This window comes from Nocardiopsis tropica (assembly GCF_042660575.1).
Classification (GTDB): domain Bacteria; phylum Actinomycetota; class Actinomycetes; order Streptosporangiales; family Streptosporangiaceae; genus Nocardiopsis; species Nocardiopsis tropica.
In genome coordinates, this window is sequence record NZ_JBHSUF010000018.1 from 52,187 (window position 1) to 151,665 (window position 99,479).

74 protein-coding genes are annotated in these 99,479 nt (G+C 74.0%); 44 read left to right on the forward strand and 30 right to left on the reverse strand.

Annotated elements, in window-relative coordinates:
• A partial coding sequence (locus ACFQBR_RS25375) for a hypothetical protein (RefSeq protein ID WP_378554599.1) occupies positions 1-1,624 on the reverse strand: 1,624 nt, incomplete at its 3' end.
• 354 nt (positions 1,625-1,978) lie between these two features.
• On the reverse strand, positions 1,979-2,614 hold the full coding sequence (locus ACFQBR_RS25380) for a YbhB/YbcL family Raf kinase inhibitor-like protein (protein WP_267949116.1): 636 nt from the start codon (positions 2,612-2,614) through the stop codon (positions 1,979-1,981).
• 280 nt (positions 2,615-2,894) lie between these two features.
• On the opposite strand from ACFQBR_RS25380, the gene ACFQBR_RS25385 reads away from it, so the two are divergent.
• Positions 2,895-6,176 carry an ATP-binding protein gene (locus ACFQBR_RS25385; RefSeq protein ID WP_344185141.1) on the forward strand — a complete coding sequence of 1,094 codons (3,282 nt, stop codon included), beginning with the start codon at positions 2,895-2,897 and terminating at the stop codon, positions 6,174-6,176.
• A gap of 63 nt (positions 6,177-6,239) precedes the next feature.
• Here ACFQBR_RS25385 and ACFQBR_RS25390 read toward each other — a convergent pair whose 3' ends face one another.
• Complete coding sequence (locus ACFQBR_RS25390) at positions 6,240-7,073, reverse strand: ABC transporter permease (protein ID WP_267949118.1); 834 nt, start codon at positions 7,071-7,073, stop codon at positions 6,240-6,242.
• Positions 7,070-8,044, reverse strand: a complete 975-nt coding sequence (locus ACFQBR_RS25395) for an ATP-binding cassette domain-containing protein (protein ID WP_267949119.1) — start codon at positions 8,042-8,044, stop codon at positions 7,070-7,072. The genes ACFQBR_RS25390 and ACFQBR_RS25395 overlap by 4 nt, the downstream gene beginning before the upstream one ends.
• 145 nt (positions 8,045-8,189) lie before the next feature.
• Between ACFQBR_RS25395 and ACFQBR_RS25400 the strand changes: the two genes are divergently transcribed.
• Together ACFQBR_RS25400 and ACFQBR_RS25405 are read left to right on the forward strand one after the other, a co-directional pair.
• A complete protein-coding gene (locus ACFQBR_RS25400) occupies positions 8,190-8,777 on the forward strand; it encodes a PH domain-containing protein (RefSeq protein WP_267949120.1) in 588 nt (195 codons plus the stop codon).
• Positions 8,778-9,520: 743 nt separating this feature from the next.
• The gene (locus tag ACFQBR_RS25405; RefSeq protein ID WP_267949121.1) at positions 9,521-11,020 is read left to right on the forward strand and encodes a PH domain-containing protein; all 1,500 of its coding nucleotides are present in this window, start codon (positions 9,521-9,523) and stop codon (positions 11,018-11,020) included.
• Between the two features lie 141 nt (positions 11,021-11,161).
• On the opposite strand, the gene sepH is transcribed toward ACFQBR_RS25405, so the two are convergent.
• Positions 11,162-12,733, reverse strand: coding sequence for a septation protein SepH (gene sepH, locus ACFQBR_RS25410; protein WP_378554603.1), 1,572 nt, complete (start codon positions 12,731-12,733; stop codon positions 11,162-11,164).
• A 568-nt stretch (positions 12,734-13,301) separates the two neighbouring features.
• On the opposite strand from sepH, the gene ACFQBR_RS25415 reads away from it, so the two are divergent.
• Entirely contained in the window at positions 13,302-14,378 is a 1,077-nt protein-coding gene (locus ACFQBR_RS25415; RefSeq protein WP_378554605.1) for a hypothetical protein, read from the forward strand.
• A gap of 124 nt (positions 14,379-14,502) precedes the next feature.
• Here the strand turns inward: ACFQBR_RS25415 and ACFQBR_RS25420 are convergent, their stop codons facing one another.
• Positions 14,503-15,801, reverse strand: coding sequence for a D-arabinono-1,4-lactone oxidase (locus tag ACFQBR_RS25420; RefSeq protein WP_267949124.1), 1,299 nt, complete (start codon positions 15,799-15,801; stop codon positions 14,503-14,505).
• A 148-nt stretch (positions 15,802-15,949) separates the two neighbouring features.
• Between ACFQBR_RS25420 and ACFQBR_RS25425 the strand changes: the two genes are divergently transcribed.
• Positions 15,950-16,963, forward strand: a complete 1,014-nt coding sequence (locus ACFQBR_RS25425) for a ferrochelatase (RefSeq protein ID WP_267949125.1) — start codon at positions 15,950-15,952, stop codon at positions 16,961-16,963.
• 351 nt (positions 16,964-17,314) lie between these two features.
• Positions 17,315-19,351, forward strand: a complete 2,037-nt coding sequence (locus ACFQBR_RS25430; RefSeq protein WP_344184996.1) for a S9 family peptidase — start codon at positions 17,315-17,317, stop codon at positions 19,349-19,351.
• A 207-nt stretch (positions 19,352-19,558) separates the two neighbouring features.
• On the opposite strand, the gene ACFQBR_RS25435 is transcribed toward ACFQBR_RS25430, so the two are convergent.
• A complete protein-coding gene (locus ACFQBR_RS25435) occupies positions 19,559-19,741 on the reverse strand; it encodes a DUF397 domain-containing protein (RefSeq protein WP_267949127.1) in 183 nt (60 codons plus the stop codon).
• Positions 19,742-20,327: 586 nt separating this feature from the next.
• Between ACFQBR_RS25435 and ACFQBR_RS25440 the strand changes: the two genes are divergently transcribed.
• A complete protein-coding gene (locus ACFQBR_RS25440) occupies positions 20,328-21,140 on the forward strand; it encodes an inositol monophosphatase family protein (RefSeq protein WP_344184995.1) in 813 nt (270 codons plus the stop codon).
• A gap of 75 nt (positions 21,141-21,215) precedes the next feature.
• On the opposite strand, the gene ACFQBR_RS25445 is transcribed toward ACFQBR_RS25440, so the two are convergent.
• Positions 21,216-21,380 (reverse strand): hypothetical protein, encoded by a 165-nt coding sequence (locus tag ACFQBR_RS25445; protein ID WP_267949129.1) that lies wholly within the window; start codon positions 21,378-21,380, stop codon positions 21,216-21,218.
• Positions 21,381-22,067: 687 nt separating this feature from the next.
• On the opposite strand from ACFQBR_RS25445, the gene ACFQBR_RS25450 reads away from it, so the two are divergent.
• The 3 genes from ACFQBR_RS25450 to ACFQBR_RS25460 all read left to right on the forward strand — a co-directional run bounded on the left by ACFQBR_RS25450 (position 22,068) and on the right by ACFQBR_RS25460 (position 24,820).
• The gene (locus ACFQBR_RS25450; protein WP_267949130.1) at positions 22,068-22,721 is read left to right on the forward strand and encodes a response regulator transcription factor; all 654 of its coding nucleotides are present in this window, start codon (positions 22,068-22,070) and stop codon (positions 22,719-22,721) included.
• Positions 22,718-23,968: a sensor histidine kinase gene (locus ACFQBR_RS25455; protein WP_344184994.1), complete on the forward strand. Its 1,251-nt coding sequence runs from the start codon at positions 22,718-22,720 to the stop codon at positions 23,966-23,968. The genes ACFQBR_RS25450 and ACFQBR_RS25455 overlap by 4 nt, the downstream gene beginning before the upstream one ends.
• Positions 23,969-24,523: 555 nt before the next feature.
• Positions 24,524-24,820 carry a DUF4193 domain-containing protein gene (locus ACFQBR_RS25460; protein ID WP_087100666.1) on the forward strand — a complete coding sequence of 99 codons (297 nt, stop codon included), beginning with the start codon at positions 24,524-24,526 and terminating at the stop codon, positions 24,818-24,820.
• Between the two features lie 235 nt (positions 24,821-25,055).
• Here the strand turns inward: ACFQBR_RS25460 and ACFQBR_RS25465 are convergent, their stop codons facing one another.
• Complete coding sequence (locus ACFQBR_RS25465; RefSeq protein ID WP_267949132.1) at positions 25,056-25,334, reverse strand: DUF4235 domain-containing protein; 279 nt, start codon at positions 25,332-25,334, stop codon at positions 25,056-25,058.
• A 188-nt stretch (positions 25,335-25,522) separates the two neighbouring features.
• On the opposite strand from ACFQBR_RS25465, the gene valS reads away from it, so the two are divergent.
• The 5 genes from valS (at position 25,523) to ACFQBR_RS25490 (ending at position 31,645) form a co-directional block, all read left to right on the forward strand.
• The gene (gene valS, locus ACFQBR_RS25470; protein ID WP_344184992.1) at positions 25,523-28,099 is read left to right on the forward strand and encodes a valine--tRNA ligase; all 2,577 of its coding nucleotides are present in this window, start codon (positions 25,523-25,525) and stop codon (positions 28,097-28,099) included.
• 166 nt (positions 28,100-28,265) lie between these two features.
• Entirely contained in the window at positions 28,266-28,742 is a 477-nt protein-coding gene (dut, locus tag ACFQBR_RS25475; RefSeq protein WP_267949134.1) for a dUTP diphosphatase, read from the forward strand.
• A gap of 57 nt (positions 28,743-28,799) precedes the next feature.
• Positions 28,800-29,657: a DUF3710 domain-containing protein gene (locus ACFQBR_RS25480; RefSeq protein ID WP_344184991.1), complete on the forward strand. Its 858-nt coding sequence runs from the start codon at positions 28,800-28,802 to the stop codon at positions 29,655-29,657.
• 54 nt (positions 29,658-29,711) lie between these two features.
• On the forward strand, positions 29,712-30,452 hold the full coding sequence (locus ACFQBR_RS25485; RefSeq protein ID WP_344184990.1) for a PIG-L deacetylase family protein: 741 nt from the start codon (positions 29,712-29,714) through the stop codon (positions 30,450-30,452).
• Positions 30,453-30,850: 398 nt separating this feature from the next.
• The gene (locus ACFQBR_RS25490) at positions 30,851-31,645 is read left to right on the forward strand and encodes an alpha/beta hydrolase (RefSeq protein WP_344183935.1); all 795 of its coding nucleotides are present in this window, start codon (positions 30,851-30,853) and stop codon (positions 31,643-31,645) included.
• Positions 31,646-31,766: 121 nt separating this feature from the next.
• Here the strand turns inward: ACFQBR_RS25490 and ACFQBR_RS25495 are convergent, their stop codons facing one another.
• The gene (locus tag ACFQBR_RS25495) at positions 31,767-32,870 is read right to left on the reverse strand and encodes a serpin family protein (RefSeq protein WP_344183937.1); all 1,104 of its coding nucleotides are present in this window, start codon (positions 32,868-32,870) and stop codon (positions 31,767-31,769) included.
• 332 nt (positions 32,871-33,202) lie between these two features.
• Here ACFQBR_RS25495 and ACFQBR_RS25500 point away from each other — a divergent pair, with 332 nt between their 5' ends.
• Complete coding sequence (locus ACFQBR_RS25500) at positions 33,203-34,051, forward strand: DUF3159 domain-containing protein (RefSeq protein ID WP_344183938.1); 849 nt, start codon at positions 33,203-33,205, stop codon at positions 34,049-34,051.
• Between the two features lie 144 nt (positions 34,052-34,195).
• Here the strand turns inward: ACFQBR_RS25500 and ACFQBR_RS25505 are convergent, their stop codons facing one another.
• A complete protein-coding gene (locus ACFQBR_RS25505) occupies positions 34,196-34,888 on the reverse strand; it encodes a potassium channel family protein (RefSeq protein ID WP_344183939.1) in 693 nt (230 codons plus the stop codon).
• Positions 34,881-35,576, reverse strand: coding sequence for a potassium channel family protein (locus tag ACFQBR_RS25510; protein ID WP_267949141.1), 696 nt, complete (start codon positions 35,574-35,576; stop codon positions 34,881-34,883). Before ACFQBR_RS25510 ends, ACFQBR_RS25505 begins: the two co-directional genes overlap by 8 nt.
• Positions 35,577-35,801: 225 nt before the next feature.
• Between ACFQBR_RS25510 and ACFQBR_RS25515 the strand changes: the two genes are divergently transcribed.
• The gene (locus tag ACFQBR_RS25515; RefSeq protein ID WP_267949142.1) at positions 35,802-37,094 is read left to right on the forward strand and encodes a class I SAM-dependent RNA methyltransferase; all 1,293 of its coding nucleotides are present in this window, start codon (positions 35,802-35,804) and stop codon (positions 37,092-37,094) included.
• A gap of 122 nt (positions 37,095-37,216) precedes the next feature.
• Positions 37,217-37,597 carry a DUF427 domain-containing protein gene (locus ACFQBR_RS25520; protein WP_344183940.1) on the forward strand — a complete coding sequence of 127 codons (381 nt, stop codon included), beginning with the start codon at positions 37,217-37,219 and terminating at the stop codon, positions 37,595-37,597.
• A gap of 254 nt (positions 37,598-37,851) precedes the next feature.
• On the opposite strand, the gene ACFQBR_RS25525 is transcribed toward ACFQBR_RS25520, so the two are convergent.
• The 6 genes from ACFQBR_RS25525 to ACFQBR_RS25550 form a co-directional block, all read right to left on the reverse strand.
• Positions 37,852-38,790 (reverse strand): EamA family transporter, encoded by a 939-nt coding sequence (locus tag ACFQBR_RS25525; protein WP_344183941.1) that lies wholly within the window; start codon positions 38,788-38,790, stop codon positions 37,852-37,854.
• A gap of 360 nt (positions 38,791-39,150) precedes the next feature.
• Positions 39,151-40,269 carry a hypothetical protein gene (locus ACFQBR_RS25530; protein ID WP_344183942.1) on the reverse strand — a complete coding sequence of 373 codons (1,119 nt, stop codon included), beginning with the start codon at positions 40,267-40,269 and terminating at the stop codon, positions 39,151-39,153.
• Positions 40,270-40,486: 217 nt separating this feature from the next.
• Positions 40,487-42,115 carry a hypothetical protein gene (locus ACFQBR_RS25535; protein WP_344183943.1) on the reverse strand — a complete coding sequence of 543 codons (1,629 nt, stop codon included), beginning with the start codon at positions 42,113-42,115 and terminating at the stop codon, positions 40,487-40,489.
• Positions 42,112-43,086 (reverse strand): ATP-binding cassette domain-containing protein, encoded by a 975-nt coding sequence (locus ACFQBR_RS25540; RefSeq protein WP_344183944.1) that lies wholly within the window; start codon positions 43,084-43,086, stop codon positions 42,112-42,114. Before ACFQBR_RS25540 ends, ACFQBR_RS25535 begins: the two co-directional genes overlap by 4 nt.
• Entirely contained in the window at positions 43,083-43,883 is an 801-nt protein-coding gene (locus ACFQBR_RS25545; protein ID WP_267949148.1) for a zf-HC2 domain-containing protein, read from the reverse strand. The genes ACFQBR_RS25540 and ACFQBR_RS25545 overlap by 4 nt, the downstream gene beginning before the upstream one ends.
• A complete protein-coding gene (locus ACFQBR_RS25550) occupies positions 43,880-44,467 on the reverse strand; it encodes an RNA polymerase sigma factor (RefSeq protein WP_267949149.1) in 588 nt (195 codons plus the stop codon). Before ACFQBR_RS25550 ends, ACFQBR_RS25545 begins: the two co-directional genes overlap by 4 nt.
• A gap of 125 nt (positions 44,468-44,592) precedes the next feature.
• On the opposite strand from ACFQBR_RS25550, the gene ACFQBR_RS25555 reads away from it, so the two are divergent.
• The 8 genes from ACFQBR_RS25555 (at position 44,593) to ACFQBR_RS25590 (ending at position 59,205) form a co-directional block, all read left to right on the forward strand.
• The gene (locus ACFQBR_RS25555) at positions 44,593-45,528 is read left to right on the forward strand and encodes an LLM class F420-dependent oxidoreductase (protein WP_344183945.1); all 936 of its coding nucleotides are present in this window, start codon (positions 44,593-44,595) and stop codon (positions 45,526-45,528) included.
• Positions 45,529-45,924: 396 nt separating this feature from the next.
• Entirely contained in the window at positions 45,925-48,648 is a 2,724-nt protein-coding gene (gene acnA, locus ACFQBR_RS25560; RefSeq protein WP_344183946.1) for an aconitate hydratase AcnA, read from the forward strand.
• Positions 48,649-48,972: 324 nt separating this feature from the next.
• Positions 48,973-49,398: an SRPBCC family protein gene (locus tag ACFQBR_RS25565; protein WP_267949152.1), complete on the forward strand. Its 426-nt coding sequence runs from the start codon at positions 48,973-48,975 to the stop codon at positions 49,396-49,398.
• A gap of 146 nt (positions 49,399-49,544) precedes the next feature.
• Positions 49,545-51,551: a hypothetical protein gene (locus ACFQBR_RS25570; protein ID WP_344183947.1), complete on the forward strand. Its 2,007-nt coding sequence runs from the start codon at positions 49,545-49,547 to the stop codon at positions 51,549-51,551.
• Positions 51,552-51,586: 35 nt separating this feature from the next.
• Positions 51,587-53,605, forward strand: a complete 2,019-nt coding sequence (locus ACFQBR_RS25575) for a hypothetical protein (RefSeq protein ID WP_344183948.1) — start codon at positions 51,587-51,589, stop codon at positions 53,603-53,605.
• A complete protein-coding gene (locus tag ACFQBR_RS25580; protein ID WP_344183949.1) occupies positions 53,595-54,953 on the forward strand; it encodes a hypothetical protein in 1,359 nt (452 codons plus the stop codon). Before ACFQBR_RS25575 ends, ACFQBR_RS25580 begins: the two co-directional genes overlap by 11 nt.
• 171 nt (positions 54,954-55,124) lie before the next feature.
• On the forward strand, positions 55,125-57,443 hold the full coding sequence (locus tag ACFQBR_RS25585; protein ID WP_352985127.1) for a serine/threonine protein kinase: 2,319 nt from the start codon (positions 55,125-55,127) through the stop codon (positions 57,441-57,443).
• 40 nt (positions 57,444-57,483) lie between these two features.
• Entirely contained in the window at positions 57,484-59,205 is a 1,722-nt protein-coding gene (locus ACFQBR_RS25590) for a serine/threonine protein kinase (RefSeq protein ID WP_344183951.1), read from the forward strand.
• A gap of 144 nt (positions 59,206-59,349) precedes the next feature.
• On the opposite strand, the gene ACFQBR_RS25595 is transcribed toward ACFQBR_RS25590, so the two are convergent.
• Positions 59,350-60,015, reverse strand: coding sequence for a TetR/AcrR family transcriptional regulator (locus ACFQBR_RS25595; protein WP_267949158.1), 666 nt, complete (start codon positions 60,013-60,015; stop codon positions 59,350-59,352).
• A gap of 158 nt (positions 60,016-60,173) precedes the next feature.
• On the opposite strand from ACFQBR_RS25595, the gene ACFQBR_RS25600 reads away from it, so the two are divergent.
• Entirely contained in the window at positions 60,174-61,046 is an 873-nt protein-coding gene (locus tag ACFQBR_RS25600) for an alpha/beta hydrolase (protein ID WP_344182805.1), read from the forward strand.
• A gap of 91 nt (positions 61,047-61,137) precedes the next feature.
• Here ACFQBR_RS25600 and ACFQBR_RS25605 read toward each other — a convergent pair whose 3' ends face one another.
• Positions 61,138-61,743, reverse strand: coding sequence for a uridine kinase family protein (locus ACFQBR_RS25605; RefSeq protein ID WP_378554620.1), 606 nt, complete (start codon positions 61,741-61,743; stop codon positions 61,138-61,140).
• 112 nt (positions 61,744-61,855) lie between these two features.
• On the opposite strand from ACFQBR_RS25605, the gene ACFQBR_RS25610 reads away from it, so the two are divergent.
• The 7 genes from ACFQBR_RS25610 to ACFQBR_RS25640 all read left to right on the forward strand — a co-directional run bounded on the left by ACFQBR_RS25610 (position 61,856) and on the right by ACFQBR_RS25640 (position 71,528).
• The gene (locus ACFQBR_RS25610; protein WP_267949161.1) at positions 61,856-63,031 is read left to right on the forward strand and encodes an ROK family transcriptional regulator; all 1,176 of its coding nucleotides are present in this window, start codon (positions 61,856-61,858) and stop codon (positions 63,029-63,031) included.
• 354 nt (positions 63,032-63,385) lie between these two features.
• Positions 63,386-64,525, forward strand: a complete 1,140-nt coding sequence (locus ACFQBR_RS25615; RefSeq protein WP_330161835.1) for a substrate-binding domain-containing protein — start codon at positions 63,386-63,388, stop codon at positions 64,523-64,525.
• 85 nt (positions 64,526-64,610) lie between these two features.
• The gene (locus tag ACFQBR_RS25620) at positions 64,611-65,411 is read left to right on the forward strand and encodes an ATP-binding cassette domain-containing protein (protein WP_267949163.1); all 801 of its coding nucleotides are present in this window, start codon (positions 64,611-64,613) and stop codon (positions 65,409-65,411) included.
• The gene (locus ACFQBR_RS25625) at positions 65,408-66,688 is read left to right on the forward strand and encodes a sugar ABC transporter permease (RefSeq protein ID WP_267949164.1); all 1,281 of its coding nucleotides are present in this window, start codon (positions 65,408-65,410) and stop codon (positions 66,686-66,688) included. The genes ACFQBR_RS25620 and ACFQBR_RS25625 overlap by 4 nt, the downstream gene beginning before the upstream one ends.
• Positions 66,689-66,929: 241 nt before the next feature.
• Entirely contained in the window at positions 66,930-67,721 is a 792-nt protein-coding gene (locus ACFQBR_RS25630; protein ID WP_267950329.1) for a sulfite exporter TauE/SafE family protein, read from the forward strand.
• Positions 67,722-68,082: 361 nt separating this feature from the next.
• Positions 68,083-70,011, forward strand: a complete 1,929-nt coding sequence (dxs, locus tag ACFQBR_RS25635; RefSeq protein ID WP_344182810.1) for a 1-deoxy-D-xylulose-5-phosphate synthase — start codon at positions 68,083-68,085, stop codon at positions 70,009-70,011.
• Positions 70,012-70,130: 119 nt separating this feature from the next.
• Positions 70,131-71,528, forward strand: coding sequence for an FAD-dependent oxidoreductase (locus ACFQBR_RS25640; RefSeq protein WP_344182812.1), 1,398 nt, complete (start codon positions 70,131-70,133; stop codon positions 71,526-71,528).
• Here the strand turns inward: ACFQBR_RS25640 and ACFQBR_RS25645 are convergent, their stop codons facing one another.
• Positions 71,529-73,016 (reverse strand): neutral zinc metallopeptidase, encoded by a 1,488-nt coding sequence (locus tag ACFQBR_RS25645; RefSeq protein WP_344182814.1) that lies wholly within the window; start codon positions 73,014-73,016, stop codon positions 71,529-71,531.
• 97 nt (positions 73,017-73,113) lie between these two features.
• The gene (locus ACFQBR_RS25650) at positions 73,114-73,896 is read right to left on the reverse strand and encodes a TetR/AcrR family transcriptional regulator (RefSeq protein WP_344182816.1); all 783 of its coding nucleotides are present in this window, start codon (positions 73,894-73,896) and stop codon (positions 73,114-73,116) included.
• Positions 73,897-74,045: 149 nt separating this feature from the next.
• On the opposite strand from ACFQBR_RS25650, the gene ACFQBR_RS25655 reads away from it, so the two are divergent.
• Positions 74,046-76,268: an MMPL family transporter gene (locus ACFQBR_RS25655; protein ID WP_344182818.1), complete on the forward strand. Its 2,223-nt coding sequence runs from the start codon at positions 74,046-74,048 to the stop codon at positions 76,266-76,268.
• 180 nt (positions 76,269-76,448) lie between these two features.
• Here ACFQBR_RS25655 and ACFQBR_RS25660 read toward each other — a convergent pair whose 3' ends face one another.
• Positions 76,449-77,237: an AfsR/SARP family transcriptional regulator gene (locus ACFQBR_RS25660; protein ID WP_267949169.1), complete on the reverse strand. Its 789-nt coding sequence runs from the start codon at positions 77,235-77,237 to the stop codon at positions 76,449-76,451.
• A gap of 558 nt (positions 77,238-77,795) precedes the next feature.
• Between ACFQBR_RS25660 and ACFQBR_RS25665 the strand changes: the two genes are divergently transcribed.
• From ACFQBR_RS25665 to ACFQBR_RS25695, 7 genes are all read left to right on the forward strand, one after another.
• Complete coding sequence (locus ACFQBR_RS25665; protein ID WP_267949170.1) at positions 77,796-78,833, forward strand: ScbA/BarX family gamma-butyrolactone biosynthesis protein; 1,038 nt, start codon at positions 77,796-77,798, stop codon at positions 78,831-78,833.
• A complete protein-coding gene (locus ACFQBR_RS25670) occupies positions 78,824-79,501 on the forward strand; it encodes an HAD family hydrolase (protein WP_344182821.1) in 678 nt (225 codons plus the stop codon). The genes ACFQBR_RS25665 and ACFQBR_RS25670 overlap by 10 nt, the downstream gene beginning before the upstream one ends.
• Complete coding sequence (locus ACFQBR_RS25675) at positions 79,498-81,141, forward strand: FAD-dependent monooxygenase (RefSeq protein ID WP_344182823.1); 1,644 nt, start codon at positions 79,498-79,500, stop codon at positions 81,139-81,141. Before ACFQBR_RS25670 ends, ACFQBR_RS25675 begins: the two co-directional genes overlap by 4 nt.
• A gap of 144 nt (positions 81,142-81,285) precedes the next feature.
• Positions 81,286-83,670 carry an MMPL family transporter gene (locus tag ACFQBR_RS25680; protein ID WP_344182825.1) on the forward strand — a complete coding sequence of 795 codons (2,385 nt, stop codon included), beginning with the start codon at positions 81,286-81,288 and terminating at the stop codon, positions 83,668-83,670.
• Positions 83,657-84,826 carry an alpha/beta hydrolase gene (locus ACFQBR_RS25685; protein ID WP_344182827.1) on the forward strand — a complete coding sequence of 390 codons (1,170 nt, stop codon included), beginning with the start codon at positions 83,657-83,659 and terminating at the stop codon, positions 84,824-84,826. The genes ACFQBR_RS25680 and ACFQBR_RS25685 overlap by 14 nt, the downstream gene beginning before the upstream one ends.
• A 53-nt stretch (positions 84,827-84,879) precedes the next feature.
• Entirely contained in the window at positions 84,880-86,046 is a 1,167-nt protein-coding gene (locus ACFQBR_RS25690; RefSeq protein WP_344182829.1) for an alpha/beta hydrolase, read from the forward strand.
• Positions 86,047-86,068: 22 nt separating this feature from the next.
• Positions 86,069-88,288, forward strand: coding sequence for an MMPL family transporter (locus ACFQBR_RS25695; protein WP_344182831.1), 2,220 nt, complete (start codon positions 86,069-86,071; stop codon positions 88,286-88,288).
• A 53-nt stretch (positions 88,289-88,341) separates the two neighbouring features.
• Here the strand turns inward: ACFQBR_RS25695 and ACFQBR_RS25700 are convergent, their stop codons facing one another.
• Complete coding sequence (locus tag ACFQBR_RS25700) at positions 88,342-88,803, reverse strand: MarR family winged helix-turn-helix transcriptional regulator (RefSeq protein WP_267949177.1); 462 nt, start codon at positions 88,801-88,803, stop codon at positions 88,342-88,344.
• Between the two features lie 78 nt (positions 88,804-88,881).
• On the opposite strand from ACFQBR_RS25700, the gene ACFQBR_RS25705 reads away from it, so the two are divergent.
• The gene (locus ACFQBR_RS25705; RefSeq protein WP_344182833.1) at positions 88,882-89,973 is read left to right on the forward strand and encodes an NAD-dependent epimerase/dehydratase family protein; all 1,092 of its coding nucleotides are present in this window, start codon (positions 88,882-88,884) and stop codon (positions 89,971-89,973) included.
• Positions 89,974-90,023: 50 nt separating this feature from the next.
• On the opposite strand, the gene ACFQBR_RS25710 is transcribed toward ACFQBR_RS25705, so the two are convergent.
• From ACFQBR_RS25710 to ACFQBR_RS25735, 6 genes are all read right to left on the reverse strand, one after another.
• Positions 90,024-90,884: a hypothetical protein gene (locus ACFQBR_RS25710; RefSeq protein WP_344182835.1), complete on the reverse strand. Its 861-nt coding sequence runs from the start codon at positions 90,882-90,884 to the stop codon at positions 90,024-90,026.
• A 159-nt stretch (positions 90,885-91,043) separates the two neighbouring features.
• Complete coding sequence (locus ACFQBR_RS25715; RefSeq protein WP_344182837.1) at positions 91,044-93,137, reverse strand: 3-hydroxyacyl-CoA dehydrogenase NAD-binding domain-containing protein; 2,094 nt, start codon at positions 93,135-93,137, stop codon at positions 91,044-91,046.
• A complete protein-coding gene (locus ACFQBR_RS25720) occupies positions 93,134-94,333 on the reverse strand; it encodes a thiolase family protein (RefSeq protein ID WP_344182839.1) in 1,200 nt (399 codons plus the stop codon). The genes ACFQBR_RS25715 and ACFQBR_RS25720 overlap by 4 nt, the downstream gene beginning before the upstream one ends.
• 355 nt (positions 94,334-94,688) lie before the next feature.
• Complete coding sequence (locus tag ACFQBR_RS25725) at positions 94,689-95,693, reverse strand: tetratricopeptide repeat protein (RefSeq protein WP_378554633.1); 1,005 nt, start codon at positions 95,691-95,693, stop codon at positions 94,689-94,691.
• 202 nt (positions 95,694-95,895) lie between these two features.
• A complete protein-coding gene (locus ACFQBR_RS25730; protein WP_267950332.1) occupies positions 95,896-97,146 on the reverse strand; it encodes a ribonuclease D in 1,251 nt (416 codons plus the stop codon).
• Between the two features lie 181 nt (positions 97,147-97,327).
• Entirely contained in the window at positions 97,328-97,903 is a 576-nt protein-coding gene (locus tag ACFQBR_RS25735; RefSeq protein ID WP_267949182.1) for a DUF3000 domain-containing protein, read from the reverse strand.
• Between the two features lie 298 nt (positions 97,904-98,201).
• Here ACFQBR_RS25735 and hemE point away from each other — a divergent pair, with 298 nt between their 5' ends.
• Positions 98,202-99,227 (forward strand): uroporphyrinogen decarboxylase, encoded by a 1,026-nt coding sequence (gene hemE, locus ACFQBR_RS25740; RefSeq protein ID WP_344182842.1) that lies wholly within the window; start codon positions 98,202-98,204, stop codon positions 99,225-99,227.
• The last annotated feature ends 252 nt before the right edge of the window (positions 99,228-99,479 follow it).

Genomic DNA, 99,479 nt, shown 5'->3' on the forward strand with positions numbered 1-99,479 from the left:
GGAGTCCGGTGCCCGGGTGGTCCCCCCGTGTGTGGTTGCCGGTGTCGTAGGAGGGCCGCGTGTGGGTGCCCGTGTCGTAGCCGGGGAGCCCGGTGCCCGGGTGGTCCCCCCGTGTGTGGGTGCCGGTGTCGTAGCCGGAGCGGGTGAAGGAGTCGGTGTCGTAGGAGGGGCGGGTGTGGTTGCCGGTGTCGAACTCGGGGAGTCCGGTGCCCGGGTGGTCCCCCCGTGTGTGGTTGCCGGTGTCGTAGGAGGGCCGCGTGTGGGTGCCCGTGTCGTAGCCGGGGAGCCCGGTGCCCGCGTGGTCCCCCCGCGTGTGGGTGCCGGTGTCGTAGTCGGATCGGGTGAAGGAGTCGGTGTCGTAGCCGCCCTCGGACCGGGGGGCCGCCGGGTAGCCGCCGCCCAGGGGGTCCGCGGAGCCGCTCCCGCCGAACGGGGGCGTCGTCGCGCCGGACCCGGGGGAGGAGGGGCCGCCGTAACCGAAGTCGGAGCGCTGGTGTGCGCCGGTGTCCATGCTGGACCATATCGGCGAGTCGACGTCGGAGCCGTGCGCCGGGGTCGTGGCCCGGAACCCCGGGGAGAGCGGGTCGCTCGCGGCCGGGCTCTCCGGGCGGCCCGCGCCCTGGTGGTCCGACCGGCCCGGCGAGGCGCCGCCGTAGGACGGGAGGCCGCCGAGCGGGGAGCCGGTCCCCGGCGCCGGGCCGGAACCGCCGAGCGGGTCGCGCGAGTCCGGGGTTCCCAGGGGGGAGGGACCCGCCAGGGGGTCGGTCCGCGGCTGGGAGTAGGAGGCCCCGGGCGTCCACGAGCCCGAGCCGAGCGGGTCGTCGTCCCGGGGGGCGGAGGCCGCGGGTGCGGCGTGCTGTGCCGGGGGCAGGCCCTGCGCGGGCGCGGCCCCCTGGGGCGAGGTGAGGGCGGAGCGCTCCGGACGCGGCGGGAGCGCGCGCTCGTCCGGGCCGAGCGGGTTCGGCCCGGCCGCGCCGGACTGCCCGTGCCTGCCGGACCGTCCCGCCGGCTCGTCCGGCTGGGGGGAGGCCTGCTCCTGCCCCAGGCTCGCCAGCATCGCCAGGTCGGCGGAGGGGCCGCCGGCCCCGGTCGCCGCGGGCAGGATCGTGGTCGCCCCGGGGGGACCGGTCTCCTCCTCGAAGTCCTCGTACCCGTCGTCGTAGTCGTCTTCCTCGTACTCGTACGCGGTGACGCTGGGGCTCCGCTCCTCGCGGTCGCCGCGGCGACCGCGGGGCTCCGAGGAGCGCTGGGCCGGGCCGTCCTCGCTCAGGCTGGACCAGAAGTCGTTGTCGGACAGGCCGTCCGCGTCGCCATCGTCGTCCCAGTCGACCTCGCGCTTGCGCCGGCCCTTGGGGCGCCTCTCCGACCGGCCGCCGCCGTCCTGGTGCCCGCGGCGGGACCGCCCGCGCGGTGCGGGTTCCTCGTCGCCGCGGTCCTCGGGGAGGTCGCGTTCCTGTGCGCGGTCGGGGTCGCGACCGGAGTCCTCGGTGTCGTCGTACTCGTATTCGTCGTCGTAGTCGTCCTCGCGGGAGCCGACGCTCAGAGCGCGCATGCCCAGCAGGAGCAGGACGAGCACGGCGAGCACGACGATGACGGCGATGATGATGATGACGGTGACGGTCATGGTCTACGCACTACCTTGGGGAGGTCGGCCGCGCCCGGGTCGCACCGGGGACCGGAGTGTCGGGAACCGGCCGGGGATGTGCGGCGGCCGCCTGGTTCCGTGATGGCCCGGTCTGTCCGACCTGCGTGGCACGAGGGGTGCAGGTGGTCCGGTGCGGTTCCAGGTCGGTGCGCCGCGCGGCGAGTGGACGGGAATCGGTCATCTGAAATGGGGCGAGGGGCACTGCCCCACTGTATGCGCTGTCGCGCCCCGTGTGCAGAGGGCGACGGATGCTTCCTGGGCGGATCCCCGTGGCCCCGGTTTCCCGTGGCCACGGGGATCCGGGGCGCCGGAGAGGATCTCCTATGGCCTATGTCACCCGGCGTTGGTCGTGACCAGGGACCCGCGGGCGACGGCCTGGTCGGCGATGGCGTCCAGGGCCGCGTCCAGCGACGCGCCCTCCGGCAGGTCCAGCGGGTTCGCCAGCGCGTACACGGTGAACCTGTACTCGTACGACGCCTCCGGTTCCGGGCACGGCGCCCCGTACTCCGCGACGCCCTGGGAGTTCTGCCCCTGCTTGGCGTCGGCCGGAACGCTGTTCTGCCGCAGCTCCACCAGCTGCGGGTCCAGGTCGTAGACCACCCAGAACACCTGGGCCACCTGGGGGTCGTCGACCACCAGGGCGATGGAGCCCGCCTCGTCGGGCAGCCCCGACCAGCTCAGCGGCGGCGAGGACGCCTCCTGCGCCTCCTGCTCCCCACCGTCCGCCGAAGCGCCGTCCGAGGCCCCCTCGCAGGTGTAGGCCGCCGGAAGCGGCTGCCCCTCCTGCATCAGGGGGCTGGTGACGTTGATGTCGTCGGGCATGTCACCGTTCTGCCCCGGGGCGAGGATGCCGCAACCCGTGGTCAGGACCAGTGCGGCCCCCGCCGCCACCGCGCCCGCGAGCGCTGCGGGGGACGTGCGGGCCGTGCGCGCACCGGTGGACCGGGGGGAGGGGAGGGCCGGGAACAATGGGAACTCCTGCTGGACTTTCGGGCCGTGGAGGCGGGACTCGCTGTGGACCGGCACGGCGTCGGGAGGACACCCGGCGCCGGGCTCGGGGAGGGAACGCGGGGGAGCCGCCACAGGGCTCCGGCGACACGTTCCTGAGCGAACCCTACTGTGGTCAGGCGGGCGTTCGGGCGACCGTCCCGGCCCGCGGGCCCCGCCGCGGCCCGCCCGCGGGCCCGGGAGCGGGCCCGCCGGAGCACGGCTCCGCGCACTCCCCGGCCGGATCGGTGATCATGGGTCGGTGCGGTTCTCCATCCTTGGGCCCCTCCTGGTGCACGACGCGACCGGAAGGCCCGTCACCATCGGCGGCGCGCGGCTGCGCGTCCTCCTCTGCCTCCTCCTGCTCCGCGCCGGGCGGCGCGTGCCCGTCGAACAGCTCGTCGACGGCATCTGGGCGGGCGACCCCCCGGCCTCGGCGGGCAACGCCCTCCAGGCGCTCGTCTCCCGCCTGCGCCGGGCCCTGGGCACAGGCGCCGCCGTCGACGGCGACGGCACGGGCTACCGGCTGGACGTCGACCCCGGACAGGTCGACCTCGACCGCTTCGAGGACCTGGCCGCGAAGGGCAGGGCCCGCCTCGCCGCAGGTCGGCCCGCCGACGCCGAACGGGACCTGGGCGCGGCGCTCGCCCTGTGGCGGGGGCCGGCGCTGTCCGACCTGACCGCGCACGGCATCGCCGAGGACATCGCGCTGGGCCTGGCCGAGACCCACCGGTCCGCGGCCGAGGACCACCTGGCGGCCCGCGCCGACCTCGGCCACCACGCCGAGATCCTGCCCCGCGTCGAGGCGCTCGCCCGGCGCGAGCCGGACCGAGAGCGCCCCGTCGAGCTGCTCATGCGGGTGCTGGCCGCGACCGGGCGCACGGCGGACGCCCTGGCCGCCTACGAGCGCTTCCGCGGCCGCCTCGCCGACAACCTGGGCCTGGACCCCTCGCCCCAGCTGCGCGACACCCACCTGCGGCTGCTGCGCGGCGAGTTCGACGCGCCCTCCCCCGAGCCCGCGACCCCGCCGAACCTGCACCTGCCCGCCACCCTGACCGGTTTCGTGCCGCGCGACACCGAGCTGGGGACCGCCGTGGGCCTCCTCACCACCGGGCGCCTGGTCACCCTGACCGGGCCCGGCGGGGCGGGGAAGACGCGCCTGGCGATCGAGGCCGCCACCGCCCTGGCCGCACGCGCTCCGCACCTGCTCGCCCGGGGAGGCTGGTTCGTCGAACTCGCGTCCAGGTCCGGCGCCGACGTCCCGGACGCCCTGGCCGGCGCCCTGGGGCTGCGCGAGTACGCCATGCTCCGGGCGGCGTCCTCCCGGGCGCCGGTCCCCCCGCTGGAACGGGTCGTCTCCCACATCGGCGACCGTCCCGCGCTCATCGTGCTCGACAACTGCGAGCACCTCGTCGAGGACGTGGCCAGGGCCGTGGAGCCCCTTCTCGCCCGCTGCCCCCGCCTGCGCGTCCTGACCACCTCCCGCGAACCCCTCGGCGTCCCGGGCGAACAGCTCATGCCCGTGCCCTCCCTGGCGCTGCCGCCCGAGGGCGCCGACGCCGCGAAGGCCGTCACCTACCCCTCCGTCGCCCTGTTCGCCGAGCGGGCCGCCGCGGTGCGCCCCGGCTTCGCCGTCACGCCCGGCAACGTCGCCCACGTCGTCCGCGTGGCGCGGGAGCTGGACGGCATGCCCCTCGCCCTGGAGCTGGCCGCCGCCAGGCTGCGCTCCATGACCGCCGCCCAGCTCGCCGAGAGGCTGTCCGACCGTTTCCGGCTGCTCACCGGGGGCAGCCGGGGCGCGCTGCCGCGCCACCGCACGCTGAGGGCCGTCGTCGACTGGAGCTGGGAACTCCTCGACGAACCCGAGCGGCGCCTGCTGCGGCGCCTGTCGGTCTTCGCCGGCGGCGCGACCCTGGAGGCCGTCGAGCGGATCTGCGCCGACCCCGCACCGGGCCCCGGCACGGAGGGGCGGGTGGACGGCCGGGACGTGTGGACCGTCCTGTTCTCCCTGGTGGACAAGTCGCTCGTGATCGCCGAGAACCCCGTCGGCGACGACGCCCCGCCCCGCTACCGGCAGCTGGAGACCGTCCGCGCCTACGCCGCCGAGAGGCTGGCCCTCAGCGGGGAGGAGGTGCGCGTGCGCGACACCCACGCGCGCCACGTCCGCGACCTGTGGCGCGCGGCGGACCCGCTCCTGCGCGGGCGGCGCCAGGGCGAACTGCTCGCGCGCCTGGCCCCCGAGTCCGCGGACCACGGCGCGGCGGTGCGGTGGGCGGTGGAGCGCGCGGACGCCGGGCTCGCCCTGGACCTGGTCGAGCACACCCAGTGGTACTGGACCCTGGGAGGGTCCTGGCGCCGGCTGGTCCGCTGGTCGGAGGCGGTCCTGGACATGCTCGGCGGCCGCGTCCCCGAGGGCAGGGCCGTCGCCTACGCCAGCTGCCTGTTCCACCGGGCGGGCGACGGTTCGACGCACCACGCCACGGTGGAGGCGGCCATCAGGGAGGTCGAGGAGGTCGTCGCGGCGTCGGGCGGGCGGGTCGAGCGCCATCCCGTGCTCGTCCACTGCCTGCTGTACAGGGCGATGCTCCAGGGGCGGTCCGGTGACGCCTACGAGCGCCTGGCCGCGGCCCTGGACCAGCCCGACCCCTGGATGCGCGCGATGGTGCGCGTCCTGCTGTCCCTGCTCGACGCCGTCACCGGCCACACCGGGGAGTCCGCGGACAAGGCGGAGGCCGCACTGGAGGAGTTCCGTGCCTGCGGCGACGCCTGGGGCGCGTGCCAGGCGCTCGCCCAGCTGGTGGACGTGTACCGCTTCGAGGACCTCGAACGCTGCCGCGAGCTGCTGACCGACGGGATGCGGCTGGCCTCGGAGTCGGGCCTGACGGGGATGGCGGCGGTGTTCCGGGTCCGACGGGCCCAGACCCTCACCGACCTCGGGGAGCTGGATGCGGCCCGCCGGGACCTGGGGGCGCTGTCCGACTTCGAGGACCCGGTCCAGGACGAGCACAGGGTGCTGCTGTCGCTGGCGGAGGCGCACTGGCTCGGCGAGGCAGGGGAGCTGGAGCGCGCCCGCGAGGTCGTCGACCGGATGCGGCAGGAGCTGAGCGGCCTGGGCGGGTTCTCACCGGTCTACCTGGAGGGGGGCCTGGGGGCCATGTCCGCGCTCCTGCACTGGAAGGCCGGAGAGCGGGAGGCGGCCTGGCGGGACATCGGCCGCGCGTGGTGGACGGCCTCCCACGGGCTGCGCCCCGTCTGCGCGGAGATCCTGGACGTCTTCGCGATGATGCTGGCGGGGGAGGAACCGCGCCGGGCGGCCCGCATGCTCGGGTACGCCGAGGGGCTGCGCGGCGTCCCCGACCGCACCACCCCGTTCGTGGTGCGGGCGCGGGAGCGGGTGCGCGCGGAGCTGGGCGGGGCCGCGTACGAACGGCTGGCCGCGGAGGCGAGGGGCACGGACGAGGACGAGGTCCTGGCGGGTGTGGGCGAGTGGCTGGCCCCGCTCGTGCCCGACCACAGGCCGGGGAACCGGCGCTCCGGCCGGTGACCGGACGGGGGTCGGAGGGGCCGCGCCGCCCCGGGGCCCGGGGGCGGCGCGACGGGACGCCGCTCAGGTGCGGCGGCGGTACGCCCACACGGCGAGTGGGAAGAAGACCGCGGTGAAGATCGCGGACCACGCCACCGTCCACAGGACCGGGCCCGTGGCGTCGCCCGTGCCGAGCATCAGGGCCCGCATGGCGTCGACGACGTGGGTGACCGGGTTGTTCGCGGCGACCGCCTGCAGCCAGCTGGGCATGTCCGCCGGGGCGACGAACGCCGAGCTGCTGAAGGTCAGCGGGAACATGAGGATCATCCCGAACGCCTGCACGGCCATCGGCGTGCGCACGATCATGCCGACGAAGGCCGACATCCAGCACAGCGCGAACGCGAACAGCAGCACCAGGCCGGCCGCCACGACCACGCCGACCACGCCGCCCTCGGGGCGGAAGCCGATGAGCATGCCGACCAGGAGCACCATCACCACGGTGATCGTGTACCGGGCCAGGTCGCCGAGGATCGCGCCGGTGAGCGGGGCCGACCGGGCGATGGGCAGCGACCGGAACCGGTCGAAGATGCCCTTCTCCACGTCCTGGCTCAGTGAGAAGCCCGTGCCCAGCGTCGCGAAGATGACCGACTGCGCGATGATGCCGGGCATCAGGAAGTCGCGGTAGGCCTGCCAGTCGCCCATCATCGCCTGCCCGAAGACGAAGACGAACAGGGTCACGAACATGACCGGCTGCAGTATCAGCCCCAAGACCTCCTCGGGGTTGGCCTTGATCTTCAGGACACTGCGCCAGGCCAGCTGGAGGCCGTTCCGGATCGTGCCCAGCGGCGTGATCCTCGCCGGGATCGCCGGAGCGCCCCCGGGCTCCGCGGCCCGGGTCCGGGTCGTCACGGTACTCATGCTCTGGCCCCCTCGTCCGCGGACGCGTCCGCGGTCTCCTCTTCGGCGGTGTGCCCGGTCAGGGCGAGGAACACCTCGTCCAGGCTCGGCTTGCGCAGCGACAGCTCGGCGACCGCCACGCCCTGCTCGTCCAGGCGGCGCACCACCTCGGGCAGGACGCCCGAACTGGTGACCGGGACGCTGGCGAGCAGCCCGTCGGAGACGACGGGCGTGCTGGTGACCGCCTCGATGATCCTCGTCGCCAGGGAGATCTGCCCGGGGTCCACCGTGCGCAGTTCGAGCACCTGGTTCCCGGCCCGGCTCTTGAGCTCCTCCGGGGTCCCCCTGCTGATCATCCGCCCGTGGTCGAGCACCATGAGGTCGTCGGCCAGCTGGTCGGCCTCCTCCAGGTACTGGGTGGTGAGCAGGACGGTCACGCCGTCGTCCACCAGCCCGCGCACGACGTCCCACAGGCCGTTGCGGCTGTGCGGGTCCAGCCCGGTCGTGGGCTCGTCCAGGTACAGCAGGGCCGGGCGGCCGACCAGGCTCGCGGCCAGGTCGAGCCGTCGTCGCATGCCGCCCGAGTAGGTCTTGGCGGGGCGGTCCGCGGCGTCGGTGAGCTCGAAGCGCTCGAGCAGCTCCGCGGCGCGGGCCCGGGCGTCGGCCCCGCCGAAGCCCAGCAGGCGCGCGATGAGGAGCAGGTTCTGGGTGCCGGTCAGATCGGCGTCCACGGCCGCGTACTGGCCCGTCAGGCCGATGAGCCGGCGGACCTCGTGCGGTTGGCGGACCACGTCGAAGCCGCCGACCTCGGCGTACCCGCCGTCGGGTCTGAGCAGGGTCGCCAGGATGCGCACCATCGTGGTCTTGCCGGACCCGTTGGGCCCCAGGACGCCGAGCACGGCCCCCGTCCTGGCCGTCAGGTCGACACCGTCCAGGGCGCGTTTGCCCTTGAACTGCTTGACCAGGCCCTCCGCGCGGATGGCGTCAGTCATCGTTCCTCCGTTTCAACGTTCGTCCACCAGTGTGACGAGCCGGGCTGACAGAACGCTGACAGAGTTCCCGCGCCCCGGGGCGGCCGTGCGGGGAGGCCCGCGGGGAGGGGCCTTCGGACACGGAGGGCCTAAACTCGTGCAGGTGATGAACACCCCGCCGTACGACGCCATTCCCGACCCGGACCGGCCCCGGGGCGGCCCCGAACCAGGGGACGGGGAGGCCGCGCGGCTGCGGCCCCCGCAGAGCCGCGTGAGCAGCAGGGCGATCGGGGTGTGGACCCTGAGGATCCTGTTCGGGTCGGTGTTCACCCTCGTCCTGCTCAGCGCGGTCGCCTGGGGCGCCTCGTCGCTCGGCTGGGCCTGGATCCCGTTCAGCGTGCAGGACAACGCGTGGCTGCTCCCGCTCGCCTACGGGGTGTACGCGCTGCTCAAGGTGGCGATCGTGCCGTCCTGGCGGTACAGGGTGCACCGCTGGGAGGTGGCCGGGGACATCATCTACACGCGGGTGGGCTGGATCAGTCGCACCTGGCAGCTGGTGCCCGTCAACAGGCTGCAGACCGTCGACCACACGCAGGGGTGGCTGGAGCGCGTGTTCGACGTTGCCACGCTGGAGGTGCAGACCGCCTCCTACGCGGGTTCGTCCACGATCGAGGGGCTGGACGCCGGGCAGGCGCGCCGCCTGAGCGAGGACCTCGCGGTGCGCGCCGGAGCGCTGAGGGACGACGCGACCTGATGGGCACGGAGCAGGAGGACGGCGGTCGCGCCGAACAGCACGGGGAACGGTACGGGTCCGGGGCGCGCGGCGTCCCGGACGGGACCGGCCGCGGCCCGCAGGGGGGCCACGGCGCGCGGCCCGCGGAAGGGGACGGCGCGGCACGCGTTCGACCCGGGGAGGGCGTACCCGCGCACGGCGGTCCCGGGCAGGAGCCGCACCCGGCGCCCCCGCCCGAGGGGTCGGCCCCGGCCGGGGGCTGGGTCGCCCCGGGGAGCACGCCCGCGCCCCGGGACCCGGGGCGCGCGGCGGGGGGCGCGGTTCCGGCCGGCCCGCCGGCGGTGTACGGCACATCGGCCCAGGGCGCGGGGGGTCCGCCGCAGGGGTGGGACGACCGGTCCCGGACCGGCCCCGGCGCCGTGCCGGGGCACGGGCAGCCGGCTCCCGCTCCGGAGCCTCCCCGCACGGCCACTACGTACGGAGCCCCGCCCCACGACGCCCCGCCCCAGGGCCCTCCGCCGTACGGCGCTCCTCCCGGGGGCGTCCCGTGGCACGGCCCCGCGCCCCACCCGGGCGCGCCCGGCGACGTGCCCCCGCACGGCGCCCCGCCGCACTCCGGGCCCCCGCACGGGGCGGCTCCGCGCGCCTGGTGGGGGCCCGCGCCGGCGGAGGGGCCGGAGGCCGGGGACGCGCCCGGCGGACGGGCCCGGGACGCGGCGCCCTTCCTCGCGCCGGAGCGGGCGCGCCGGATCAGCCCCCGGAGCATGGTCGTGGGCCCCATCAACCAGCTCAAGGGCCTCCTGGTGCCGATCGCCGCGGGACTGGTGCTGGGCGGGTTCAACGCCTGGGTGCTGGGCGCCACGGGCGCCACCGTCGTGGCGCTGCTCGTCGGCGGCTTCGTCACCTGGAGGACCACCCGCTACGAGGTCGGCGAGGACCGGCTGGAGATCCGCAAGGGGCTGATCAGGCGCTCCCGGCGCACGATCCCCCTCGAACGCGTCCGCGGCGTCGACGTCACCAGCACGCTGCTGCACCGTCTCCTCGGTGTCGCCGTGGTGCGCATCGAGGCCGCGGCCGGATCGGCCGCCGCGACCGAGGACGGCAAGCTGGACGCGGTGGCGGCGGACGAGGCCGAGCGCCTGCGCCGCGTCCTGCTGCACCGCAAGGCCGTCCTCACCGGGCAGGAGACCGGGCCCCGGGCGGCCCCTGGCGGCGGGGCCCCGGAGGCGGGGGAGGCGGCGCGGGGGGAGGCGCAGGCTCCGCCGGTCCCGGAGGACGACACCGTCACGTACTTCGCCATGCCGCGCTCCTGGTACCTGTACGGGGCGCTCAGCCTGGGGTACCTGCTCACCCCCTTCGCGGTCCTGGCCACCCTCTTCGGTACGGTCCAGCAGACGGCGGGAGAGCTGGCCAACGACTTCGTCGTGGACTGGGTCACCTCGTCGGACCGGGGCTTCCTCCTGGTGGCGGCCCTGGTCTTCGCGGGTGTGCTGGTGCTGCTGATGCCGGTGTTCGCCGTGGTCTCCTACGCCCTCACGCACTGGGGTTTCTCGCTCCGCGGGCGCGACGGCTCCCTGGTCGCCGAGCGCGGGCTGTTCACCCGGCGCAGCGTCACGCTGGAGAGGCGCCGCATCCGCGGCCACGAGCTCCTGGACACCCCCCTCGAACGCACGCGCGGCGCCGTGCGCCTGCGCGCCATCGTCACCGGCCTGGGCGACGCCGCCAACCGCGCCGTGCTGCTCCCGACCGGGCCCCGCCCCGTGGTCGAGGACGTGGTCGGCCGGGCGCTGGCCCTCTTCGGGGGCACCCTGAAGCGCCATCCGCGTGCTGCCCTGTTCCGGCGGCTCACGCGGGCCGTCGGACCGTTCGCCCTGGTGGCGGTGGTCGCCGCGGCCCTGGGGGCGGAGTGGCTCGCGGTGGCGGGCGCCGTGCTCGCCGTGCTGGGGATCCCCCTGGGCGTGGACCGCTACCGGGCCCTCGGCCACGGGTACGACGGCGAGCGGGTGAGCGTCCGCTCCGGTTCGCTGAGCCGGAGCCAGGCGACGGTGGAGCGCTCGGCGGTGATCGGCTGGACCTGGAGGCAGACCCTCTTCCAGCGGGGACCCTCCCTGGCCGACCTCCAGGTCACCGTGGGGGCGGGCGCGGGGGGCTACACCGTCCAGGACGCCTCGATCGGTGAGTCGGTGGCCTTCGCGGCGCAGGTCACCCCGGAGATGGTGCGACCGTTCCTGGAGGATCCCGGCGCGCCGGGGCACAAGGGCTGAACCCACTCCGCGCCGGCGGGCGGCCCGGTCCCCCGCGCCGGGGCGGCCGGGAACGCCGGAGGGCGACCGTGCCGTGCGGCTCCGGTCGCCCTCCGCCGAGGCGGGCCGGGGGTGTGGCCGCCCCCGGCGCCGTCAACGCGCCTACTCGTCCTTCTTGGACCCGAACATGATCTCGTCCCACGAGGGGACCGATGCGCGTCGGCCGCGGCCCTTGCGCTTGGCCGCGGCGCGGTCGTTGCTCCCGTTGGCGACCGCCGGCACGGCCGCGGGGCTCGCGGGCGCCTGGTCGGCGGCGCGGCGGGGGGTCCCGGTGTCGTTGAGGTCCATGGTGGCCCGGCGGCGCCGCGCGGCGGGCCGCGGCTGGGCCGGGGGATCGGCCGCCGGCGGTGCGGTGTCGGGTTCGGCGGCGCGTGCCGGACGGCCCTCCGGCGGCCACTCGGGGGCCGTGCGGCGCTCGGGGCGCGGGGGCCGCTCCTCCGCGCCGTGGTCCGCGTACGCCGCGGGCGCCGACGGCTCGGGCGCGGGGCGCCGGTCGGACTCGGGGGCACGGGGCCCGGGTTCGGCGCGCGGCCCCCCGAAGGGGTGCTCGGGGCGCGTCCCGCCCGGGCGCTCCGCCCGGTCGTCCCACTCTCGGACGCGTTCGGTGGGCAGGCGGCCCGTGGGGCGGCGCTCGCCCTGGCGCTCGCCGGGGGCACGGTACTCCGAGGGGCGGCGCTCCTCCTCGCGGAGCCTGTCGGCGGGGTGTGCGTCGGACGGGCGGAACTCGGCGGGGCGGTGCTCCTCCGACCTGTACCGCGGTTCGCGGCGGGGGTCGCGGTCCGGGTCGGCGTCCCCGTCGCGGCCGTCCGCACGCTGACCGGGACGGCGGTGACCGGCCTGCTCCGAGCCGGGCACCTCGAACCGGCGCCGGCGCTCGTCGCGGACGGGGTCGCCGAACCGGTCGGTCTCGGGCCGGGCCGCCCGGACGGGGGGCAGCGGATCGTCGAGGGGTTCCTCCCGGGGCGCCCGGCGGGCCGGGGCGTGGTCGGGGCGCCGCTCCGCCGCCGACTGCGCGTCCATCCGGGGCATGTGCGCGGGGGCCTCGCTCCGGCGCGGTGCGAAGGGCGTCACGTTCGCGCCGGGGGCGGACGGCGCGTCCGGCTCCGGGGAGGAGAACCGCGCGGCCTCCTCGTCCGCGGGCACCACGCTGTTGTGTCTGGGCTCGTACAGCCAGTGGGCGACGCGCTCCTCGCTGCCGTGCAGGAAGACGAGCTTGAGCTGCCACGAGCGGTCCTCGCGCTTCCACGAGTCCCACACGGCGTCGCCGGTCTCCAGCTGGTGCGCGCCGATCCGCTTGGCGACCAGGTCGCCCAGGGAGGGGCCCGGTCCGGCGTCGCCGTGCGCCCGCACGGTCGCGCGCTGGGCCTGCTGGGCGATGTACTCGCGTTCCTGGAGGACGGGGCCCTCGAACCAGCGGACCCGTTCGATCGGTATGCCGGAGATCTCGGAGATGGCCTCCGCGGTCTCGCCGGACCGGATGCGGGCCTGGATTTCCTTGGGGCGCAACGGATTCTCCACTTCGATCTCGTACTGGCCGAGCCGGGAGAACTGGCCGCGGACTGCGGCGCGGAGACGGTCGTCGACGGGCAGCGTGAAACGGGTTCCACGGCCGGCGCTGGCGAGCACCAGGTAGGTGCCGTCCTCGCTCACGGCCACGAGGCGAAGCTCGTGCATCGCCCTCCCTTTCGCGTCCCGTCGAGGGTAGGTCCCGCGACCCGGTCCCCGCGTTCTCCAAGTCTGGTCGGCCGACAGCGGTTCGGCCAGTACCGCGCCCGGCATGTCCGAACTGTGCCCGCCTCCCGTTCCGTGGCACTGACCACGGTGGGAGCCGCCCCGGGTGCCGGGGCACTCACGGTCGCTTCCGCTGCCAATCTTGGCACGCTGAGCCTTCGGCGACCGGGAGCGATCGGGGGGAATGTCGCCGATCCCGTGCGAAGGCTCCGCGGTGATGGTATCCCGGGGCCCCTGAATCACCCCAGGTATGGGAAAAACTCCGATCTCGGCCCGGGGCCCGATCGGACGATGACCCTCTTGAGCAAACCGACACGCCGACCTATGCCGGAGAGTGATGCTTCTTATGTCTTGGCGTTATCGGAACCCGGGGCCCCTTAGGGTGAGTTATCCATCTATGAGCGAAATGTGATGTTTGGTGACTGTGGGGCTGTATGCCCCACCACACGCGCATCCCGCCAGTACGAGTTCCCGTCGCGCCCCGCGCGGCCGACGAAGGAGGGGCGACCGGATGGGTCGGACCGGACACGACGACGACAACGAGGCGGAGGAGGGCACCGGGAAGAAGAAGCGGATCGAACTGAGCGTCTCCCAGGTCGCGGGCGCCGGCGCCGCCACGCTCGCCGCCGCGACCGCGGCCTCGTACCTCAACGTGTACGGCACGGTCGTCGGCGCCGCCGTCATGGCCACGCTCAGCACCCTGGTCAGCCCCCTCCTCCAGCACTGGTTCTCCCGCAGCGGCGAACAGGCCAGGCAGCTGGCGGGGAAGGCGGTCGGCCACACCGAGGCCGCACCCGTGGCGCCCGGGGCGCCCGTGGCCCCCTTCCCGGAGGAGATCTCCGAGTCGGGCCTGCTCAGGGAGGTCTCCGAGGCGGGCCCTCCCGACGGAGCGCCCCGCGACTTCGACGCCACCCGCACGATGGCCATGCCCGCACTGGGGGCGACCGACGACGGGACCGCCGCCTTCGGCGGCCCCGGGGACCCCGCGAACCGGGTCGGCGTCCCGGACGGGACCGCCCTGCTGCCCGCGGCGGACACCGGGGGCCGGGGCCGCGGCGGTTCCGGGGAGCGGGAGGGGGGCGGCCTCCGTCCGCGGCGCGGCTGGCGCTCCGTGGTGGTCCCGGCCGCCGCGGTGTTCGCTCTGGTGATGCTCGTGATCCTGCTGTTCGAGCTGTTCACGGGACGGTCGCTGACCGCCTGGACGCAAGGCGGCGAGGAGCCCACCTCGCCCACCCTGTTCGGCGGTTCCAGCTCGGGCGCCCCGGCGCAGGAGGACGACCCCGGGACCGGGGAGACCACCGAGGACGAGCCCTGGACCACCGACCGGGAGCCGGGGACGGGAACGACCGGGACGACGCCCGAGCCGGACGCCCCCGCGACCGAGGAGCCCGAGGACGGCACCGGTGGCGGCGGGACGGGCGGCGACGGCGGCACCGGTGGGACCACCGAGCCCACGGACCCGCCGGTCGAGGAGCAGGAACCCCAGGACCCGGGTACGCAGCAGCCCGACCCCGGGACCGGCGACGGCGGAGGACAGGGGGGCGGGGCCCCCGCCCCGGCGCCCGCCCCCGCGCCCCCCGCGGGCTGACGGGCCCCCGGCACAGGACGACGGCGGCGGGACCCCGCACGGGGCCCCGCCGCCCGTGTGCGGCGACGCGTGCTCCGGGCGGGAGGGAGCCGGGCCCCGGGGCCCGCACCGCGTCCCCGGCGCCTCAGCCGAGGACCCGCTCCAGGTAGTCGTTGCCGAACCGGCGCCCCGGGTCCACGCGGTCGCGCACCGCCAGGGCCTCGCCCAGGCGCGGGTAGACCTTCTCCAGGTAGGACCGGTCGCGCGTGTGCATCTTGCCCCAGTGCGGGCGCCCGCCCACCGACGTGAACACGGCCTCCATGTCGGCGAAGTACGCCTCGTGGGGGGTGCCCTTGTACACGTGCACCGCGACGTACGCCGTGTCGCGCCCGTAGGCGGTCGACAGCCACACGTCGTCGGCCGGCGCGAACCGCACCTCCACCGGGAAGCTCACCCGGTGGTCGCCCCGGTCCACGATCCTGCGGGCCTCGCGCAGCACGTCCACCAGGTGCTCGGCGGGGATCGCGTACTCCATCTCGACGAACCGCACGTCGCGCACGGACGCGAACACCTTGTGCGACGTGTCGGTGTACCTGCGGGCCGACAGCGCCCGCGAGCTGATCCGGTTCACGGCGGGCACGAGCCGGGGGTGGCGCCGGCACACGCGGTTGACCCTCTCGAAGACCGTGTTGGACAGGAAGTCGTCGTCCAGCCACGTCCGGAAGCCGGACAGCGGCCGTGCCGGCCCGTCCGCGGTGTTGTTGCGCTTGGTGTTGGTGTTGCCGGTGTGCGGGAACCAGAAGAACTCGAAGTGCTCGTTGCCCGCACGCAGCTCGGGAAGCCTCTCCAGCACCTCGTCCAACGGCATCGGCTCCTCCCTCGCGTACAGCAGGAAGGCCGGGCGCACCGCCATCGTCAGCGCGGTGACCACGCCGAACGCGCCCAGCCCCACCCGGGCGGAGTGGAACAGCCCGGGGTCGCGGTCCGGGGAGCACTCGACCACGGAGCCGTCGGCGAGCACCATCTCCAGCCCGACCACCTGGGAGGCCAGGCCGCCCGAGTCCCGGCCGGTCCCGTGGGTGCCGGTCTGCACCGCTCCGGCCATGGTCTGCACGGCGATGTCGCCCATGTTGGCCAGGGCGACGCCGTGCTCGGCCAGCACGTCGTTGAAGTCGCACAGGGGAAGGCCCGCCTCGACCGTGGCGGTGCCCGCCTCCGGGTCGACCGAGCGCACCGCGGCCAACGAGGTGGGGGAGAGGAGGAGGCCGTCGGTGACCGCCACGTCGGTGAAGGAGTGGCCCGAACCGACCATGCGGACCCTCAGGCCCTCGTCGGCGGCCGAGAGGACCGCGGCGGCCACCGCCGCGGTGTCCCCGGGAGCCGCCGTGCGCCTCGGGCGCGCCTGGTAGGTGTCCGCCCATGTGTGCCACGACACATCTGTCATGCGGCGACATTACCCACTGGTCACTTCTGCCGCCAGGGGGGTCCTCCGCCGGGTGCTCCGCCCGCCGGGGGAGGGGAGGCCAAGACCACAGGGCGCTGATCCGGGGGGTCGCGCGAGGAGGTCCCGGAGAGCTGGTTTCATAAGGTCCATGAGGCCTTACGACGCGTTTCTGCTGATCTCCTTCGGTGGCCCGGAGGGCGAGGACGAGGTCATCCCCTTCCTGGAGAACGTCACCCGCGGACGCAACATCCCCCGCGAGCGGCTGGCCGAGGTCGGAGAGCACTACTTCCTGTTCGGGGGCGTGAGCCCGATCAACCAGCAGTGCCGGGACCTGATCGCCGCGATCACCGACGACTTCTCCGCCAACGGGATCGACCTGCCCGTCTACTGGGGCAACCGGTTCTGGGCGCCGATGCTCACCGACACCCTCGCCGCGATGCGCGACGACGGCGTGCGCCGGGTGCTGGCCCTGCCCACCTCCGCGTACTGCAACTGGTCGAGCCGCACGGCCTACGAGGAGGACATCGCCCGCGCCCGCGCCGCACTGGGGGAGGACGCCCCCGAGGTCGACCTGATCCGTCCCTTCTACGACCACCCCGGGTTCGTCGAGCCGCTGGTGGAGCACACCCTCGCGTCCCTGGACGCCCTCCCCGAGGACCAGCGCCGGGGCGCCCGCCTGCTCTTCTCCGCGCACTCCATCCCCATGGCGATGGCGCAGGAGAGCGGAGGTCCGGGGCAGGGGTTCGGCCCCGCGGGCGCCTACGGGGCGCAGCTCGCCGAGGTGGCCCGCCTGGTGGTGGACCGCCTCGACCGCGAGTACCCGTTCGAGGTCGTCTACCAGAGCCGCAGCGGCCCGCCGAGCCAGCCCTGGCTGGAGCCGGACGTCAACGACCGCATGGAGGAGCTCGCCGCCGAGGGCGTGCCCGCCGTGGTCGTCGTCCCGCACGGGTTCGTCTCCGACCACATGGAGGTCAAGTTCGACCTCGACGTCGAGGCGCGCGAGACCGCGCAGAAGCTGGGCATCGGCTACGAGCGCGCGCTCAGCCCGGGCACGCACCCCGCGTTCGTCTCCATGGTGACCGACCTGGTCCGCGAGTACACCGGCGGGAAGGAACCCCGGAAGCTGGGCGCCCTCCCGCGCTGCGCCGGCTGCGACTGCTGAACTGCTCCGCGCCGGGACGGGGCGGAGCGCCGGGCCTCCGCCCCCGGACGGCCCGCGGGGCCGGGCCCCGGCCCGCCCCGCGACGGACCTGCCGCGCGTCGGCCCCGGGCCCCGGTCGCCGGCCCCGGCCGCGGCCGGGCGGCCCCCTCGCGGACCCGCCCCCGACGCGGTCCGGAGCGGGGTCCGCCGCGCGGTCGCGCCGGACGGGGGAGCGCGGCCGGGGGCGCGCCGGTAGGTTGGGTAAACGCTGCTGACACCGCCCCTCTCCCGAGTCGACGGCGCCAGTGGCCGCCCAGGACCCGCCCGATAGGGTCTCACCGGATCACGAGTCGACGTTCAGGAGTATGTGTCTTGGTTCGTTCCTGGTATGAGCTGCCGGAGTACGTCCGACTTCGCCGCGTCAACGGCCTGCGCCTCTCGCCGGACGGAACCCGTCTGGTCGCACCCGTCAGCGGCATCGCCCCCGACGCCAAGTCCTTCCGCAGCGCACTGTGGGAGATCGACGTCAACCCCGAGGCCGAGGGCGGGAGCGCTCCCCGACGCCTCACCCGCTCCGCCAAGGGCGAGAGCGGCGTCGGCTTCCTGCCCGACGGCTCGGTGCTCTTCACCACCGGCAGACCCGACCCCGAGGCCGGGCCCGAGGACAAGGCGGCCTCCGCCCTGTGGCTCCTGCCCGCCGGGGGCGGCGAGGCCCGCCAGGTCGCCTCCCGGCCCGGCGGCGTCGGCTCCTTCACCGTCGCCCGCGACTCAGGCCTGGTCGCCTTCACCTCCGACGTCCTCCCGCGCAGCGAGGACGAGGAGGGGGACAGGGAGGCCCGCAAGGCCCGCGAGGAGGCCGGCGTCAGCGCCATCCTGCACGAGGCGCTCCCCGTCCGCCACTGGGACAGCGACGTCGGCCCCGACCACCCCCGCTACTTCGTCGCCGAGCCGCCGGCCGACGACGACGCCCGGCTCGGCGAGCCCCGCGACCTCACCCCGGACGCGGGCATGGCGCTCCTGGGCGCGGGCGGCTCCCTCACGCCCGACGGCGCGGTCCTCGTCACCGAGTGGCGGGTCCCCGCCGCCGGGGGCGCCCACCGCACCGAGGTCGTCGCCGTCGACACCGCCACCGGCGAGCGGCGCACGATCGCCACCGACCCCGAGTTCGACTTCGGCCGCCCGCAGGTCTCCCCGGACGGGCGCAGCGTCCTCCTCGTCCGCAGCCACGAGGGCGAGTACGACGGCGAGCCGCGCGACGAGACCGCGTGGCTGGTCGACCTGGAGACCGGCGAGGGCCGCGACCTGCTCCCCGCACACGAGATGTGGCCGCGCGAGCTCGCCTGGTCCGCCGACTCCGGCGCCGTGTTCGTCGTCGCCGACGAGAACGGCCGCCGCCCGGTCTTCCGCGTCGACACGGCCACCGGATCGCTCACCCGGATCACCGGCGACCACGGCGCCTACAGCGGCCTCAACCCCTCCCCCGACGGCCGGTACGTGTACGCGCTGCGCGACGCCTGGGACGCCCCGCCGGCCCCCGTGCGCCTGTCCTCGGACACCGAGGACGGGGAGCCCGCGTACCTGCGCACGCCCGGCTCCGCGCTGACGATGCCCGGCACCCTGACCGAGGTCGAGGCCACGGCGGACGACGGCACCCGGATCCGGTCCTGGCTCGTCCTGCCGGAGGAGGCGTCCGCGGAGTCGCCCGCACCGCTCATGCTGTGGGTGCACGGCGGCCCGTACATGAGCTTCAACGGCTGGTCCTGGCGCTGGAACCCGTGGCTGCTCGCCGCCCGCGGCTACGCGGTCCTGCTGCCCGACCCGGCGCTGTCCACCGGCTACGGGCAGCACATGCTCCGCCGGGCCTGGGGCAAGTGGGGACCGCGCACGTACGCCGACGTCATGTCCGCCACGGACGCCGCAGTGGCCCGCGAGGACATCGACGCCGAGCGCACGGCCATGATGGGCGGCTCCTTCGGCGGCTACATGGCCAACTGGATCGCCGGGCACACCGACAGGTTCAAGGCGATCGTCTCGCACGCCTCCCTCTGGGGCCTGGACGGCTTCAACGGCACCACCGACTACCCGCCGGTGTGGGAGCGGGAGTTCGGCACCCCGCTGGCGCGGCCGGAGCGCTACACCCTGAACTCGCCGCACCTGCACGCGGCGGACATCCGCACGCCGATGCTCGTCATCCACGGCGACAAGGACTACCGGGTGCCCATCTCCGAGGGGCTGCGCCTGTGGCGCGACCTGCTGCTGCACGAGGTGGACGCCAAGTTCCTGTACTTCCCGGACGAGAACCACTGGATCCTCACGCCGGGGAACGCCCAGATCTGGTACAAGACCGTCTTCGCCTTCCTCGACCACCACGTCCACGGCAAGGAGTGGGCCAGGCCCGACCTGCTGTAGGCGGGTCCTCCCCGCCCCTGCCGGTCCTCCTCCCGCCGCGCCCCCGCGCCCCTGGGGCACGGCCGGGCCGGACGCCGAACCCGGCGCGCGGGAGGCCGCCCGTCGGCCGGGGAGCCCTCCGCGGCGCGGTGGGGGCGGGGCCGCTGCCCCGCGTCCCACCGCACCGCTCCGCCCCCGGGAACCCTCCGGGGGCGGAGCGGGAGGCCGTCAGACGACCGTCGCGAGGAGCGCGGCCCACTCGCGGTTGGGGAACTCCAGGTACCCCCTGTCCCGGTTCCGTGTGTCGCGTACGGCCGCGGTCGCGCCCTCGGACACCTCGACGCAGTTCGTGGCGCCCTGGCTGTGACCGGCCTTGTGCCATGTCCGCGGGGTCTGCTGCTGGTGATGCATGAGGCTGCCTCTTTCTCCTCGGAGTGTCCAGAGGTCCGGAGGAAGGGCGCCCGCGGACTTCCGGAGGGTCGGTCCACACCGCCGGACGGGTCCGGAGCGGTTCCGGACGCCCGCCGTGCGGCGAGGGGGCGCGGACCGGGGCCCGCGCCGGCTTCTCGCCGTGCGTCCGTGACCGTTCACGGCCCGCTCGCGGTGCGCCCGGGAGGGCGGTGCCGGGACCGGGCACCGGATGGGTTCCTCCCGCGTTCGTTCTCACGCCTCCCCGGAACGGACAGTGCCCGATCCGGGCGGGGTGATGCGCTCCGAGGACGGAACGCGGCCGGGCGCGCCGCACGGTACGCGGTACCGGGCGCTCCGCGCCGGCCGCCGGCCCCCGGGGAAGGGCCGTCCCCCCGGGGCCCCGCCGCAGCGGTCCCGCCGATCCGAGCCGCCGCCCCGGCCGACGGGCATAGGGTGCGGTTGCGGGGCCTTCAGGGGCGTCGGTAGCGCTCCCGGCCCCGCGCACCAGCATGCGTACCGGGCACCCGGCGGCCCCGCGTCCGGGCGGGGCCGGCACGGGGCCATGCCACGACGGGGAGAACCACCAGTGAGTACCACCCACGCCGCACCCGACCGCGAGAGCCTGCGCGACCTCGCCGTGAGAGTGGCGGCGGAGGCGGGCGACCTCGCCGCCGGGGGCCAGGCGGGCATCACCGTGCTCGACACCAAGTCCAGCCCCACCGACGTCGTCACCAGGATGGACCGCGCCACCGAGGACCTCATCCGGGCGCGCCTGCTCGCCGCCCGCCCGGACGACGCCGTCCTGGGGGAGGAGGGCGGCGGCGAGGAGGGCACCAGCGGGGTGCGCTGGATCGTCGACCCCATCGACGGCACCGTCAACTACCTGTACGGAAGCCCCGACTGGGGCGTGGCCGTGGCCGCCGAGGTCGACGGCGTGGTGGTCGCCTCCGCGGTCAACGTGCCCGCGCGGGGGGAGATGTTCGAGGCGGTCCTGGGCGGCGGCTCCCGCCGCAACGGCGAGCCCCTCCAGGCCCCGCCCGCGGTCCCCCTGGAGCTCGCGCTGGTCGCCACCGGTTTCGGCTACTTCGCCGAGCGGCGTATCCAGCAGGCGAAGGTCCTCCTGGAGGTCGTCCCGCACATCCGCGACATCCGGCGCGGAGGCTCGGCCGCGGTGGACCTGACCGGCCTCGCCACCGGTCGCTGCAACGCCTACTACGAGCGCGGGCTCCACGCCTGGGACTGGTCCGCGCCGGGCCTGGTGGCCAGCGAGGCGGGGATCCGCGTGGGCGGCCCGGGGGGCGGGCCGCCCGGCAACGACCTCGTCATCGCCGGGCGCCCGGAGCTCTACGACGCCCTCGACGCGCTCCTGGCGCCGCTGGGCGCCGACACCGACGGCTGACCCCGGGCACGCGAAGGGCGCGGTGGGAGCTCCTCGTCCCACCGCGCCGCGACGCCGTCATCCGCCCCGGGCGTCCTAGGCGCGGGTGTCGAGGCCGTTGCGGGCCGCGATGCGGTGCAGGTCCTCCAGTTCCGACGCATGCGTGTCGGCGAGGAAGTCGTCTCCGGCGGCCTGCGCGGCCTTGAAGGAACTGTTGGTCTCGTTGATGCGAACCGTGATCTCCGCGAGGAACTCGCCCATTGCACCTCTTCCAGGGGTAGGCACCGGGGCACGCTGGTGCGCCGGTGCGGATCCGTTCGCGCACGCCGGGGGGCGTCCGCACGATCGAAGTGGTCACGACCCTGTGACACGCGTACGCGTCGCGGTCCGGCCCTCGGGCCGGTGTCCGCGCGCATCCCTTACGTGTACCGCACTGTGATCCAGGTCAAACCCCCGCCCCCCGCACGTGATCCTTCCGTGACCCGTCCCCGGGCGGGGGCGTGCTGCCGGGACGGGTGGGGGCCCGGCCGAGGGGGACGCGGAGCCGGCACTGCCCGGTGTCCGCCCGGCCCCCGGTCAAGTCCGGATCAAGGGTGTCCCACGACACATTTCCCTCCGGGGTCTTGTGCTTACTCGTTCCTTATTCTTCATCTGACACATTCGAGATGTGCGGGGTTGGGTCGCTGCCGACGGTTGGGGGATTCGTCGGCGGCGGCTCCCCGTGCGCCAAGGGGAGTTGTGAAGCTCCCGGCCCAGCGCCCGTGGTCACACGGGGGTGAGGTGGGCGGCCGGTTCGCGAAACCGCCGCGACGGGTTTACCGTCTCCTTACCCCGGCTGTGAAAGAACGGATGACGCGGCCGGGACCAAGAACGCCGCTGCCGGTGTGTTGGGGGATGCGCCGGCAGCGGCCCCTTTTCTTCCAGGTACCAACGCTTCAGAGGAACAACGTGCGCGTACTCGTGGTCGAAGACGAACGAGTCCTGGCCGACGCCGTCGCGGTCGGGCTGCGCCGCGAGGCCATGGCCGTCGACGTGGTCTACGACGGCGACACCGCCCTGGAGCACACGGCCGTCAACGACTACGACGTGGTCGTCCTGGACCGGGACCTCCCGGGCACCCACGGGGACGACGTCGCCCGCACCCTGGTCAACGAGAGCTACAACGGCCGCATCCTGATGCTCACCGCCTCCGGCGGCGTCCAGGACAAGGTCGAGGGCCTCACCATCGGGGCCGACGACTACCTGGCCAAGCCCTTCGCCTTCGCGGAGCTCATCGCCCGCGTGCGCGCGCTCAGCCGCCGCTCCGCGCCGCCGCTCCCGCCGGTCCTGGAGCGCCACGGCATCACCCTCGACCCGGCCAACCACCGCGTGTACCGCGACGACCGGGAGATCCCCCTCACGCCCAAGGAGTTCGCCGTCCTCCAGGTGCTCATGCGCGCCCAGGGGACCGTGGTCAGCGCCGAGGGGCTGCTGGAGAAGGCCTGGGACGAGAACGCCGACCCCTTCACGAACGTCGTCCGCGTCACCGTCATGACGCTGCGCAAGAAGCTCGGCGACCCGCCCGTCATCCAGACAGTGCCCGGTGCGGGGTACCGGTTGTGAGACCGGGGGAGCGTCCCGAGCCCGGGCAGGTGGAACCCACCGGCCCCGGCGACACCGGGACGTGGCGCCGACTGCACTCCACCTCTCCCCGGGGCGGGGCCGCGGAGCGCTCCACGGCCTCCGAGCGGGTCCACCACTTCACCGACAACATCAGCCTTCGCGCGCGGCTCACCCTCATCTACGGGATGCTGTTCTTCGCCGCGGGCTCCGTGCTCGTCCTGGTCAACTACCTGGTCGTGGCGGTCCTGCTCAACGCGCTCCTGGCGGAGGAGTCCGCCTCGGAGCTGCTCGCCCACAGCTACCTCATCGAGGAGGTCCTCACCCACGTCACGCGGTTCTCACTGCTGGCGCTGTTCCTGGTGGGGCTCCTCGCGGTGGCCCTGGGATACGCGGTGGCGGGGCGGGCCCTGTCGCCGCTGCAGAAGATCACCCGCATCGCGCGCCGGCTGTCGGAGCGGTCCCTGCACGAGCGGATCGCCCTGTCCGGTCCCGACGACGAGATCCGCGAGCTGGCGGACACCTTCGACGGGATGCTGGAGCGCCTGGACCGGGCCTTCGACGGGCAGCGGCGCTTCGTCGCCAACGCCTCCCACGAGCTGCGCACGCCCCTGGCGATCAACCGCACCCTCCTGGAGGTGGCGCTCAGCGCGCCGGACGTCTCGTCCGACCTGAAGAGCGTGGGGCAGACCCTCCTGGAGACCAACGCCCGCCACGAACGGCTCATCGACGGCCTGCTCTTCCTCGCCAAGAGCGACAGGGAGCTGGAGGTCCGGGCCAGGGTCGACCTCGGAGAGGTCGCCGGGACGGTGCTGAGCCAGCTCGACGGCGACCTGTCCGGTTCCGGCCTGTCACTGCGCCAGGACCTGCGTCCCGCCCCGGTGGTGGGCGACCCCGTCCTGCTGGAGCGGCTCGTCGGCAACCTGGTGGAGAACGCCCTCAAGTACAACGTCCCCGAGGGCGAGATCACCGTCCGCAGCGGCATGTACGAGGGGATGCCCGCCGTCCAGGTGGAGAACTCCGGCAAGGTGATCCCCGCCTACGAGATCGAGGGGCTGTTCGAGCCGTTCCGCCGGGGCTCCGGCGACCGGGTCGGCTCCAGCCGCAGCGCCGGGCTGGGCCTGTCCATCGTCCGCTCCGTGGTGCGCGCCCACGAGGGGGTGGTGACCGCCTGGCCCCGGGCGGGCGGCGGCCTGGTCGTCACCGTGTGCCTCCCCGTGTCCTCCGGGGACCCGGGCGACCGGCGCTGACCCGGGCCCGCGGTCGGCCGAACCCCCGTGGCCCGGCTCCTCCGGGCCCGCCACGGACGCCGTGCGCCGGCGCGGAGAGGCCCCCGGCGGGGCCGGGGGCCGGGACCGAGCTGCGTTCGGCCGGACTTCGTGGTATCTATACGTGTCCGAAGACACGCCCACCCGTGTCACGAGCGTCGCGCTCGGGTGGGTATGCTTCCCCGGGCGTGGACACGGAGGGAATCCCTCCTGACGTGGGCATGTCTTGGCTTTCGCCCGCCCCTGGGGGAGTGTTTTGCGCTTTGTCCGGAATGGGCGGAAGCGGATTTTCCTGGTCTACGAGGCGCTCGACGTTGGGTAGTACACAGGGAGCCGATCCTTGGCGCAGCCGCCACACATGGCCGCCATCGGTCACGATCCCGTGAAATTACTGCTCACCTGTGGACAGTGGCCCGGGAGGGGACACGGTTCACCGACATCGGGAAAACTCATCGGCAGATCCGGGCACAACGAAGGTCTCTCAAGCGTTACACCCGCGCGACGAGGCACTGAACGAGGGGGATGGAGTTAGCAGAGATGGCCACCGACTACGACAGCCCGCGCAAGACTGACGAGGACATCAACGAGGACAGCCTCCAGGAGCTGCAGGCGCGGCGCGTGGACAAGGGCACCGGCACGATCGACGTCGACCCCGACGAGGTCGCGGAGGGCATGGAACTGCCCGGTGCCGACCTGTCGGGCGAGGAACTCGCGGTGCGCGTGCTCCCGCGCCAGGCCGACGAGTTCACCTGCTCGCGCTGCTTCCTTGTGCACCACCGCAGCCAGCTCGCCGAACAGCGCGCCGGTCAGCTGGTCTGCAAGGAGTGCACCTGAGCGGACGGGACGGACGCTGAACCGCCCCGCTCCGTGCGACCTCCGGTCCGTCGGGAGCGGACCCCGCCGCGACTCGACGCGTCCCTGACCGGGGGCGCGTCGCGCGTACCGCCCGGACGTTCCCCGCCCGTCCGGACGCGAGGGGCCGGGGGGGACGACGGCGGACGGCCGACCACACACCTGGGTGGTGCGGTCGGCCGCCCGCCGCCGTCACGGGGCGCCGGGCGCCCGGGCCTCAGAGCTCCAGCTCCTTGGGGCCGGCGCCGACCAGCTTCGCCCTGGCGGCCCGTACGGCCAGCACCCGGGCCACCTCCACGCCCACGCCGGCCATCACGGCCCAGCTGAGGGCACGGCCGAGGCTGACGTCGGGGGACTCCAGGTCCGTGGGCGGTTCCTCGCCGGTCACGCGGGTCCAGGCGAAGTTCAGGGCCTTGCGCATCACGAACTCCGCCGCGATCCCGGCCGCGAACCCGGCGAGAGCGGGACCGACGTCACCGCCGTCCTTCTTAGCCATGTGAATCGTCCACCGTTTCCGTTGGGTGTACGAGGGGGCGCGACGTGCGCGCCGCCCTCCTGTGCGTACGGGGAGATCCTTTCATGCCGACCTCCCGCGGACAGGATACCCCGGGGGGGTGTTTTTGCCCCTCTGTGACGCCCGGAAACCCGGAGCGATCACGGTCGTCGGAGCACTACCATTGCCCCATGACCAACCGCTCTCATTCCTTCCGCATGCCCGACAAGCCTTCGCTGGACGGTATCGAGGCGAAGTGGGTCGACGTATGGGATGAGTCCGGCGTCTACCACTTCGACCGCACCCGCAGCCGCGAGGACGTCTACTCCATCGACACCCCGCCGCCCACGGTCTCGGGGTCGCTGCACATCGGCCACGTGTTCTCGTACACGCACACCGACACCGTCGCGCGCTTCCAGCGGATGAACGGCAAGGCCGTCTTCTACCCGATGGGCTGGGACGACAACGGCCTGCCCACCGAGCGCCGCGTCCAGAACTACTACGGCGTCCGCTGCGACCCGTCGGTCCCCTACGACCCGGAGTTCGAGCCGCCGGCCAAGCCCGACCCCAAGCGGCAGATCCCCGTCTCCCGGCGCAACTTCATCGAGCTGTGCGACACGCTCACCGCCGAGGACGAGAAGGTCTTCGAGTCCATCTGGCGCCGGCTCGGGCTGAGCGTCGACTGGCGCCACACCTACGCCACCATCGACGACAACTCGCGCGCCGCCGCCCAGCGCGCCTTCCTGCGCAACCTGGCCCGGGGCGAGGCCTACATGTCCGAGGCGCCCACCCTGTGGGACGTCACCTTCCGGACCGCCGTCGCCCAGGCCGAGCTGGAGGACCGCGAGCGCCCCAGCGCCTACCACGAGGTCGCCTTCCACAGGCCCGACGGCACAGCGGTCCACATCGAGACCACCCGCCCCGAGCTCCTGGCCGCCTGCGTCGCCCTGGTCGCCCACCCCGACGACGAGCGCTACCAGGACCTGTTCGGCACCACCGTGCGCACGCCGGTCTTCGGCGTGGAGGTCCCGGTCCGGGCGCACCGCCTCGCCGACCCCGAGAAGGGGTCCGGCATCGCGATGATCTGCACCTTCGGCGACACCACCGACGTCACCTGGTGGCGCGAGCTCCAGCTGGAGACCCGCCCCGTCATCGGCTGGGACGGCCGCTTCATCGCCGACCCGCCCCGGGGACTGGAGTCCGGCGCCGCCCGCGAGGCCTACGACGCGCTCGTCGGCGCCACCGTCCACACGGCCCGCGAGCGCACCGTCGAGATGCTCCGCGCGAGCGGCGACCTGATCGGCGAGCCCAAGCCCATCACCCACCCGGTGAAGTTCTACGAGAAGGGCGACAAGCCCCTCGAGATCGTCACCACCCGCCAGTGGTACATCCGCAACGGCGGCCGGGACGAGGACCTGCGCGAGCAGCTGATCGCGCGCGGGCGCGAACTCACCTGGCACCCCGAGCACATGCGCGCCCGCTACGAGAACTGGGTCGGCGGCCTCAACGGCGACTGGCTGGTCAGCCGCCAGCGCTTCTTCGGCGTCCCCTTCCCCGTCTGGTATCCGCTGGACGCCGACGGCAACCCGCGCTACGACGAGCCGATCCTCCCCTCGGAGGACCAGCTCCCGGTCGACCCCAGCTCCGAGGTCCCCGCGGGCTACACCGAGGACCGGCGCGGCCTTCCCGGCGGCTTCATGGGCGACCCCGACGTCATGGACACCTGGGCCACCTCCTCGCTGTCCCCCCAGATCGCCTCCGGGTGGGAACGCGACCAGGACCTGTTCGAGCGCGTCTTCCCGATGGACTACCGCCCGCAGGGCCAGGACATCATCCGCACCTGGCTGTTCGCCACGGTGGTCCGCGCCAACTTCGAGAACGGCACCCTGCCCTGGAGCACCGCCGGCATCTCCGGCTGGATCCTGGACCCGGACCGCAAGAAGATGTCCAAGTCCAAGGGCAACGTCGTCACCCCCCTGGCGCTGCTGGAGAAGTACAGCTCCGACGCGGTCCGGTACTGGGCGGCGAGCGGCCGCCTGGGCACCGACACCGCCATGGACGAGGGCCAGATGAAGGTCGGCCGACGGCTGTCCATCAAGATCCTCAACGCCAGCAAGTTCGTCATGTCCGTCGCGGGCGAGGGCGCCACGGCCGACCCCGACCAGGTCACCGAGCCGCTGGACCGCGCGATGCTGGCCGCGCTCGCCGACGTCGTGGAGGACGCCACCGCCGCGTTCGCCGCCTACGACCACACACGGGCCCTGGAGCGCACCGAGCGCTTCTTCTGGGACTTCTGCGACGACTACCTGGAGCTCGTCAAGACCCGCGCCTACGACACCTCGTCCGCCGAGGGAGCCTCCGCGCGCGCCGCGCTCCTCGTCGCGCTGGGCGCCCTGCACAAGCTGTTCGCGCCCTTCGTCCCCTTCGTCGCCGAAGAGGTCTGGAGCTGGTGGCAGGAGGGATCGGTGCACTCCCAGACGTGGCCGGACGCCGCCTCCTACCGCGCCGCGGCCGCCGACGGCGACCCGGTGGTCCTCGCCGCCACGGCCGAGGTCCTGCGCGCCATCCGCAAGGCCAAGTCCGAGGCCAAGCTGTCGATGCGCGCCGAGGTCGAGCACGTGCGGGTCTCCGGCAAGCGGGTCGGGGCCGCCCGCGCGGCCACCGGTGACATCGCCGCCGCGGGCCGCGCGGCCGGGATCGACTTCCAGGACACCGACGACACCGACCTCACCGTCGAGGTGACGCTCCCCGAGGCCGCCGGGGAGTAGGACCGCGGCCGCGGGGGCGTTCCCGGCGGCCGGGAGCACAGCCGCCAGGGCGCACGGGGCGGGACCGGGGATCCGGTCCCGCCCCGCCGTCGCGCCCGGATCCCCGGCGCGAACCGGCGGCGCCGGACACCGGGGCAGAGCCCGGAGGGCGATAGGCTCGACCGATGTGAGTACCACAGCCCCGGAAGGCGGCCGGATCCCGATCACGGTCCACCGCCTGGACCCCGGCCTCCCCCTGCCCGCGTACGCGCATCCCGGCGACGGAGGGGCCGACCTGCACACCGCGGTCGACCTCGTCCTCGCCCCCGGCGAACGCGCGACCGTTCCCACCGGCCTGGCGATCGCCCTCCCGGACGGGTACGCGGCCTTCGTGCACCCGCGCTCCGGTCTCGCTGCGCGCAGCGGCGTCACCATGGTCAACGCGCCGGGCACCATCGACGCCGGATACCGCGGTGAGATCAAGGTGATCCTGCTCAACACGGACAGGGAGACCCCCGTGAAGCTGACCCGGGGCGACCGGATCGCGCAGCTGGTCGTCCAGCGGGTGGAGCACGCGGTGTTCGTCGAGGCCGACTCCCTTCCGGAGTCGGACCGGGGGACGGGCGGTTTCGGTTCGACGGGGGGCCACGCCGCGCAGCGGTGACGGCTCCCACCAACCCCGGTGCGATCCCGGGACCAACGGAATCGGAGAGGTGAAGGCGTGTTTGGACGCCGCCGCAAGAAGCGGGACAATGAGACCGGCAGAACGGGATCGGAGGCCGGCCCCACCACGGGCGGGGCCGCCGGCGACGTCTCCTTCGGCAACGAGGTCGAGCCTGAGGCGTCCCGGGGCCAGCCCGTCAAGGACGCGGACCGCTACCGCACCACCGGTCCGTGGGACTCCACCGAGGACGCGCCCGAGGCCGGACGCATGGACCTGGGCAGCATCCGGCTGCCGATGGAGCAGGGCACCGAGATCCAGGTGAACGTCGCCCAGGACAGCGCGGGCAAGCAGAAGATCATCGGGGTGACCCTGGTACGCGGCAAGAGCGCGCTCCAGGTGCAGCCCTTCGCCGCCCCCAAGTCCTCCGGGCTGTGGGACGAGATGCGCGAGGAGCTGCGCGAGCAGGTCGTCAAGCAGGGCGGGAAGGTCGAGGACCACGAGGGCACCTTCGGCCCCGAGCTCAAGGCGCTCGTCCCCGTCAAGGGACGCACGACCGAGGACGGCAAGCAGCTCGCCCAGCGGGTGCGCTTCATCGGCGTGGACGGCCCGCGCTGGGTGCTGCGCGGCGTGATCCGCGGCGAGGGGGCCTCCAAGCCCGAGGTGATGGCGGAGATCGAACAGCTCTTCGCGGGCATCGTCGTGGTGCGCGGCGACCAGCCGGTGCCGCCGAACGAGCTGCTCCAGATCACCGTGCCCAAGCAGATCCAGGAGCAGATGGCGCAGGCGGCCAAGACGCGCGCCGCCCAGCAGACCGCCCAGCACGGCAACGCCGGGCGCTCGCCCAACGGCGCCGCGCCGAACGGTTCCGGGCCCGCCGCGCCCGGCGGCGCCCCGAGCGGTTCCGGCGACTCCTGAGCCCGGCCACGTGGAGAGGTGCCGGGGACGCCGCCCTTCCGTAGTCTGTGCCCCATGACAGAGACGACGGAGAAGAGCGCTCCCCGGCCGCTCCCCGAGGACTGGGACCGGGTCCTCGCGGTGGTCGCCCACCCCGACGACCTGGAGTTCGGCAGTTCGTCCGCGCTCGCCCGGTGGACCGGCCAGGGCAAGGACGTCGTGGAGCTCCTGGTGACCAAGGGCGAGGCGGGCATCGACGGCCTCGCCCCCGAGGAGTGCGCGCCGGTGCGCATGGCGGAGCAGCGCGCCTCCGCCGCCGCGGTGGGGGCCGCCACGGTCGAGTTCCTCGACTTCCCCGACGGCACCCTGGAGTACGGGCTGCCCCTGAGGCGGGCCCTCGCGGCGGCGATCCGGCGCCACCGTCCGGAGGCGGTCGTCTCCATCAACTTCCGCGAGCAGTTCGCGGGAGGCGGGGGCTTCAACCACGCCGACCACCGGGTCCTCGGCCCGGCCCTGCTGGACGCGGTCCGCGACGCCGCCAACCGGTGGGTGTTCCCCGACCTGGCGCAGGAGGGGCTCACCCCCTGGTCGGGGGTGCGCTTCGTGGCCTTCGGCGCGTCGCCGCGGGCCGCGCACTACGTGGAGCTGAGCGAGGCCGACCTTGCCGCCGGGGTGGCGTCCCTGGACGCGCACGCCGTCTACCTGGCAGCCCTCGACGGGTTCGACCAGAGGTCGTTCCTGCCCGAGGCCGCCGCCCGGGCCGGGTCGTGGGCGGGGGTGCCGCTGGCCACGGCCTTCGAGGTGTTCGAGGTCTAGGCGTACCGACCGCGGAGGTCGGTGACACCCACCCCGGCCTGACGCAAGCGAAGAGGGCATCCGGTACCGGTGCGGACGGCGACGTCCGCCACCGGACCGGAAGGCCCCGACGCCCCGCACCGCCCACGCCGCCCCCGCCCCCGCACCCGCCGGACGCCTCGCGCCGGCCCGCTGCGTCGTCGACCGGGGCCGCGGCCCCCGCGCCGTGCCGTCCGCGCCCCTGCGGCCGGTCCCGGTACGCGGACGCGCCGCGGGCGCCCGACCGGGGCCGACACGGCGCTCCCCGAACCGGCCCCGCCCGCGGCGCGGCGGAAGCCACCGGTAGAAAGGGCTGAGCGTGTCCGCCGGACACGCACCGCCCGGCCTCCCGGGCGCCGGACGGAAACGAGGGACCGGACATGACCGAGGACGCACGGGGCGGGCGCCGGCGGCGACGCCGCTGGTGGGGGGTGGCCGCGGGGCTCATGGTCGTGCTCCTGGCCGCCTGCGCCGCCTTCCTGGGGTGGGCCCTCACCCCGTACCGGGCCGAACCCGTGCCGCTGGCCGAGGCGGTCGAGAACCCCGCCGTCCAGGTGCGCAACACCGGGGACGCGGTGGTCGTCGCGCCGGCCCGGGACGGCACGGGCACCGGCGTCGTGTTCTACCCCGGCGCCAGGGTCGAGGCGGAGGCCTACGTCGCCTCGTGGGCCCCGGTGGTCGCCGACACGGGCGCCACCGTCGTCATCCCCCGGATGCGCCTCAACATGGCCGTGTTCGACGTGAACCGGGCCGACTCCGCGGTGTCGGCCGTCCCGGACGTGGACACCTGGTACGTGGGCGGCCACTCCCTGGGCGGGGCGATGGCCGCGTCCTACGCGGGCGGCGACCCCGCGCCCGGGGTGGAGGGGCTGATCCTGTGGGCGTCCTACGCCACCGAGTCGGCGGGGCTGGCCGACCGCGACGACCTGAGGGTCCTGGCCGTCGCGGGCGGAAGGGACGCCCTCACGAGCCCGGAGGAGTTCGAGGAGAACGTCCGCCACCTGCCCGGTTCCGCGGAAACGGTGTCGGTGGAGGGGATGAACCACGCCCAGTTCGGCTCCTACGGCCCCCAGGACGGGGACGGCGAGGCCGCGCTGTCGGACGGGCGGGCACGCGCGGAGCTGGCCGGGGTCACCGGCGCGTTCCTGGCGCCCGACGCGGCCCCGGAGGCCTGACACGGGACCGCCCGGCCCCCGGACGGCGGGCGCCGCGGGCCGGTGCTCCGCGCCGTGTCCCGCCGGCGGGCCCCGGGGAGGGCAGGCGCGATCCTCCCGGGGCCGGTCCGTCGAGCGGACCTCAGGAGCCGGGACCCGGGTCCACCGGGTCCGCGATCCGTCCCAGGAACAGGATCGACCCGCCCCGGCGCAGCACGAACACGAACGGCCGGTCGACGGTGAACCTGACCGGCCGCAGGGGAGCGGCCGCCGCGCGGAGCATCATCACGGCGGTGGCCGCGGCGCCCTCGGCGCCCCTCTCGTCCACCTTCAGCACCGACTGGTGGAGGATCTCGTCCACCCGGAGCGGCTCCTCGCTGATCCCGTCGAAACGCGCCTCGTCCGTGACCATGTGACGCACCCCCGCGGACGCGAGGGGCTCCAACAGGGAGGTGTCGGTCTCCACGGTGAACCGGGGCAGGGCGAGGTCGACCTGCTGGGACGAGCGGACCCGGTAGAGCTCCGACAGGGCGGACGCCGTCAGCGGGGGAGGGGAGCCGGCGTCCCCGTCGTGGAGCAGCACGTCCAGGGTGAGGCCGTGGCCGCCCTCCAGGCCGACCATGCTCCACCCCTGCGCCCGAGCGTGGGGCAGTCGCGCCGACCGGTGCATGGTGGGGACCTTCCGCCTCCCGCCCGGTGCGTGGAACGGCCGGTCCCGGGTCAGGCCCGCCTCGAACGGGTCGGACCAGACGACCTTCACCCACAGGGCGTTGACCAGCAGCAGGCGGACGTCGGGGGAGATGCTGCCCGCCGGGAGGAGCTCGTCGATCAGCCCCCGGGTCACGTCGGACACCTTGCCGTTGACCCTGGCGCGCACGCCCTCGGAGTCGTTCTCGAAGTCGGCGCCCTCCACCTCCGCACCGGGACGCGCGCGCACGCGTGCCGCGAACTCCGCCCGCACCGGGAGGTCGGCGGGCACGTACAGCCCGTTCAGCGCGGCCAGGTCCGGCCCGTCGCCGGAGGCCACCGCGGCGTCCAGGGCGTCCAGCAGGCCCTCGGTGTCGTCGCCGAGGAGGGCCGCCAGCTCTGCCAGGGTGCGGCCGGCGGCCCCGCTCGCGAGCAGCGCCAGCACGGTCCCCACCGAGTGCGGTGACCAGACGTGCGAGGCGCCGGGGCGGACCAGCGCGCGGTCCAGGGCGACGGCGAACTCCAGGTGGTCCGGCCGGGGGGGCGTGCTCTGCTGCATGGTGCTCCTCGCGTAGGCGCTCCGGCTGTTCTGGCCGCCAGCGTACGGAGTCGCGCCGACGCCCGCCAGGACCCGCGTTCCCGGCGGCCGAACGCCGGGCCCCGTTCCGCGGTCGCCGGGGGCCGTTCCGCGATGGGGCCGTGGTGAGAAGCCGCACGCGACAAGACCGGGTCAAGCATGACAAAGCCGGGCGGGACGACGGGAGGGAGTACGGTGAGCGCCCCCTCGGTCCGTGACGGGTCTAATAGTGTGGGGCATCATGGCCTGTGCGCCCGCGCGGGAGAGGCCCGGCGGGGCGACGGCCACCGAGGACCGACCGGACCGGGAGCAGGATGACTGAGCAGCAGAGGGCAGCCGGGGAGGCCGCCCCGGCGGCCGGGGCGGACGACACGGCGAAGGCGGCGCCGGACGGCGCCCCGGCGGGCGCGTCGGCGCCGGGCGCGGCCGAGGGGCCCGCGCCGGCGGGAGCCCCCGCCGTCACCGAGGACACGGTCGAGGCGCTCGTCCGCTCCCAGCTGTCCAAGGCCCTGGGCGGCAAGCGCGGCATGGTCGAGGCGGCGATGCCCACGCTGGCCTTCACCCTGTCCTACGTCATCGCCTCGGACCTGAGGCTGTCGATCGGCCTCGGGGTGGTCGCGGCGCTGGTCCTGGGCGCGGTCAGGCTCGTGCAGCGCTCCTCGGTCCAGTACGTGGTCACCAGCCTGTTCGGCATCGGCATCGCCGCGGTCTTCGCGATGCGCAGCGGCAACGCCGCGGACGCCTTCCTGCCCGGGATCATCTACAACGCCGTCTACGCGGTGGTCCTCAGCCTGTCGGTCCTGGTCCGCTGGCCCGCCATCGGGCTGATGATCGGTCCGTTCATCGGGCACAAGGAGGACTTCACCTCCTGGCGCTCCAACCCGGCGGTGGTCCGGCTGGCCTCCCGCCTCACCTGGCTGCTGGTGCTGCCCTGCGTGGTCCGCGTGGTCGTGCAGTATCCGCTCTGGATGGCCGACACCAACGGCTGGGCCGACACGTTCGGGCTCCTGGGCCTCTCCAAGATCGCCATGGGCTGGCCGCTCCAGGTCGCCGCGTTCGCGGGCATGGTGTGGGTCCTGGCGCGCGGCCGGACGCCGCTGGAGGAGACAGGGGCGGCGGGAGCCGGGGACGGCGCCCGCGGGGACCGCGGGGACCGCGCCTAGCGCACCCGCACACGGCTCGGGGGCCCGGGCCCGGTCCGGTACCGGGCTCGGACCCTCGTGGCCCGGCCTCCCGGTGACCGGTCCGACGTCCGGGGACCGGTCCGGCGCGGGGGCCGCGCTCCCCGCAGCCCCTGAGGGCCGGGGTCAGGCGTCCGCGGCGTCGTCCACGGGGCCCAGCAGGACCTCCAACGGTCCCAGCGCCTCGGGGTCGGCCAGGAACACCACCGTGTCGCCCACCGACAGGTTCCGCCCGGGGTCGGGCGGGCGCACCCCGCCGGGGCCGAGCACGGCGACCAGCGCCACGCCCTCCGGCAGCGCCGCGCTCAGCTCGGACTCCGCGGCCCCCGCGAACGGGCTGGCGGCGTGCAGCACCGATTCGGCGATCTCCGCCCCCGGCAGCGGGGGCAGCGTCCCCTCCTCGTCCGGGTCGTCCTCGGGGGCTCCCTCGACCAGGTCGGCGATCAGCCTCGGCGGCGAGACCGCCAGGTCCACGCCCCACGTCTCGTTGAACAGCCATTCGTTGTCGGGCTCGTTGATCCTGGCGATCACCCGGCCCACGCCGAACTCGGTCTTGGCCAGCAGGGACACCACCAGGTTGACCTTGTCGTCGCTGCTGGCGGCGACGACCACGTCGAAGTCGCCCAGGCGGGCGTCCTCCAGGGTCGCCAGCTCGCACGCGTCGGCCAGCAGCCACTCCACCTCGGGCAGGTCGTCCACCCCGATGGCCCGGGTGTCCCGGTCGATCAGCAGCACGTCGTGGCCGCTGCCCGCCAGCTCCTTGGCGATGGAGCGCCCCACGCTCCCCGCTCCCGCGATGGCGATCCGCATCTCACCCACGTCCCGTCTCGTCGCCCGGCACCCTCGGCGGCCCGTCCGGCCGCTCGGGGAGGGAGTCCGGTTCGCGGCCGTGCCCGACCACGTGCAGGACGTCGTCCTCCTCCAGGCGCACGTCGGACCCGGCGAGGACGATCCGTCCCCGCCGTACCAGGTACACCACCCGCAGCGGGGCGGCCTCCTCGAGTTCGCCGACGCGGGCGCCCGCCCACCCCTTCGGCAGCGGCGCCTCGTTCATCGCCAGCGTCCCGGACGCGTCCTGCCACTCCGGGCCCGCGGTGAGCCGGTCGTCGCCCGGCACCATCCGGCGCAGGAAGGCGTCGGCCGTCCACCGCACCGTGGCGACGGTGGGGATGCCCAGGCGCTGGTAGACCTCCGCGCGGCGCGGGTCGTAGATCCGCGCCACCACGTTCTCGACCCCGAACGCCTCGCGCGCCACCCGGGCGGCGATGATGTTGGAGTTGTCGCCGTTGCTGACCGCGGCGAACGCGCCCGCACGGTCGATCCCGGCGGACATCAGGACCTCTCGGTCGTGCCCCGCTCCGCGGACCGCGTGCTTGGAGACGGAGCCGCGCAGCCGCCGGAAAGCCTCGGGGTCCTGGTCGATCACCGCCACGGTGTGGCCCAGGTCCACCAGCGTGTGCGCCAGCGTGGATCCCACGCGACCGCACCCCATGATCACGATGTGCACCTCGCCCGCACTCCCGTCGAGACAGCCGCACGCTGTGGTCCCGCGTGCCCTCACCGTCACACCATGGCACACATCGGTCCGGCGCGCGCGACGGCCCCCGGCCCTCGCGTACACGGCTGAACAGCGCGGGCGGTACCCGAGGACAGGTAGATTGGGGACGCTTGGTGGCTGTGCGCGCAGGGTCACCCGGAACGTGACCCGACCCGACCACCCAAGGACGAAGCGATGACCCGTGTGGGCAATGAGTTCGAGCTGACAGTAGACGACGTGGCGCACGGGGGCTGGTGTGTGGGCCGCCACAACGACCAGGTCGTCTTCGTCCGCCACGCCCTTCCGGGCGAGCGGGTCCGCGTCCGCGTCACCGAGGAGACCACGCGGTTCCTGCGCGGCGAGGCCGTCGACGTCCTGTCCGCCTCCCCGGACCGGGTCGAGGCCCCCTGCGAGTTCTCCGGCCCCGGCAAGTGCGGGGGCTGCGACTGGCAGCACGCCTCCCTGGAGGCCCAGCGCCGGCTCAAGGGCGAGGTCGTCGCCGAGCAGCTGCGCCACATCGCCGGCATCGAGCGCGCCGTCGTCGTCGAGGAGCTTCCCGGCACCCCCGACGGCCTGGGCTGGCGCACGCGGGTCCGCTTCTCCGTGGACACCGACGGCCACGCGGGGCTGCGGCGCCACCGCTCCCACGACATCGAGCCGGTCGACCGCTGCCTGATCGCCCACCCCGGTGTGGCCGAACTGGGCGTCACCGACGTGACGTGGGAGGACACCAAGGACGTGGAGGCCGTCGCCTCCTCGACCTGCGCCGACCGCGCCGTCGTCATCACCCCCACCAAGGCCAGGCTGAGCGCGCTCCCCGACCTCAAGGCGTCCAGCGCTGTGCTGCGCCGCTTCAAGGGCGGGCGCGTGCAGCAGGTGAAGGGCCGCCGCGGGGTGCGCGAGACCGTCAACGGCCGCGAGTTCCGTGTCAGCGCGGGCGGCTTCTGGCAGGTCCACCCGGCGGCGGGCGTGACCCTCACCGACGCGGTGCTGGCGGCGCTGGAGCCCAAGCCCGGCGAGACCGCCATGGACCTGTACTGCGGCGCCGGGCTGTTCACCGGCGCCCTGGGCGACGCCGTGGGTCCGGAGGGCCGCGTCATGGGCGTGGAGAGCGGCGCCGAGGCCGTCCGCGACGCCCGCTACAACCTCAAGGACCTGGAGCAGGTCCGCGTCGAGCAGAACGACGTGGCCGCCCAGCTGCGCGAGTGGGCCGACGTGCGGGCCGACGTCGTCGCCCTGGACCCGCCCCGCGCGGGCGCCGGGACCAAGGTCGTCCGCTCCATCGCCGGGACGCGTCCGCGCAGGATCGCCTACGTCTCCTGCGACCCCGCCACGCTCGCCCGCGACATTGCGGAGTTCGCGCGTTCCGGGTACAACCTGGTGGACCTGAGGGCGTTCGACGCCTTCCCGATGACGCACCACGTGGAGTGCCTGGCGGTGCTGGAGCCCGTGAACCCGGCCCGCCGCCACCGCGAGGACCAGGGCTAGAGGCCCCGGGGCCGGGACCGCGGTCCCGGCCCCGTCGAATCCTCCGCGTCCCCGGGTCCGTTCCGGCGCCGGCCGCCGTACAGTGGCCGGGTACACGGGAGACCGAAGGGAACGCACAGGCCATGGCACACGACACGAGGATCCCCGGGCCCGACCACCCCATCACCGTCGAACCCACCACCGGGCGGGTCGTGGTGCGCGTCGGCGGGCTGGTCGTCGCCGACACCACCGCCGCGCTGACCCTGCGCGAGGCGGACTACCGGCCCGTCCAGTACGTCCCGCTCGCCGACGTCGACCGCTCCCTCCTGCGGCGCACGCAGACCTCCACCTACTGCCCCTTCAAGGGGACCGCCGCCTACTACACGCTCGCGGTGCCGGGCGGCGAGGAGCTCACCGACGCCGTGTGGACCTACGAGGAGCCGTACCAGATCGTCGCCGAGATCGGCTCGTACCTCGCCTTCTACCCCGGCCGGATCGAGATCGAGGTCGACGCCCCGGGCTGAGGCCCACGCGTCGGGGCCCGGGGCGCACTACCCCGGGCGCTGCTGCGTCCGCGCCCCTCCCCGTTCCGTGGAGGCGTACCGCGGTGCGATCCCGGACGCGGAGCGGGTGCCGGGCCTGTCTGCGCTCTCCGGTCTGCGGTTCGCAGGGAGGGAGGCGGCACCGGCCTCCGCCCCCGTCATCGGGGACCACCGTGGTCCGGGCCCCTTCTCCGACGGTCCAGCCGCCGGGCCGGGGGAGGCGGCGGTCCGGCGGCTCAGCCGCGGCGGCGGGCGGGCGCGCGCAGGACGGCCAGGCCGAGGGCGAGCACGGCGAGCCCGGCCCAGGACACCGCGGACAGCCGCTCACCGACCACGGCCACTCCCAGCAGGGCGGCCACGGCGGGCTCCGCGAGGGTCAGCGTGGTCGCCACGGAGGCGGAGGCGTGCCGCAGGCCGTGCCCGAACAGGCGGTAGGCCAGGAACACGGTGAACACCGCCAGGTACAGGGCGACCAGTGCGCCGTCCACCGTGGCCAGCCAGGCCGCTCCGGTGGCCGCCACCACGGGCAGGACGGCGATCCCGCCGCCCGCGAACATGGTGCCCATCACGGCGGGGGAGGGATGGCCCCGCCGGATCAGGCGTTCGGCGACGAGCGCGTAGGCGGAGTAGGAGAACCCGGCGGCCAGCGCCAGGAGCACCCCGGTCGGGCGTACCGGTGTCCCGCCCGCGCCGAACTCCGAGCCCAGCACGAGGACCGCGCAGCCCAGGACCGCGGAGGCGGTCGCGACCGTCCACCGCGCGGTGGGCCGGGCCTGCCCGGTGAGCCAGGCCAGCAGGCCGGAGAAGACCGGTGCGCTGCCGAGGGTGATCACCGTGGCGACCGCGACCCCCGCGTGCGCCACGGCCGGGTAGAAGGACAGCGGGTACCCGGCGACGGCGAGGGCCCCGAGGGCGAGGGCCCAGCGGGTGGGCCGGTCGCTCCGGGCCAGGAGGGCGGTGGAGCCCCTCCCGGTGAGGAACAGGAGCAGGCCGCCCAGGACCAGGCCGGCCGCGCCGATCGCGGCGGCGGGCGCCTCGGCCGGGGCGAAGGAGGCGGCGGTTCCGGTGGTGCCCCACAGGACCGCCGCGGCGAGGATCGGCAGGGGCCCCTGGAGCGGGGGTGCGGCGGGGGTGCGGGTCGGTGCGCCGGACCGGGAAGGGGAGTGTTCTGGCACGGTGGTTCCTTCGTCGTCGTGTGTTTCGGCGGCGGCGAAACGGGCGCACGACGGGAGGCGACCCGGGTGCGGTCACCGGGGGTCGCCGTTCAAGCTCTCCGACGGGGTCAGGAAAGGGTGTGCGTGCGCCCGCTCAGGCGCACAGCGGCGGAAGCACGACGTGCCAGTAGTGGTTCTTCACACGGCCATGCTAGGACGTCCCCCGCCCCGGGCCGCGGGCGGGGTGCCCGCCCGCGGCCCGGAGCGCCCGGGCGGACCGGACCGTGTCCCCGCCAGGCGGGGTCCGGGCGGTGCGCCGCGTGCCGTCCCGCGTCCCGCCGGGCGGGCGCGGGGACCGTCCGACGCGGGCCCGGAACGTCCTCAGCGCTGCGCCGCCCCGTCTCCCGTGTCGTCCCCGGGGCCGTCACTGTGCTTGCCGCGGCGGGCGAGGTACAGGGCCGCGCCGCCCCCGCCCAGGGCGAGGACCCCGGCGGTCACCAGGCCGGCCAGGGCGCCACCGGTCAGGGGCAGGTCCGCGGGACCGTCGGCGGCGCCGACGGGGTCCGGGCTCTCCCGGGCCGCGGGCGGCTCCCCGCCGGTGTCCCTGCTCCCGTCCGCGGGGGCGTCCCCGTCGGCCCGGGCGCCGCCGTCCGGGGCGCCCCCGTCCGCGTCCGTCCCGTCCCCGCTGTCCGGGTCGTCGGAGGGTTCCCCGGCCTCCGGGGAGGCGGGGTCCTCCCGGACGGCGGTGGTGTCGTCCCCGCCGGGTCCGTCCCCGCCGTCGGCGCCCTCCCCGCCGTCGGCCCCGGGGGCCCCTCCGTCGCCGAGGCAGTCCACGGCGACGGCGCCGAGCTCCAGGGCGAACAGCTCGGCCCCGCCCGCGGAGGCCGTGACGGAGGTGGACACCTCGCCGCGCCCGGCGGAGGGGTCCTCCGGCACGCGGGTCAGGACGGTGACGTCGGCCGTCGTGTCGAGGCCGGGGATGTCCACGGTGGCGTTCACCTCGGGGGCGTCGGCCGTGATCGGCGTCCCGAAGACGGAGATGACGCGGTCGTCCTCCGCGGAGCTCCCGATCGTGTTCTCCCAGGCGAGGTCGCCCGAGAAGTCGCACCTGACGGAGTTGTGCAGCGAGGTCAGGCTGACGGCGGGTTCGTCATGGCCCGGAAGGTCCAGCGTGAAACCGCCGCCGAGGGCGGAGACCGCCTCGGCGCGGCCGTCCCCGGCGGCGGTGGTGTTGACGCGGGACTCGACCGGGCCGCCGGTCCCCACGAGCGCGCCGACGCCGCCGCGGTCGGCGGAGAAGTCGGCGGACGGGTAGTCGCCCCCCACGTCCGATCCGACGTAGACCCTGCCCCAGGACCCCTCCGTCACGGAGCCGCCCCCGTGGTGGGACAGGCTGACGAGGGTGCTGCCGGCCGTCGCCGGGAAGTGCTCGTCGGCGTGGGCGGGCGCGGTCGCGCCGAGGGCCAGGGCGGCCGCGCCGGCGACGGCGGCGGGGCGCACGATACGCGTGAGAGTACGGGGAACAGACAAGGAACGCCCCTTGCTCGCGGGAGGGAACAACTCCAGAAGGGATGGAAGCCCATAAAAGCTGACAATGATCAACAATTCGGACATTCGCGAGTGTAGTTCACCCGGACAACCGCGGAAGGGACCGCGCGGTTGATAACCCCTGGTCAGGTCGGGTTCGACGGCGGCGCGTGCGCCCGTCGGGCGCCGCTCACGCGCACACGGTCCCGGAGGCCGGACTCGCGTGGTAGGCCATGTCCGTCCCGGAGAACAACTTGTCCCAGTCGCGCGGCGCCGGGCTCTCGTGCGGGGAACCGCGCAGCGGGATGCCCAGGAGGCCCGCCAGCTCCTCCGTGCGGCCGCGGGGCGAGGAGAGCTCCTCCCAGTGGTCCCGGAGGACCTCGAACACCCGTTCCTCGGGCAGTTCCAGGAGGGCGTGCAGCACTTCGAGGTCCTGCTGGGAGGGGGAGTACTCCCCCAGGAACACCCCGCTCCTGCTCCGCCGGTCGCCGTCACCGGACTGCGGGTCCAGCCCCGCCATCCACGCGCCCAGGAGCAGGCGCGACTGCCCGTCGGCCCGGCACATCGACTCCCAGAGGGGGGCGAGGCCGAAGACGGCGCGGGCGGTCCCGTCCAGGAGGTCCAGGCGCCACCACGGCCCGTCGGTGAAGCGCATGTCGTAGACCACCACCCTGGACGGGGGGAGGCCGGCCGGGTCGCGGTCGAAGCGCGTGCTGTCCTGCCACACCACCGGTATGTCGTCGGCCGCGGCCTCCGGCAGGGCCGACAGCACGGGGCCGAGGACCTCGTGCCATTGCTCCACCCACGGCTCGTATCCGGGCATGGGGCAGTAGGTGACCCCCTCCCGTGTCCGGCAGGAGACGGTGTCGGCGCCGTACAGGAGGCGGTCCGACACGGGGACCCCCCAGGTGTAGGCGGTGGCCCCGTGGGCTGCGGTGCCGCTGGCGCCGGCCAGCAGCACGAGGGCCGTGCCCAGGGCCGCCGCCCGGGACGCCCTCCGCCCCGTCGCGGCCAGGCCCAGCGCCACCAGCCCCAGGACGGTCAGCCCCAGGTAGGCCGCGTACAGCTGGACCAGGACGGAGACGCCGGGGGAGTACACCGGGAACGGGTCGAGGGCCATGAGGGTCAGCGACTGCACCCGGGCGACGACCCTGTCCACGCTCTGGGCCGTGTCGAAGGCCGTGATCGTGTACAGGCCGTAGGTGGGCACGACCAGTGCGATCAGCAGGAGCGGGGTGTACGACCGGGTCCAGGCGACGAGCGCCATCGCCCCCGCCGGGCCGACCAGCACCACGACGAACGGCGTCAGGTGGGACAGCGGGTGCACCAGGCCCGGCACCGGTCCCGCGTACTGCCACGCGTCCAGCGCCAGGAGCGCCGCCACGCACGCCCAGCCGACCAGCGCGGCGCCCGCGCCCACCGCCAGGAAGCGGCCCGCCCGACCCAGCGGGCCGACGGGGCTCCGTCCGTAGCGGACCTCGCGGATGGCGGGGAAGGTCACAGCGGCGAACAGGCCCAGGGCCACGATCAGCGCCGACGTCACGGCGCTCTCGTACAGGTCGGCCCTGGTGTGCACGAGGGGCTGGTTCGCGGTCGAGAGGGTCATGAGCACCGCAAGGGCCCCGGCGGCGAGGAGGAACGGGCTGACGAGCAGCCGCAGCGCCGTGAACCATGACAGCCGCCCGAAGGTGAGGGCGCTTCCGGTGAGGGGCCCGGCGCCCCGGGACCCCGCGGCCGCGGTCCGGGGCCTCCCGGGCCCCGCGCCGGGGGGACCGCCGCCGGGCCCCTCCCCGCCGCGGCCGGTGACGGCTCCGCTCATCGTGCGCACTGCTCCAGCCCGAGGTCCCGGTCCACGCCGGTCAGCAGCAGGTAGGCGTCCTCCAGGGTGGGCTCGACCGGGACGAGCCCGCCGTCGCCGGGCCCCCCGGGCGCACCCGCGGGCGAAGGGCCGCGACCGGATCCCGCCACGGTGAGCACCCGGTACCGGCCGTCGGCCAGGCGCCAGGCCGTGTGCCCCTCGCCCGGGTGCCCGGACCTCTCCCAGACGTGGCCGCGGGCGCGGTCCACCAGCTGCCCCGGGGTGCCGTCGAAGATGATCCTCCCCCCGTCCAGGCAGAGCACGCGCTGGCACAGGGCCGCCACGTCCTCGATCTGGTGGGTGGACAGCACCACGGTGCTGTGCACCGCGAGCTCCGACACCAGGCCGCGGAACCGGATGCGCTGCTCCGGGTCCAGGCCGATGGTCGGTTCGTCCAGCAGGAGGAGCTCCGGATCGCCGAGCAGGGCCGCGGCCAGGCCGAGCCGCTGGCGCATTCCGCCCGAGAGGCGCCGGACGCGGCTGTGGCGGCGGTCGTAGAGGCCGACCCGCCGCAGGCCGCGCCGCACCTCCTCGTGGCGTGCCCGGCGCCCGCCGAGCTCCTTGAGCACCGCCATGTAGTCCAGCAGCCCGAACGCGGTGAAGTAGGGGTAGAACTCGGGGTTCTGCGGCAGGTAGCCGAGGCGGCGCCGGATCTCGGTGCGCTCGGCGGCCCGCTCGGGGTTGCGCCCGAGCACGCTGACCTCGCCCCGGGAGGCCTCCAGGTCCGTGGCCAGGCACCGCAGCAGTGTGGTCTTGCCCGCCCCGTTGCGGCCGAGCAGGCCGGTCACCCCGGGGCCCAGGTCCAGGTCCACGCCGTCCAGGGCGGTGCGGGCGCCGTACCGGCGGACCAGGCCCCGGATCCGGACGGAGGGCGCGCCGGAGGGGGAGGGCGCGGCGCCCCCCGTCCCGGTTCCCGCGGTCTCCGCGCTCATGCCGTCCTCACACGCACCAGGATCGCACCCAGCAGGGCCGCCAGCGCCGTCGCCCACCACGCCTGGGCCTGGGGGGCGAGCAGCTGGAGCGGCGTCGAGTGCTCGGACACGACCATGGAGGCCAGCGCGATCAGCCACGCCAGCCCGACGACCGCGCTGGCGGCGCTCAGGTGCAGCCAGTGGCTGAGCACGAGGGATCCCGCGACGAGCGTCAGGGACGGCAGGAGCCAGAACGCCGCGGTCCACGGGGTGGAGGCCGAGGGCAGCATCAGCGCGACCGCGGCGCACAGGGCCAGGGAGGGCACGAGCACCGCGCAGGTGCGCAGGAACAGGAGCCGCTGGCCCGCCATCGGGGTGACGGAGGTCAGCGCGTGGGCCGGGTCCACCCCGCGCCCGTACGCCAGGGCGACGCCCACCAGGGGCACGATCGGGGCGGTGAAGGTGAAGACCAGCGAACCGCGCGGAAGGTGGTGCGCGGCGAAGAGGGCGGCTACCAGGACCACGACCGACGCCAGGAGCCAGGCCCGGTACAGGCCGGGCGTCGCGGCCAGCAGCTTGGCGGTGCCCTCCCGCAGCCCCAGGGAGGCCAGCAGCGTCTCGACCACGCCGCGCCGGGGGCGGTCCACGACGTCGCGCAGCCCCGCCCAGCTCTCGGCGAGCCAGTCCTCGTCGCCGGGGAGCAGGTCCCGGCAGGGCGCGCAGTGCATGATGTGGGCCTCCACGGACATGGCCGTGACGTCGTCGGCCCGGTGGCTCGCGTACTCGTGTGCTTGGGCAGGGGTCAGGTGCCAGCTCATGTCAGTGCCTCCCGTAGGCGCGCCTTGGCGCGCATGACCCGTGTCTTGACGGTTCCCTCGGGGATCTGGAGGATCTGCGCGGCCTCACGGACGGTGAGCCCGTCGAGCACGGTGGCCTGGATGGCCGAGCGCAGCTCGGGGGAGAGGGAGTGCAGGGCCGCGCCCAGCGGACCGTGCTCGATGTTGAGCAGCACGGTGTCCTCGGCGGAGGCGTCGCCGATGGTCTCGTAGGGCTCGGTGTCGCTGTCCGAGATCCAGCGGTTGGCCCGTTTGCGCAGCTGGGAGATGAGCTGTCGGATCGCGATGGTCCACAGCCAGGCCCCGGCGTCGGTGTCGCCGGGACGGGGCGTGAACGAGCCCGCGTTCCTCCACACGGCGAGGAAGGTCTCCTGGAGCGCGGCGTCGAGCTGGTCGGTGTCGGAGCAGCGGTAGCGCAGACGTGCGCGGAGCCAGGGCGCGTGTCTGCGGTGCAGGATCTCCAGGGCCTCGGTCTCGCCGACGGCGATGGCCGCCAGGAGCACCGGGTCGGTGCTCTCCGGGCCGTAGGAGGGGGCGCGGCGGCGCGCGCGGCGGAGCAGCTTCACATCGAGGGCTATCGCGTCGGGTGGGCGGATCGGTTCGGCGGTGCGGGGCGGGCCCGGGGCGCCTTTTCGACGGTACCCGCGCGGCGGCTTCGGTCTGGTCCCCGCAGTGGGAGAAAATGGGGCGTATGCGCCTGAGGATCTTCCTTGAGCCCCAACAGGGGGCCACCTACGAGGATCAGCTCGCCGTCGCCAAGGCAGCCGAGGACCTTGGCTTCGACGCTCTGTTCCGTTCCGATCACTATCTGCACATGGGTGACCACGTCAGCGGCCTCCCCGGGCCCACCGACGCCTGGATCACCCTGGCGGGACTGGCCCGCGACACCTCCCGCATCCGCCTGGGCACCCTCATGACCGCGGCGACCTTCCGCTACCCCGGCCCCCTCGCCATCACCGTCGCCCAGGTCGACCGCATGAGCGGCGGCCGCGTGGAGTTCGGCTTCGGCGCGGGCTGGTTCGAGGAGGAGCACGCGGTCTACGGGATCCCCTTCCCCGCCTCCGGCCGCGAGCGCTTCGACCGCTACGAGGAGCAGCTGGACATCATCACCGGCCTGTGGTCGACGCCTGCGGGCGAGTCCTTCCGCTACGAGGGCAAGCACTACCGGCTGGCGGAGGGGCCCGCCCTGCCCAAGCCGCAGCAGGGGCCGCGGCCCCCGGTGCTGATCGGCGGGACCGGACCCAAGCGCACGCCGCGCCTGGCGGCCAAGCACGCCGACGAGTACAACGTGCCGTTCTCGTCGCTGGAGGACACCTCCGCGGCCTTCGAGCGGACCCGTGCGGCGGTGCGCGCCTCCGGGAGGACCGCCCCGATGGCGTACTCGGCCGCGCAGGTGCTGTGCGCGGGCCGCGACGAGGCGGAGGTCGCGCGCCGCGCCGAGCGGATCGGCCGCGAGGTCCCCGAACTCCGGGAGAACGGCCTGGCGGGATCGCCCGACGAGCTGGTCGATCGGATCGGCCGCTTCGGCGAGGCCGGCGCCGAGCGGATGTACCTCCAGGTGCTCGACATGGCCGACCTGGACCACCTGGAGCTGGTCGCGTCGCAGGTGGTGCCGCAACTGGACTGAGAGGATGGGGCTTGCCGGGGGGTGGCCGCCCGCCCCGGGCCCGCACCCGATAACTTGATATCGAGATACAAGTTGGATACCTTGACATCAAGATAACAGCGGGGGTCCCCCCGACCCGCACCAGGTTTCGGACGCGAGCGCCGGCGTGTGATGTAGACCGCTCGGCGGCGTCCGGTCCAGAACATCGTGGGCGCCCGTGGCCAGTGGGCCGCCTGGCCGGTGGCGAGTGGTGTCGTCACAGGTCACAGCGGTCATGATGGAGGTCGGGGACAACGGAGGTCACCCCCGCGGTCCTCCGCTCCCGGCCATCCGGCCAGGGCGGCCTCAACAGGTCCCGCACCCGTCTGATGAGGCAGGATGCTGGGGACAAAGTGGCGAGATCAGGAGGCAGACACCGTGTCCACGAACAGCTTCGGCGCCCGTGACACGTTGCGCGTTGGCGACGAGTCGTACGAGATCTTCCGTCTGGAGGCCGTGGAGGGCTCCAAGCGGCTTCCCTACAGCCTGAAGGTGCTGCTGGAGAACCTCCTGCGCACCGAGGACGGTGCCAACGTCACCGCCGAGCACATCCGGGCCCTCGGCAGCTGGGACGCCAAGGCGCAGCCCAGCCAGGAGATCCAGTTCACCCCCGCGCGGGTGATCATGCAGGACTTCACCGGCGTCCCCTGCGTCGTCGACCTCGCCACCATGCGCGAGGCCGTCCGCGACCTGGGCGGCGACCCGGACAAGATCAACCCGCTCGCTCCCGCCGAGCTCGTGATCGACCACTCCGTCGTCGTCGACCTCTTCGGCCGCCCCGACGCCTTCGAGCGCAACGTCGAGATCGAGTACGAGCGCAACTACGAGCGCTACAAGTTCCTGCGCTGGGGCCAGACCGCCTTCGACGAGTTCAAGGTCGTCCCGCCCGGCACCGGCATCGTGCACCAGGCCAACATCGAGCACCTGGCCCGCGTCACGATGAGCCGGAACGGCCAGGCCTACCCCGACACCTGTGTGGGCACGGACTCCCACACCACCATGCAGAACGGCCTGGGCATCTTGGGCTGGGGCGTGGGCGGCATCGAGGCCGAGGCCGCCATGCTCGGCCAGCCGATCTCCATGCTCATCCCGCGCGTGGTCGGCTTCAAGCTCACGGGCCAGCTCAAGCCCGGCACCACCGCCACCGACCTCGTGCTCACCATCACCGAGCAGCTGCGCCGGCACGGCGTGGTCGGCAAGTTCGTCGAGTTCTACGGCGACGGCGTCGCGTCGGTGCCGCTGGCCAACCGCGCCACCATCGGCAACATGAGCCCGGAGTTCGGCTCCACCGCCGCGATCTTCCCGGTCGACGACGAGACCATCCGCTACATGCGCCTGACCGGCCGCTCCGAGCAGCAGGTCGCCCTGACCGAGGCCTACGCCAAGGCCAACGGCTTCTGGCACGACCCGTCCGTCGAGCCCGAGTTCTCCGAGTACCTGGAGCTCGACCTCGGCGACGTCGTCCCGTCCATCGCCGGCCCCAAGCGCCCGCAGGACCGCATCGCGCTGTCCGAGGCCAAGAACACCTGGCGCCACGACATCCGCGACTACGTCCAGGACGACGCCGACGAGGCGGGCGAGGAGTCCTTCCCGGCCTCCGACGCCCCGGCCCAGACCGCCAACGGCGCCCGCCCGCACAAGTCCGTCAAGGTCACCATGGCCGACGGCACCGAGACCGAGATCGACCACGGCGCCGTCGTGATCGCCGCGATCACCTCGTGCACCAACACCTCCAACCCCTCGGTCATGCTGGGCGCCGCCCTGCTGGCCAAGAAGGCGGTGGAGAAGGGCCTGTCCCGCAAGCCGTGGGTGAAGACCTCCATGGCCCCGGGCTCCAAGGTCGTCACCGACTACTACGAGCGCTCCGGCCTGACCCCGTACCTGGACAAGCTGGGCTTCAACCTGGTCGGCTACGGCTGCACCACCTGCATCGGCAACTCCGGCCCGCTGCCGGAGGAGATCTCCCAGGCGGTCCAGGACAACGACCTCGCGGTCTCCGCGGTCCTGTCGGGCAACCGCAACTTCGAGGGCCGGATCAACCCGGACGTCAAGATGAACTACCTGGCGTCGCCGCCGCTGGTGGTCGCCTACGCCCTGGCCGGTTCGCTCGACGTGGACATCACCACCGAGCCCCTGGGCATCGGCAAGGACGGCGAGCCGGTCTACCTGGCCGACGTGTGGCCGACCGCCGAGGAGATCCAGGAGGTCATGGACTCCGCGATCGCCTCCGACATGTACGAGTCCGCGTACTCGGACGTGTTCGCGGGCGACGACCGCTGGCGCTCGCTGCCCACGCCGACCGGCAACACCTTCGAGTGGGAGGCCGAGTCGACGTACGTGCGCAAGCCCCCGTACTTCGACGGCATGGACACCACCCCGTCCCCGGTCACCGACATCTCCGGCGCCCGCGTGCTGGCCAAGCTGGGGGACTCGGTCACCACCGACCACATCTCCCCGGCCGGCGCCATCAAGCCGGGCACCCCGGCGGCCGAGTACCTGAAGTCCAACGGTGTGGAGCGCCGCGACTTCAACTCCTACGGCTCCCGCCGCGGCAACCACGAGGTGATGATCCGCGGCACGTTCGCCAACATCCGCCTGCGCAACCAGATCGCGCCGGGCACGGAGGGCGGCTACACCCGCGACTTCACCCAGCCCGACGGCCCGGTGTCGTTCATCTACGACGCCGCGCAGAACTACGCGGCGCAGGGCACCCCGCTGGTCGTCCTGGGCGGCAAGGAGTACGGCTCCGGCTCGTCCCGCGACTGGGCGGCCAAGGGCACCAGCCTGCTGGGCGTCCGCGCGGTCATCACCGAGTCCTACGAGCGCATCCACCGCTCCAACCTGATCGGCATGGGTGTCCTGCCCCTCCAGTTCCCGGAGGGGCAGTCCGCGGACTCCCTCGGCCTGACCGGTGAGGAGACCTTCTCGGTCACCGGCGTGACCGAGCTGAACGAGGGACGCGTGCCGAGCACGGTCAGGGTCAGCACCGACACCGGGGTGGAGTTCGACGCCGTCCTGCGGATCGACACCCCCGGCGAGGCCGACTACTACCGCAACGGCGGCATCCTGCAGTACGTGCTCCGCCAGCTGATCGCCAAGTAGGGACCGGCGCACAGGGCTCCGCCGGCGCCCACCAGGCGCGCAGCGCGGTTCCACGGGGCCGCCACCGTCCGACCGACGGTGGCGGCCCCGTCCGCGTGCGGCGGGACCCCGACACGGAGTGCGGTGACCCGTTTCACGACTTTTCCCCGGAGGTCGGCCCTCTCCACGTCCTCCCAGGTCACAGCGGTTCCCACGGTTCCCCCGGGGGGTTTCGGGCGCGTGGTCCGGCGGCCCCGCGGGGGCGGATCCCCTGATTGCGACGCCGGGAGCCGGGTAGCGGCCCCGGTGAGGACGAAACGCAATCTATTGCGAAGGAGTCGATCAATGTCGGACATCGTGGAGACGGTAGAGGTCGACGTCCCGGTGACTGCGGCCTACGCCCAGTGGACGAGGTTCGAGGAGTTCCCCTCCTTCATGGAGGGCGTGACCCAGGTCGTGCGCACCGGTGACACCACCATGCGCTGGACCATCGAGATCGCCGGCCAGCGGCGCGAGTTCGACGCCGTGGTCACCGAGCAGATCCCGGGGGAGCGGATCGCCTGGAAGACCGTCGACGGCGTGACCCACGCGGGCGTGGTGACCTTCCACCACCTCTCGGACACGAGCACCCGGATCACCCTCCAGCTGAAGACCGTCCCGGAGGGCGCCGTGGAGCAGCTCGGTGACAAGCTGGGGCTCGTCAAGGCCCGTGCCAAGGGTGACATGAAGCGCTTCAAGGCCTTCGTGGAGCCCACCCGGTCCACGGCCTGACCGCAGGCCCCGGGCTCCGGCCCGGGAAGCGGGACGTCCGAGGCCCCCGCACCGCCCGCGAGCGGTACGGGGGCCTCGGACGCGTCCCCGCCCCCGGCTCCGTTCCGGAGAGGGGGCCGACCGAAACCTCCAGGTATGCTCCCCGCATGCCCGCCCTCCCCCGGCTCCTCCGCCCCCGGTTCCTCCTCGTCCCGGCCGTGCTCGCCGCCCTCGCCGCGACGGGCGCCCCCGCCCACGCCGCGCCGGAGCCCGCGTCGTACGAGACCCACGTCACCCCTGCCGAGCACTACGCCGCCCTGATGGCGGACATGCCCGAGGGGGCGGCGGTGGTCGTGGACGACGCGCTGGCGGGCGAGTACGACCCCGCCGAGCTGGAGGCCGGACTCCACCGCTCCTTCGGCGCGGTGGGCGTGCCGTACCACGTCGTCGCGAGCCCGTTCCCGGAGTCCCTGGCGTCCCTGTGGGCCCCGGACATGCTGGCGGCCCTGCACGACCGGGTCGGCGCCGACGGGATCTACGTCCACCTGCGCCCCGACAGCGGGATCGCCGGGGTGCGGGCCTACGGCGCGGACCTCCCGGTGGACCTGGCGGAGCAGGTGACCCGCGGGGAACTGGAGTACGGGGCCCCGCTCGGGGAGGTGGGTGCCGCCTTCGCCGAGGCGCTCACCGCCTCCGAGGACGACCTCCTGCGCAGGAGCGACGCGGTGGCCGCCGCCCGGGAGGCGGGTGAGGACACGCCCTCGGGCTGGGAGGAGTTCGTGGAGGACCTCGACCCGTCGCGGTCGGTCGGTCCGGAGAACCTGGGCCTGATCGTCGGCGCCCCCGTCGGGGCGCTGGTCACAGTGGGCGCGGTGTGGGCGGTCGTGCGGGTGCGGCGGGGCGCGGGCGTGCGGTCGACGGTGCTGTCGGCCGCCGTCGCGACGCTCGTGCCGTCCGCCGCGGCGGTGGCCTGGTCCCTGGCGCACCTGACCGGGGCGCCCCCGGGCCCCCAGGAGCTGCCCGACCCCCTGGAGGAGGTCCGCGCCGAGCCGCCGTACGTGGCCTCCACGGCGCGGGTCGAGCGCGTGGTCGGGCAGATGGGGGAGGAGCGCCTCTACGTCGACCCCCTCACTCCCCTCCCGCGCGAGGGCCTGGCGGAGGTCGCGGCGCGGCTGGAGGAGGCGCCCGCGCCCGTGCGCGCGGTCGTGCTGCCGATGGCCGGGAGCGACGAGTCCGCCGGCGACCCGCACGTGTTCCTGCACGCCTGGCACCACGTGCTGGGCGAGGACGGCGTCTACGCCGTGGTCACCCACGACCTCGAGGCGGTGTCCGTGGACCTGCTGGCCTTCGGAGTGCCCGTCGACGGGCACTCCCTCCTCGAGGAGGTCCGTGACGAGGAGGCCGCCGACCCGGCCGCGGCCCTGGACGCGGTCCTGCGGGAGGTCGGGCGCCACCCCGCCGACGCCGACGCGGCGCCCGCCCCTCCCACGATCTACTCCACCCCCCTGGAACCCCGTCTTCCGCGCTTCACCGAGAGCTTCCTCCTCGCCCTCCTGCTCGTGGGACCGGTGGTCGGCGCGCTCGTCGCGGGAGCCGTCTGGGGAGCGGTCGCACTGGTGAGGCGTCCCGGAGCCTCCGCGGGGGGCAGGGTCGGCGCCGCGACCCTGCGTCCGCTCGCGGAGCGGGAGGCGGCGGCCCTGGCCGGGGAGCTCTCCGAGGGCCGCACACTGCCGGACGGGCTGATGCCCCAGGCCGAGGCGGCGCTCATGGTGATGGAGGGGTCCCCGGACGCCCTCGACCTCGTCGGTGTGCTCGTCCTGGTGCGCCGTGCCCGCGCCGCCCTGGCCGACCCCGGAGCCCCCGTCCACGGGGCCCCGTGCCGGAACAACCCCCTGCACGGCCCGGGCACCGCAAGCGCCCCCGCCCCGCCGGGCCGCAAGCGGCGGGAGCGCGGGGTGCGAGCCGAGCGGACGTCGCTCTGCGAGGGGTGCGCCGCCCTCCCCGACGACCGCCGGGTGCTCCGGCGGCTGGAACTGCGGGGCCCGGACGGGGTGTGGCGCTCGTACCTGGACCAGGGCGAACGGGCGTGGATCCGCCACCGGTTCGGCGCGCACGGCCCCGCCCGCATGGTCGAGGTCCTCCTGAGCGAGGTGGAGGGGGGCCGGGTGGAGTAGGGGGATGACCGAAACTCCCCGATATGATCACCCCCATGCCCGGTCCCTCCCGCCCCCGCATCCGGTTCCCGGCCGCCCTGGCCGCCCTCCCGGCCCTGCTGGTGCTCCCTTTCACGGCGTCCCCCGCCGCGGCCGAACCCGCGCCCCCGGACGCGCCGTCCGCGTACGAGACGCGCGTGACCCCCGCCGAGTACTACGCGGACCTGATGGCCGACGAGCCCGAGGGCGCCGCCGTCGTGGTGGACGAGGCCGTGTCCGGGCTCCACGACCCGGAGGAGCTCGAGGCCGACCTGCGCGAGGCCTTCGACACGCTGGGCGAGCCCTACCACGTCGTCGTCAGCCCCTTCCCCGGTCCCGGGACGGAGTGGGGAGGCGCGATGCCGCCCGCCCTGCACGACCGGCTCGGCTCCGACGGGGTCTACGTCCACCTGCGCCCCGACTCCACCCTGTTCGACGTGGCCGCGTACGGCGTCGCCCTGCCCGTGGACGAGGCGCGCAGCGCCCTGCTGTCCGACCCGGACTTCGACTACGGCGCCCCCGTCGACCAGGTCGCCGAGGGGTTCGTCCGGGCCCTGACCGACCCCGCGGCCGGAGGCGCCGCGGACCGGTACGGGCCGCCCTCGGCGGGGGACCGGTTCGCCGAGGGGTGGCGGGGCCTCCTCGACGACCTCGACCCCACCAGCCACAACGGTCCCGGGAACACGGGCTTCCTCGCGGGGACGCTCGGCGGCTTCGTGCTCGGCGCGGGCGGCTACCTCGTCTGGCGCCGCCTGCGCCGGGGCACGCTCGGCGCAGGCGGCGTCGCGGTCGTCACCGGCACCGCCGCGGCGACCGTCGTCCTGGCCGGGGCGGTGTCCCTCGCCCCGCTCGCCCACGTCGTCAGCGTCCCGGAGGGCGGCGCCGAGGTCCTCTCCCCCCGGGAGGAGGCGTTCTCCTCCCCGCCCTACGTGGTGTCCACGGCCAGGGTGGAGCAGATCGCCCGGGAACTGGAGGAGAACACCGCGCCCCTCTACGTCGACCCCCGCACCCCGCTCCCCCTGGACGGCCTGGCGGCGACGGCCGAGCGCCTCGCCGACGCCCCCGTCCCGGTGCGCGCGCTGGTCCTGCCCATGGACTCCGCCGACGAGTTCAGCGGCGACCCCGAGGTCCTGGCCCACGCCCTGGCCTCCGTCAGCGGCGAGGACGCCGTCTACCTCGTCGCCGGCCACCGGTACGCGGAGGAGGGGGTCCGCGTCTCAGCGTCCCCCGTCGGCCTCGGGACCGTGGACTCCTACGAACTGTGGAGCGCCACCTCCGAGATCGAGGAGCCGAGCCCGGCCCTGGCGCTGGACGCCGCCCTCGACGCGCTGGAGGGCGTCGAGGTGGGCGAGGGCGCGTACGTCGGGACGCCGTACTTCATGGACTCCGGCATCGAGCCCCCCGGGCCGCGCGTGCCACGCTACTTCGACGGGGGCTTCCCCGTGGGGGTGGTGCTCCTCGGCCCGCTGGCCTTCCTGGCCCTGGTCGGCGCGGTGGCCCTCACACGGCTGCTCGTCCGCCGGCCCCTCCGGGACCACGCGACCGGTCCGCGGGCCCTGCGCCGGATGGCGCTGCGCGAGAGCGGAGCGCTCCGCAAGGTGTTGGACTCGGACCGGGCCGGCGAGATCCCCCGCGAGCTGATGCCGCAGGCGGAGGCGGTGCTCATCGCCATGGAGCACGACCCGGACGACCTCGACCACGTCGGCGCCGTCGTCGTCTCGCGACGGGTCATGGCCGCACTGGAGGACCCCGGGGGAAACGTCGGCCGCGCCCCGTGCAGGGTCAACCCGCTGCACGGGCCCTCCACGTCCTCCCAGCGGTCGCGCGTGGCGGAGGGGAGCGTGCCCATGTGCGCGTCCTGCGCGCGGGCGGACGAGGCGGCGCGCGCCGCCAGGGTCCTGCACGTCCGGGACCGCCTGGGCGGGAGACTGTCCTACCTGTCGTTGGACGACCGCGCGTGGGTCCGGCACCACTTCGGGGCCGAGCGCCCCGCACGCATGGCCGAGAGACTCCTGGAGGAGATCGATGCCCGCTGAGTTCCCGACCGCGCGGCACGCGGCACGGCTCCTGGCCGCCCTGGCCTGCGCGGGGCTGGTCACGGCCCCCCTGTCCGGGGCCCTCGCCCAGAACGGGAGCGACGCCCCGGCGGACGGGGCCCCCGCCGAGAACCCCTCCCAGGAGATCGCCGACGCCCTGGACGAGTTCCCCGTGTACGTCGACCCGGTCTACGCCAACGCCATCCCCGAGGCCGAGCAGGAGCGGATCGCCGGGCTCATCGCGGAGTCCGACCTGGACCTGTACGTGATCGCGGTCCCCCTGGTGGAGGCCGACCCCTGGAACGGCGACGTGGAGACCCTGGTCTCGGTGGTCCACGACCGCAGGGGCGCGCCGGCGGGCTCCTACCTCGCCGTGGACGACGACGTCTTCGGCACGGACTTCGGCGGCGGTACCACCGCCCACTACTCCGCGCTCACCGCCTCCTACGCCACCGACTTCGACGGAACCGCGCTCGCCCAGCTGGACGTGGCGGTGGAGACCGCCCTGTCGGGCGACGCGGAGGGCGCCTACGACAGGGCCGTGGCCGGCTACGAGGAACGCAGCGGGACGGACCGGGGGTCGGGCCCCGCCTTCTCCGGAGGGGGCGGGTCGTCCGGCTCCGCGGGCGGCTGGCTGGTGGCGGGCACCCTGCTCCTCGGCGGGGTCCTGGTCGCGGTGATCGCCTACCCCCTGTACCGCCGCACGTCCCAGGGCCTGGGGAGGCGGCGCTCCCGCGCGATCGCCCAGCACGCCGCGTTCGCCAACGCCGAGCGCGCGCAGCTGGAGGCCCTGGTGGAGCAGGGCGGGCAGGACCTCATCGAGGTCGGCGAGCGCCTGAGCCGCCTGGAGTCGGGCAGCGCCCCGGGGGAGAGGGCGCAGCAGCACCTGCGCGCCGCCCTGGACGCCCGCTCCGCCGCGGCCACGGTCCACGACAGGATGTCGGACGGCAACGCCGCCCTGCCCGACGCCGTGGGCGTGCTCGTCCTCCTGGACATGGCGGAGGACGCCATCGACAACGCGGCCAGGGGATCGCGGGCGTCCGCCGTCCGGCGCCGCCACTGCTACGCCAACCCCCTGCACGGGACCGTCACCAAGGTGACCGCCTGGCGCGAGTTCGGCGGGACCCGCACCATCCGCGTCCCCCTGTGCGAGGAGTGCGCCAAGGCCGTCCGCGGACGCGTGCGCCCCGTCGTCCTGCCGGCCGAGCACGAGGGCCGGACGGTCCCGTACTACGAGGTGCCCGCGAGCGACAGCGTGTGGGCGGCCACCGGGTACGGAACCCTCACCGACGACCTGGTCGAACGCATCCAGAGGGGCGACCACACGCGCAACGTCAGGTCCCGCTGACCCCGTCCGCCCCACCGCGGGCCGGCCGTCCGGGCGCTCCCGCCGCCCCGGGCCGACGCCCCGGAACAGGGCGGCGACCGGATTCGGGACAGCCGGAACCTGGCTATAGTTCCCACGGGCCCGTCTCGGGCCATCCAGGGGGAAGCACGACGACGAATCGAGGGCTGGACGGTGGACGACCTCCAGAACCAGGCCGGGGGCGCCGGGGCGGGAAGGTCATCGGGCCGGACCGTCGGCCACTACCGCCTCGTGCGCTCGTTGGGGCGCGGGGGCTTCGGCGAGGTGTTCCTGGGGGAGGCCCCGGACGGGAGCCGTGCGGCCGTCAAGGTGCTGCACGCCACGTGGGCGGGCGACCCGGAGATGCGGCGCCGCTTCACCGCCGAGGTGGAGCAGGCCCGCAGGGTGAGCGGTTTCTGCATCGCGGCGATCCTGGACGCCGATCCGGAGGCTGCGGAGCCGTGGATCGCGACCGAGTTCATCGACGGCCCCACCCTCCAGGCCGCCGTCGCCCACGACGGCCCCCGCAGCGGGGTGGAACTGCACCGGCTGGCGATCTCCACCGCGACCGCGCTGGCGGCCATCCACGCGGCCGGTGTCGTGCACCGCGACCTGAAGCCGGACAACATCATGCTGGCCGCGGACGGTCCCCGGGTGATCGACTTCGGCATCGCCCGTGCCGTCGAGACCACCTCCGTGACCGCCAGCGGCGTGGTCGGGACGATCGGCTACATGGCGCCCGAGCAGCTGGAGGGGGCCCGGCTCACCTCGGCCGTGGACATCTTCTCGTGGGGGTCGGTGATGGTCTACGCCGCGACGGGCAAGGAGGCCTTCCACGGGCCCACCCAGGCCTCGCGCATCGCCCGCATCCTGGGCGGGGAGCCCGACCTGGGGCCCCTGGGCGAACCGCTGGCCGGAATCGTCCGCTCCTGCCTGGACAAGGACCCCGACCGGCGCCCCGACGCCGCGACCCTCCTCAACCGGCTGATCTCCGCCCCGGCGAACGGCGGGCCCGCGCCCGGTACCGGTGCCCACGGGGCGTTCCCCGCCACCGGGCGCCCGGAGGCCGCGCCCGACGGCGGCACCCGCGTCGGCGTGGAGCGCACCAGGATCGCCGGCGACGCGCCCCCGCAGTTCGACCCCACCAGGGTGGCCCCGCAGGCCCCCGTGGACCCCACCCGGGCCTACACCCGGTCGGCGCCGGACGCGGCGCGTGCGCACGCCGTCGGCCACGCGCCGCCCGCACCGGGGCACGCCTCCGGCGTCCGCGGGGGCCCGCCGCCCTACACGGCGCCGGGCACGCCCACGCCGCCGCCGTACCCCCCGCCGTTCCACCCGGGACCGCGGACCGGTGCGCCCGGCCTCCCCGCCCCCTCGACGTACCGTGAGGGCGGGGTGCCGCCGTACCACTTCCACGGCGTCCGCTTCACCGACCCCCGCGACCTCGCGGAGGCCATGCAGCAGAACTGGGGCTCCGCCGTCCAGGTCTTCCAGGACCCCGCCCAGCGCGCCGCGCTGGGCGCCTGGCTCGTCGACGACCTCGGCGACACCGTCCTGGACCGGTCCCTCTTCCGCGGCCACGTCAACAACGACGCCAACCTGGCGCTCGCCTCGTTCATCGCGCAGCTGCGCCCCGACCTGCCGCCGGTCTTCCGGGGCCGGGGCGCCACCGTGGCCGAGCTCGGGGAGCTGTTCACCGACCCGCGCCCGCTCCTCACCGGCGCGCCCCTGGCCAACGAGATGGTGCTTCTGGCCAGGCCCGGTGTGCTCAGGATCCTGGGCGCCCACCACGGGGACGACTCCGGGGAGCTGACGCGGCTGGCGGACCGGCTCGACGAGGCCGAACGCGCCGGCAACGCCTTCCACGACCAGCTCACCTCCGAGCTCGAGGGGTGGCGCACGGCGCGCGTGAGCGTCAGCGCCGCCCTGATCCTCGCGTTCCTGCTGCACCCGGAGCGGCTGGTGCCGCCCGGCGACGGCGGCGACAGGGGCGTGGGCGAGTGGATCGACATCCTCTGGGGCCGCGTCCGGAACGCCCCCGCACCGGCCGACGCCGGGTGCGCGGCCGTGGTCTACGGCGCGCTGCCCACCCTGCGGGCGCTCGCAGAGCAGCGCAGGCACTGGGAGGACCGCCACGGCACGGTCGGCGCCCGGCACGAGGCGCTGCGGCGCAAGGTCGACATCCAGGAGAAGCTGGTCCTCGCGCTGAGGGTCTGCCGGTTCGCGGTGCTCGGTCTCCCGGCCGGGATCGTCATGGGGCTCGCGTCGGCGGACGGCACCCTGACCGGCCTGCTGGTGGTCGTCGGGGTCATGGGCGTGGCCGGAGTGGTCGGCGCGGGGACCGCCGTCCGCGTCGTCTCGGGCGGTCCCGCCCGGCGCCACCAGCGCTACCAGGAACTGAACGGGGTGGCGGCACAGCTGCCCCAGCTGACCACGGGGGTCACCCGCATCAACGGCGATCTGCGGAAGGCGCGTGCGATCTGCGGGGTCTGACCCGATCCGCCCAGGCGGACACAACAGGAGAGGGAGAACCGTGGACGACCCTGGTCGTACCGCAGGGGACTACCGCCTCGTGCGCTCGTTGGGGCGCGGGGGCTTCGGTGAGGTGTTCCTGGGGGAGGCGCCGGACGGGAGCCGTGCGGCCGTCAAGGTGCTGCACGCCACGTGGGCGGGGGATCCGGAGATGCGGCGCCGCTTCACCGCCGAGGTGGAGCAGGCCCGCAGGGTGGACGGTTTCTGCATCGCGGCGATCCTGGACGCCGATCCGGAGGCTGCGGAGCCGTGGATCGCGACCGAGTTCATCGACGGCCCCACCCTCCAGGCCGCGGTGAAGGGGGACGGGCCGCGCGCCGGCGTCGAGCTCCAGCGCCTCGCCGTCGGCACGGCCACCGCCCTCGCCGCGATCCACGCGGCCGGTGTCGTGCACCGCGACCTGAAGCCGGACAACATCATGCTGGCCGCGGACGGTCCGCGGGTGATCGACTTCGGCATCGCCCGCGCCCTGGAGACCACCTCCGTGACCGCCAGCGGGATCATCGGCACGGTGGGCTACATGGCGCCCGAGCAGCTGGAGGGGGAGCGCCTCACCTCGGCGGTCGACGTCTTCTCGTGGGGGTCGGTGATGGTCTACGCCGCGACGGGCAAGGAGGCCTTCCCCGGGCCGACCCAGGCCGCCCGCATCGCGCGCGTCCTCTCCGGGGAACCCGACCTCGACGGTGTGCCCGAGCCGCTCCGGGAGACCCTCCGTACCTGTCTGCTCAGGAGACCGGAGCACAGGCCCGACGCCAAGGTCCTGCTCCACCACCTCATCACGGGCGATCCCCTGGCCGCACTCCCCGCGCCCCGGGCGGCGTCCGTCGAACCGGTCGGCGACGCCGTGCCCTCCGGGCCCGCGACCGAGGAGATGCTGTCGCGGTTCGGCGGCATCGAGGACCTGCGCAAGCTCTTCGACGACCCCGGGCCCCTGCTCGCGGGTGATGCGGCGGCCGCCGAGTTCCGGCCGCTGGCCCGGCCCGCGGAGCTGCGGAGGATGGCGGAAATCGCCGGGGACGGAGCGCTGTTCGCCCTCGCCCGGGACCTGGAGGAGGGCGAGCGCGTGGGGAACGGGTTCGTCCGCGAGCTGACCGGGAGCCTCGGCGGGTGGGAGGGCGGCCACCACCGTGTGGACCCGGCCCTGATCCTGACCTTCCTGCTCAACCCCGGGCTGGCGGTCCCGCCGGACCCCGGCGGCCTGCCGGGGGTCGGTGAGTGGACGCGGATCCTGTGGACCCGGGTGGAGTACGCCTCGGGCCCTCCGCGGGCCGGGCACGCGGCCGCGGTCTACGCGGTGGTCCCCACGGTGCTCAGGGTCGCCCACCGGCAGCGGCAGTGGCGGGAGCGCACCACGGCGGTGCGGGGCGAGGCCGACGGCCTGCGCGCGACGGTGCGCAGACAGGAGGCCTACGCGTTCGGCAAGGGCGTGCTGGGCGTCCTCGGGGCGGTGCTGGTCCTCGCGGCCTTCGCCCTCGTGGCCTGGGGGGAGGGCGTGGATCCGGGTCTCCTGTTCGTGGCGGCCACCGCCTGCGGGGCGGGCTGGCTGCTGCTGTTGCGCCTCGACTCCCGCGCGCACGGGGGGAGGGAGGAGCGCAGGGAGAGGCTGCGCCGTCTCGAGAACCTGCCGCTCCCCGCACTGGGGGCCGGGCTGCGGGCGATGGAGGAGGACCTGCGAAGGGCCAGGGAGATCTGCGCGCCCCGGCCGGGGGCGCCCGGCCGGTGAGTCCGGCGCCCGCCGGAGCGGCGCCGCTCCGGCGCGCTGCGCGCGGCGGCCTCGGCGGAGGCCGGGGCGCTCACGGTCGTCGACCGCCCGGCGCCTCCAGGGGGCTGCGTGCCGCCCGGGGGCGCGGGGCAGGGCCGACGGGGGTCACCCGGCCGCGGCGGACGGTCGCCCGGTCCAGGGCCTGGGGGAGCCCGGCGGGGCCAGGGCGTCCAGCCGGGCGGTGACGGCGGTGCGCGCCATCGCGTAGGGCGCGTCCCTGTCGTCCTCCAGCAGGGAGACCGCGTTGGCGGTGTCCAGGAACGCGCGCAGCTCGAAGGCGAGCAGCGCGGGATCGGCCCCGGGGACGAGCTCGCCCAGCTGTCGGGCGTCCTCGGCGGTCCGGGTGAGCAGGTCGCGCCACTCGCGGTGGGTCTCCACGAGGGCGTCGCGGACCCGGCCCGGGCGGGACTCGAACTCGGCGGTGACGGTGTAGAAGAAGCACCCGCCGGAGAAGACCCGGTCCCGGGAGTAGGCGAGCCAGTCCTCGCACAGCCGCCACAGGCGTTCGACGCCCGGCCGGGTGCGCAGCGCCTCGCGCACGACGTGGCGGACGAAGACCGCCCTGCCGGCCTCGACGGCGGCGAGCTGGAGCTCCTCCTTGGACCCGAAGTGCGCGAACACCCCGCTCTTGCTGATCCGCAGCTCCTTGGACAGCCGGCCCAGGGAGAGCCCCTCCAGGCCTTCCACCGAGGCGATGTCCACCGCGCGGTCCAGGACCGCCCGCCGGGTCTGGTCGCCCCGCTGCAGGCGGCCGTCGGTCCGGGTCGTCATGCTCCTCCTCGGCTGGACTCGTCCCACGGGGGAGGTGAACGGTCGGTCGGGTACAAAGCGATCCTACTTGCCCCTTGACGGAAGCGACGTGCAAAACAAATAATACGATCGTTCGTAAAGTTTTCTGGATGCGGGCGTCCCGCGGAAAAGAGTCCACCGTGAACACAGCCCGTCTCGCGGGCGCGGCCGTCAACGCCGTCGCCCTCCCCGCCCCCGGCCTCGCGGGGGCCCTGGCGCGACGCCTGTGGGCCGACCCCCGCGGCCCGCGCCCGGTCGCCGCGGAGGACCTCGAACTCCACGGGAGCGCCCGGACGGAGTCCTTCGACGTCGGGAGGTGGAAGGTCGTCGCCTACGCCTGGGGCGACGGCGCCCGTCCCGTCCTGCTCGTCCACGGCTGGCGCTCCCGCGCCGCCCGCCTCGCGCCGGTGATCCGGCGCCTGCTCGAACTCGGCTACAGCCCCGTCTCGTGGGACGCGCCCGGCCACGGCTCCACGGGAGGCCCGGTGGGCACCGTCCTGGACGCCTGGGAGGTCATGCGCCTCCTCCAGGACCGGCACGGGCACTTCGCGGCCGTGATCGGCCACTCCCTGGGTGCGCTCTTCGCCGTCCACGCCCTGCGGGAGGGCCTGCGGGCCGACCGGGCGGTCCTGGTCTCGGGGGTGTCGGACTTCGGGTTCCTCGTCAGCTCCTTCTCGGGAGCCCTCGGACTGCGGCCCCGGGCCGTGGAGGCGCTGCGCAGGGCCGTCGAGCGCCACTACTTCGACGGGGACCCGACCGTGTGGACCCGCTTCTCGGCCACGCACGCGCCGGAGTCGTTCGACCGGCCCGTGCTGCTCCTGCACGGCGAGGACGACGCCTACGTCCCGATCGGGGAGTCCCTGCGCACCGCCGCCGCGTTCGGGGACCGGGCCCGGCTGGTGCGGACCCGCGGAACGGGCCACAGCGGCATCCTCGCCGACGAGGCCGTCCTCGGCCTGGTCGCCGGGTTCGTCGGAGGCGCCGCCGACCCCGCCCCCGCCCAGGGGGGCTGAGACGGGGCGCCGGCCGTCCCGGCCCCGCCGTCCGGCCCGTCCCGGCGGGGGCGCGGGACGGGCCCGGCGGCGCCGACCGTCCCGCGCACGGTCACCGGGCGGGGTTGTCGACCACCAGGTCGGCGTGCTCCCGGGGGCGGTTCTCCACGTAGAAGGACTCCTCCTGCTCAGCCCACACGCGCCTGTAGGGCGCGTACACCGGAGCGTCACCGCGGGCGTCCAGCCTCCGGGCGCGCTCGTCGCCGGGTGCGGCCACCCAGACCAGCAGGTCCAGGAGGCCGCGCCCGGCGGCGGCGCCCGAACCGGTCCCCTCGACCACCAGGACCCCGCCCGCGGCGACGTCCCCGGGCAGCGGCGTCCACCCCCGCGCGAAGCCTCCCCGCTCCCAGTCGTAGCGACGCCAGGCCGCCCGCTCCCCCCGGGACAGCGGTTCGAGGACCCACTCCCGCAACAGCGCGGGCGCCTTGGCCAGCCCCTCCCACCCCGGGTAGAGGTCCTCCATGGACAGCACGGCCGCCGGCCGGCCCCGGCGCGCGAGCGCCGCGCGCAGCCGTGCGGCCACCGTGCTCTTGCCCGAGCCGGAGCGGCCCTCGACCGCGACGACCCGCGTCCCGCCCGGGGGGCCTCCGGAGGGGACCGCCTCTGCGAGCGCCTCCTCCCAGCCGTCGGCGGCGGTGCTGATGCGTGGTGCGTTCACGTTCGGACCCTAACCGGCGCGGGAGCCGAGTTCCGGCTTGCGTTCAATGCTTGTAGCATTCCTCGCAGCAGCGCCGAAGCGCTGGGGAGTGCCGACCGCAAAGGGGCCACTGGTGACCGACGCCGCAGCGACGCCGGGATCTCAGTCCTCCCTGCGCCGGGCCAACGAGCGCCGGGTCGTGGACGTGCTGCGGCGCGACGGCACGCGCACCCAGGCCGAGCTGGCCCGGACCACCGGGCTGTCGGCCGCGAGCGTGTCCAACATCGTGCGCGGCCTGCGCGCCGCCGGGACCGTGTCGGTGCGCGACACCTCCTCCAACGGCCGGCGCGCGCGTGCCGTCACGCTCCTGCGCCCGCCCGGCACCGTCGTCGCCGTCGACTTCACCGCCGACAGCGTCCGCGTCGCGGTCGGCGACAGCGAGGGCAACATGCTGGCCCGCGAGGAGATCGACTACGACGTGGGGTCCGACGCCGACCGGGCGGTGCGCCGCGCGGCCTGGCTGGCCGAGACCACCCTCCAGCGCGCCAGGATCGACCTGGGCACGGTCTCGTCCGTGGTCGCCTCGGTGCCGGGGCCCATCGACCCGGGCACCGGTGCGGTGGGGCACATCTCCTGCGTGCCCCGGTGGGCCGGGTTCCACCCCGCCAGGGCGCTGACCGAGCGGCTGGGCCTGGAGGTCCTGGCCGAGAACGACGCCAACCTCTCCGTCCTGGCCGAGCAGCACCGCGGGGCGGGCACGGGGGCCGAACACGTCATCCACCTGGTCATCGGCGACGGCGTGGGGGCGGGCATCATGATGTCCGGCCGGCTCTTCCGCGGCGCGGGCGGAACGGCGGGGGAGATCGGGCACATCGCGCTGGACCCGCGCGGCCAGGTCTGCCGGTGCGGCAACCGGGGCTGCCTGGAGACCTTCGTCGGCGCGAACTACCTGCTGGACATGCTGCCGCAGAACACCGACGTCGCCCGGGGGCCGGGGCCGGCACGGGTGGGCGACCTGGTCGGGGCGGCCACGGAGGGCGACCCCGGGAGCCGCCGGATCATCGCGGAGGCGGGCACCGCGCTGGGCCAGGGGATCGCGATCATGGCCAACCTGTTCAACCCGGACCGCGTGATCGTCGGCGGCGACCTGGCGGAGGCAGGGGAGCTGCTGCTGGACCCGATGCGGCGGGCGATGGAGCTGGGATCGCTGGGCAGCGCACTGGAGCGGCTCTCGCTGGTGCGCGGCGAACTGGGGCGGGACGCCGCCCTGTACGGGGCGCTGCGCATGGCCTCGCAGCACTCGAACTGATCCCTCCGCCCGCCGGGCCGCGCGCGTGCGCTCCCGCGGACTCCGACGGGGCGGCGCGGGTGCCGGCGCAGACCGACCCGGAGGCCGATCGGGGGTGAAGGGCCGGTGAACCGCGAGGTCACCGCCTGCGCCGGGCCGGTCACGGGTAAAACCTGAGACTTCCTCACATGGACGCCCACGCTCGGGTTCCCGCTCTGGCCTGGGTTTTTGATTCATTCAGCTCCTGAACTCAAGACCCGTGATGTTTCGGTTATGTGTTCAGGAGTTGACGCCAAGGTGGCGACGGGGTTTGACTGCACACCACCACTCGCGAGTTCTCCACCGTGAAACCCCCCGTCATGAGAGGCACCAGCGTTGAGTACACGACGCTTCGCACCGCACCGCAGGGCCGCCGCAGGCCTGGCGGCCACCGCCGCACTCGCCCTCCTCGCCTCCGGCTGCGCCGGCCTCACCACCACCGGTGGCGAGGGCGAGCAGGAGACCCAGAGCGTGGAGGAGGGCTTCCACGTCGGCCTCCTCCTCCCCGAGCTCCAGACCGCCCGCTACGAGGCCTTCGACAAGCCCTACTTCGAAGAGGCGCTCAACGAGCTCTGCCCGGAGTGCGAGCTCTCCTACGCCAACGCCGACCAGGACGTCGACGAGCAGCAGACCCAGGCCCAGGCCATGCTGACCGACGGGGTGGACGTCCTGGTCCTCGACGCCGTCGACTCCGCCGCGGCGGCCGGAACCGTCAACGAGGCCAGGTCCCAGGGCGTGCCGGTCGTGGCCTACGACCGCCTCGCCGAGGGCGGCGTCGACATGTACGTCTCCTTCGACAACTTCCGGGTCGGACAGGTCCAGGGCGAGGCCCTGCTCGCGGCCCTGGAGGAGGACGGCAACGAGGACGGCCAGATCGTCATGATCAACGGCTCGCCCACCGACCCCAACGCGGCGGACTTCAAGGCGGGCGCCCACGACGTCCTCGACGGCGCCGTCGAGATCGGCCAGGAGTTCGACACCCCGGACTGGTCGCCCGACCAGGCCAACAGCCAGATGGAGGGCGCGATCACCTCCCTGGGCGTCGACGAGATCGCCGGCGTCTACTCCGCCAACGACGGCATGGCCTCGGGCGTCATCTCGGCCCTGCGCAGTGCCGGGGTCGCGGTCGAGGACCTTCCGCCCGTCACCGGCCAGGACGCCGAGCTCGCCGGGATCCAGCGCGTCGTCGCCGGCGAGCAGCACATGACCGTCTACAAGGAGATCCGCCCCGAGGCCGAGGTCGCCGCCGCCATGGCGGTCGCCCTGGGCACGGGCGAGGACCTCCAGCTCGACGGCTACGAGATCACCGAGGTCGAGGACGCCAACGGGGAGGCCGTCACCGCGGTCCTGCTCGACGTCATCGTCGTGACCGAGGACAACGTCCTGGACACCGTCGTGGCCGACGAGGTCTACAGCGTCGAGGAGATCTGCACCGACGACTACGCCGACACCGACTTCTGCCAGGAAAACCTCTAGAAGCGGCGCGAAGTCCCCAGCGCGCGGGGGCGGGCGGCTGAGCCCGCACCGCCCCCGGCCGGGACGAGGAGAGAGAAACGAGCGCATGAGCACACCCGTCCTGGAACTGTCCGGGATCTCCAAGACCTTCGGCGCCGTCAGGGCCCTGAGCGAGGTCGACTTCCAGGTCCGCCCCGGCGAGGTCGTCGCCCTGCTCGGCGACAACGGCGCGGGAAAGTCCACACTGGTCAAGGTCATCGCCGGCGTCCACCCCGCGGACAGCGGCGGGAGCATCGCGTGGGACGGAAAGCCGGTCGGCATCTCCGCCCCCGCCGACGCCCAGCGGCTCGGGATCGCGACGATCTACCAGGACCTCGCCCTGTGCGACAACCTGGACATCGTCGGCAACCTGTTCCTGGGCAACGAGAAGCTGCACTTCCCCGGAACCCTCGACGAGGTCGAGATGGAGAGCCGGGCCAGGGAGCTCCTCGACTCCCTGTCGGTGAGCATCCCCGACCTGCGCGTCCCCGTGGCCTCCCTCTCCGGGGGCCAGCGCCAGATCATCGCCATCGCCCGCTCCCTGCTGGGGCAGCCGCGCGTGGTCATGCTCGACGAGCCGACCGCGGCCCTGGGAGTGGCCCAGACCGCCCAGGTCCTCGACCTGATCGAGCGCCTGCGGGACCAGGGGCTCGGCGTGGTCCTGATCAGCCACAACATGGCCGACGTCCGCGCGGTCGCCGACCGCGCCGTGGTGCTGCGGCTGGGCCGCAACGCGGGGGACTTCCCCATCGCGGAGACCAGCTACGAGGAGATCGTGGCCGCCATCACCGGGGCCGCCGACAACCCGGTCAGCCGCCGCTCCGACCGCACCGGCTCCTCGGCCCTGGCCACGGAGGACAACCGATGACACAGCAGACCCACCTCTCCCACGAGTCCGAGGACGGGACACCCGAAGCGGGCGAGGCCAGGCGCGACCCCCGCCTCCTCGCCACGGCGGCCTCTCCCCGGGGCTGGCTCCAGGCGCTCCGGCGCAACCTGAGGGGCGGGGAGCTCGGCCCCCTCCCCGTCGTGGTCGGACTGCTGCTGATCGGCATCGTCTTCCAGTCGATGAACGACCGGTTCCTGTCCCCGCAGAACCTGTCCAACCTCACCGTGCAGATCGCCGCCGTCGGCCTGATGACCACCGGCGTCATCATGGTGCTGCTCCTCGGCGAGATCGACCTGTCGATCGGCTCGGTCTCCGGGCTGTCCGCGGCGGTCCTGGCCGTCCTCGCGGTGAACACGGGCCTGCCCGAGTGGGCCGCCATCGCCGCGGCCGTCGGGGTCGGGCTCCTGATCGGCCTGCTCCACGGCGTCATCTTCGCCAAACTGGGGGTGCCGGCCTTCGTGGTCACCCTCGCGGGCCTCCTCGGCTGGCAGGGCGTGCACCTCTACCTGATGGGCGCCGACGGCACCATCAACACCAGTCCCAGCGGCGCCATCGCGATGCTCACGCAGACGTACTTCGTCCCCTTCATGGGATGGGCCATCGCCGGCATCGTCATCGTGCTCTACCTGATCGCCGTCTTCGCGGTCGAACGGCGCCGGCGCCTGGCGGGGCTGCCCTACAAGCCCCTGGAGGAGGTCCTCTTCCGCGCGGCCCTGCTCACGGTGCCGATCGTCGGCGGCGTCTGGGTGCTCAACCAGTACAAGGGCGTGCCCCTGGCGTTCCTCATCTTCGTGGGCTTCGTGGTCGTCCTCGACCTCGTGCTGCGCAAGACCCGCTACGGGCGGATGGTCTACGCCGTCGGCGGCAACTCCGAGGCCGCCCGCCGGGCGGGCATCAACGTCGACCTGATCCGCATCTCGGTGTTCGGCATCGCGTCGACCCTGGCCGCGCTCGGCGGCATCATGCTGGTCTCCCGCAACTTCGCCGCCAGCGTCTCCACCGGCAGCGGGGCGGAGCTGATGATGGCCATCGCCGCGGCCGTCATCGGCGGGACGAGCCTCTTCGGCGGCCGGGGCAACGCCTACTCCGCCCTCCTGGGCGGCCTGGTCCTGGGCGCGATCACCTCCGGCCTCCTGCTGCTCCAGATGGACACCTCGGTGCGCTTCATGATCACCGCGGCCGTCCTCCTGGTCGCGGTCATCCTCGACGCGGTCTCGCGGCGGGGCCGCAAGACCCACGCACGGGGCGGTGCCTAGGAGTACTGACCTGAGAGATCGGTGACGCGGGAGGCGGGGGCGGTGCTCCCCGCCTCCCGTCCGGCCCGGTCCGGCGCCCCGTGCGCCGGGCCGGGCCCCGCCGTCCGCCGGGCCGCGGACGCGCACCCGGTTCGGTCATCCCATGCTCCTATCTCCTAATCCCGGTAGGGATGAGTGAGATGTAACGTCCCACGGCGTGCCCGCAGATATCTCCGCAGTCCCGCCCCCGTCCGCCCTCCCGATCCACCCGGCCGCCGCCCCGGCGCTCGCGGAGTACTTCTCACCGACCGGCCACGGCCTCCTCGGGGAGTCGGACCTGTGGGCGTTCGTCCTCGTGTGCGTCGTCGCGATCGTGCTCGGGGCGGCGGTCCAGAGCGCCGTCGGCCTCGGACTCGGCCTGGTCGCCGCGCCCGTCATCTCCTTCCTCGACCCCACGCTGATGCCGGGGAGCCTGCTGGTGACGGTCATCGTCCTGCCCGTCCTGACCCTCTTCCAGGAGTGGCGGCACGTGGACTGGCGGGGGCTCGCGTGGGGCCTTCCCGCGCGCGTGCCCGGGACCGTGCTGGGGGTGTGGGTGGTCGCCGTCCTGGAACCCCGTGCCCTCGCCGGCGCCGTCGGCGTCATGGTGCTCGTCGCCGTCGCCCTCTCGGTCCTGTCCCTGCGCGTGCGCATCACCCCGGGGTCGCTCGTGGCCGCGGGGGCCCTGTCCGGCTTCGCGGGCACCGCCACCTCGGTGGGCGGACCGCCGATGGCCCTGCTCTACCAGCACGAGGAGCCCTCGCGGGTGCGGGCGACCCTCGCCGCGTTCTTCCTGTTCGGCGGCGCGTTCTCCCTGGCGGCGCTCACCGCGGGCGGCCAGATGGACGTCCGCACCGCCGTGGTCGGTGCTGCCGCCGTCCCCTTCGTCGTCCTCGGGTTCCTGCTCGGCAACCTCCTGCGCCGCCGCTTCGACGCGGGGCGGCTGCGCGTGGCGATGCTGTGCGTGGTGGGCGCCTCCGCCGCCGGCCTGCTCGCGCAGGCCGTCCTCGGGTGACCCCGGACACGTCCGGGGCCGCCGGGACGCGCGGGGCGGACCCGGGGAGCCCCGGCCTCCCCGGAGCGCCCTCGGGCACCCCCGGCCCGGGCAACTGGGACAACTCCGTTCCCGAAACCGAGTAATGTACGCCAAAACCCGCGATACGCGGGGCGTTCCGCGCGGCTCCGGCCGCCTGGCGGGGGGTCCGCCGCGCGCGGGCCGCCTCCGGGGTCGTAGCCGTCGCAGGGCTGGGTAGGACCCGTGGACGCACACCCATAAACTCGGGTATGTATACCTGCCGGTAGCCAAAACCGGCCCACGTCAGGGGCCCGGGCTGGCACACTCAACGGACACGCTGGACGAGGGGACTGACGAGACAGTGGCACTGTTCGAGTCGATACACAATCCGGAAGCTCTCAAGAAGCTTCCGGCCGACCAGCTCCCGACGCTGGCACAGGAGATCCGGGACTTCCTGGTCGACTCCTGCTCCCAGACCGGCGGGCACCTCGGTCCCAGCCTCGGGGTGGTCGAGCTGACCATCGCCCTGCACAGGGTCTTCGACTCGCCGAAGGACCCCATCCTGTTCGACACGGGCCACCAGGCCTACGCGCACAAGGTCCTCACCGGCAGGCACGACTTCTCCAACCTCAAGTCGGAGGGCGGGCTCTCCGGCTACCCCTCCCGTGCGGAGTCCGAGCACGACTTCGTCGAGAACTCGCACGCGTCCACCGCGCTCTCCTACGCCGACGGCATGGCCAAGGCCAACGAGGTGCGGGGCCGCAGGGACCGCACCGTGGTCGCGGTCATCGGCGACGGCGCCCTCACGGGCGGCATGGCCTGGGAGGCGCTCAACAACATCGCCGAGCGCAAGGACCGCCGCCTCGTCATCGTGGTCAACGACAACGGCCGCTCCTACTCGCCGACCAGGGGCGGGCTCGCCGACCACCTCGCCTCACTGCGCATGGCCCCCGGCTACGAGCAGGCCCTGGACCTGGCCAAGACCACCCTCAACCGCACCCCGGTCGTGGGCCAGCCCATCTACGAGGCCCTGCACGGCCTCAAGAAGGGCATCAAGGACGCCATCCAGCCGCAGATGATGTTCGAGGACCTGGGGCTCAAGTACCTCGGCCCCATCGACGGCCACGACGAGCAGGGCCTGGAGAAGGCCCTGCGCCGCGCCCGCGACTTCGGCGGCCCGGTCATCGTGCACTGCATCACCCAGAAGGGCAAGGGCTACGCCCCGGCGGAGAACCACGACGAGGACCAGTTCCACGCCCCGGGCCCCTTCGACGTCGCCACCGGCCTGGCCAAGCCCGGGTCGAAGGCCGTCAAGTGGACCTCGGTCTTCGCCGACGCCATGGTGGAGATCGGCGCGGAGCGCGAGGACGTGGTGGCCATCACCGCCGCCATGCTCCACCCCACCGGTCTCAACAAGTTCGCGGACGCCTACCCGGACCGCATCTTCGACGTCGGCATCGCCGAGCAGCACGCCGCCACCGCGGCCACGGGCATGGCCATGAACGGCCTGCACCCGGTGGTCGCGGTCTACGCGACCTTCCTCAACCGCTGCTTCGACCAGGTGCTCATGGACGCCGCCCTGCACCGCCAGGGCGTCACCTTCTGCCTGGACCGCGCCGGGATCACCGGCAACGACGGCGCCAGCCACAACGGCATGTGGGACATGTCCATCCTCCAGGTGGTCCCCGGACTCCGCCTGGCCGCCCCCCGCGACGCCGAGCGCCTCCGCCTCCTGCTCAACGAGGCGGTCGCCGTCGACGACGCCCCCACCGTCGTGCGCTACCCCAAGGGCGCCGTGGCCGAGCAGGTGGACGCGGTCGGCCGGATCGGCTCCATGGACCTGCTCCGCCGCGCCGCCGACGACGGCCACGCCAAGGACCTGCTCATCGTCGGCGTGGGCACCATGGCCCAGGTCGCCTGCGAGGTCGCCGACCGGATGGCCGTCCAGGGCATCGGCGTCACCGTCGTCGACCCGCTGTGGGTCAAGCCGCTGGACGAGGCCCTGGTCGGCGAGGCCGCCGAGCACAGCGTCGTGGCCGTCATCGAGGACAACGGCCGCACGGGCGCCGTGGGCGACGCGGTGGCGCGCCTGCTGCGCGACCACGACGTGGACGTGCCGGTGCGCACGTTCGGCATCGCCCAGGAGTTCCTGGACCACGCCAAGCGCGACGACATCCTCCGGGCACAGGGGCTGACGCCCCAGGAGCTGTCCCGCAAGCTCACCGGGACGGTCTCCCGGTACACGGAGACGCGCAAGGGCGCCGAGGAGCTGGCCGACGAGAAGGCCTGACCCCCGGGCGCCGCGCGGACCGGCCCGGACGGGACCCCCCGTCCGGGCCGGTCCGCGTCCGGGACACGGCGCACCGCGGCCGACCCCTCGATCCGTCCCCGGGCTGTCAGAATGGGACCATGACCTCTCAGTCCGTCCGGCGGGAAGCCGGGGCCGACGACGCGCTCCGTGTGGCCGTGATCGGCTCCGGCCCGGCCGGCGTCTACACCGCCGACGCCCTCACACGGCAGCGGCGCGTCCCCGTCCGGGTGGACGTGATGGACCGACTGCCCACCCCCTACGGCCTCGTGCGCTACGGGGTCGCGCCCGACCACACCAAGATCAAGGGTGTGGCCGGGGCCCTGCGGGGCGTGCTGGAGCACCCCGACGTGCGCTTCGTCGGCGGGGTCGAGTTCGGCTCCGACCTCACCCGCGCCGACCTGGCCCGCTCCTACCACGCGGTCGTCTACGCCACCGGAGCCCCGGTGGACCGCCGCATGGGCGTGCCGGGGGAGGACCTCCCCGGGAGCGTCGCCGCGACCGACTTCGTCAACTGGTACTGCGGCCACCCCGACAGCGAGCTCGCGGGGTTCGTGCTCGACGCCGAGGAGGCCGTCGTGGTGGGGGCGGGCAACGTCGCCCTGGACGTCGCCCGCATCCTGGCCAAGACCGCCGACGAACTGCGGCACACCGACATACCCGAGCCGGTCCTGGAGGTGCTCGCCGCCAGCAGGGTGCGCACCGTCCACATCCTGTCCCGGCGGGGGCCCCTCCAGGCCCGGTTCACCGCGCCCGAGCTGCGCGACCTGCTCGCCCTGCCCGGCGCCGACGTGGTCGTGCCCGCCGAGCAGGTGGACGTCGACCCCGCGGCGGTGGGCACGGGCACGCACGAGACGCGCATGGTGGCCCGCGCCGCGCGCACCAACATCAAGCTCCTCCGGGAGCACGCGGGGCGTGCCCCCGAGGGGCGTCCCCGCACCGTGCGCCTGCACTTCTGGGCCCGGCCGCAGGAGGTCCTCGGCGGGAGCCGCGCCACGGGGGTGCGGGTGGAGCACACACGCCTGGACGACGGGGGACGCCTCGTCGGAACGGGGCGGACCACCGACCTGGACGCCGGGCTGGTGCTGCGCTCGGTCGGCTACGCGGGGGCCCCGCTGCCGGGCGTGCCGTTCGACGCCGAGGGGCGCACGGTCCCGCACGACGAGGGCAGGGTCCTGGACGAGGGGGGCCGGGTGGTCCGCGGGGACTACGTCGCCGGGTGGGTCAAGCGGGGCGCGACCGGGGTCATCGGCACCAACAAGTCCGACGCGGCGGCCACGGTCAGGTCCCTGCTGCGGGACGCCCCGGAGCTGCGTGCGGAGGTTCCGGACCCGGTGCCGCTGGAACAGGTCCTGGAGGAGCGGGGGATCGCGCACAGCTGGTACGACGACTGGCTGCGCATCGACGCGGCCGAGGCCCGCCAGGCGGCGGAGCTGGAGCGCGGGGAGCGGGTCAAGCTCCACGGCTGGGAGGCCTACCGGAAGGTCGTCGACGGCTGATCAGGTGACCTCGCCCGGTGCGGCGCCGTAGGTGTTGCAGGCGCTCACGGTCTCCTCGGACCAGCCCTGCTCCAGCCAGAACGCCCGGTTGCTCGCGCTGCCGTGGGTGTCGAGGTCCCCGCCCGAGTTGAAGTTGGCGTTGACCACCTCCAGGACGTCCCCGTCGCCGCCGGTGACGCCGCGCAGCCCGATCCCGGCCATGCACTCGGCCTGGAGCTCGGTGCGCCTGAGGGTGTCGAGCTCGTCGTCCTCGCTCCCGGCGTTCCAGCGCATGTCGTGCGAGACGTCGAGGATGCCGGTGGCGGACTGCACGTGGTGGCCGTACTCGTGTCCCATCAGGGCGATCCAGACGTCCTCGCGCTCGTCCACGGGGATCTGGGCGCTGAGCTGGCGCACGTTGGGCAGGACGACGGTGATGCGGTTCCAGTCGCTCTCGTAGTACGCGAGCGTGTACCCCTCCTCCTCGCCGGTGTCGGGCGACTCGCGGGTGACGGTGATCTCCGGGGTCCGGGAGGACAGGCCCAGGTCGTCCATGACCGGGGCCCAGAGCAGGTCCAGGCACTCGCCGGTGGTGGTCGCGAAGTCCTGCCACGACTCGTCCGAGCCGATGTCCAGCGCGGGGGTGTCGCAGTCGACGGCCTCCGGCATCGGAGCGTCGTAGAGGGGGTGGTCGGCGATGTCGATCTCGACGGCGTTGGGCCGGGCCGCCAGGTCCTCGTCGTAGAGGGCGGACAGGTCGGTGCCGGTCGGCTGCGGCTCCGGCTGCGGCGTCGTCGAGACCATGACGATGCTGGCGACCAGGGCGGCGACGGCGATCGTGCCCGCCACGGACGAGCCGACCAGGACGCCGAGGCCGCGGCGGCGCTGCGGCGGCGGGGGCTGCCCCCACGGTTGTCGGGGCGGCGGCCACGGGCCGTGTCCGCCGGGCTGCCCGTGGTAGGGGGCGGACGGGTGGTGGACCGGTGCGGCGTGCGGGGGGAGGGGCGGGTACGGTCCCGTCCGCGGGAACGGCTGCCCGGGCGCCGAGGGGCGGCCGGGGGTGTGGAACGGGTGGAGCGTGTGGGCCGTCGTCCCCGGGTCCTGCGGGCCGGGGGGCCGGCCGGGGGCGGGGAACCCCTGCCGCCCGGGGAGGGGGCCCTGCCACGAGGAGGTCGGCGGGCCCTGGGGCTGCCGCGCGCCCGGCAGGGGAGGGTGTGCGTACCGTCCCGTGGAGCCGGGTTCCGGGGCGGGCGGCCCGTCCTCGGAGGAGGGCGCGGGGGCGTGGCCGGCCTCCCGGTCGGCGGAGGCGCCGCCGGCGGCGGTCACCCCCTGGGAGGAGGGGGCCGGGTCCGCGGGCCAGGCAGGCCCGTGCTCCCCCTCCGGCGCGGGTTCGGACGGCAGGGGGGACGCTTCTCCGTCGCCCGCTCCGGAGGGGGAGGGGGCGTCTGCGGGGCCGGGCTGGTCGGGGCGGGGGGCGTCGCCCCGTTCACCGCCGGGTCGGTTCTCCACGGGGTCCGTCCTCGCTAGGGTGCCAGAGCCCACCGGGCTGGGGCCGGATACGCCCCGGGGCGAATCCGACAAGGTGCACAGAGCTTCAGTATGGGGCCTAAGGGGGCGTACCGATGGTAACCGGCGTACTGTTCTCCGGCGGCCGGTACCGGACGCCAAGGCCCGCCAACAGGTTCTGAAGCTCGGACTCGAAGAGCGGTTCCATGTCCTGCATCACGAAATCGAGGTGTTGGAACACCTCCATGCACACGACCCCGTACAGGCGCACCCAGCAGCTGCTGAGCACCATGATCGCCTCCACCGGGATGTGCGGCGCGGAGAAGCCGCAGCTGTCGGCGAAGGCGCGCAGCTCGCGGGCGAGCTCGGGGGTGATGCGGTCCCCGTCCGGCAGGGGGAAGCGCTCCTCGGACAGCAGGCGGTCGAAGAGGGTGTAGAAGGTGGCGCCGAACCTGCGCCCGGCCTCCAGCGCCGGGGCCGGGTCGGCCTCCGGGTCCAGGCGGGCGCGCGGGCCGAACATGGTGGCGAACTCGGCCGGGTGCGCCACGGCCCAGGACCGGAAGGCCCGCAGGGAGGTGAGGATGCGCAGGTCCGTCTCCCGGTCGGGCACGCTGGCGTCGGCCTCGGCCACCGCGTCGGCCAGCTCCGTGAACATGTCCGCCGTGATCAGTATCAGCAGCGAGTCGATGCCGGAGACGTAGCGGTACAGGCCGGGGGCGGTCATGCCCATCTCGCGGGCGATGGCCCGCAGTGAGACGCCCGCGGTCCCGTGGTCCACCAGGTGCCGCCGGGCGATGGCCTTGATCTCGGACAGTGTGGCCTCGCGCACACGTTCGCGGCGGCTCGGCCGCCCGTCCCCCCGGGCGAGCTGGGATTTCGTCATGTGCTGCGGTACACCCCGTCTCCGGCGCCCCGCCGGGGCGCTGTGGTCCTCGTTGGCGATATTGACAGCGTAACGCCCGCACGCTTTAGTGAACACCGTTAGCAAACACCGTTGACGGACATGAGGGCCGTTCGCTGAGAGGGCGGCGTATGCCGACACACACCGGACTTTTCGGGCGCCTCGGTCTGGGGGCCCACCGCTGGCGCTGGGCCGTCCTGACCGCCACCGCGCTCTTCGCCGTCTTCGCCGCGGTGTGGGGGTCGGGGGTCTTCTCCGACGTGAGCGAGAGCGGGTTCGAGGACCCGGGGTCGGAGTCCTCCGAGGCCACGCGCCTCCTGGAGGAGGGCCTGGGACACGACGGCGTCGACATCGTCGCGGTCTACCGCAGCGACGAGATCCAGGTGGACAACCCCACCTTCGCCGCGGCCGTGCAGCGCATCGCCGACGGCATGCCCGACACCGTCGCCGACTTCGACGTCTACCTCGACGAGGAACTCCCCGAGACCGAGCGCGGCATGCTCGTGGCCGAGGACATGCACGCGACCTACATCCCCGTGACCCTCACCGGGGAGAGCCACGCCGAACGCCTCCACCAGTACGAGGAGGTCGCCGAGCACCTGGAGTCCAGCACGCTGGAGGTCCACCTGGGCGGCCCCGTCGCGGTCGAGCACGAGCTGTCCGAGACGGCCGAGACCGACATCGTCCGCGCCGAACTCGTCACCCTGCCGGTCCTGCTGCTCCTCCTCGTCGTGATCTTCGGCGGCCTCGTCGCGGGCCTGGTCCCGCTCGCCGTCGGCGGCCTGGCCATCCTCGGCTCCCTGACCGTCCTGCGCGCCCTGACCTACGTGACCGACGTGTCGGTGTTCGCGGTCAACGTCGCCACCATCCTCGGCCTGGGACTGGCCATCGACTACGGCCTGTTCATGGTCAGCCGGTTCCGCGAGGAACTGGGGCGGGGGCGGGCGATCGGCGACGCCGTGCGCCGCACCGTCGACACCGCCGGCCGCACCGTCGCCTTCTCCGGCATCACCGTCGGCATCGCCTTCGCCGGCCTGCTGTTCTTCCCCCAGCCCATCCTCAAGTCGATCGGCTGGGGCGGCATCGCCGTCGTCCTGTTCGACCTGCTGGCCGCCCTGGTCTTCCTGCCGGCCCTGCTCGCCGTGGTCGGCCGGAGGATCAACAGCCTCAGGATCCCCCTGCCCCGGCGCACCGTCACCGGCGCCGTCCACGAGAACGCCGGCGCCTGGGCGCGCCTGGCACGGACCGTCATGCGCGGCCCCGCCGTGTCCCTGGTCGCGGTCGGCGCCGTCCTGCTGGTCTTCAGCTCCGGTCTGGCCTCGACCCAGCTCGGCTCCACCGACCAGCGCTACCTGCCCGGCGACGCGGGCAGCCGGATCGCCACCGAGGCGGTGGCGGAGGACTTCCCGGCGGGCGGTCTGGGCCGCCTCGACGTGGCGGTGGTCGGGGACGCGGGCGAGGAGTCGCTGGAGGGGTACGCCGAGCGCCTGGCGGAGCTGCCCGGGGCCTCGCTCTCCCGGGTCGAGCGCACCGGCGACGGCATCGCCCACGTCTTTGTCGCCTACCAGGGGGAGTCGGACTCCCCGGAGGTCGCGCAGCTGGTGCGCGACGTGCGGGCCGAGCCCGCGCCGGAGGGGGCCGAGCGGACCCTGGTCGGCGGCGTGGCGGCCATGCAGCAGGACAACGTGTCCGCGATCGTCGACTCGGTGCCGACGACGGTGGGCTTCGTCGCCGCCGCGACCCTGTTCCTGCTGTTCCTCGCCTTCGGGTCGATCGTCCTGCCCGTCAAGGCCGTGCTGATGGGCGCGCTGTCGCTGGGCGCCTCCCTGGGCATCGCGGTCTGGGGCTTCCAGGAGGGCGGGTTCGCCGGCCTGCTCGGCTTCGACGCCGTCGGCACGATCGACCCCACCTACCTGGTGCTGATCACGATCGTCTCCTTCGGCCTGGCGATGGACTACGAGCTGTTCCTGCTCAGCCGGGTCCGCGAGGAGTACCTGCGCACGGGGGACAACACCCGGTCGGTGGCGGCCGGCCTCCAGCACACAGGCCAGATCATCACCAGCGCCGCGATCCTGCTCATGGTGGTGCTGCTGGCGATGGGCACCTCGGGCCTGCTGTTCCTGAAGATCATCGGTATCGGCCTGGCCATCGCGGTGCTCGTGGACGCGACCCTGGTCCGCGCGGTCATGGTGCCCGCCACGATGCGCCTGCTCGGCAGCGCCAACTGGTGGCTGCCGCGACCCCTCCGGTGGCTCCACGACCGCGTCGGGATCTCCGAGGGCGGGGACGACGAGGACGCCGCCGCGCCCGGTGACCGGGCACGGGACGGGGACCGGGAGCCCGCCGGGGTCTGACACGGCAAGGAGCGCTCCCCGGCGGCATGCCGCCGGGGAGCGCTGTGCTCTGCGCCTGCCGGGCCGACCGGGCCCGGCGCGTCGGCCGTCGCGTGCGGTCGGGTGCTGTGGTGCTTGTGGTGCTGTGCGTCGGTGCCGGGACGGGGCGCGCTGCCGTCGGGCGGTGTCCGCCGCTCGGGGTCAGGCGTGCGGGGCGGGGATCGGCGCGTGGCGCCGGATGGCGTGGTACAGGTCGTTCAGCTCGGGGCGGGGCGGCATGTTCAGCTCTCCCAGCATCCGTGAGGACAGCCTCTGGTACACGCGTATCGCCTCGGCCGTGCGCCCCGCCTTGTACAGGGCCAGGATCAGCAGCCTGGCCAGGTTCTCCTCCAAGGGGTGGTGGCGCAGGGTGGTGCGCAGCATCCCCACCACGTCGTTGTGGCGGCCGACCTGGATGCTCAGCGCCGCGTACTCCTCCAGCACCACCAGGCGGACGGTCTCCATGAAGTCGCGTTCGTCGTCGAAGGCGATTCCGGGCAGCTCGCCGAGGAGGGGGCCCCGCCACAGGGCGAGGGCCTCCCCGAACATCTCCGCCGCGCGTCCCGGCTCCCCGTGCTCACGGAGGTCGCGCGCGGCTTCGACATGGATGTGGAACAGGGTCAGGTCGAGCTGGTCCAGCCTGGCGACGAGCCGGTAGCCCTCGGACCCGCTCTCGATGCGGACCTGGCGGTGGACCGGGAGGCCGGCCAGGGCCCGGCGCAGGCCCGAGACGTACTTGTGCACCAGGTTGTTGGCGTAGGCCGGATAGGTCGAACCCCAGACCATGCCGATGATGCGCTGCGTGGTCAGTGACTGGTTGGCGTTGATGGCCAGGGCGGCGAGCACCGCGCGCTGCCTGGGGGCTCCCAGGGGGAGGAAGACGGTGCCGTCGGTGACCGCCAGTTCGCCCAGTACGCCCAGGGTGGTGGTCTCAGGCTGTGTTCTGTGCATTCAGGAGCCTTTCCAGCTGACTCTTCCTCGCGTTGACGTGCTCCTGCTTCTTTCGGTTCTCCGGTCCTTCATTCCGGGTTCCGGCGCCGAGAGAATTCCAGGGTCTTGCGGGGTGGAACAGCGCTCCCAGCCGCTTCGGTGCCGCCGGGGGCGCGGCGAGTCGATCATAAACACGCAGGCCATGCCTGTAAGTAATGGATAAGTTCCGCTCCGGCGCCGACCGCGGTGGCTTCGCAGCCCCTGGGGTTACGGACAAGCCCAAGGCCATCTCTTGTGTTGATAGTCACAATCCCATGACGATCATGGTCCTTGATCAATTGCGCGTGCATTTTCGCAGGTGGATGTGCTGTGCGCGGCAAAATGCGAACTTCTTTCGCGATTCGCCTTCAGGTCTTGTTCAGGGCTCCTTCAGGGCGCCTCCGGATACTCGGTCCTGTGCGGAGGCGGCCCGTGGCCCGCCCGCCCCGACACGGGAACCACCCTTCTTTGCCGTTCCGAACCTCGTCCCCCGACGCGGAGACGCCTCCCGCCCGGGGAACGTGAACGAAAGGGAAGCACATGAACCACGCAACGACCAGCGCGCAGCCGGCCGCCACCGGGGCCAGCGACCGCGTCACCCTCGCCGGGCTCGACCCCGAGCACGCCGAGGTCCGCGAACTCGACTACGACTCGACGGTGCCCCGGGGGCTCGTCCACCGCAACGCCGTCTCCGAGGTCTTCGTCACCGACTCCCAGCAGACGGGGGAGAGCACCTTCGACGTGGCCGCCCAGCTCCCCCGCGGCCACGTCATGCTGGAGTCGACCGCCTACGACCTGCCCCTGATCCTGGAGGCGTGCCGCCAGACCGGCGTGCTCATCTCCCACCGGCACCTGAACGTCCCCATGGACCGGGCGTTCATCATGCAGCGCATGTCGCTGGACATCACCGACCTCGACGGTCTGCGCCAGGGCTCCGAGCCCGGCCGGCTCCTGGTCCGGACCGAGGCCGACCTCTACCGCAACCAGGCCGGGAAGCTGCGCGGATACGACTTCCGGGGCGACGTCCTGCTGAACGGCACCGAGGTCGCCAAGGCCACCGGCGCGCTCATCTTCGTCAGCAAGCTCACCTACCAGGCACTGCGCAGCAAGGGGCGCAACGCCCTGGACTGGAGCGCGGGACCCGCGCCCCGCGCGGTCCCCGCCCGGCCCTCGGTCGTCGGCCGGCGCGACCCGCGCAACGTCGTCATCACCGAACCGGTGCAGCGCGGCGAGGAGGGCTGGAGGGCCACCGTGGTCCCCGACCACAGCCACCCCCACCTGTTCGACCACCCGCTGGACCACCTGCCGGGCAACCTGCTCATCGAGGCCGCCCGCCAGCTGGCGGTCGCGGCCGTGGCGCGCTCCAGCGGACTGGACCCGGCCACCCTGGCCCCCGTCTCGGTGGAGGCGTCCTTCTCCTCGTTCTCCGAGAACGACCTCGCCTCCGTCGTGGAGGCCGACCTGGTCCCCTTCCGCAGCGACGAGCGGTTCGGCCCGGTCATGGGCGCGGACGTCCGCGTCATCCAGCAGGGCGTCGCGGGCAGCACCTTCCGGATCGAGGTGGCGCAGTGGTCCTGAAGCGCATCGAGGCCGTCGTCTGCGACTACGGCGGCGTGCTCACCAACCCGCTCATCGAGACCCTGGAGCACTTCGCCGGGGCCGCGGGGCTGACCCCCGACGCCATCCTCACCGCGATGGGGGCCGCCGCCGAGCGCAACGGCGCCGACCCCATGGCGCTGCTGGAGGTCGGGGCCATCACGGAGGCGGACCTCGTCTCGCAGGTCACCGCCGAGCTCCCCGAGGGGGGATGGGCGCTGCCCGAGGGCCGGACCTTCGGCGAGGCCTGGTTCGCCGGGCGCACCGGGAACCGGGAGTTCGCCGAGTTCCTGGGCCGGCTGGGCGGGGACGGCTACCGCATCGCCCTGCTCACCAACAACGTCATCGAGTGGGAGGAGCTGTGGCGGGCCACCGTCCCCGCCGACGACCTCTTCGAGGTCGTGGTGAACTCCGCGCACGAGGGCGTGCGCAAACCCGACGCCGAGATCTACGAGCGCCTCCTCGCGCGACTGGACCTGACGCCCGACCGCTGCCTCTTCGTGGACGACCTGGAGGCGAACCTGGAGCCCGCGGCCAGGATGGGCATGGCCACGGTCCGCTTCCGCGACAACGCCCAGGCGATCGCCGACGTGACCGCGCTCCTGGACGCGGCGGGCGAGCCCAGGCGAGCGGCGGAGGGGGTCCTGTGAGCGCCCCCGGCCCGCAGCCGCAGCCGCAGGTGCTGGTGGTCGGCGCCGGGCCCACCGGGCTCGCCGCCGCGTGCACCCTGCTCCAGAACGGCGTGTCCTGCCGCGTGGTCGAACGCCGCGCGGGGGTCGCCGAGGAGCCCAAGGCGCTCATCCTGTGGAGCGGGGCCCTGGAGGTCCTGCGCAGGCTCGGCGTCCACGAGAGGGTGATCGGCCAATCCCTCCCGCTGGCGTCGGCGTCCTACTTCTCCGGCGGACGCAGGATCGGCGGGGTGCGCTTCGGCGGTCTGGAGGGGACCGCCTTCCCCGGCCCGGTCTGCCTGCCCCAGCCCGGCACCGAGCAGGCGCTCTACGACCGCCTCCTCGAACTCGGCGGGTCCGTCGAGTGGTCCACCCAGGTCCACTCGGCGGAGCCGACGGGGGAGGGCGTGCGGGTCGTCCTCGGTCCCTCGGGGGACCCGGACGGCCGGGAGGAGGTCTCCGCGGCCTGGGTGGTGGCCGCGGACGGCAGCCGCAGCGCGGTCCGCGAGTCGCTCGGCGTGGCCTTCGAGGGCGACACCTACGACCGCGTGTTCCTGCTCAGCGACGGGGTGGTGAGCGGCCCCGTGCCCGAGAAGGAGGCCCAGTACCACCTCACCCCCGACGGGGTGCTGGTGATCGTGCCGCTGCCGGGCGGCGGGCACCGGGTGTTCTTCGACGTCGCCCCGGACGGGGACACCGAGCCGCCCGGCGACGAACTGCTCGCCCGGCTGCTCGCCGAGCGGGGACCCGCGGGGATGCGCATCGAGAGCGTGTGGTGGCGCAGCCGCTTCCGGGTCCACGCCCGGGTGGCGCGCGAGTTCCGGCGCGGGCGCGTGCTCATCGCCGGGGACGCGGCCCACCTGCACAGCCCGGCGGGAGGCCAGGGGCTCAACACCGGCATCCAGGACGGTTTCGACCTGGGCTGGAAACTGGCCTCCGTGCTCCGGGGCGCCCCGGAGGGGCTGCTGGACAGCTACCCGCTCGAACGCCGGCCCACCGCCCAGGCGGTGGTGCGCAGCGCGGACCAGCAGACCCGCACGTGGATGGTGCGGGCGCCCCTGGCGCGCCTGGTCCGCGACACGCTCATGCGCACGCTCTCGGCGTCGGGCCTGCTGGAGAAGCGGCTGGTGCCGCAGTTGGCCCAGATCTCCCCGGACCTGCGGGAGAGCCCCGCCGTCACCGCGCCCCCGCCCGGCTGGCGGGAGCGCGAGGCGGTGGGAAACGCGGTCCCGGGCCGGCGGATCGGCGACGCGCCGCTCGTCCCCGCGGCCGGGACCAAGGCCGAGAGCCTGCACGACTACCTCGCCTCCGGGCGGCAGGCGCTGCTGGTCGGCGGCTCCTCCCGGAGGGCCGCCGACGCGGCGGCCGAGCTGAGGCGCGCGGTCCCCGAGGACGTGGACGTGCTCCTGCTGACCGGCCGCGACGGCGCGGCGCCCGACCCCGCGGCCCACGACGTGGCCCGGTGGGGCGGGCCCCCGGGGGGCGGGGCCGGGCGCGAGTGGGTGGTGCACGTGCGCCCGGACGCGGTGGTCGCCTCGGTCGCCGTCCTGGACCCCGGCTGGCGGGCGGAGGTCTTCCTCGGCTCCGCGCCGCTGCCGCGGGTCCAGCACTCCCCCAAGTAAACGATATGTGAACCCTATTGTTTAGGTGAATGATCGTCGCATGCTTATACGATACTGTGGCGACGACGGTACACGCCGTGGCGGTCGGGGCCTTCCGACCGCCACCGGCGGTCCCGCGCGCACAAGAAGAACGGGGGTGGCACGATGCTCGACGCGTTGACCGGGCTGACCACGCGCAGACCCTGGTGGGTGCTGTTCGCCGCCCTGCTGGCCGTGGTCGGGGCCGTGGTCCTGGGCTCCGGGGTCGCGGACCGGCTCCGCGCGGGGCAGGGCACGGAGGACCCCCTCTCCGAGTCCGCCCTGGCGGGCGACGTCCTGGAGGAGCACTTCCCCGACAGCCGGCCCAACCTGATCCTCCTGGTCGAGGCCGAGGCGGGGGTGGACGACCGCGAGGTCGCCCGCAGGGCGCTCGGACTGGCCGAGGGGCTGGCCTACGAGGACGCCGTCGCAGGCGTCACCTCCTACTGGCAGACCGGCTCCGAGGAGCTCAAGTCCGACGACGGCTCCCGCGCCCTCATCGCCGCCCATGTGAGCGGCACGGAGGACGAGGCGGGGCCCGCCGTCGCCGCGATCGCGGAGGCCTACGGAGGGGAGCACGGCTCCCTCACCGTCAGCGTCGGCGGGCAGACCGCCGTCCTGAACGACATCGAGTCGACCATCGCCGAGGACCTCCTGCGCTCGGAGCTGATCGCCCTCCCCCTGACCCTGCTCATCCTGGTGTGGGTCTACGGCAGCGTCGTCTCGGCGGTCCTCCCCCTGCTGGTCGGGGTGGTCGCCATCATCGGGACCAACGCCGCCCTCTACGTGATCGCCGGGTTCACCGACGTGTCGGTCTTCGCCCAGAGCCTCACCATCGCCCTCGGGCTGGGCCTGTCGATCGACTACGCCCTGCTCATGGTGCGCCGGTTCCGGGCCGAGCTGGCCGCCGGGGCCGACCCGCCCACGGCCACCGCCGTCACCGTCCGCACGGCCGGGCGCACGGTGGTCTTCTCCGCACTGGCCATCTCCGCCGCCCTGGCCGCGATGCTGCTCTTCCCGCTCTACTTCCTGCGCTCCTTCGCCTACGCGGGCGTGACGGTGGTGGCGCTGGCGGCCCTCGCCTCACTGGTGGTGCTCCCGGCCCTGCTCACCCTCCTCGGCCACCGCGTCAACTCCCTGGACCCGCGCCGCCTGCTCCGCCGCCGCACCGGCGCGGCCGAACCCCTCTCCCCGGAGGACGCCGCCGACCGGCGCTGGCAGCGGCTCACCCGCCTCGTCATGCGCCGCGCCCCCCTCTTCGCCTCCGTGTCGCTCATCGTCCTGGTCGTCGCCGGGCTGCCCTTCCTCCGGGTGGAGTTCGGCATGGCCGACGACCGCCAGCTGCCCGCCGAGACCGAGTCGCGCCAGGTCATGGACGTCATCCGCGACGATTTCAGCTCGACCGCGACCGGAGCGGTCGACGTGCTCGTCCACAGCCCCCCGCAGGACACCGACGCCGCCGCCCTCGACGCCTACGCCTCCGCCCTGTCCTCCCTGGACGACGTCGACGAGGTCCGCTCGCCCCTGGGCGTGTACTCCGACGGCGCCAACACCCGGGCCCGCACCCCCGTGGACGCCCTGCGCGAGTCCGACGACCTCGCCTACCTCCAGGTGATGCCCGACCCCGGGGTGGAGGACATCTCCCCCCAGAGCCAGGACCTGGTCCGCGCCATCCGCGCGGTCGACACCCCGCTGGAGACGTCCGTCTCCGGCCAGGCCGCGGCCGTCGTGGACGCGCAGGCCGCGATCGCCGAGCAGATCCCGCTCGCGCTGACGGCCGTCGTCGTGAGCATGCTCGTCCTCGTCTACCTGCTCACCGGCAGCCTGGTCCTGCCGCTGCTGTCCGTGCTCTTCAACGCGCTCAGCCTCACCGCCATGTTCGGCGCGGTGGTCTGGATCTTCCAGGACGGCAACCTGAGCGGGCCGCTGGGATTCACCCCCACCGGGTTCATCGACACCGCCCTGCCCGTCCTCATGTTCTGCATCGCCTTCGGCCTGTCCATGGACTACGGCGTCTTCCTGATGTCCAGGATGCGCGAGGAGTACGACCGGGTGGGCGACCACCGCGCGGCCGTCGAACTCGGCCTCCGGCGCACCGGCGGCATCATCACCGCGGCGGCCGTCACCCTGGCGGTCGTCCTGCTCGCCATCGGCGCCTCCCGCGTCACCAACACGATGATGCTCGGCTGGGGCGTGGCCCTGGCGGTGGTCGTCGACGCCACCGTCGTGCGCTGCTTCCTGGTGCCCTCGGTGCTGCGCATGACCGGGCGGGCCACCTGGTGGGCCCCCGAGCCGCTGCGCCGCTTCCACCGGGCCTTCGACGCGACCCTCGGCGAGGGCGCGGCCGAGCCCGTCCGCCCGCACGGGCCAGGCGGGGACGCACCGGACACCGGGGCGGCCCCCTCCTACACCACGACCGGCCGCCCCGCGACCCCGGAGGAGGGCCCCGCGCCCGCCCCGGTCGCGGAGCCCGACAGGAAGAACACCGAGGTGGCCCATGTCCGGGACTAGGAAGGCCCTGATCGCCGGGGCCGGCGCCGCCGCCGTGGCCGCCGCCGTGCTCGTGCTGCTGCCCGCGGGCGGCTCCGGGACCTCCGCGGCGCCCGTGCCCACGGCGGAGGAGCGGGCCGAGGCCACCGCGCGCCGGATGGCCGGAGCCGACATCGTCGACGTCCCCGTCTCCTTCACCGTCACCAACGGCAACGACTCCCGGCTGCCGTGCAACAGCGACGGCGGCGAGTACACCCTCCGGGGGCACCTGACCGCCCCGGCGGCGGCACTCGCGCAGGAGGACTCCGCCGTCACCGTCTACCAGCACGGACAGGCGGCGGGGGAGTGGTTCTGGCGCATGGACGAGCCCGGCCTCCACCACGCGGAGGAGATGGCCCTGCTCGGCCAGGCCTCCCTCACGCTGGACCGGCTCGGCTACGGCTCCAGCGACCGCCCCGACGGCATGGCCCTGTGCCTGGGGAGCCAGGCCGACATGGCGTCGCAGGTCATCGCCCAGGTCCGCGAGGGCGACTACACGGTCGGGGACCCCGCGGCGCTGGACGGCGGCGTCCCGGCCTTCGACCGGGTCACCCTGGCCGGGCACCACAGCGGCGCCCAGATCGCCCAGATCACCGCCTATTCCTTCGAGGGGGCCGGGGCGCCCGACGCCCTGGTCCTGATGGCCTGGAGCGGCACCGGCGTCACCGACCGCGCCAACGCCCGCTTCTTCGGCGGCCTGGCCTCCTGCATGCAGGGAGGGGTCCCCGCCGACGCCGGCGCGGGTCCGCCCGACCCGGACGGGGACGACCCCGCCGGATACACCTACGTCGACGTCGGCGACACGTCCTTCACCAGGGCCAACTTCCACGACACCTCCACACCGGCCGCCGCGCTCGCCGCGTCCCTCCAGGACCGCACCCCCTGCGGGGACCTCGGGACCCAGGTGGAGGCACTGTCCACCGACATGCGCCGCGTGGACCGCATCGACGTCCCCGTCCTCTTCGCCTTCGCCGAGGACGACACCCGGGTGGGCGAGGGGGCCTCGCACGCCGCGCTCTTCACCGGGGCGCCGGCGAGCGAGACCGTCACGGTCGCCGGCGCCGGCCACTACCTCGTCCTCGAACCGGGCGCCGCCGCCCTGCGCGAGGACCTCGCCGCATGGCTGGAGGAGCGGTGAACCGCACGGGACCCCGCCGCCCGACCGGCGCCCACGCACGCCAAGGAGCACCCATGACCCGCCCCCTCGGACGCGCCGCCCGCCTGGCGGCCGCCGTCGCCGCGGCCCTCACCGTCGCGGCCACCACGGCCGCGGCCCCCGCGGTCCCCGGGCCCCTTCCCGGGACCGCGTCCGGGGCCCCGCACGCGGGAGCTCCCGGGGCGGCGGGAACCGCCGTGCCCGCCGCCCCCGCCGAACTCCCCGAGGGGGTGGTGGACCTCCCCGTGGAGTTCACGGTCGACAACGTCAACCGCACCCGCGGCCGGTGCTCCGCCGACGGGGAGGAGTACACCGTGCGCGGCCACCTCACCGCGCCGGCCGAGGTCCTGGAGGCCGAGGCCCCGGCCGTGACCCTGCTGGTCCACGGCACCAACACGGGCGAGTGGATCTGGCGGCTGGACGTCGAGGGGCGCAACTACGTCAACGAGCTGGCCGCCCGCGGCCACGCCTCGGTCACCATCGACCGCCTCGGCTACGGGTCCAGCGACATCCCCGACGGCTTCGCCAGTTGCAGCGGGGCCCACGCCGACATCGCGAACCAGGTGGTCGGGCAGCTCCGCGAGGGGGCGTACGGGGTGGAGGGGGGCGAGCCCGCCGCCTTCGACACCGTGGTCATGGGCGGCCACTCCAGCGGCGCCCTGGTCGCCGAGACCGCCTCCGTCTCCTTCGGCGACGTGGACGGCCTGCTCCTGACCGGGTGGGCGGCCGTGGGCATCACCGACGACACCAACCGGCGCTTCCTCACCGCCTACCAGACCTGTCTGGAGGGCGGCGAGGAGCACGCCGAACCGGGCGACCCCCGCGGCTACGTCCACTTCGACCCCACCCTGGAGGACTTCCGCGAAGGGGGGCTCGGCGCCGACGCCGACCCCGCCGTGGCCGCCGAGGTGGAGGAGCACTGGGGCCGCAACCCCTGCGGCGTCATGATCTCCGAGCCCATGGCGATCCTCTACGACCTGGACCTGGTCGGGGAGATCGACGTCCCCGTCCACCTGGTCTTCGGCGCCCACGACGTCCTCCGCCAGGGCGTCGAGGGCTATCCCGGGCTGTTCACCTCCAGCCCCGACGTCACCGCCACCACCCTGGACGACGCCGGCCACTTCGTGACGGTCGACGCCGGATCCGAGCTCCTGTACGAGACGGCTGCCGCGTGGTTGGAGCGGCACGCCCCCACCTCCTGACCCTGGAAGGCGAACACACACGATGGCCTCGTCACCGACGACAACCTCACCACCGAGCACAGAAGGGGCCCCGCCGGGGCGCCCCCCGTTCCTGACCCGGCTCGGGGAGGGCCTGGCCCGGCGCCCCGGCCGGGTGATCCTGGCCTGCATCGCGCTGGCCCTGGTCAGCCTGGTCCTGGCGGCCGGGACCATGGACCGACTGCTCCTCAGCCGCTTCGAGAGCCCGGGCTCGGAGTCGGAGCGGGTCGAGCAGCTGCTGGAGGACGGCTTCGGCACCGGCAAGCACCACTTCCTGCTCCTGGTCACCGCCCAGGGCGGCGACGTGGACGCCCCGCAGGTCGTCGAGGCGGCGACCGCGCTGGAGCGGGAGCTGGCCTCCCGCGAGGAGGTCGCCGAGACCGCGTCCTACTGGGGCCGGGGCGACTCCCCCGCGATGCGCTCCGAGGACGGGTCCCAGGCGCTGATCACCGTCCGCATGGAGGGGACCGTCACCGAGGCGCGCACGGCGCTCGGCGAGATCTCCCCGGAGTTCACCCGCGACGACGAGGTCCTGCGCGTGGAGGTGGGCGGCGGCGACGAGATCTTCCGCCAGGCCGCCCAGCAGGCGCAGGCCGACTTCATCCGCGCCGAGCTGATCATCTTCCCGCTGGTGTTCGTCCTGCTGCTCCTGATCTACCGCAGGGTCTCCGTCGCCGCACTGACCCTGGCCATGGGCCTCTTCTCGGTGATCGCCACGCTCGCGCTGCTGCGCGGCGTCACCTACTTCACCGACGTGTCCACCTTCGCCGCCAACCTCACGCTGGTCATGGGCGTGGGACTCGGCGTCGACTACAGCCTGTTCGTCATCAACCGCTTCCGCGAGGAGCTCGCCAGGGGGAGGGAGGTCCCCGAGGCGGTCACGCTGGCGGTGGCCAAGGCCGGGCGCACCGTCTTCTTCAGCGGACTGACCGTCGCGGTCGCGCTCTCCTGCCTCATGCTCTTCCCGTTCCCCTTCCTCCAGTCCTTCGCCTACTCGGGCGTGGGGGCCGTGGTGACGTCGGTCTTCGCGGCGCTGGTCATCCTGCCCGCCGCGCTCGCCAAGGTCGGGCACCGCGTGCGCCCCAAGCGCGAGCCGGACCCCGACAGCGGGTGGTGGCACTCCACCGCCCTGAGGATGATGCGCCGGCCGATCCTGTGGGGCCTGCCCGCGCTGGGCCTGGTGCTCCTCCTGGCGGCCCCGGCCACGGGGCTCGACTTCGGCCTGCCCGACGCCCGCGTGCTGCCCCAGGGCAACTCCAGCCGCGACGTCCAGGACCAGATCGAGACCAACTTCGTCCAGGAGGAGATGGACGCGGTGCAGGTCCTGGTGGACACGCCCGGAGGGGCCGGCACGGCCGCCCTCGGCGAGTACGCGCAGGCCCTGTCGCAGGTGGAGGGCGTCTACCAGGTGGACGCGCTCACGGGCCGCTACACGGGCGGCCAGGAGGTCGCGGGGCCCGAGCCCGGGGCCGACGACAGGTTCGGCTCGGCCGAGGCCACCTGGTTCTCCGTGGTGCCCAGCTCCGACGCCCTCACCGACGTCGAGGACCTGATCGAGCGGATCCGGGACGTGCCCGCACCCGGCGACACGCAGATCGGCGGCTACCCGGCCGACCTGACCGACTTCCGCGAGGCCCTGCTGGGCCAGGTGCCGCTGGTGTTCGGGCTCATCCTCGCGATCACCTTCGTCATCCTGTTCCTGATGACCGGGAGCATCCTGCTGCCCGCCAAGGCGATCGTGCTCAACGTGCTCAGCCTCGCGGTGATGTTCGGGGTCCTGGTGTGGATCTTCCAGGAGGGGAACCTGTCGGGGGTGCTGGGCTTCACCGCCAACGGCACGCTGGAGACGACGTTCCCGATCCTGATGTTCTGCATCGCGTTCGGGCTGTCGATGGACTACGAGGTGTTCATGATGTCCCGGATCAAGGAGGAGTACGACCTGACCGGGGACAACACGAGGGCGGTCGCGGCCGGGCTCCAGCGCAGCGGCCCGCTGGTCACGGCGGCGGCGGTCATCCTCGCCGCCTCCTTCGCCACCTACGCCGTCTCCGACGTCCTCTACCTGATGATGCTCGGCATCGGCATGGCGGTGGTGATCCTGGTGGACGCCACCCTCATCCGCGGCGTGCTGGTGCCGGTGTTCATGCGGTTGGCCGGCCGCGCCAACTGGTGGGCGCCGGCCCCGCTGAAGCGCGTGCACGCGCGCTTCGGGATCTCCGAGTAGGACGCCCCGCGTGTCGGGGGCCGCGCGCGGCCCCCGACACCGTCCCCTCCCGGCTACTCCTGCTTGGTCACCCGGGGGTGGGTGGCGAGCAGGCGCCCCGCCAGCTCGTGCAGGGTCCTGACCTCCTGTTCCGACAGCGTGGCGAAGAATTCCGACTCCGCCTCGGCGACGGTCTCGCGGGCCTCCTCCAGGATGCGCGCCGCCTTCTCCGTCGTCGTCACGATGTAGCGCCGCCGGTCCCGGGGGTTGCGCTCCCGGACGGCGAGCCCCTGCTCCTCCAACCTGTCGACGAGCCCCACCATCACGTTGGGATCCACGCCCAGGACCCGGCTCAGCTCCTTCTGGGAGGGGTTGGACATCGACGCCGCCGCGGACAGGACGTGGAACTCGCGCGAGGAGATCTGCTGGGGTCCGAAGATCGACGCGGTGGTCGCCTGGGCCAGTTCGCCCAGCTTGATCAGCCGGAAACCGGTCGTGTGCCACAGGGGGGTGTCCCACTCGGCCGCGTTCTCCATAACTCGGTCACCCTCACTCCATAAATAATCACGAGTAATGATTATAGATCAACTATATAATATTTGGGATGTGAAACCATGGCGGACACCCACACCACACCGCTCCCGGCGAGGGAGAGGGCCCTGGTCACCGGCGCGACCGGTCTCCTGGGCAGCAACATCGTGCGACTCCTGCTGAAGCAGGGGCAGGAGGTCGTCGCCCTGGTCCGCGACCTGGACCGCGCCCGTACGCTACTCCCCGCCGATCCCCGCCTGCGCCTGGCCCCGGGCGATGTCACCGATCCCGACTCCTACCGCTCCCTCTTCGCGGGGGTGGACGAGGTCTTCCACACCGCCGCCTACTTCCGCGAGTACTTCCAGGACCCCTCCCTCACCGAGCCCCTGGAACGGGTCAACGTCACCGGGACGCGACTGGTCCTGGCCGCGGCGGCCGAGGCGGGGGTGCCGGTGTTCGTCCACACCAGCTCCATCAACACGCTGGCTCTGCGCGGTCCCGAACAGCCCGCCGACGAGTCGACCCCGCCCCCGGCGAAGTACGCGGGGCTCCGGGTCTCGGAGTGCTACCCCTCCAGCAAGGTCCGCGCCGAGCGGGCCGTGGACGAGATGATCCGATCGGGGCGGACCGGGTCCACCCGCGTCTCGGTGGTCCTGCCGGGGTGGATGTGGGGGCCCGGCGACGCCGGGCCCACCTCCTCGGGACGCCTCTTCCTCGGCGTGGCCAAGGGGGCGGTCAAGGCGGTGCCCCGGCTGTCCAACTACGTGGTGGACGCCCGCGACGTGGCATTCGCCTGCGTGGCCGCCGCCCGCGTGGGCCGGCACGACCGCTACGTGGTGGCCGGGGTCAAGCGGTCCGTGCCGGGGCTGACCGGGGCGGTCGCCACCGAGACGGGCGTGCGCCCGCCCCGGGCGGTCCCGGCCGGGCTGGCACTGGCCGCGGCGTCGCTCATGGAGCTCCAGGCCCGCCTGGGCGGCGGCGAGCCGACGGCGACCCGCGCCGGGGTGCGGGTCCTGCGCGAGGGCGAGGACCGGCACATCACCTCGGGGCTGGCCGAGCGGGACCTGGGCGTGGAGTTCCGCTCCGTCGCCGAGACCGTCGCCGCGACGGACGCCTGGTACCGGCAGCAGGGGACGCTGCCCGCGGGGCCGCTCCGGGCGGCCACCGTCCGCTGAACGGCGGCGGGTCCGGGCTCCGAGGCGCCCGGACCCGCCCCGGGCTCAGGTCACTCGTCGAACAGCTCGTCGATGTGGGTGATGGCGGCGGATTTCTCGGCCCACGCGGCGAGTTGGCCGACGTCGCGGCAGCGGCTGATCCGCTCGCGCGCCCCGTCCGGGATGTCGATGCCCTGGGCCCCGAGGATCCTCAGGAGCATGTCGGCCTCACCCTCGGCCCTGAGACTGTCGGCCCAGGTGCTGCTGTACTCGTACGTGTCCGCCATCATGAGTGTCTCCAGTGCCTTCTGTCCGTTGGTGTCGACGAGCAGGTGCAGCGAGTATCCAATGTACTTCGCCGCCTTCTCCGGGTCGATGACGCTCAGGCCGCTGTGCAGGGCGTCCAGCACGTCGGTCCTTCCGGCCCCGTGAGCCGCCGCCGACAGCACTCCCAGGGTCGGTGAGACGGCGACCGTCCCGGGGTCGGTGACGACGGGGATGTCGTCCGGACCCACCACGATGGGGTGGAGGGCGAAGCCGGGATGGCCCAGGCGGATCGGTTCGGCGTACCAGTCGGCCACGGACTGCCGGGGGCAGACCGCCAGGAGCATGACCGGGCACTCGTGCCTGGACCGCAAGCTGGCTACGTATTCGGGCCAGGTGAAGCGTTTTCGCTCCTTCTGATCGCGCTGGACCTCCACGACGATGCCCATCAGGTGGTCGTGGGGACCGTCGGGGCCGGGGCCGCGCAGCATGATCGCGATGTCGGAACGGCGCTCCACGGGATCGACGTGGCCGAGGTCGCACGAGGTGACCTCGCTCCGTTCGTAGTCGGGAACGTTCACGCCGAGGTCGCGCAGGAAGCCGACGGCCATGTCCGGCGCGTCGGCGAACAACTCGGCGTATATCTGGTGCTCAGGGGAGATTGCCACGAGGCAGACATTGCACAGGGTTACTGATCAGTATGTTCGAGTAGTCGAAATGTCTGTGAAGTGCGATTTCGCGGTCCCGGGGAACGCGAACGGGCCCGGCCGCCCCCGCTGTTCCGACAGGGGTGGCCGGGCCCGTCCGCGTCCGGCGGCGCTCCTCGGTCAGAACGCCTTCGGGGCGCCCTCGTGGAACCGCTTGCCGTTCACGGCCTCGGACACGCCGACCTTGTCCAGGTACGGCGTGATGCCGCCGGTGTGGAACGGCCAGCCCGCGCCGGTGATCAGGCACAGGTCGATGTCGGCGGCCTCGGCCACGACACCCTCGTCCAGCATCAGCCGGACCTCCCGGGCCATCGCGCGCAGCGCCCGGTCCAGGATCTCGCTCTCCTCGGACGGCTTGTCGCCTCCGGTGAACAGCTCCCGCACCTCGGGGTCGATGGTGAAGTCCGGTGCGAAGATCGCCGTCTTGCCCGCCTTGACGATCTCGGCCAGCTCGGCGGAGACCGCGAAGCGCTCGGGGAACGCCTCGTGCAGGGTCTCGGACACGTGCAGGGCGACCGCGGGGCCGACCAGCTGGAGCAGCAGGAGCGGCGACATCGGCAGCCCCAGGGGCGCGACCGCGCGGTCGGCGACCTCGGGCTCGGTGCCCTCGCCCACGGCGCCCAGGACCTCGCCCATGAACAGGGTGAGCAGGCGGTTGACCACGAACGCCGGGGCGTCCTTGCACAGGACGGCGGTCTTCTTCAGCTTCCGGGCCGTGGCGAACGCCGTGGCCAGGGAGGCGTCGTCGGTCTTCTCGCCGCGGACGATCTCCAGCAGCGGCAGGACGGCGACCGGGTTGAAGAAGTGGAAGCCCACGACCCGCTCGGGGTGGCGGAGGCCGGAGGCCATCTCGGTGATCGACAGCGAGGAGGTGTTGGTCGCGAGGATCGCCTCGGGGGAGACCACCGCCTCCACCTCGGCGAACACCTGCTGCTTGACCTCCATGTTCTCGAACACGGCCTCGATGACGAAGTCGGCGTCCGCGAACGCGTCCTTGGTCAGAGAGCCGCTGACCAGGGCCTTGAGGTGGTTGGCCTTGTCGTTGCCGATCCGGCCCTTCTTCAGGAGCTTGTCGATCTCGCCGTGGACGTAGGCGACGCCCTTGTCCAGGCGCGCCTGGTCCAGGTCGGTCATGACGACGGGGACGTCGAGGCGGCGGGCGAACAGCAGCGCCAGCTGTCCGGCCATCAGCCCGGCGCCGACGACGCCGACCTTGGTGACCTTGCGGGCGAGCGACTTGTCCGGGGCGCCGGCGGGGCGCTTGGCGCGCTTCTGCACCAGGTCGAACGCGTACAGGCCGGCCTTGAGCTCGTCGCTCATGATGAGGTCGGCGAGCGCCTCGTCCTCGGCGGCGAAGCCCTCGTCACGCGTGCGGTTCCTGGCCTCGGCGACGAGCTCGACGGCGCGGGCCGGGGCCGGGGCGGCGCCGTGCAGCTTGCCCTCGACGGTGAAGCGGGCCATGTTGACCGCGTTGTCCCAGGCCTCGCCCTCGTCGACCTCGGGGCGCTCGACGACGACGTCGCCCTTGAGGACCTTCGCGGCCCAGCGCAGGGACTCCTCGACGAAGTCGGCGGGGTCGAACATCGCGTCGGCGATGCCCATCTCGAAGGCCTGCGGGCCCTTGAGCATCTTGTTCTGGGCCAGCGGGTTGTCGATGACGACCTTGAGGGCCTTCTCGGCGCCGATCAGGCGGGGCAGCAGGTACGTGCCGCCCCAGCCGGGCACCAGGCCGAGGAAGGTCTCGGGCAGCGAGAGCGCCGGCACGCCCGAGGAGATGGTGCGGTAGGTGCAGTGCAGCGCCACCTCGACGCCGCCGCCCATGGCCGCGCCGTTGACCAGGGCGAAGGTGGGCACGTGCAGCTCGCCGAGCTTGCGGAACACGTCGTGCCCCAGCTTGCCGATGGCCAGGGCCTGCTCGCGGGTCCGGATCGCCGGGACGCCGGTCAGGTCCGCGCCGACGGCGAAGATGAACGGCTTGCCCGTGACGGCCACGGCCGCGATGTCGGTGCGCGCACGGGCGGCCTCGATCGCGGCGTCCAGGCTGAGGAGCCCGCCGGGGCCGAAGGTGTTGGGCTTGGTGTGGTCGTGGCCGTTGTCCAGGGTGATCAGGACCGCCGTGCCCGCGCCGTGGGGGAGCTCGACGTCGCGGGAGATCGCGTTGGTGACGACCTCGTCCTTGAACAGCTTCCGCGCCTGCTCGATCGCGTTGCTCACTTGCCCCCCTCGTAGTTGGTGTTCTCCCACAGGACGGTCCCGCCCATGCCGAGGCCGACGCACATGGTGGTGAGGCCGTACCGGACGTCGGGGCGCTCGGCGAACTGGCGCGCGAGCTGCATCATCAGGCGCACGCCGGACGAGGCGAGCGGGTGCCCGATGGCGATGGCGCCGCCCCACGGGTTGACGCGGGCGTCGTCGTCGGCGAGGCCGAAGTGCTCCAGGAAGGCCAGCACCTGGACGGCGAAGGCCTCGTTGATCTCGATGAGGCCGACGTCGTCGATCGAGATGCCCTGGCGGGCGAACAGCTTCTCGGTCGCGGGGACGGGGCCCACGCCCATGACCTCGGGCTCGACACCGGCGAAGGAGAAGTCGACCAGGCGCATGCGGGCGTCGAGGCCGAGCTCCTCGGCGACGTCCTCCGCGGCCAGCAGGGCGCCGGTGGCGCCGTCGTTGAGGCCCGCGGCGTTGCCGGGGGTCACGTTGCCGTGCGAGCGGAACGGGGTCTTGAGGCCGGCGAGCGACTCCATGGTCGTGCCGGGGCGCGGGGGCTCGTCCCGGGTGGCCAGGCCGTAGCCCTTCTCCAGGGAGCGGACCAGCATCTCGACCAGGTCGGGCTGGATCTTGCCGTCGGCGTAGGCCTTGGCGACCTTCTCCTGGCTGCGCACCGCGTAGGCGTCGGCGCGCTCCTTGGTGATGCTCGGGAACCGGTCGTGCAGGTTCTCGGCGGTGTTGCCCATGACCAGTGCGGACGGGTCGACCAGCTTCTCGGAGACGATCCGCGGGTTGGGGTCGACCCCCTCACCCATGGGGTGGCGGCCCATGTGCTCCACGCCGCCCGCGATCACCACGTCGTAGGCGCCGAAGGCGATGCCCGCGCCCGAGGTGGTGACGGCGGTGAGCGCTCCCGCGCACATGCGGTCGACGGAGTAGCCGGGGACGCTGCGCGGCAGCCCGGCGAGGATCGCGGCGGTGCGCCCGATCGTGAGGCCCTGGTCGCCGATCTGGGTGGTGGCGGCGATGGCGACCTCGTCGACGCGCTCCGGCGGCAGGCCGGGGTTGCGGCGCATCAGTTCGCGGATGACGCGGACGACCATGTCGTCGGCGCGCGTCTCGGCGTAGAGGCCCTTGCCTGACTTGCCGAACGGGGTGCGCACCCCGTCGACAAACACGACATCGCGGGCAGTTCGCGGCACGATGGGCCCTCCTTCTCCAAGGGTGAGTGGACTTGTTGCGCCCATGCTACTCGTCAGTAACAAATTGTGCGAGCGGCGGGGCCGACGTCTTCGCGACATCCTGGGAACGGGTCCGGCCCATGGCCGCCGGCGGCGGTCTCCGACCCGGCGCGGTGCGGCCCCGGCACGCGCCGGCGCCCCGGGGCGGACCGCTGCGGGTTCGGGCGCAGGGGCCGCGGGGTGCGCGCCGCCGCTCCGCACCGGCCCGAGGCCTTGCGGGGACCGCGGCCGGGACCCGGCGCGCACACGCGTCGGGGCCGGGGTGGTCCACCCCGGCCCCGATCGGACCCCTTCGCCTTCCGCCCCGCCTGCGCCGTCAGAGCAGCGCGTTGGCCTCGCGGTGGCGCCCGGCCGCGTTGTAGGCGCCGGCCAGGTCGCGGCGCAGCCGCAGGGTCAGGCGCCGCACCTCCGGGTCGCCGGAGGAGTTCAGCGCCACCCGGTAGGCCTCGCGCAGGCTCTCCACCGCCTCGTCGGTGCGGCCCGCCTGCGTGTAGGCGCGGCCCAGCCGGTGGTGCACCGCCAGGGTGTCCAGGTGGCCCTTGCCCAGGCGGCGGCGCCGCGCGGCCAGGACCATGCGGAGCTGGTTGATCGCCTCGTCGTAGCGCCCGGACATGTTGTGCGCCGCGCTCAGCCCCAGCCGCAGCTCCTCGCGCCGCTCGGTCGAGGCCACGTCCTCGATCGCCTGCTGGTAGTGCGCGACCGCCGCGTCCAGGCGGCCGCTGCGCCGGTAGCAGACGGCCAGGCGCATGCGCGCCTCCACGGTGTCCTCGTCGGAGGCGCCGAACTGGCGCTCGCGCTCGCGCAGCAGCAGCTCCCACTGCCCGGAGGCGTCCGCCGGGCGCCCGGCGTCCTCGTAGGCCCAGGCCAGGTTCTCCCGGATGATCTCGGTGCGCGGGTGCTCGTCGCCGAAGACCGCGACCGCCTCGGACAGCGCCAGCTCGAACTGCTGCACCGCCGCCTGGCGGCGCCCCATCTGCGCGTACTTGGTCGCCAGGTTGTTGCGGGCGGTGATGGTGTCGGGGTGCTCGGTGCCCAGCCGCTCCACGAGGGAGCGCAGGGCGCGCTCCAGGGAGGCGGCCCGCATGCCCGACGTGGGCGCGGGGGCGCCGTCCGGGGTGCTCTCGGAGCGCTCCTCTGCCAGGGAGAGCGTCTCGAACCCCCCGCCGCCGACGGGGGCCGGACTCGGCACAGGGGTCTCGGCCGGACGGGTCACGGACCGTTCCTCGCGAGCGGGTACGGCGCTGGCGGAATCGGCGGACCGTGTCCTGGTCGCACCCGTCAACCCGGTCTCGCGCAGCAACGCACGCCAGAACGACAGCAGACTCACCACATTTCCCTGATCGCGCAACCGCGGCCTCGCAGCCGACGGCCGTCACACCCGTAAGAGGTCAAGAAGCCCTGATATTCCAAGGCACGTTTCTATAACTTAATCGGACACGGGGCTACGGAACAGGCGTCAAACACCCTTATGGGTCGGTGACTTCCGTCACGTTTGGATTGATTGGGTGAGAAGCGGGTAAACGCTAGCTTTTCTCCGCGTCCCGCAAGGCCGTGGCCAGGGGTTCCGCGGTCAGGCCCACCTGCCACTCACGTGCCCCGCGCTCGCGCAGGAAAACCCCCACGGCGTCGGGGTCCACGGTCTCCGGGGGCGCCCAGGCGAGCCGGCGGACCGTGTCCGGCAGCAGGAGGTTCTCCGTCGGCATCACGATCTCCTCGGCGATGCCCGTGACCGTGGTCCGCGCGGCCTCCAGCCTCCGCGCGGCCTCGGGGGCCCGGTCCGCCCAGCGGTTCACCGGCGGCGGGCCGTCGCCCGGCGCGTTGGGCCGGGGCAGGTCGGCCTGCGCCATGTCGCGCGCGCGGTTGACCGCCTTGATCCACGTCGTCAGGTAGCGGCGGGCGAGCTTGATCCCGAACTGCCGGATCTTGGCCAGGTCGGTCGTGGAGCGGGGCATCGTCGTCGCCGCCTCCACGATCGCCGCGTCCGGGAGCACCCGCCCGGGCGAGATGTCCCGCTCCTGGGCGATGCGGTCGCGTTCGTACCAGAGCTCGCGCACGGCGGCCAGGGCGCGCTGGTTGCGCACCCGGTGGATGCCCGAGGTGCGGCGCCAGGGGTCGGTCCGCGGCTCCTTGGGCGGAGCCGCCAGGACCGCGGCGAACTCCTCGCGGGCCCAGCCGAGCTTGCCGGTCTCCTCCAGCTCGGCCTCCAGGGAGTCGCGGAGCTCGATGAGGATCTCCACGTCCAGGGCCGCGTACCGCAGCCAGTCCTCGGGGAGGGGGCGCTGCGACCAGTCCACCGCGGAGTGCTCCTTGGCGAGCCGGATGTCGAGCATCCGCTCCACCATGAAGCCCAGGCCCACCCTGGGATGGCCCAGGAGCCGCCCGGCCAGCTCGGTGTCGAACAGCCGCTTCGGGCGGAGGTTGACCTCGGACAGGCACGGCAGGTCCTGGTGGGCGGCGTGCAGCACCACCTCGGCCTCGCCCACCGCCGCGTCGAGCCCGCTCAGGTCCGGGCACGCGATGGGGTCGATCAGCGCCGACCCCGCGCCGTTGCGGCGCAGCTGGACGAGGTAGGCCCGCTGTCCGTACCGGTAGCCGGAGGCGCGCTCGGCGTCCACCGCCACGGGGCCCGTGCCGGCGGAGAGCGCCGCGATGACACCGGCCAGGGTCTCGGCGTCGGCGGTGACCTCGGGCAGGCCCTCACGGGGTTCCCGCAGCAGGGGCGCCCTCTCAGCGTCGTCGTCGCCTGGTTCGCGGGGGTCTGTCTTGGAGTTCAACGCGTTCGCCACACCACTACGGTATGCGCTGTCGCCACCGGACGTGGAAATCGGGTGGCTTCCGCGCAGCCGCGCACCCCTCCGCGCGCCCGGCCCCCGCCACCCGGGAGCCGGGGCCCCGCGGGCACGGGAACGGGCCGCCGGGCGCGCACCGCCGCCCCGGCGGCCCGACCGCCCCGGGTCAGGGTCGCGAACGCTGGCGGCGTATGTCGGCGACGTCCAGCGGGGGCAGCCCCGCCGCGGAGGCGAGCAGCGCCGCCCACGCGTCGGCGTGCACGGACAGGTCGTCCGACTCCGGGGTCCACGAGGCGCGCATCTCGACCTCGGTGGTGGAGCCCTGGTCCGACTTCGTGCCGAAACCCTCGGTGGTCGCGCGGGTGACGGTGCCGCTCAGGGTGTGGTGCGTGGCCGCACTCGCCTCCAGGGCGTCGGTGAGCCAGCTCCACGCGACCGGTCCGAGCAGCGGATCGGTCGCGATGTCCGACTCCAGTTCGGAGTTGACCTGGCAGACCACTCGGAAGGGGCCGGGCCAGTCGCGGGTGTTCTCGGGGTCGTACAGCACGATGAGACGGCCCCAGGCGACCTCCTCGCCGTCCACCGTCACCTCGGCGGACACGGCGGCGGAGTGGGGGGCCAACCGCTGGGGGGCGGGTATCTCCCGGACGGTGATCTCGGGGCGGTGGAGGGGTGAGTGCAGGGCCTCGACCGCTCGCCGGAACGTCTCATGCGCGTCCTCGGCGCTACCGACATCGGGCATGGTGGAAACGTCAGCCTTCGTTCTCTGGTGATCACGCACCGGCGGGTGTCGTCTGAACGTGCTCCGCCGTCCCGCCGCGGGCGGGGGGAGGGGCACGCACCCGACCGTGGCACGAGTCACCGGTCGCGGGTCGGAGTTGGAGCGGCGTGTCGGTGTTTTGTGATGATCTTGGGACCGGGTCGCCTTCTACCGCGCCGGTTCGGGACCTTCGGCCGTCCCGGGGCCCCGCCGCCGCCACCCCGCTCGGGCGATCCGAGTGGGAGTACCGGGGAGGGCATGGCACGATCGAGGGGTGACCCTGCAAGAATCTCCTTTCCTCCGCGCCTGCCGGCGCCTTCCCGTGACCCACACGCCGGTGTGGTTCATGCGCCAGGCCGGGCGCTCCCTGCCCGAGTACCGACGGGTGCGCGCCGACGTCCCGATGCTTGAGGCGTGCGCGCGCCCCGACATGATCACCGAGATCACGATGCAACCGGTGCGCCGGTACGACGTCGACGCCGCGATCTTCTTCAGCGACATCGTCGTGCCGCTCAAGGCCATCGGCATCGACCTCGACATCAAACCCGGGGTCGGCCCCGTGGTCGCCGACCCGATCCGGGAGGCGACCGGGGTCAAGCGGCTCCGCGAGATCGAGCCCGACGACCTGACCTACGTGACCGAGGCGGTCGGCCTGCTGGTCGACGAGCTGGGCGACAAGCCGCTCATCGGATTCGCGGGCGCCCCGTTCACCCTGGCCTCGTACCTCATCGAGGGCGGCCCGTCCAAGAACCACGAGCACACCAAGGCGCTCATGTACGGCGAGCCCGAGCTGTGGGACGAGCTGATGCGCCGCCTGGCCACCATCACGCTGGGCTTCCTGCGCACCCAGATCGAGGCGGGGGCCAGCGCGGTCCAGCTCTTCGACTCCTGGGTCGGGGCGCTCAGCGCCGAGGACTACCGCGCCTCCGTGCTCCCGTACACGTCGTGGATCTTCAGCCAGCTCAGCGAGTACGAGGTGCCGCGCATCCACTTCGGCGTGGGCACCGGCGAGCTCCTCGGCCTGCTCAGCGAGGCGGGGGCCGACGTCGTGGGCGTGGACTGGCGGGTCCCCCTGGACAAGGCCGCCCAGCGCGTCCAGCCGGGCACCGCGCTCCAGGGCAACCTGGACCCCGCGACGCTGTTCGCGCCCTGGGAGGTCGTCGCCGAGCGGACCCGCGACATCCTCTCCCGCGGCCGCGCCGCGGACGGGCACATCTTCAACCTGGGCCACGGGGTGCTGCCGAGCACCGACCCGGACGTGCTCCAGCGCCTCACGGCGTTCGTGCACGAGGAGACCGCCGTCTAGACGACGCGTGCGCTCCCGGACCGGACACGGCGGGAGCCCCCGGCAGCCGGGGACCGCGGCACACATCGGCGGCGCCCGCCCCTCGGGGCCGGGCGCCGCCGCGCGCGGTCAGCCGCCGCTGCCGTCCTTCGCGCCGGTCCCCTCCCCGGGGTCCTCGCCGTCGGCGGTCCCGGACGGCGCGGGGGACGCTGCCGCCGCGGCGCTCCCGCCGCCGGCCGCCCGTTCCGGCGCACCGCCGCCGGGCTTGCGCGG

Coding starts and splice junctions, on each gene's coding strand:
- ACFQBR_RS25390 (WP_267949118.1), bottom strand. CDS start 7,073: ATGAGTACCGTGACGACCCGGACCCGGGCCGCGGAGCCCGGGGGCGCT.
- ACFQBR_RS25395 (WP_267949119.1), bottom strand. CDS start 8,044: ATGACTGACGCCATCCGCGCGGAGGGCCTGGTCAAGCAGTTCAAGGGC.
- ACFQBR_RS25400 (WP_267949120.1), top strand. CDS start 8,190: ATGAACACCCCGCCGTACGACGCCATTCCCGACCCGGACCGGCCCCGG.
- ACFQBR_RS25405 (WP_267949121.1), top strand. CDS start 9,521: ATGGTCGTGGGCCCCATCAACCAGCTCAAGGGCCTCCTGGTGCCGATC.
- sepH (WP_378554603.1), bottom strand. CDS start 12,733: ATGCACGAGCTTCGCCTCGTGGCCGTGAGCGAGGACGGCACCTACCTG.
- ACFQBR_RS25415 (WP_378554605.1), top strand. CDS start 13,302: ATGGGTCGGACCGGACACGACGACGACAACGAGGCGGAGGAGGGCACC.
- ACFQBR_RS25420 (WP_267949124.1), bottom strand. CDS start 15,801: ATGACAGATGTGTCGTGGCACACATGGGCGGACACCTACCAGGCGCGC.
- ACFQBR_RS25425 (WP_267949125.1), top strand. CDS start 15,950: ATGAGGCCTTACGACGCGTTTCTGCTGATCTCCTTCGGTGGCCCGGAG.
- ACFQBR_RS25435 (WP_267949127.1), bottom strand. CDS start 19,741: ATGCATCACCAGCAGCAGACCCCGCGGACATGGCACAAGGCCGGTCAC.
- ACFQBR_RS25445 (WP_267949129.1), bottom strand. CDS start 21,380: ATGGGCGAGTTCCTCGCGGAGATCACGGTTCGCATCAACGAGACCAAC.
- ACFQBR_RS25460 (WP_087100666.1), top strand. CDS start 24,524: ATGGCCACCGACTACGACAGCCCGCGCAAGACTGACGAGGACATCAAC.
- ACFQBR_RS25465 (WP_267949132.1), bottom strand. CDS start 25,334: ATGGCTAAGAAGGACGGCGGTGACGTCGGTCCCGCTCTCGCCGGGTTC.
- valS (WP_344184992.1), top strand. CDS start 25,523: ATGACCAACCGCTCTCATTCCTTCCGCATGCCCGACAAGCCTTCGCTG.
- ACFQBR_RS25485 (WP_344184990.1), top strand. CDS start 29,712: ATGACAGAGACGACGGAGAAGAGCGCTCCCCGGCCGCTCCCCGAGGAC.
- ACFQBR_RS25490 (WP_344183935.1), top strand. CDS start 30,851: ATGACCGAGGACGCACGGGGCGGGCGCCGGCGGCGACGCCGCTGGTGG.
- ACFQBR_RS25495 (WP_344183937.1), bottom strand. CDS start 32,870: ATGCAGCAGAGCACGCCCCCCCGGCCGGACCACCTGGAGTTCGCCGTC.
- ACFQBR_RS25500 (WP_344183938.1), top strand. CDS start 33,203: ATGACTGAGCAGCAGAGGGCAGCCGGGGAGGCCGCCCCGGCGGCCGGG.
- ACFQBR_RS25515 (WP_267949142.1), top strand. CDS start 35,802: ATGACCCGTGTGGGCAATGAGTTCGAGCTGACAGTAGACGACGTGGCG.
- ACFQBR_RS25520 (WP_344183940.1), top strand. CDS start 37,217: ATGGCACACGACACGAGGATCCCCGGGCCCGACCACCCCATCACCGTC.
- ACFQBR_RS25535 (WP_344183943.1), bottom strand. CDS start 42,115: ATGAGCGGAGCCGTCACCGGCCGCGGCGGGGAGGGGCCCGGCGGCGGT.
- ACFQBR_RS25540 (WP_344183944.1), bottom strand. CDS start 43,086: ATGAGCGCGGAGACCGCGGGAACCGGGACGGGGGGCGCCGCGCCCTCC.
- ACFQBR_RS25545 (WP_267949148.1), bottom strand. CDS start 43,883: ATGAGCTGGCACCTGACCCCTGCCCAAGCACACGAGTACGCGAGCCAC.
- ACFQBR_RS25555 (WP_344183945.1), top strand. CDS start 44,593: ATGCGCCTGAGGATCTTCCTTGAGCCCCAACAGGGGGCCACCTACGAG.
- ACFQBR_RS25565 (WP_267949152.1), top strand. CDS start 48,973: ATGTCGGACATCGTGGAGACGGTAGAGGTCGACGTCCCGGTGACTGCG.
- ACFQBR_RS25570 (WP_344183947.1), top strand. CDS start 49,545: ATGCCCGCCCTCCCCCGGCTCCTCCGCCCCCGGTTCCTCCTCGTCCCG.
- ACFQBR_RS25575 (WP_344183948.1), top strand. CDS start 51,587: ATGCCCGGTCCCTCCCGCCCCCGCATCCGGTTCCCGGCCGCCCTGGCC.
- ACFQBR_RS25580 (WP_344183949.1), top strand. CDS start 53,595: ATGCCCGCTGAGTTCCCGACCGCGCGGCACGCGGCACGGCTCCTGGCC.
- ACFQBR_RS25595 (WP_267949158.1), bottom strand. CDS start 60,015: ATGACGACCCGGACCGACGGCCGCCTGCAGCGGGGCGACCAGACCCGG.
- ACFQBR_RS25620 (WP_267949163.1), top strand. CDS start 64,611: ATGAGCACACCCGTCCTGGAACTGTCCGGGATCTCCAAGACCTTCGGC.
- ACFQBR_RS25625 (WP_267949164.1), top strand. CDS start 65,408: ATGACACAGCAGACCCACCTCTCCCACGAGTCCGAGGACGGGACACCC.
- ACFQBR_RS25640 (WP_344182812.1), top strand. CDS start 70,131: ATGACCTCTCAGTCCGTCCGGCGGGAAGCCGGGGCCGACGACGCGCTC.
- ACFQBR_RS25650 (WP_344182816.1), bottom strand. CDS start 73,896: ATGACGAAATCCCAGCTCGCCCGGGGGGACGGGCGGCCGAGCCGCCGC.
- ACFQBR_RS25655 (WP_344182818.1), top strand. CDS start 74,046: ATGCCGACACACACCGGACTTTTCGGGCGCCTCGGTCTGGGGGCCCAC.
- ACFQBR_RS25660 (WP_267949169.1), bottom strand. CDS start 77,237: ATGCACAGAACACAGCCTGAGACCACCACCCTGGGCGTACTGGGCGAA.
- ACFQBR_RS25665 (WP_267949170.1), top strand. CDS start 77,796: ATGAACCACGCAACGACCAGCGCGCAGCCGGCCGCCACCGGGGCCAGC.
- ACFQBR_RS25680 (WP_344182825.1), top strand. CDS start 81,286: ATGCTCGACGCGTTGACCGGGCTGACCACGCGCAGACCCTGGTGGGTG.
- ACFQBR_RS25685 (WP_344182827.1), top strand. CDS start 83,657: ATGTCCGGGACTAGGAAGGCCCTGATCGCCGGGGCCGGCGCCGCCGCC.
- ACFQBR_RS25690 (WP_344182829.1), top strand. CDS start 84,880: ATGACCCGCCCCCTCGGACGCGCCGCCCGCCTGGCGGCCGCCGTCGCC.
- ACFQBR_RS25695 (WP_344182831.1), top strand. CDS start 86,069: ATGGCCTCGTCACCGACGACAACCTCACCACCGAGCACAGAAGGGGCC.
- ACFQBR_RS25700 (WP_267949177.1), bottom strand. CDS start 88,803: ATGGAGAACGCGGCCGAGTGGGACACCCCCCTGTGGCACACGACCGGT.
- ACFQBR_RS25705 (WP_344182833.1), top strand. CDS start 88,882: ATGGCGGACACCCACACCACACCGCTCCCGGCGAGGGAGAGGGCCCTG.
- ACFQBR_RS25735 (WP_267949182.1), bottom strand. CDS start 97,903: ATGCCCGATGTCGGTAGCGCCGAGGACGCGCATGAGACGTTCCGGCGA.